This window comes from Bartonella australis AUST/NH1 (assembly GCF_000341355.1).
Taxonomy (GTDB): Bacteria; Pseudomonadota; Alphaproteobacteria; order Rhizobiales; family Rhizobiaceae; genus Bartonella; species Bartonella australis.
Window position 1 is genome coordinate 1 of sequence record NC_020300.1, and the last position, 115,343, is coordinate 115,343.

General features: G+C 41.8%; 103 protein-coding genes and 1 pseudogene (1 of these 104 running past the window's edge). 52 read left to right on the top strand and 52 right to left on the bottom strand.

Going from position 1 to position 115,343, the window contains the following annotated elements; translation table 11 throughout:
• From BANH1_RS00005 to polA, 6 genes are all read left to right on the top strand, one after another.
• Nucleotides 1–825, top strand: coding sequence for a pyruvate, water dikinase regulatory protein (locus BANH1_RS00005; RefSeq protein WP_015397404.1), 825 nt, complete (start codon nucleotides 1–3; stop codon nucleotides 823–825).
• Nucleotides 826–835: 10 nt separating this feature from the next.
• On the top strand, nucleotides 836–1,432 hold the full coding sequence (locus BANH1_RS00010) for a Maf family nucleotide pyrophosphatase (RefSeq protein ID WP_041583132.1): 597 nt from the start codon (nucleotides 836–838) through the stop codon (nucleotides 1,430–1,432).
• Nucleotides 1,425–1,757, top strand: coding sequence for a shikimate 5-dehydrogenase (locus tag BANH1_RS00015; RefSeq protein ID WP_015397406.1), 333 nt, complete (start codon nucleotides 1,425–1,427; stop codon nucleotides 1,755–1,757). The genes BANH1_RS00010 and BANH1_RS00015 overlap by 8 nt, the downstream gene beginning before the upstream one ends.
• On the top strand, nucleotides 1,754–2,356 hold the full coding sequence (coaE, locus tag BANH1_RS00020; RefSeq protein ID WP_015397407.1) for a dephospho-CoA kinase: 603 nt from the start codon (nucleotides 1,754–1,756) through the stop codon (nucleotides 2,354–2,356). The genes BANH1_RS00015 and coaE overlap by 4 nt, the downstream gene beginning before the upstream one ends.
• Before the next feature lie 4 nt (nucleotides 2,357–2,360).
• On the top strand, nucleotides 2,361–3,065 hold the full coding sequence (gene dnaQ / locus BANH1_RS00025; RefSeq protein ID WP_015397408.1) for a DNA polymerase III subunit epsilon: 705 nt from the start codon (nucleotides 2,361–2,363) through the stop codon (nucleotides 3,063–3,065).
• Nucleotides 3,066–3,372: 307 nt separating this feature from the next.
• Nucleotides 3,373–6,282, top strand: coding sequence for a DNA polymerase I (polA, locus tag BANH1_RS00030; RefSeq protein WP_015397409.1), 2,910 nt, complete (start codon nucleotides 3,373–3,375; stop codon nucleotides 6,280–6,282).
• A 14-nt stretch (nucleotides 6,283–6,296) separates the two neighbouring features.
• Here the strand turns inward: polA and BANH1_RS00035 are convergent, their stop codons facing one another.
• The 7 genes from BANH1_RS00035 to ihfB form a co-directional block, all read right to left on the bottom strand.
• Nucleotides 6,297–7,160 carry an endonuclease/exonuclease/phosphatase family protein gene (locus tag BANH1_RS00035; RefSeq protein WP_015397410.1) on the bottom strand — a complete coding sequence of 288 codons (864 nt, stop codon included), beginning with the start codon at nucleotides 7,158–7,160 and terminating at the stop codon, nucleotides 6,297–6,299.
• A gap of 128 nt (nucleotides 7,161–7,288) precedes the next feature.
• A complete protein-coding gene (locus tag BANH1_RS00040; RefSeq protein ID WP_015397411.1) occupies nucleotides 7,289–8,062 on the bottom strand; it encodes a Bax inhibitor-1/YccA family protein in 774 nt (257 codons plus the stop codon).
• 472 nt (nucleotides 8,063–8,534) lie between these two features.
• A complete protein-coding gene (lspA, locus tag BANH1_RS00045; protein ID WP_015397412.1) occupies nucleotides 8,535–9,020 on the bottom strand; it encodes a signal peptidase II in 486 nt (161 codons plus the stop codon).
• Nucleotides 9,021–9,036: 16 nt separating this feature from the next.
• Nucleotides 9,037–9,864: a TrmH family RNA methyltransferase gene (locus tag BANH1_RS00050; protein ID WP_015397413.1), complete on the bottom strand. Its 828-nt coding sequence runs from the start codon at nucleotides 9,862–9,864 to the stop codon at nucleotides 9,037–9,039.
• Between the two features lie 2 nt (nucleotides 9,865–9,866).
• Nucleotides 9,867–10,799 carry a class I SAM-dependent rRNA methyltransferase gene (locus BANH1_RS00055; protein WP_041583133.1) on the bottom strand — a complete coding sequence of 311 codons (933 nt, stop codon included), beginning with the start codon at nucleotides 10,797–10,799 and terminating at the stop codon, nucleotides 9,867–9,869.
• 161 nt (nucleotides 10,800–10,960) lie between these two features.
• On the bottom strand, nucleotides 10,961–11,272 hold the full coding sequence (locus BANH1_RS00060; RefSeq protein ID WP_041583134.1) for a LapA family protein: 312 nt from the start codon (nucleotides 11,270–11,272) through the stop codon (nucleotides 10,961–10,963).
• Between the two features lie 8 nt (nucleotides 11,273–11,280).
• On the bottom strand, nucleotides 11,281–11,559 hold the full coding sequence (gene ihfB, locus BANH1_RS00065) for an integration host factor subunit beta (protein WP_041582844.1): 279 nt from the start codon (nucleotides 11,557–11,559) through the stop codon (nucleotides 11,281–11,283).
• 193 nt (nucleotides 11,560–11,752) lie between these two features.
• On the opposite strand from ihfB, the gene lptC reads away from it, so the two are divergent.
• The 10 genes from lptC to BANH1_RS00115 all read left to right on the top strand — a co-directional run bounded on the left by lptC (nucleotide 11,753) and on the right by BANH1_RS00115 (nucleotide 22,545).
• On the top strand, nucleotides 11,753–12,394 hold the full coding sequence (gene lptC, locus BANH1_RS00070; protein WP_041583135.1) for an LPS export ABC transporter periplasmic protein LptC: 642 nt from the start codon (nucleotides 11,753–11,755) through the stop codon (nucleotides 12,392–12,394).
• Nucleotides 12,395–12,469: 75 nt separating this feature from the next.
• The gene (locus tag BANH1_RS00075; RefSeq protein WP_015397418.1) at nucleotides 12,470–13,063 is read left to right on the top strand and encodes an LptA/OstA family protein; all 594 of its coding nucleotides are present in this window, start codon (nucleotides 12,470–12,472) and stop codon (nucleotides 13,061–13,063) included.
• A 22-nt stretch (nucleotides 13,064–13,085) separates the two neighbouring features.
• Nucleotides 13,086–13,880, top strand: a complete 795-nt coding sequence (gene lptB, locus BANH1_RS00080; RefSeq protein ID WP_041583137.1) for an LPS export ABC transporter ATP-binding protein — start codon at nucleotides 13,086–13,088, stop codon at nucleotides 13,878–13,880.
• 439 nt (nucleotides 13,881–14,319) lie between these two features.
• On the top strand, nucleotides 14,320–14,583 hold the full coding sequence (locus tag BANH1_RS00085) for a hypothetical protein (protein ID WP_041582846.1): 264 nt from the start codon (nucleotides 14,320–14,322) through the stop codon (nucleotides 14,581–14,583).
• A gap of 389 nt (nucleotides 14,584–14,972) precedes the next feature.
• Entirely contained in the window at nucleotides 14,973–15,437 is a 465-nt protein-coding gene (gene ptsN / locus BANH1_RS00090; protein ID WP_015397420.1) for a PTS IIA-like nitrogen regulatory protein PtsN, read from the top strand.
• 1,132 nt (nucleotides 15,438–16,569) lie between these two features.
• Nucleotides 16,570–17,079 (top strand): invasion associated locus B family protein, encoded by a 510-nt coding sequence (locus BANH1_RS00095; RefSeq protein WP_015397421.1) that lies wholly within the window; start codon nucleotides 16,570–16,572, stop codon nucleotides 17,077–17,079.
• A gap of 42 nt (nucleotides 17,080–17,121) precedes the next feature.
• The gene (rlmN, locus tag BANH1_RS00100) at nucleotides 17,122–18,357 is read left to right on the top strand and encodes a dual-specificity RNA methyltransferase RlmN (protein ID WP_015397422.1); all 1,236 of its coding nucleotides are present in this window, start codon (nucleotides 17,122–17,124) and stop codon (nucleotides 18,355–18,357) included.
• A gap of 57 nt (nucleotides 18,358–18,414) precedes the next feature.
• The gene (locus tag BANH1_RS07600; RefSeq protein WP_051039085.1) at nucleotides 18,415–18,654 is read left to right on the top strand and encodes an argininosuccinate synthase domain-containing protein; all 240 of its coding nucleotides are present in this window, start codon (nucleotides 18,415–18,417) and stop codon (nucleotides 18,652–18,654) included.
• Between the two features lie 653 nt (nucleotides 18,655–19,307).
• Nucleotides 19,308–20,978, top strand: coding sequence for a lysine--tRNA ligase (locus BANH1_RS00110; protein ID WP_015397423.1), 1,671 nt, complete (start codon nucleotides 19,308–19,310; stop codon nucleotides 20,976–20,978).
• The gene (locus BANH1_RS00115; protein ID WP_015397424.1) at nucleotides 20,968–22,545 is read left to right on the top strand and encodes a peptide chain release factor 3; all 1,578 of its coding nucleotides are present in this window, start codon (nucleotides 20,968–20,970) and stop codon (nucleotides 22,543–22,545) included. The genes BANH1_RS00110 and BANH1_RS00115 overlap by 11 nt, the downstream gene beginning before the upstream one ends.
• Before the next feature lie 96 nt (nucleotides 22,546–22,641).
• Here BANH1_RS00115 and trxA read toward each other — a convergent pair whose 3' ends face one another.
• The 14 genes and pseudogenes from trxA to gyrB form a co-directional block, all read right to left on the bottom strand.
• Complete coding sequence (gene trxA, locus BANH1_RS00120; protein ID WP_015397425.1) at nucleotides 22,642–22,965, bottom strand: thioredoxin; 324 nt, start codon at nucleotides 22,963–22,965, stop codon at nucleotides 22,642–22,644.
• 107 nt (nucleotides 22,966–23,072) lie between these two features.
• Nucleotides 23,073–26,534, bottom strand: coding sequence for a double-strand break repair helicase AddA (addA, locus tag BANH1_RS00125; protein ID WP_015397426.1), 3,462 nt, complete (start codon nucleotides 26,532–26,534; stop codon nucleotides 23,073–23,075).
• Nucleotides 26,531–29,665 (bottom strand): double-strand break repair protein AddB, encoded by a 3,135-nt coding sequence (gene addB, locus BANH1_RS00130; protein WP_015397427.1) that lies wholly within the window; start codon nucleotides 29,663–29,665, stop codon nucleotides 26,531–26,533. Before addB ends, addA begins: the two co-directional genes overlap by 4 nt.
• A 335-nt stretch (nucleotides 29,666–30,000) precedes the next feature.
• Nucleotides 30,001–30,468, bottom strand: a pseudogene (locus tag BANH1_RS00135) (bifunctional alanine racemase/tRNA (adenosine(37)-N6)-threonylcarbamoyltransferase complex ATPase subunit type 1 TsaE); the annotation flags it as partial.
• Between the two features lie 54 nt (nucleotides 30,469–30,522).
• The gene (locus BANH1_RS00140) at nucleotides 30,523–32,988 is read right to left on the bottom strand and encodes a sensor histidine kinase (RefSeq protein ID WP_015397429.1); all 2,466 of its coding nucleotides are present in this window, start codon (nucleotides 32,986–32,988) and stop codon (nucleotides 30,523–30,525) included.
• 38 nt (nucleotides 32,989–33,026) lie between these two features.
• On the bottom strand, nucleotides 33,027–34,424 hold the full coding sequence (ahcY, locus tag BANH1_RS00145) for an adenosylhomocysteinase (RefSeq protein ID WP_015397430.1): 1,398 nt from the start codon (nucleotides 34,422–34,424) through the stop codon (nucleotides 33,027–33,029).
• Between the two features lie 346 nt (nucleotides 34,425–34,770).
• Entirely contained in the window at nucleotides 34,771–35,769 is a 999-nt protein-coding gene (locus BANH1_RS00150; RefSeq protein ID WP_015397431.1) for a complex I NDUFA9 subunit family protein, read from the bottom strand.
• A gap of 52 nt (nucleotides 35,770–35,821) precedes the next feature.
• Nucleotides 35,822–37,141: a bifunctional folylpolyglutamate synthase/dihydrofolate synthase gene (locus BANH1_RS00155; RefSeq protein ID WP_015397432.1), complete on the bottom strand. Its 1,320-nt coding sequence runs from the start codon at nucleotides 37,139–37,141 to the stop codon at nucleotides 35,822–35,824.
• Nucleotides 37,142–37,143: 2 nt separating this feature from the next.
• The gene (gene accD, locus BANH1_RS00160) at nucleotides 37,144–38,064 is read right to left on the bottom strand and encodes an acetyl-CoA carboxylase, carboxyltransferase subunit beta (RefSeq protein ID WP_015397433.1); all 921 of its coding nucleotides are present in this window, start codon (nucleotides 38,062–38,064) and stop codon (nucleotides 37,144–37,146) included.
• Nucleotides 38,065–39,147: 1,083 nt separating this feature from the next.
• Nucleotides 39,148–39,888: a sulfate transporter family protein gene (locus BANH1_RS00165; protein ID WP_015397434.1), complete on the bottom strand. Its 741-nt coding sequence runs from the start codon at nucleotides 39,886–39,888 to the stop codon at nucleotides 39,148–39,150.
• A 689-nt stretch (nucleotides 39,889–40,577) separates the two neighbouring features.
• Nucleotides 40,578–41,978, bottom strand: a complete 1,401-nt coding sequence (gene coaBC / locus BANH1_RS00170; protein WP_015397435.1) for a bifunctional phosphopantothenoylcysteine decarboxylase/phosphopantothenate--cysteine ligase CoaBC — start codon at nucleotides 41,976–41,978, stop codon at nucleotides 40,578–40,580.
• Between the two features lie 62 nt (nucleotides 41,979–42,040).
• Nucleotides 42,041–43,627, bottom strand: a complete 1,587-nt coding sequence (gene ubiB / locus BANH1_RS00175; protein WP_015397436.1) for a 2-polyprenylphenol 6-hydroxylase — start codon at nucleotides 43,625–43,627, stop codon at nucleotides 42,041–42,043.
• Nucleotides 43,628–43,630: 3 nt separating this feature from the next.
• Nucleotides 43,631–44,413 (bottom strand): bifunctional demethylmenaquinone methyltransferase/2-methoxy-6-polyprenyl-1,4-benzoquinol methylase UbiE, encoded by a 783-nt coding sequence (gene ubiE / locus BANH1_RS00180; protein ID WP_015397437.1) that lies wholly within the window; start codon nucleotides 44,411–44,413, stop codon nucleotides 43,631–43,633.
• 118 nt (nucleotides 44,414–44,531) lie between these two features.
• On the bottom strand, nucleotides 44,532–46,961 hold the full coding sequence (gyrB, locus tag BANH1_RS00185; RefSeq protein ID WP_015397438.1) for a DNA topoisomerase (ATP-hydrolyzing) subunit B: 2,430 nt from the start codon (nucleotides 46,959–46,961) through the stop codon (nucleotides 44,532–44,534).
• A 617-nt stretch (nucleotides 46,962–47,578) separates the two neighbouring features.
• On the opposite strand from gyrB, the gene BANH1_RS00190 reads away from it, so the two are divergent.
• Complete coding sequence (locus BANH1_RS00190) at nucleotides 47,579–48,394, top strand: transporter substrate-binding domain-containing protein (protein ID WP_015397439.1); 816 nt, start codon at nucleotides 47,579–47,581, stop codon at nucleotides 48,392–48,394.
• 12 nt (nucleotides 48,395–48,406) lie between these two features.
• On the opposite strand, the gene BANH1_RS00195 is transcribed toward BANH1_RS00190, so the two are convergent.
• Nucleotides 48,407–49,939, bottom strand: coding sequence for a YifB family Mg chelatase-like AAA ATPase (locus BANH1_RS00195; protein ID WP_015397440.1), 1,533 nt, complete (start codon nucleotides 49,937–49,939; stop codon nucleotides 48,407–48,409).
• 408 nt (nucleotides 49,940–50,347) lie between these two features.
• Here BANH1_RS00195 and BANH1_RS00205 point away from each other — a divergent pair, with 408 nt between their 5' ends.
• Together BANH1_RS00205 and BANH1_RS00210 are read left to right on the top strand one after the other, a co-directional pair.
• On the top strand, nucleotides 50,348–52,306 hold the full coding sequence (locus BANH1_RS00205; protein ID WP_015397441.1) for an autotransporter assembly complex protein TamA: 1,959 nt from the start codon (nucleotides 50,348–50,350) through the stop codon (nucleotides 52,304–52,306).
• A complete protein-coding gene (locus tag BANH1_RS00210; RefSeq protein WP_015397442.1) occupies nucleotides 52,306–56,964 on the top strand; it encodes a translocation/assembly module TamB domain-containing protein in 4,659 nt (1,552 codons plus the stop codon). The genes BANH1_RS00205 and BANH1_RS00210 overlap by 1 nt, the downstream gene beginning before the upstream one ends.
• Nucleotides 56,965–56,998: 34 nt before the next feature.
• On the opposite strand, the gene BANH1_RS00215 is transcribed toward BANH1_RS00210, so the two are convergent.
• Both BANH1_RS00215 and infC read right to left on the bottom strand, forming a co-directional pair.
• The gene (locus tag BANH1_RS00215; RefSeq protein ID WP_015397443.1) at nucleotides 56,999–58,765 is read right to left on the bottom strand and encodes an ABC transporter ATP-binding protein; all 1,767 of its coding nucleotides are present in this window, start codon (nucleotides 58,763–58,765) and stop codon (nucleotides 56,999–57,001) included.
• 215 nt (nucleotides 58,766–58,980) lie between these two features.
• Nucleotides 58,981–59,499, bottom strand: coding sequence for a translation initiation factor IF-3 (gene infC, locus BANH1_RS00220; protein ID WP_015397444.1), 519 nt, complete (start codon nucleotides 59,497–59,499; stop codon nucleotides 58,981–58,983).
• A gap of 202 nt (nucleotides 59,500–59,701) precedes the next feature.
• Between infC and BANH1_RS00225 the strand changes: the two genes are divergently transcribed.
• From BANH1_RS00225 to dapE, 3 genes are all read left to right on the top strand, one after another.
• Entirely contained in the window at nucleotides 59,702–60,481 is a 780-nt protein-coding gene (locus BANH1_RS00225; RefSeq protein ID WP_041583139.1) for an alpha/beta hydrolase, read from the top strand.
• Between the two features lie 18 nt (nucleotides 60,482–60,499).
• On the top strand, nucleotides 60,500–61,240 hold the full coding sequence (locus tag BANH1_RS00230; RefSeq protein ID WP_015397446.1) for a M48 family metallopeptidase: 741 nt from the start codon (nucleotides 60,500–60,502) through the stop codon (nucleotides 61,238–61,240).
• Between the two features lie 283 nt (nucleotides 61,241–61,523).
• A complete protein-coding gene (dapE, locus tag BANH1_RS00235) occupies nucleotides 61,524–62,696 on the top strand; it encodes a succinyl-diaminopimelate desuccinylase (protein ID WP_015397447.1) in 1,173 nt (390 codons plus the stop codon).
• A gap of 66 nt (nucleotides 62,697–62,762) precedes the next feature.
• Here the strand turns inward: dapE and hemW are convergent, their stop codons facing one another.
• From hemW to BANH1_RS00255, 4 genes are all read right to left on the bottom strand, one after another.
• Nucleotides 62,763–63,962: a radical SAM family heme chaperone HemW gene (hemW, locus tag BANH1_RS00240; protein WP_015397448.1), complete on the bottom strand. Its 1,200-nt coding sequence runs from the start codon at nucleotides 63,960–63,962 to the stop codon at nucleotides 62,763–62,765.
• A complete protein-coding gene (locus BANH1_RS00245; RefSeq protein WP_015397449.1) occupies nucleotides 63,962–64,609 on the bottom strand; it encodes a non-canonical purine NTP pyrophosphatase in 648 nt (215 codons plus the stop codon). Before BANH1_RS00245 ends, hemW begins: the two co-directional genes overlap by 1 nt.
• A gap of 249 nt (nucleotides 64,610–64,858) precedes the next feature.
• Nucleotides 64,859–65,170, bottom strand: a complete 312-nt coding sequence (locus tag BANH1_RS00250) for a hypothetical protein (RefSeq protein WP_015397450.1) — start codon at nucleotides 65,168–65,170, stop codon at nucleotides 64,859–64,861.
• Entirely contained in the window at nucleotides 65,167–65,535 is a 369-nt protein-coding gene (locus BANH1_RS00255) for a plasmid mobilization protein (protein WP_015397451.1), read from the bottom strand. Before BANH1_RS00255 ends, BANH1_RS00250 begins: the two co-directional genes overlap by 4 nt.
• Nucleotides 65,536–65,791: 256 nt before the next feature.
• Between BANH1_RS00255 and BANH1_RS00260 the strand changes: the two genes are divergently transcribed.
• The 3 genes from BANH1_RS00260 (at nucleotide 65,792) to BANH1_RS00270 (ending at nucleotide 67,387) form a co-directional block, all read left to right on the top strand.
• Nucleotides 65,792–66,055, top strand: a complete 264-nt coding sequence (locus BANH1_RS00260; RefSeq protein ID WP_015397452.1) for a TraK family protein — start codon at nucleotides 65,792–65,794, stop codon at nucleotides 66,053–66,055.
• 130 nt (nucleotides 66,056–66,185) lie between these two features.
• The gene (locus tag BANH1_RS00265; RefSeq protein WP_015397453.1) at nucleotides 66,186–66,917 is read left to right on the top strand and encodes a nucleotide-binding protein; all 732 of its coding nucleotides are present in this window, start codon (nucleotides 66,186–66,188) and stop codon (nucleotides 66,915–66,917) included.
• 11 nt (nucleotides 66,918–66,928) lie between these two features.
• Nucleotides 66,929–67,387 (top strand): conjugal transfer protein TraM, encoded by a 459-nt coding sequence (locus BANH1_RS00270; RefSeq protein WP_015397454.1) that lies wholly within the window; start codon nucleotides 66,929–66,931, stop codon nucleotides 67,385–67,387.
• A gap of 72 nt (nucleotides 67,388–67,459) precedes the next feature.
• On the opposite strand, the gene BANH1_RS00275 is transcribed toward BANH1_RS00270, so the two are convergent.
• Together BANH1_RS00275 and BANH1_RS00280 are read right to left on the bottom strand one after the other, a co-directional pair.
• Nucleotides 67,460–67,783 carry a type II toxin-antitoxin system PemK/MazF family toxin gene (locus tag BANH1_RS00275; RefSeq protein WP_015397455.1) on the bottom strand — a complete coding sequence of 108 codons (324 nt, stop codon included), beginning with the start codon at nucleotides 67,781–67,783 and terminating at the stop codon, nucleotides 67,460–67,462.
• Nucleotides 67,783–68,007 (bottom strand): antitoxin MazE family protein, encoded by a 225-nt coding sequence (locus BANH1_RS00280; RefSeq protein WP_019224016.1) that lies wholly within the window; start codon nucleotides 68,005–68,007, stop codon nucleotides 67,783–67,785. The genes BANH1_RS00275 and BANH1_RS00280 overlap by 1 nt, the downstream gene beginning before the upstream one ends.
• A 143-nt stretch (nucleotides 68,008–68,150) precedes the next feature.
• Between BANH1_RS00280 and BANH1_RS00285 the strand changes: the two genes are divergently transcribed.
• The 3 genes from BANH1_RS00285 to BANH1_RS00295 all read left to right on the top strand — a co-directional run bounded on the left by BANH1_RS00285 (nucleotide 68,151) and on the right by BANH1_RS00295 (nucleotide 69,602).
• On the top strand, nucleotides 68,151–68,402 hold the full coding sequence (locus BANH1_RS00285; protein ID WP_015397457.1) for an AbrB/MazE/SpoVT family DNA-binding domain-containing protein: 252 nt from the start codon (nucleotides 68,151–68,153) through the stop codon (nucleotides 68,400–68,402).
• Nucleotides 68,399–68,797 (top strand): type II toxin-antitoxin system VapC family toxin, encoded by a 399-nt coding sequence (locus BANH1_RS00290; RefSeq protein WP_015397458.1) that lies wholly within the window; start codon nucleotides 68,399–68,401, stop codon nucleotides 68,795–68,797. The genes BANH1_RS00285 and BANH1_RS00290 overlap by 4 nt, the downstream gene beginning before the upstream one ends.
• Before the next feature lie 286 nt (nucleotides 68,798–69,083).
• Nucleotides 69,084–69,602 carry a replication/maintenance protein RepL gene (locus BANH1_RS00295; RefSeq protein WP_015397459.1) on the top strand — a complete coding sequence of 173 codons (519 nt, stop codon included), beginning with the start codon at nucleotides 69,084–69,086 and terminating at the stop codon, nucleotides 69,600–69,602.
• A gap of 159 nt (nucleotides 69,603–69,761) precedes the next feature.
• Here BANH1_RS00295 and BANH1_RS00300 read toward each other — a convergent pair whose 3' ends face one another.
• Together BANH1_RS00300 and BANH1_RS00305 are read right to left on the bottom strand one after the other, a co-directional pair.
• Entirely contained in the window at nucleotides 69,762–70,019 is a 258-nt protein-coding gene (locus BANH1_RS00300) for a hypothetical protein (RefSeq protein WP_015397460.1), read from the bottom strand.
• The gene (locus BANH1_RS00305; RefSeq protein WP_015397461.1) at nucleotides 70,016–70,666 is read right to left on the bottom strand and encodes a ParA family protein; all 651 of its coding nucleotides are present in this window, start codon (nucleotides 70,664–70,666) and stop codon (nucleotides 70,016–70,018) included. Before BANH1_RS00305 ends, BANH1_RS00300 begins: the two co-directional genes overlap by 4 nt.
• Nucleotides 70,667–70,879: 213 nt before the next feature.
• Here BANH1_RS00305 and BANH1_RS00310 point away from each other — a divergent pair, with 213 nt between their 5' ends.
• Entirely contained in the window at nucleotides 70,880–71,173 is a 294-nt protein-coding gene (locus BANH1_RS00310; RefSeq protein ID WP_041582858.1) for a hypothetical protein, read from the top strand.
• Between the two features lie 114 nt (nucleotides 71,174–71,287).
• On the opposite strand, the gene BANH1_RS00315 is transcribed toward BANH1_RS00310, so the two are convergent.
• The 3 genes from BANH1_RS00315 to BANH1_RS00325 form a co-directional block, all read right to left on the bottom strand.
• Nucleotides 71,288–71,620 carry a type II toxin-antitoxin system PemK/MazF family toxin gene (locus BANH1_RS00315; protein ID WP_015397462.1) on the bottom strand — a complete coding sequence of 111 codons (333 nt, stop codon included), beginning with the start codon at nucleotides 71,618–71,620 and terminating at the stop codon, nucleotides 71,288–71,290.
• Nucleotides 71,620–71,877, bottom strand: a complete 258-nt coding sequence (locus BANH1_RS00320) for an AbrB/MazE/SpoVT family DNA-binding domain-containing protein (protein WP_015397463.1) — start codon at nucleotides 71,875–71,877, stop codon at nucleotides 71,620–71,622. The genes BANH1_RS00315 and BANH1_RS00320 overlap by 1 nt, the downstream gene beginning before the upstream one ends.
• Before the next feature lie 198 nt (nucleotides 71,878–72,075).
• On the bottom strand, nucleotides 72,076–72,720 hold the full coding sequence (locus BANH1_RS00325; RefSeq protein ID WP_041582860.1) for a recombinase family protein: 645 nt from the start codon (nucleotides 72,718–72,720) through the stop codon (nucleotides 72,076–72,078).
• 214 nt (nucleotides 72,721–72,934) lie between these two features.
• On the opposite strand from BANH1_RS00325, the gene BANH1_RS00330 reads away from it, so the two are divergent.
• Nucleotides 72,935–73,225 (top strand): CopG family ribbon-helix-helix protein, encoded by a 291-nt coding sequence (locus BANH1_RS00330; protein ID WP_015397465.1) that lies wholly within the window; start codon nucleotides 72,935–72,937, stop codon nucleotides 73,223–73,225.
• An 86-nt stretch (nucleotides 73,226–73,311) separates the two neighbouring features.
• Here BANH1_RS00330 and BANH1_RS07605 read toward each other — a convergent pair whose 3' ends face one another.
• A complete protein-coding gene (locus BANH1_RS07605) occupies nucleotides 73,312–73,674 on the bottom strand; it encodes a type II toxin-antitoxin system PemK/MazF family toxin (protein ID WP_051039086.1) in 363 nt (120 codons plus the stop codon).
• A 257-nt stretch (nucleotides 73,675–73,931) separates the two neighbouring features.
• Here BANH1_RS07605 and hrcA point away from each other — a divergent pair, with 257 nt between their 5' ends.
• Both hrcA and grpE read left to right on the top strand, forming a co-directional pair.
• Nucleotides 73,932–75,002, top strand: coding sequence for a heat-inducible transcriptional repressor HrcA (hrcA, locus tag BANH1_RS00340; protein ID WP_015397466.1), 1,071 nt, complete (start codon nucleotides 73,932–73,934; stop codon nucleotides 75,000–75,002).
• A 120-nt stretch (nucleotides 75,003–75,122) separates the two neighbouring features.
• Nucleotides 75,123–75,797 (top strand): nucleotide exchange factor GrpE, encoded by a 675-nt coding sequence (gene grpE / locus BANH1_RS00345; RefSeq protein WP_015397467.1) that lies wholly within the window; start codon nucleotides 75,123–75,125, stop codon nucleotides 75,795–75,797.
• A gap of 82 nt (nucleotides 75,798–75,879) precedes the next feature.
• On the opposite strand, the gene thpR is transcribed toward grpE, so the two are convergent.
• The 3 genes from thpR to BANH1_RS00360 all read right to left on the bottom strand — a co-directional run bounded on the left by thpR (nucleotide 75,880) and on the right by BANH1_RS00360 (nucleotide 79,892).
• Nucleotides 75,880–76,419 carry an RNA 2',3'-cyclic phosphodiesterase gene (gene thpR, locus BANH1_RS00350; protein ID WP_015397468.1) on the bottom strand — a complete coding sequence of 180 codons (540 nt, stop codon included), beginning with the start codon at nucleotides 76,417–76,419 and terminating at the stop codon, nucleotides 75,880–75,882.
• Between the two features lie 926 nt (nucleotides 76,420–77,345).
• Nucleotides 77,346–79,130 (bottom strand): sensor histidine kinase, encoded by a 1,785-nt coding sequence (locus BANH1_RS00355; RefSeq protein WP_015397469.1) that lies wholly within the window; start codon nucleotides 79,128–79,130, stop codon nucleotides 77,346–77,348.
• Nucleotides 79,131–79,169: 39 nt separating this feature from the next.
• Nucleotides 79,170–79,892 (bottom strand): response regulator transcription factor, encoded by a 723-nt coding sequence (locus BANH1_RS00360; RefSeq protein WP_015397470.1) that lies wholly within the window; start codon nucleotides 79,890–79,892, stop codon nucleotides 79,170–79,172.
• 373 nt (nucleotides 79,893–80,265) lie between these two features.
• Here BANH1_RS00360 and lysM point away from each other — a divergent pair, with 373 nt between their 5' ends.
• Nucleotides 80,266–80,715 (top strand): peptidoglycan-binding protein LysM, encoded by a 450-nt coding sequence (gene lysM, locus BANH1_RS00365; protein WP_015397471.1) that lies wholly within the window; start codon nucleotides 80,266–80,268, stop codon nucleotides 80,713–80,715.
• A gap of 140 nt (nucleotides 80,716–80,855) precedes the next feature.
• On the opposite strand, the gene BANH1_RS00370 is transcribed toward lysM, so the two are convergent.
• A complete protein-coding gene (locus tag BANH1_RS00370; RefSeq protein ID WP_041583145.1) occupies nucleotides 80,856–81,410 on the bottom strand; it encodes a copper chaperone PCu(A)C in 555 nt (184 codons plus the stop codon).
• Nucleotides 81,411–82,312: 902 nt separating this feature from the next.
• On the opposite strand from BANH1_RS00370, the gene dnaK reads away from it, so the two are divergent.
• The 5 genes from dnaK to lepA all read left to right on the top strand — a co-directional run bounded on the left by dnaK (nucleotide 82,313) and on the right by lepA (nucleotide 89,800).
• Complete coding sequence (gene dnaK, locus BANH1_RS00375) at nucleotides 82,313–84,208, top strand: molecular chaperone DnaK (RefSeq protein ID WP_015397473.1); 1,896 nt, start codon at nucleotides 82,313–82,315, stop codon at nucleotides 84,206–84,208.
• Between the two features lie 159 nt (nucleotides 84,209–84,367).
• Nucleotides 84,368–85,516, top strand: a complete 1,149-nt coding sequence (dnaJ, locus tag BANH1_RS00380; RefSeq protein WP_015397474.1) for a molecular chaperone DnaJ — start codon at nucleotides 84,368–84,370, stop codon at nucleotides 85,514–85,516.
• A 336-nt stretch (nucleotides 85,517–85,852) separates the two neighbouring features.
• Nucleotides 85,853–86,758, top strand: a complete 906-nt coding sequence (gene argB / locus BANH1_RS00385; RefSeq protein WP_015397475.1) for an acetylglutamate kinase — start codon at nucleotides 85,853–85,855, stop codon at nucleotides 86,756–86,758.
• Nucleotides 86,759–86,792: 34 nt separating this feature from the next.
• Complete coding sequence (locus BANH1_RS00390; RefSeq protein ID WP_015397476.1) at nucleotides 86,793–87,707, top strand: DMT family transporter; 915 nt, start codon at nucleotides 86,793–86,795, stop codon at nucleotides 87,705–87,707.
• 287 nt (nucleotides 87,708–87,994) lie between these two features.
• Nucleotides 87,995–89,800: a translation elongation factor 4 gene (lepA, locus tag BANH1_RS00395; RefSeq protein ID WP_015397477.1), complete on the top strand. Its 1,806-nt coding sequence runs from the start codon at nucleotides 87,995–87,997 to the stop codon at nucleotides 89,798–89,800.
• Between the two features lie 71 nt (nucleotides 89,801–89,871).
• Here lepA and dapD read toward each other — a convergent pair whose 3' ends face one another.
• Entirely contained in the window at nucleotides 89,872–90,720 is an 849-nt protein-coding gene (gene dapD, locus BANH1_RS00400) for a 2,3,4,5-tetrahydropyridine-2,6-dicarboxylate N-succinyltransferase (protein WP_015397478.1), read from the bottom strand.
• 138 nt (nucleotides 90,721–90,858) lie between these two features.
• Here dapD and BANH1_RS00405 point away from each other — a divergent pair, with 138 nt between their 5' ends.
• The gene (locus BANH1_RS00405) at nucleotides 90,859–91,698 is read left to right on the top strand and encodes an LOG family protein (RefSeq protein ID WP_015397479.1); all 840 of its coding nucleotides are present in this window, start codon (nucleotides 90,859–90,861) and stop codon (nucleotides 91,696–91,698) included.
• A gap of 13 nt (nucleotides 91,699–91,711) precedes the next feature.
• On the opposite strand, the gene truA is transcribed toward BANH1_RS00405, so the two are convergent.
• From truA to def, 3 genes are read right to left on the bottom strand one after another with little or no spacing between them, the layout of a single operon-like run.
• A complete protein-coding gene (truA, locus tag BANH1_RS00410) occupies nucleotides 91,712–92,455 on the bottom strand; it encodes a tRNA pseudouridine(38-40) synthase TruA (protein WP_015397480.1) in 744 nt (247 codons plus the stop codon).
• A gap of 1 nt (nucleotide 92,456) precedes the next feature.
• Nucleotides 92,457–93,386, bottom strand: coding sequence for a methionyl-tRNA formyltransferase (gene fmt / locus BANH1_RS00415; RefSeq protein WP_015397481.1), 930 nt, complete (start codon nucleotides 93,384–93,386; stop codon nucleotides 92,457–92,459).
• Nucleotides 93,386–93,916, bottom strand: a complete 531-nt coding sequence (gene def, locus BANH1_RS00420) for a peptide deformylase (RefSeq protein ID WP_015397482.1) — start codon at nucleotides 93,914–93,916, stop codon at nucleotides 93,386–93,388. The genes fmt and def overlap by 1 nt, the downstream gene beginning before the upstream one ends.
• 89 nt (nucleotides 93,917–94,005) lie before the next feature.
• Here def and BANH1_RS00425 point away from each other — a divergent pair, with 89 nt between their 5' ends.
• Complete coding sequence (locus BANH1_RS00425; protein ID WP_015397483.1) at nucleotides 94,006–95,184, top strand: DNA recombination protein RmuC; 1,179 nt, start codon at nucleotides 94,006–94,008, stop codon at nucleotides 95,182–95,184.
• Nucleotides 95,185–95,291: 107 nt separating this feature from the next.
• Nucleotides 95,292–95,879 carry a transglycosylase SLT domain-containing protein gene (locus tag BANH1_RS00430; RefSeq protein WP_015397484.1) on the top strand — a complete coding sequence of 196 codons (588 nt, stop codon included), beginning with the start codon at nucleotides 95,292–95,294 and terminating at the stop codon, nucleotides 95,877–95,879.
• Between the two features lie 494 nt (nucleotides 95,880–96,373).
• Here BANH1_RS00430 and BANH1_RS00435 read toward each other — a convergent pair whose 3' ends face one another.
• Together BANH1_RS00435 and BANH1_RS00440 are read right to left on the bottom strand one after the other, a co-directional pair.
• Nucleotides 96,374–96,625, bottom strand: coding sequence for a BQ00720 family protein (locus BANH1_RS00435; protein WP_015397485.1), 252 nt, complete (start codon nucleotides 96,623–96,625; stop codon nucleotides 96,374–96,376).
• A 22-nt stretch (nucleotides 96,626–96,647) separates the two neighbouring features.
• On the bottom strand, nucleotides 96,648–97,076 hold the full coding sequence (locus BANH1_RS00440) for an Hsp20 family protein (protein ID WP_015397486.1): 429 nt from the start codon (nucleotides 97,074–97,076) through the stop codon (nucleotides 96,648–96,650).
• A gap of 121 nt (nucleotides 97,077–97,197) precedes the next feature.
• On the opposite strand from BANH1_RS00440, the gene nth reads away from it, so the two are divergent.
• The 10 genes from nth to BANH1_RS00490 all read left to right on the top strand — a co-directional run bounded on the left by nth (nucleotide 97,198) and on the right by BANH1_RS00490 (nucleotide 106,884).
• A complete protein-coding gene (gene nth / locus BANH1_RS00445; RefSeq protein WP_015397487.1) occupies nucleotides 97,198–97,938 on the top strand; it encodes an endonuclease III in 741 nt (246 codons plus the stop codon).
• A 158-nt stretch (nucleotides 97,939–98,096) separates the two neighbouring features.
• A complete protein-coding gene (gene rpmI / locus BANH1_RS00450; RefSeq protein WP_015397488.1) occupies nucleotides 98,097–98,300 on the top strand; it encodes a 50S ribosomal protein L35 in 204 nt (67 codons plus the stop codon).
• Nucleotides 98,301–98,334: 34 nt separating this feature from the next.
• Nucleotides 98,335–98,736 (top strand): 50S ribosomal protein L20, encoded by a 402-nt coding sequence (gene rplT / locus BANH1_RS00455; protein ID WP_015397489.1) that lies wholly within the window; start codon nucleotides 98,335–98,337, stop codon nucleotides 98,734–98,736.
• Between the two features lie 90 nt (nucleotides 98,737–98,826).
• The gene (gene pheS, locus BANH1_RS00460; protein ID WP_015397490.1) at nucleotides 98,827–99,912 is read left to right on the top strand and encodes a phenylalanine--tRNA ligase subunit alpha; all 1,086 of its coding nucleotides are present in this window, start codon (nucleotides 98,827–98,829) and stop codon (nucleotides 99,910–99,912) included.
• Between the two features lie 31 nt (nucleotides 99,913–99,943).
• Complete coding sequence (gene pheT, locus BANH1_RS00465) at nucleotides 99,944–102,358, top strand: phenylalanine--tRNA ligase subunit beta (protein WP_015397491.1); 2,415 nt, start codon at nucleotides 99,944–99,946, stop codon at nucleotides 102,356–102,358.
• A 284-nt stretch (nucleotides 102,359–102,642) separates the two neighbouring features.
• Nucleotides 102,643–103,536, top strand: coding sequence for a metal ABC transporter substrate-binding protein (locus tag BANH1_RS00470; RefSeq protein ID WP_015397492.1), 894 nt, complete (start codon nucleotides 102,643–102,645; stop codon nucleotides 103,534–103,536).
• An 11-nt stretch (nucleotides 103,537–103,547) separates the two neighbouring features.
• Complete coding sequence (locus BANH1_RS00475) at nucleotides 103,548–104,294, top strand: manganese/iron ABC transporter ATP-binding protein (protein WP_015397493.1); 747 nt, start codon at nucleotides 103,548–103,550, stop codon at nucleotides 104,292–104,294.
• Nucleotides 104,295–104,372: 78 nt separating this feature from the next.
• Nucleotides 104,373–105,239, top strand: a complete 867-nt coding sequence (locus tag BANH1_RS00480) for a metal ABC transporter permease (protein ID WP_015397494.1) — start codon at nucleotides 104,373–104,375, stop codon at nucleotides 105,237–105,239.
• Entirely contained in the window at nucleotides 105,236–106,141 is a 906-nt protein-coding gene (locus BANH1_RS00485; protein WP_015397495.1) for a metal ABC transporter permease, read from the top strand. The genes BANH1_RS00480 and BANH1_RS00485 overlap by 4 nt, the downstream gene beginning before the upstream one ends.
• A 341-nt stretch (nucleotides 106,142–106,482) precedes the next feature.
• A complete protein-coding gene (locus BANH1_RS00490) occupies nucleotides 106,483–106,884 on the top strand; it encodes a YbaN family protein (RefSeq protein ID WP_015397496.1) in 402 nt (133 codons plus the stop codon).
• A 389-nt stretch (nucleotides 106,885–107,273) separates the two neighbouring features.
• Here BANH1_RS00490 and pncB read toward each other — a convergent pair whose 3' ends face one another.
• From pncB to aroA, 4 genes are all read right to left on the bottom strand, one after another.
• The gene (pncB, locus tag BANH1_RS00495; RefSeq protein ID WP_015397497.1) at nucleotides 107,274–108,551 is read right to left on the bottom strand and encodes a nicotinate phosphoribosyltransferase; all 1,278 of its coding nucleotides are present in this window, start codon (nucleotides 108,549–108,551) and stop codon (nucleotides 107,274–107,276) included.
• 1,243 nt (nucleotides 108,552–109,794) lie between these two features.
• Nucleotides 109,795–111,495 (bottom strand): 30S ribosomal protein S1, encoded by a 1,701-nt coding sequence (gene rpsA / locus BANH1_RS00500; protein WP_015397498.1) that lies wholly within the window; start codon nucleotides 111,493–111,495, stop codon nucleotides 109,795–109,797.
• A 135-nt stretch (nucleotides 111,496–111,630) separates the two neighbouring features.
• The gene (cmk, locus tag BANH1_RS00505) at nucleotides 111,631–112,278 is read right to left on the bottom strand and encodes a (d)CMP kinase (protein WP_015397499.1); all 648 of its coding nucleotides are present in this window, start codon (nucleotides 112,276–112,278) and stop codon (nucleotides 111,631–111,633) included.
• Nucleotides 112,275–113,603: a 3-phosphoshikimate 1-carboxyvinyltransferase gene (gene aroA, locus BANH1_RS00510; protein ID WP_015397500.1), complete on the bottom strand. Its 1,329-nt coding sequence runs from the start codon at nucleotides 113,601–113,603 to the stop codon at nucleotides 112,275–112,277. The genes cmk and aroA overlap by 4 nt, the downstream gene beginning before the upstream one ends.
• Nucleotides 113,604–113,789: 186 nt before the next feature.
• Here aroA and BANH1_RS00515 point away from each other — a divergent pair, with 186 nt between their 5' ends.
• Nucleotides 113,790–114,170, top strand: coding sequence for a TIGR02300 family protein (locus BANH1_RS00515; protein WP_015397501.1), 381 nt, complete (start codon nucleotides 113,790–113,792; stop codon nucleotides 114,168–114,170).
• A 19-nt stretch (nucleotides 114,171–114,189) separates the two neighbouring features.
• Here the strand turns inward: BANH1_RS00515 and BANH1_RS00520 are convergent, their stop codons facing one another.
• On the bottom strand, nucleotides 114,190–114,741 hold the full coding sequence (locus BANH1_RS00520) for a DNA polymerase (protein ID WP_015397502.1): 552 nt from the start codon (nucleotides 114,739–114,741) through the stop codon (nucleotides 114,190–114,192).
• Nucleotides 114,738–115,343, bottom strand: partial view of a hypothetical protein gene (locus BANH1_RS00525; RefSeq protein WP_015397503.1) — the 3' portion only. It continues 255 nt past the right edge of the window; the window shows 606 of its 861 coding nt (coding positions 256–861); its start codon lies beyond the right edge, outside the window; it ends in the stop codon at nucleotides 114,738–114,740. Before BANH1_RS00525 ends, BANH1_RS00520 begins: the two co-directional genes overlap by 4 nt.

Below are 115,343 nucleotides of genomic sequence, written 5' to 3' on the forward strand. Positions count from 1 at the left end.
GTGATGAAAGAAAAAAAATCCTTTCATCTCCATATGGTTTCTGATGCAACAGGGGAGACAGTAATTTCTTGTGGGAGGGCAGTTGCGTCGCAATACGCGATGTTTCATGCCATAGAGCATGTTTATCTGATGATTCGCAGCAAAACACAGTTCCAGCGAGTTCTAGATGAAATCCGACAAGAGCCAGGTATTGTTCTCTACACAATTATTGATGAAGAAATCAAAAAACTTCTTGGTAAAACATGCAAAAAAATAGGTGTTCCTTGCGTTGCAATATTATCTCCCGTTTTGAATGTTTTTCAGTCATATCTCGGGACGCCGACAAATTTAAGAGCCAGCGCGCAGCACGATCTCAATGCAGATTACTTCCGACGCATCGATGCGTTAAATTTTACGATAGAACACGATGATGGTCTGTCCCCTTCTAGTTTATCGGATGCAGATGTAATACTCGTAGGCATTTCAAGAACTTCTAAAACGCCAACGAGCATCTATTTAGCAAATCGCGGAATAAAAACAGCTAATGTTCCTCTTATTCCGGGAATTGATTTACCTCGGGCTCTTTTGGAAGAAAAAAATGCTTTGATCATTGGTTTAATTGCCTCAGCCGAGCGAATTTCGCATATCCGACAAAACAGAGATCTTGGAGGTGATTTTGCTATCGAAAGTTACACCGATCGTGTTAGTATATCTGAAGAGTTGATCTATGCAAAGCGCATCTGCGAACGTTTTGGTTGGCCTATTATAGATGTCACAAGGCGATCTATTGAAGAAACTGCGGCAGCAGTCTTTGAGCTTTTATTGCGATTCCGTGAAGGAAAATGAGGGGAATTCTTTGATGAAAAATACGTTGATATTAGCATCTCTGAGCCCTTATCGTGCGCAATTGTTGAAAAAGTCTGGCTTAGACTTTTTGATTGAAGGAGCTTCCTTTGACGAACGAGAAATACAAGAAAAAACAGGAACAAAAAGACCTAGAGAGCTTAGCTATTTTCTCGCAATCGCTAAAGCAAAAAATGTTTCCGATCGTTTTCCCGATGCAGTTGTAATTGGTTGTGATCAAGTCCTTGATTTAGAGGGGAAAGCTCTTCATAAAGTGGCAGATAGCAAAGAAGCATATCAACGTCTATGCGCCTTGTCAGGGAAAACTCATTCTCTTCATAGTGCGGTGGCATTGTTTCAAAATGGCCGAGAAATTTGGTCGGAGGTTTTTAGCGCTTATATGACAGTACGTCCTCTTTCTCCAAAATTTATTGAACGTTATTTAGCACGTGCAGGAAAAGATGTTTTAAAAAGTACGGGGGTGTATCAGATTGAGGGAGAAGGAATCCATCTTTTTGAAAAAATTGAGGGAGACTTTTTTACCATCATTGGCTTACCTCTGTTGCCTCTATTGGTTAAGTTGCGTTATTTAGGAGTCATTGATGGCTGATTCAACAATAAAGTGCATAAATACAATATATCCATGTGCTTTTATTGCTGGTTATCCTATTCATTATTTAAAATCACTAAAAATTCACGATTTTTTTGCTTTTAATAAAGCTAAGTCGGCAGTGTTAGTGATGGGTACTGTCTATACTCCGTCGATAATATCTTTTTTACGACAAGCAAAAATTTGCGGCTTGGAAACAGTCAATCAGTTTTATGCGCTTTTGCATCAGGCTGTTCCTGGCTTTGAACTGTGGTTTAGAATAAGGCCACAAGTAACAGAAAAATTATGGGTGATCCCGGAAGATATGGATAAAGATAAAATATGAAAATTATAGGATTGACCGGATCAATCGCTATGGGAAAATCAACGGTCGCTGATTTTTTTAAACAAGCTGGTATTCCTGTTTTTAGCTCGGATGAAGCCGTACATGAACTTTATAAAAGTGAGCCGGTTTTGTCGCTCATGGCGCGTACTTTCTCCAATGTTGTTGAAGATGGTCAAGTTAATCGCTTAAAACTTTCTAAGATCTTAATAAACAACAGTGAGGGCTTACAAGCATTGGAAAAAGTAATTCATCCTTTAGTACTCATAAAAGAGAAAGAATTTATTGATACAGCGCGTCAGCAGGGAAATAAATTAATTGTCCTTGATATTCCGCTTCTTTTTGAGACGAATAGTGAAAATCGCGTAGATAGTGTGGTTGTGGTGTCTGCACCATCAGCTATACAAAGAAAGCGCGTAATGACTCGCCCAAATATGGACGAAGAAAAATTCGCGATGATAAATGCCAGACAAGTATCCGATAAAAGAAAACGGGAATGTGCTGATTTTGTTATTGACACAGGAAAAGATCTAGAAAATACGCGCCAGCAGGTTTTTCATGTGATAAAGAGTTTGTTAAAAGATGTTTCTTTAAAGAATTGAAGCAATGCGTGAAATTATTTTTGATATTGAGACAACAGGCTTAGATAAAGACAGTGATCGTATAATTGAAATCGGTTGTGTAGAAATGGTTGATCATTATCTCACAGGACGCCGATTTCATGTTTATTTGAATCCGCAGGGCGTTATGATTTCCGACGAAGTTGTTGCAATTCATGGCTTGACTAATGAACGCTTAAAAGACGAAAAAAAATTTAATGATATAGCTGATGAGCTTTTGGAATTCATTGATAATGCGGTGATAATTGCTCACAATGCGAGTTTTGATGTCAGCTTCCTTAACGCAGAATTAGAGCGGATAAATAAACCACTTATCAGCATCAATAATGTCATTGATACATTGGCTATGGCGCGCCGCAAATTCCCTTTAGGGCCTAATTCTCTTGATAGTTTATGCAAGCGTTTTGGAGTTGATAACAGTCATCGTTCTCTTCACGGCGCTCTACTTGACGCAGAGATTCTTGCTGGCGTTTATATAGAGTTAACTGGTGGAAAGCAAGGGACTCTTAATTTTGATGATGGGAGCAGCATTGGCGTGAATATCCCAAGCAACGAATTTCCTTATGCAGTCAGGGCCCGCCCGCGGGCTCTACCTTCACGGTTAAGTGCGCAAGAAAAAAATATGCACGCCGAGCTGGTTAAAAAAATAGGCGATAAAGCTTTATGGAACAATTTCCCCTCTCCTTCATAAAGAAAACTCTAAATTGGGAAAGCAGAACTTGCACAACTGTCAAAAAGAAATGGCCGCTGCGGGGAGGGGAACACCGCAACGGCCCCTGCCGTTACGTGGCACCTTAACTATCATAGGAGGAGCAAAACGAAAATCGCCACACCCCGCAATAATAAAGAAAAGCTCTAGGCACCAAACACAGAAAGCAACGGCATCACCCTCATGAAATGCAAAAAAAATGGCTTTTCAGAGGCGATTTTGTAAATTTTATAAAAATAAAAATACAAAATGAATTTATTAAAGATTGAGATAGAGAAATGAAATTGACATGAAAACAGATGACCACCTTTTTTTGGTCGATGGATCAAGTTATATTTTCCGCGCTTACTACGCTTTGCCACCTTTGAAACGCAAAAAAGACGGGCTTCCTGTGGGGGCTGTGGCCGGTTTTTGCAATATGTTGTGGAAATTGCTCTGTGATGCTCGTAGCATGGATTCTGGCGTTATACCGACACATTTTGCCGTTATTTTCGATCATTCGTCCGATACATTTCGTAAGCAAATTTATCCCCAATACAAGGCTAATCGGGAGGCACCCCCCGAAGATCTTATCCCCCAATTCGCTTTAATACGGCAAGCGACAAAAGCTTTTAATTTGCCCTGCGTTGAAAAAGATGGATTTGAAGCAGATGATTTAATCGCTACTTATGCGCAATTAGCGACTAAAGCGGGAGCAAAGACAACCATTATTTCCTCTGATAAGGATTTAATGCAATTGGTGAGTGCGCATGTGTCTCTGTATGATGGGATGAAAGATAAGCACATCGGCGTTTCTGAAGTCATAGAAAAATGGGGAGTAACACCCGAAAAAATGGTCGATTTGCAAGCTTTAACCGGAGATTCAGCAGATAATGTGCCTGGAATTCCGGGTATTGGTCCTAAAATTGCAGCACAATTATTGAATCACTTTGGTTCCCTAGACCTTTTACTGGAGCGTGTAACGGAAATTAAGCAGACAAAACGACGTGAAAATATTCAATCTTATAGTAAACAAATAAAAATGTCCCGCGAATTAGTCAGGCTAAAAATGGACGTACCTGTGGATGATGATCTAGACAGTTTTATCTTGGAACCACAAGATGGCCCGCGTTTAATTTCTTTTCTAAAAGCTATGGAATTTACGACATTAACCCGCCGTGTGGCGGAAGAAACAGCCTGTGATGCGACGGTTATTGACGCACTTAGCATAGATATTGAATGGGAGAAAACTAAATATAACGGGTCCGATTTGGTTCCTGGAAAGACTAATATAACACCATCTCACGGCGCTTTTGAAAATTCTCCACGGATCTTGGCACAAAAACGCAAAAACCAGGCTATCGCTTCAAAGATTACAAGAGATGCTTATGAAACTATCCTTGATGAAGGAGTCTTGAAAGAATGGTTATCGGAAGCGCAGGAGCAGGGCTACTTCGCTTTTGATACTGAAACGACTTCTCTCGATCCTATGCAGGCAGAGCTCGTTGGTTTTTCATTGGCGCTACGGCCAAATAAGGCGGCCTATATACCGTTAGAACATGTGGAAGGAAGAGACGATCTTTTAGGAGATGGGCGTATAGCCGCGCAGATTGAGACACAAAAAGCTTTGGCGCTTTTAAAGCCGATATTAGAAAATCAAGCGGTGTTAAAGATTGGCCAGAATATAAAATACGACTGGTTGATGATGAAGCAACACGGTATTGTCATGCGTCCTTTTGATGATACAATGCTTTTATCGTATGTTTTAGACGCTGGAACCTTGACCCATGGTATGGACGTTTTATCCCAGCATTGGCTGGGACATACCCCAATTTCCTACAAAGATTTAACGCATAATGGAAAAAAAATTACTTCTTTCGCACAAGTGGATTTAAAACAAGCAACCCTTTATGCAGCGGAAGATGCCGATGTAACTCTGCGTTTATGGGAGGTTTTGAAGCCGCAGCTTGTAGCGCAGGGATTAACAAAAATTTATGAGCGCCTTGATCGACCACTTATAGAAGTTCTTGCAAAAATGGAAGAGCGTGGGGTTCTTGTGGATAGACAGATTTTATCGCGTCTTTCAGGAGAATTAGCGCGAGCTGCTTCTGTGTTAGAAGAGGAAATTTATCAATTGGTTGGTGAAAAATTTAATGTCGCTTCACCAAAGCAATTAGGGGATATCATTTTTGGTAAAATGGGCTTGTCCGGGGGAACTAAGACAAAAGGTGGGCAGTGGTCAACTTCTGTACAGACCTTAGAAGAATTGGCTGTTGAGGGGCACATTTTGCCACGTAAAGTTATTGATTGGCGTCAGCTTGCGAAACTAAAATCTACTTATGCAGATGCTTTGCCTCATTATATTCTACCTAGAACGGGGCGTGTCCATACAAGCTATTCTTTAGCAACGACGTCAACAGGACGATTATCATCATCTGAACCTAATTTACAGAATATCCCAGTGCGGACCGCCGAGGGACGTAAAATTCGAGCAGCTTTTATCGCCCCCAGAGGGCATTCGCTGTTATCGGCTGATTATAGTCAAATTGAATTACGTGTCCTCGCGCATATCGCGGATATCACAGCGTTAAAAGAGGCTTTTGCGCAGGGGAAAGATATCCACACTATAACTGCATCGCAAATGTTTGGGGTTGCAATAGAGGGGATGCCTTCAGATATACGCCGACGCGCGAAAGCGATTAATTTTGGCATCATTTACGGTATTTCGGCTTTTGGATTAGCAAATCAATTAGGGATTTCGCGCAAGGAAGCAGGCCATTATATTCAGCTTTATTTTGAAAGATTTCCAGGAATTAAGGAATATATGGAAGAGATTAAGATATTTGCGCGTCAGCACGGTTATGTAGAAACTATTTTTGGACGTCGTATTCATTATCCTGAAATAAAAGCGGCTAATTCACAAGTTCGTTCTTTTAATGAACGAGCCGCTATTAATGCACCGATTCAAGGATCGGCGGCGGATATTATTCGCCGGGCTATGATACAAATAGAAACTGCTTTAGAAAAAGAAAAGCTCTCAGCTAAAATGCTCCTACAAGTTCACGACGAACTGATTTTTGAGGTGCCGGAAGCTGAGATTGAAAAAACAGCAATCCTCGTTAAAAAAGTTATGGAAACTGCTACAATGCCGGCGTTATCTTTATCTGTGCCGCTTGAAGTAAAAGTCGTAACAGCTCAAAACTGGGATGAAGCACATTAACTTTTTCTATCTACTTATTTTAAAGAATGATCAGTTATGCCAGCAAAGTTAAGGTAAGCTTTAATTGGTAAATGGTCCGAGGCAACACGTGCTAGCGGCGAGTAATGGCTTTCAATCTTTGTAATTAATTGAGGGGGAAAGGTAAAAATTCTATCAAGAGCTAAAAGGGGAAAGCGAGAGGGAAAGCTCGGCGCAGTTCCGAGGGTAATATCAAAATAGGGAGAAAAATGGTTTAAGGAGGAGTTTTTCCCCATTCGCCATTCGTTAAGGTCACCAATAAGGACTGTAGGCATGAATGGGCGTTTTTGCAGAAGTGTGAGAAGCATTTTTGCTTGCTTATTACGAGAGTGACGTAATAACCCAAAGTGGGTGGTAATAACGCGAATAAGGCCTACCTTAGTTTCTAATTCTATAATTATAGCACCACGTGGTTCAACACCAGGCAGGGTGATTTGCGAGATGTTATGCACACGGCCTTGGCGCAAGAAAAGAGCGTTGCCGTGCCAGCCGTGGCCGTTAGGCGTCATGGTGCGCAGGGGTACTGGGGTGAGGCCTGTTTCAGTCTTCAAAAATTGAAGATCAATCAAGCCGATTCGTTCACCAAAACGCTTATCTACTTCTTGAAGCGCAATAATATCAGCTTGTAGCTCAGCAATAACACGTACGATGCGAATAGGATCAAAAATTTTGTCAGTGCCCACGCATTTATGGATATTATAGGAAGCAACAACGAGATCATAATTACTACGCCGATCCACAGTGTTTTGCTGGTGGTCAGAAAGGTTGTACAGAGCCTTTAACAAAGGGGCAGGGAGGTTTTTTTTGATAAATGCGGGAGCCGCCCAGCGAGATTGTGATTTATAATGCCTCTTTGTCATTGTTGCTTTTTGTATAGTTTGGATATGGTACTAAAAGGCGTGCGCTTATATTAAAAACAAACAAACCCCGCTCCCCTCAGGAAACGAGGCTTTTGGTGAAGTAATAGCCGCTACGGCGACTACCGCAGCTAATCCCGGTTTGAACCAAGAAATTGCAATAAAAAGACGAACATATTGATGAAGTCGAGATAAAGATTCAACGCACCCATAATAATTTTACGACCGCGTGCATCACTTGCATCTCCTTCATAATACATTAGCTTGATGTTCTGTGTATTATAAGCCGTCAGACCAGCAAAGATGAAAACACCTATCACCGAAATAGCGAATTGCAAGGCGCTTGACCCAAGAAAAATATTAACGATCATAGAAAGCATTAAGCCAACCAAACCTATGAAAAGGAATGACCCCATTGCTGTCAGATCGCGCTTAGTTACGTAACCGTAAAGAGAGAGAGAGCCAAAAGCCGCAGCGGTAATAACAAATGTTTGCACGATACTCCCTGGTGTGTAACGCAAAATGATCGATGACAGCGAGAGCCCGACGAGAGTAGCATAGCCAAAAAAGAGGCCACGGGCTGCGGCAGTACTGAGTGTGTTAATTTTGAAACTGAGAAATAACACAGCTACAAGCGGTGCAAACATGATAATGTAAGAGAGCGGCGACGTATAAAATGCCACTCCAAACGACGTTAAGTAGACGCTGCTACTGATTTGAGCAGCTGCTTGACTCATGTCTGTTGTTGTGGCCAATGACGCAATTGCATAAGCGGCAGCAGCTGTGATAAGCAAACCGATGGCCATTGTGTTATAGACGCCCAGCATATAGCTGCGCAGTCCTTGATCGATTGATGCATCGGCGTGAGCAACAGGTGCCGAACGTAAATTTTTAAAATCAGCCATGATATAATATCCTTTAGCATATGTCCCGCCAGACGCTGGAGCTAAAAAGAATTTTCACCTTTTTAACAACGTTTTATATAAGCCTTTATGTTGGCAGACACAAACAACTCCACGTGCTGCTGACGAAATCCAAGCACAACTCTCCCTCTTATTATGGGGATTTATTTGAAAATTACAAGAGACTTTTACAGAGAGGAAAGCTTACAAATGAGTAATAAAAGAGCCAATTTTTGTCAAAATATTGAGCATTTGGGTGAATTGAATAACGTAAAATTTGATGGCCTGTTTTCCTGCTAGTTAGAACAGGCTGTTCTACAGGGACGAATTTAGGGCAAATCATTATTTTAGCGGTTTTATTAAATATTGATGCCAGAGAATACGCAGATAAGTGTTTGCTTTAAAAGAATAATCACAGGCAATCATTGCCGGCGTATGGGGAGGGGGACAGTGTTCTTATTCGGAAAATATGTCGTCAGAGCAGACTTCGTCCTTTGATGAAGGTACGAAGTTCGTCAATTAGAATAGCAGTGGCTCCAAGCGTGATAAATGCATCTGCGAGATTAAAAACGGCAAAAGAAAAGACATCGCCAATGTGGAAAAATATATAATCGATGACATAATGAAAAAAGACGCGGTCGACGAGATTCCCAATTGCTCCGCCGATAATGAAGATGATACCAAAACACGATAAGGCTTTAGTAGGTTCGATATTTTTCCATAGCCATAAAAGAAAAATGATTATCACAAATGTGAGGGCAATAAGCCCCCAGTGAGAAAAAGAAGAAAGAAATGAAAATGCGATACCGGAATTGTGTACGTGGTAAAGAGAAATAAAGGGAAGAAGCGGAATTTCTGTCCCTAAGGGTATTGTGTACATAATCCAATATTTGACAACTTGATCAAGTCCTACTGTGACAGCCAAACCAAGGAGAAGAACAGACAAAGATTTACGCGTCATTTTTAACCTCATATGGCTAAAGAGTTAAGTAAGGGCGGCGGATTTCGTAGAGCATGACAGCTGTAGCTACCGCCAGATTAAGCGAGTCAGCGCGCCCACTTTGCGGGATACGCGCAAGTTTATGGCAACAATTCGCGAGAATGTCCGGTAGGCCTCGTTGCTCATTACCCATTAAAAGTATAACGGGGCCGTTTTTAAAGTCGATAGTACGGTAATCAACGGATCCTTTAAGATGTGTACCAACAATGAAGCCTTTAAAGTGAGTAGACCAGTTCAAAAAAGCTTCTTCATGCAAACGATAGAGAGGGACAGAAAAAATTGATCCCATCGTTGCACGGACGGTTTCAGGCGAGAAAGGATCTGTTGTTTCACCAATTAAAATAACTCCTTTAGCTCCTACTGCATCGGCGGTACGGATGATTGTGCCTAGATTCCCTGGGTCGCGCACACGTTCAAGGGCAATATAAACATCGTTGGCTAGACCTTTTATCGTTTCGATAGGTTGCCAGCGTTGTTTAAAAATACCAATAACCGTTTGCGGATTATCGCGGTGAGTTATACATTCCATGACTTTTTGCGAGGCTTTAATGACAAAACCGCCACTCGCTACAGTACGTGCTGCGGCGTTTTCGATAGCGGCATTACCAGGTTTGTTTTTGGAAAAAATGAGTGTTTGAATCGTCCAACCTAGATTTAAGGCATCAATCACAAGTTTAAGTCCTTCCGCCATGAAGATACCCCCTCGATTACGACCCTTTTTTTGGCTAAGTGCTTTAAGATTTTTAATGATGGGGTTACTGAGGGAGGTAATTTCCTTAACTCTACCGGTTTTTTGTGTACACATATTCAGATAATCCAACGGCTAAAAAGAGAGGTAGAGAGTGCCCGTCCGGCAGCTTCTTCACGTAAAATGAGTTCTCCTGATTCGATTGTGCCACCAAAATTTTTGAACTCATCGCGCATTAGAGTGTGGAGCGCGTAAAAGGAAGCACGGATAGAATAAGCGGTAAGGACAAAAGCTAGTGGTTTTTCAGATAAAAGTCTGCAGCAATTTTTAATCATTGCCGGTAGGTTTTCAAAAATTTGCCAGATTTCGCCATGAGGTCCACGCCCATAAGCAGGAGGGTCGAGAAGGATTATATCGTAGGTTTTTTGACGACGTAGTTCACGCTCGACGAATTTTACGGCATCATCGCATATCCAACGAATCGAGCGATCTAATAGTCCCGCTTTTTCTTGATTAATTTTTGCCCAACTAATGGCTTTTTTAGAGGCATCAACATGGGTGACAGCCGCGCCAGCGCGCGCGCCGATTAAAGACGCAATGCCCGTATAACCGAAAAGATTCAAAAGTTTGACGGGACGATTGGCATTAATAATTTGCTCTTCCATTGAACGCCAGTGAGCGTCTTGTTCAGGAAAAACACCTACGTGACGAAAGGAAGTAAAGCGCCCTAAAAAAGAAAGACCGTTCCAAGAAAGCGGCCACGTTTCACCAAGAGGTTTTTTAGGAAAATACCAGCGGCCAATGCCTTCTTCATCTCTATCCCCTGTGAAAATGGCATCAATATCAGCCCAGTTTTCTCTCGATAAAGCCGGCTGCCACAGAGCTTGACCTTCTGGCCGAATGATACGGTAAGGGCCATAGCGTTCTAATTTTTGTCTGTTACCAGAATCAATTAAAGTGTAATCAGCGCTAGGTCTTGTTTCTAAAATAAGGGGCAATTTTTCTCGCGGATACACACCGCTAGAACGTGGCTGAAAGTATTGTGCAGGCATATTCGATGTCATGATAAACGTGTTTTGAAAGAGGATTATTTAAAAAATCTACTGCATTTCCGTATGGTAATAAGGATCTAAAATTGGTTAAAGCATGTATAAGGGAAAAGAGAAAGTGCACTTGCGAATTTATCACTGGGCACAACGGATGTATGCTTCCGTTAAAGCGCCGTTATGTCCGACTTATTATTGATCGACATCTTTAATTTTTCGAGTTCCGCTTTGCTTTCTTTAAGGGCCCTGCGGTATCGGCGTTGGGCAAACCAACTCATCATGCTGCTCAGTAAAACACCAAGGCTAAAAAAAACAAAAATCCATATAAAGAAGGGAGCTCTATATGTGAAATTTTCTGGGTTGATTTGAAAAGGATCAAGCGTTAACGTGACCATTTGGCGGTTGGCTATGATAAGAGCAACCAAGAAAATAGTAAGAAGCGCAAGAACAACCACGGAGAAAATACGTCTGACTACCATCATTTTACTCATTGATTAAGCCTGTCACGCAATTCTTTGCCAGTTTTAAAAAAAGGGACCCATTTTTCTTCAACCACGACAGTTTCACCCGTCCGCGGATTACGGCCGCTGCGAGCTGAACGGCTTTTGACGGAAAAAGCTCCAAAGCCGCGAAGTTCGACGCGGTTGCCGTCGGCGAGTGCTGCGGAAATTTCTTCAAAAATAGCATTCACAATATTTTCCACATCACGTTGAAAAAGATGCGGGTTATGACGAGCGATGATTTGTACAAGTTCTGATCTAACCAAAATAGCCTCTCTTTCGCATAAAAAGATAGTCCCCCACGATTGTGCATCCCACGCACGCACATTACCATATATACATTAAACTGAGAACAAAATAAAACCAATAAGAGGCTGATTGCAATAAGCAAAATTTGAAAATATGCCTTATAAAAGCTCGAAGATTAATAAAGCGGAGTATTTGAGAGATCAAAACGATATGGTTATACGCGATCGCTATGAATTTTTTTCAATAAAATCATCTTTTGGTGACGTTTTTAAAGAAGCGTATCATCATTCAATCCGGATTTGTTTATTGAAATTTTTTTTGCTCTCCTCTGCATTAGCTATAGCGCTTATTTTTTGCTGGTTCACATTTTTTTCTGTTTCTGCTTCCTCTGACACCATCATTTTGAATCATGAAGAGAGTGAGACGATAAAATTAACTATGACAAATCCAAAACTAGAAGGCTATACGAGCTCTCGTGATCCTTATTGGATTAAAGCGGAAAAAGCATTTCAAGAGCGTGCACATTCTGGGATGATTAAATTACAAAATATTACAGCTGAGGCAGTCGCCGGCGAACAGGGGCGGGTTTTTCTCAAGGCACAAGGGGGGGGATACGATAATATTAATGGTCTTTTGCGCTTAGATAAGCCGTTTATGATAACGACAACAAGCGGCGCGGTTGCACATTTTATGGCCGCAGATATTAATTTGTCAGAAGGCCAATTAAAAACCGATCAGCACGTGGATATTCAGCATACAGATTTTTACCTCACAGCGGGCGCTTTGCACGTCTTGGAAAAAGGGCAGATTATGCATTTTCAAGGTGGTGTACACTTAACACTTAATAAGTAATGAGACAGTTTAAAAATTTGTGGGAGACAGGACATGCGTATATGAAGGAGGAAATAAAAAATTAAGAGTGATAAGATGAAATCAAGAATGTTTCGTAGAAAGTGGGTAGGTGTACATTTGACTTTAAACATTCTGATGTTAGGACCAGCTACTGTTTATGGGTATGCTGAAGCGGCTCAGTCCGGAGTTGGTTTTTTGAACGGTAAAGAGCCAATAGAACTTCATGCAGATTCTTTAGAGGTACGTGATAAAGAAGGGGTTGCACTTTTTAAGGGCAATGTTTCAGTGATTCAGGGCGAAAGGCTTTTGCGAACATCAGAATTAACAGTTTATTATGGCCAAGTGCATGAAGAAGTTGGTGCAGGTCGGGTAGGTGAAAAATCGGCGCTGCCTGTTGGGGGTGGCGACAAAGATATTAGAAAAATGGAGGCTTCAGGGGAGGTTTATATCAAAATAGACACACGAATCGCCACAGGCGATAAAGGTATTTTTGATGAAAAATCAAAAACGGTGGTTTTGACAGGTAAAGAAGTTGCGTTGATTGACGGTAATAATGTGGCGAAAGGATGCAAGTTAACGGTGAATACGAAAACAGGAAGAGCTTTCCTCGAAGGTTGTAAGACATCTGAGAAAAAAGGCCGTATTTCAGTCATTTTAAAACCAAATTAAAGGGATGGTTGCTAAGATTCTCATGTTTGGAATCAAAAAAGAAAAACAGATAGTCGAATGCGATATTGCAAATGGATCTTTTGAAAAAGATGCAAAAAGGGCTCTAGTTGCAAGCCGTTTGATTAAAATTTATCGGGGAAGACGGGTCGTTGATGGTGTTTCGTTCAGCGTTTGTTCTGGAGAGGCTGTTGGTATTTTGGGTCCTAATGGTGCCGGAAAAACCACCTGTTTTTATATGGTTACGGGCCTCGTTGAAGCGGATGGGGGGACAATTGAAGTTAATGGATTTGATATTACTCGTATGCCAATGTACCGGCGTGCTCGTTTGGGCATTGGGTATTTACCGCAAGAAGTATCTATTTTTCGCGGCCTTTCAGTAGAGGATAACATCAAAGCTGTTTTGGAAGTGATCGAAAAAAATCATTCTAAACGTCGCGAAGAGTTGGACGCACTTTTACATGAATTCAAGATTGATCATTTGCGCAAAATGCCGGCTATTTCTTTATCAGGAGGCGAGCGGCGGCGGCTCGAAATTGCGCGCGCCCTGGCTTCTCGTCCTAATTTTATACTGCTTGACGAACCCTTCGCCGGAATCGACCCTATCGCTATTTCCGATATTCAGCAGCTTGTTCGTCATTTGACACAGCGTGGTATCGGTGTTTTGATAACTGATCATAATGTGCGCGAAACATTAGGCCTCGTCGACCGCGCTTATATTATTCATACGGGACAGGTGCTTGTCCACGGTTATCCGGATGACATTATCGATAATGCTGACGCACGCAGAATTTATCTTGGACATCAGTTTTCGCTTTAGATTTTTCCTACCACAGAAGATTCATCTAATTTTTAGCTATTAAAGCCGAAACGAAACCTGGCGTCCCTAACATACGGCCCACGCATTTTAAGTTCAGCGAAGATTCATCTTAGGTTTCATTATATAATAATTATTGATTACGTATCTACATTGCACAGTTGAAAACTACGTCGGTTAGCAGTTATGACGATATCGATGATGAAAAGAACTAGAATATGCGTGTGATTGGGAGAATAATGCGTTTGGGCCTGAGATGTTTCGTAACGACGAGGTCCGCCGTTCTATCCTTAAATTATAGCGTAAAAATTATTTTATAGTCGCGATTTTAGGCTTAATTTTTTGCTCACAACTGAGAGAAATATTTCACAAAGGTGATTCGATTTTTTGATTCAGTCTGCTTTGCGAAAAAGATGTCGCTAGATTGACCTTGTAGTAAACGATGGATGAGATCATAACGGGTTTTCGTATTTCTGAGAGACATATGGGCTCAGCGGAGTTCCTCGTTGTGAGACTAAATGGTGTGCCGACAGCGTCATTTCTGAGTACTTTCGGTGACAGCCTCATGATCGTCAGGTACGGTTCGCGGTATTCTGTTGGTTGTATTGTGTATTTGGAAACGAATGCACTATTCGGGCGTATAGTCAGATATAAGGCTTATAAGCAGCTTTTAGCGCGGTTATTAAAAGTATTCAAACATGCTTAGGTGGTCATCACCAGCTTCCTTAAGCTGCGCAGTAATCACCAAAGTGGAAATGCCATTTTTATCGTATGTTCTTACAGCTTTAAGGAATTTCTTTTTAACCAGAGGAAAATTTTTTGGAGCATCCACACCAATCATTATGGCTAAATATCAACGGATTGGTGAACAATGGCTATCGCTAAGTTCATAAATAATGCTCTTAACGACAGTTGCGTGTTATTTATCGCTGATTCGGTGGTAATATTGAGTAGGTGAATTGACCTGTCACTTGTTGTAAATTAAAAAAATAAACATGCATTCTATGATACCAGAACAAACTGAATCTTTTCGATGATCAATATTATTTGCTGGTTTGTGGGTGAGTATCTGGATATGTAAAAGGGAAATAAAATATGAATTTGAGTGAGTTAATTGCACCGGATGCGATCATTCCAGCGCTTAAAGCAAATTCAAAGAAACAAGTTTTGCAAATTTTAGCTGAGAAAGCTGCTAGATTGACAGGCCTCAATGAGCGTACGGTCTCTGATATTATTTTGCAACGCGAAAAACTGGGATCAACCGGTTTGGGTGACGGTGTTGCGATCCCTCATGGAAAATTGCCCGGTATTGACAGAATTATAGGTATATTTGCCCATCTTGAAAATCCTGTTGACTTTGAAGCTGTTGACGACAGGCCGGTCGATCTCATTTTTTTGCTTTTGGTACCTGAAAATGCGAGTGCCGATCATTTAAAAGCTTTGTCGAAAGTCGCACGTGTTTTACGTTGTCCTGATATTGCTCAAAAATTACGGAACACGCATGATTCTCGCGCGCTCTACACTTTATTGATCCAGAATTCAGCGCCAAGCACAGCTTAAATGTATATGATATCGCTATTGAGAGCAATTAAAAGGAGTATAGAGGACGATTCTTTGGGTATTTGAAGAAAACTCAGCTTAAAGAATAAGGGAGAATAGGTTGAGTTTTTCTTTAGTTGCCTTTATCGTTTTCGTTTACGAAATCTCGCTGTTGTGCTTCCAGATTCGTATAATTCATCAATTTTTAAGGGACGGCGGAGTGGGATCTACGGATATTTTTCTCCTCACATGTGCAAGTGATTAAGAAATTGCCCCCATATACGGAAGTGGGGGTTTTTACGGCGGTTTTGGCGTTTTGAGGAGACGTCCGATTTTACTGCTTGCCATTTTCATGAGAGCCGTTTTTATTTACGTGATAAATACCAAAAAATGCTGTTATGATATTTATTCGTGCCGTTTCGGTTTATTGCATTTTAGTTTCAAGCATTGTGTTGATAATTATTTGCTACACATGAACATTTTTTCTTGTACTGAACTTGTTGTCAGTAACAGGGTAAGGAGTCGCGATGAATCGCTGTCGAGCTAATTGATGTAAAAAATAAAACGTTATGCGCTTGATGTTTAACACTGAAGATAAAGCCAGTCTGCTTCTTGGTCTCCGAAGGCATTTTTGTAAATTGGCGTGAAGAGTTTGAATGAGATTGATTGCCAGAGAGGCCAGAATATGTTACACCGCCGTCGATGTAAGTAGGCTTCAGCTCACCGCATCCCCAGTTAATAATATTTACGGGGGGTAAGAACTAGCTTTTTGCATAAGATGCATTTTCCTCAGAATTTTGTGGTAGTACGGTCGGATTAAGGTGCAGCTATGAGATTTTTTTTCAGTAATTCAACAATGTGTCCATTTTATATTCTATTTAGAGGTCGATCTGCGAAGAAAGGTCGGGCTGTGCTTTTGCGTTCTTATCTTCTGGAAGGTATTTTTTATATGTAGGGATACGGACTCTCCGCGTAAAAGTCGTGATTTGCGGAATAAAATTAAAATGTTTTTTTTTAAATCTAATTATTAAGTAGAAAATTCATTTTCTGGTAATACCTAAAGAGTCACAATTAAATAAAAAGTTATTTCGATTGATAATAATATTTATTTCGAAGAAATATTAGTAAAGAATAAAAAAAGAAGCGAGCTAAAATGAAAATGTTTAAGAAGACTTTTGTTGCTGCATTTATAATGGTTCTGTCCGCTACTGAACTATTGTGGGCACAAACACCAAGCCGTTTACATCAATTTGAAGCTTGGGGGACTTATTCTTATGAAGCGCAAGAAAATACAATATGTTATATCTTGTCGATGCCTTTAAGTGCGCTTCCTACGACTGTTAAACATGGTGATAATTTCTTTCTGGTTACTAAGCGTTCTAATTCACCTGTTTCATTTGAGCCACAATTTATGGCTGGTTATTCTCTTAAAGAAGGATCAAAAGTTACCGTGACAGTTGGCGATAAAGATTTTGATTTTTTTACAAAGGGTTCATCAGCTTGGTTAGCGTCATCGGAGATGGAGCAACAACTTGTTTCCGCTATGCGCTCGGGTATGCATATGACGGTGAAGGCTACTTCAAAACGCGGAACTCGTACAACTTACACTTATTCCCTAAAAGGGGTGACCGCAGCGTTGAATGCGGCACAAAAATGCCGTTAATGCATAGAGAATATTTAAACTAAATATGCACATCAGAAAGCAATGACTATTTCGTGTAATCTTAAGCCGGTTAATGCATGTCAAACACCGAAAGTGGGTGATGCCGTAGTAAAGGCAGAATTGAAGCTGCCTCTGATTGGTTTATCTCAAGATGAAATGGTACAAGCTGTGAAGGCAGTTGGTGTGCCGGATCATCAAGCGCGTATGCGTGTCCGCCAACTTTGGCATTGGCTTTATGTACGCGGCGTTTCCTGTTTTGATGAGATGCTGAATGTTTCTAAATTAACGCGGGAAGTATTCAAAACCCATTTTTCCATCGCATATCCGGAAATTATTGAAGAACAGATATCAAAAGATGGCACACGTAAATGGCTTTTGCGTTTTCCGGAACGTGGAGCCGGTAGGCCTGTTGAAATCGAAACGGTCTACATCCCTGAAGAAGGGCGTGGTACGTTGTGTATATCATCCCAAGTTGGATGCACATTGACCTGTTCTTTCTGTCATACAGGAACGCAAATGCTCGTTCGCAATCTGACAGCTGAAGAAATTTTAGCACAATTATTAGTTGCACGTGTTCGTTTGGGTGATTTCCCTGATAAGAGCGCACCTGATGGTGCAATTGTTCCAGCTGAAAAACGTAAAATTACCAATATCGTCATGATGGGTATGGGCGAACCACTTTATAATTTTGAAGCAGTCAAAAAAGCTTTATTAATTGCTTCCGACGGGAATGGCCTTTCTATGTCGAAACGTCGGATTACCCTGTCAACCAGTGGAGTGGTCCCTGAAATTATTCGAGCAGGAAAAGAAATTGGGGTGATGCTGGCGATTTCGCTTCACGCGGTGCGTGATGCCTTGCGAGATATTTTGGTTCCAATCAATAAAAAATACCCACTCGCTACGCTGATGGACGCTTGCCGTAATTATCCAGGCCTTTCTAATGCTAGACGGATTACATTTGAGTACGTTATGTTGAAAGATATCAATGATAGCCTGGATGATGCTAAGCAGTTAATTCAATTGCTTAAAGGTATCCCTGCTAAGATTAATTTGATTCCTTTTAATCCGTGGCCCGGGAGTGATTATCAATGTTCTGATTGGGAAAAAATTGAGCGTTTTGCTGATGTGATTAATCAAGCTGGCTATGCTTCACCCATTAGAATGCCGCGCGGACGTGATATTTTGGCTGCGTGCGGGCAGCTTAAATCCGCTTCAAAGCGCTTACGTAAGTCCGAACGTTTGCAATTTGAAAATTCAGTTAGCCATGAGCAAGCTTAATCTAATTTGTTTCAGTGGATAGATAAGTGCAAAACAAAATTAGCAAACCCCAAATATATGCATAAGTGTACTCTTTACGTTCGGGGCTGCTCTATAGCAGGAAGCCATATTACAATTGGCTTCGAAAAGGCGACGCCGCTTCAATTAATGAAAGAAATTTTGTTTTCTGCTACTGTGCTCAATAAATTAAACAATTATAGAGGCGTTGAGGATGTTGGTTGTTTAGATTTAGCGGAAAATCATTTTGTTGGTATAAAATCTCATAGTATTTATAACCACGGGCTGAACTATTTTTGATTGCTCATAGGGCGATAGAATCTCCGACGTTGGATTACAGTGTAGCGCATTTACAAGATAAGCTGATGCAACAAAATTTTACAAGGGTAATGTAGTTGTTGAAGGTTGTAAAAGTCAAAAGTTGCTTTATTTCGGTAATTTAGCAACATTTAAAGATGATCAGGGTGCTTACGACTAAAAAGACGCTGCCGGCTTTATCAAATTAAATGCATTGCGCTGACGCACGTTGACGGCGCGTTTACTAAAATTATAAATGGGAATAACAGAAATTCTCTTACCATTTTCGGTTTTGAGAGTGATTTTTGCGTGGAACGTTTAGCGTGATTTCTTTTTCCTGTTTTCATTGGATAGGTACGCGGTTAATCAATCTGTCATCCTGGATAAAAAATTTATTTTCTTTGAGGTAAATATCAGCGAAAAAGGGCTCAGAATATTGGAGATTGGGGATTGCAGAATGCATAACCAAAAAGGTACATGATGGTTTACGATTTTTATGTTTGGATTATAAAAAGCTGAGGGAGATCGTAGCTGAAATAATGATAGCGACTTTGCGTAGTAACAAGAGTTTGGTGGTTTTTGTTCAGCATTATTGACGGATAAGTTTAACGATCATACACCACATCATCAGAGAATTTAATTTAGGATAAATGACGATGCACGATCAATATAACGCTTTCAGTTTAACGTCTGAATTGATGGAGATAGCAGGCCAGTCAAAAGCTTGGCCATTTGAAGAAGCACGTAAGATCATTAAGCGCTATGAAAAAACGGGTTATACAGGGGATGTTTTGTTTGAAACAGGCTATGGACCTTCTGGTTTGCCGCATATCGGTACTTTCGGAGAAGTAGCGCGCACGACTATGGTGCGTCATGCATTTCATATTTTAACCGAGAACAAAGTTAAAACAAAACTCCTCTGTTTTTCTGATGATATGGATGGTTTACGCAAGGTTCCCGATAATGTGCCAGATCCCGAAAAAATGCAAAACTATCTTGGCCGACCACTTACCTACGTGCCAGACCCTTTTGGTGACGCTTATCCTTCTTTTGGAGCGGCTAACAATGCGCGCCTGCGCGCTTTCCTGGATCATTTTGGTTTTAACTACGAATTCGCTAGCGCTACTGATTATTATAGTTCTGGCCGTTTTGACGAAACACTTTTGAAGATTCTTTCCCGTTATGATAAAATTATGGAAAATATTTTGCCGACATTGGGAGAAGAACGGCGCGCAACTTATTCACTTTTTTTGCCTATTTCCCCTGTTTCCGGAAAAGTATTACAAGTACCAATAATTTCCCGCAACGTTGAAAAAGGCACTATAACTTACATTGAGCCTGAAATAGGCGAGGCCATTGAAACAGAAGTCACGGGCGGAAAGGTTAAATGCCAGTGGAAGGTAGATTGGGCGATGCGCTGGAAAGCACTCGGAGTCGACTATGAAATGGCGGGAAAAGATCTTATCGACTCGGTGCTTCTTTCTTCCAAAATTTGTAAAATACTCGACGGCAAACCGCCCGAGGGATTTAATTACGAGCTCTTTTTAGACGATAAAGGGCAAAAAATCTCCAAATCTAAAGGAAACGGTCTAACCCTCGACGAATGGCTAACTTACGCACCGACAGAGAGCCTAGAGCTCTATATGTTTTTGAAGCCTAAAACGGCAAAACGGCTTTATTTTGACGTTATACCAAAAGCTGTTGATGAATATTATACGCATCTTTCAGCTTATAGCCGTCAACAGTGGAAAGAGCGATTTAACAATCCTGTATGGCATATTCATAATGGTCGCCCCCCGCAAATCAATTTGCCTCTGTCCTTTTCTATGTTGCTGAATTTGGTTAGTGCTTCAAATGCTGAAAATGAAGAGGTCCTCTGGGGATTTATTTCTCGTTATGCTAAAGGAGCAAATGCACGGACCTATCCAGCACTGGATCAGTTGGTAAAATTTGCCATTAAATATTTTGATGCTTTTGTTAAGCCAAACAAGAAATTTCGTGCGCCTGATGATAGCGAACGCTCAATTTTGGCGGCGATTGATGTAAAGTTAGCGAGTTTGCCAGAAGCCATCGACGAAAACATTATTCAAAACACGCTTCTTGATGTTGCGCGTTTAACGGAACGTTATCAAGACCACAACAAAAAGGGTCCTGAAGGGGGGCCTGGTGTTTCAAGTGCTTTTTTTCAAATGCTCTATGAGGTGCTTTTAGGACAAGAACGGGGACCACGGTTTGGAGCGTTTATAGCGCTTTACGGAATTAGCGAGATGCGCGCACTTATTGCTGAAGCGCTTGCACGGCCTACAGGGGGGAATAATGGGGCCTAGAGAGCGAGAAGTAAAGCGGAGGCGTACATTTGCAATAATTGCTCACCCTGACGCTGGGAAAACGACGCTGACGGAAAAACTGTTATTGTTTGGCGGAGCCATCCAGCTTGCTGGTGAGGTAAAGGCAAAAAAAGACCGTATTCAAACGCGTTCCGACTGGATGAATATCGAACGTGACCGCGGTATTTCGGTCGTAACATCAGTAATGACGTTTGAATATGAAGATCATATTTTTAATTTATTAGACACCCCGGGGCATGAAGATTTTGCAGACGATACTTACCGTACTCTTACTGTGGTCGACAGTGCAGTCATGGTGTTAGACGGTGCGCGCGGAATTGAGCCTAGGACGCTGAAATTGTTTGAAGTGTGCCGCATGCGGGATATTCCTATTGTTACTTTTGTTAACAAAATGGATCGCGAAGCGCGTGATCCCTTAGAAATTTTAGATGAAATTGAGGAAAAACTTGCTCTTGATACAGCGCCAATCACATGGCCTATTGGTACAGGTAAAAATTTTATGGGTACATTTGACCTTTATCATAATCGCTTTCGTCGGCGAGATGATGAAGTAATATCGCAAACGGTTTCTGAACTTGGTGAGGTTGCAAATTTACTGCCTGAAAATCAAGGTAAGTCCTTTGTCGAAGGAGTCGAACTTGCCCGTAGTGCCTGCAAAAATTTTGATCTTCAAGCCTTTCGTGAAGGACATATGACTCCAGTTTATTTCGGCTCGGCTTTACGAAATTTTGGTGTCCGTGATTTGATAAATGCGTTGGTTGATTTTGGTCCAAGCCCTCGTAATCAGGTAGCGGACCAACGTAATGTGATAGCCACTGAACCCAGAATGACGGGGTTTGTTTTTAAAATTCAGGCTAATATGGATCCTAATCATCGTGACCGTATTGCCTTTTTGCGGGTATGTTCAGGAACACTTGAGCGTGGCATGAAGACAAAGTTGGTACGCACAGGAAAGCAAATGACGCTTTCAGCACCGCAATTTTTCTTTGCTCGTTCACGTCAAATTGCTGATCAGGCTTATGCCGGTGACGTGGTTGGTATTCCTAATCATGGGACTCTGCGTATTGGCGATACATTAACAGAAGGCGAGGATATCCTTTTTAAAGACGTACCAAATTTTGCACCAGAAATTTTACGTCGTGTTTGTTTAAGTGACCCTATGAAAGCGAAGAAGCTTAAAGAGGCTTTGCAGCAAATGGCTGAAGAGGGGGTCGTACAATTATTTACTCCCGATGATGGGTCACCTGCTCTCGTCGGTGTGATTGGTGCTTTGCAAATTGATGTTTTAACGGAGCGGCTTAAGGTGGAATATTCTTTGCCGGTAAGTTTCACGTCAGCGCGCTTTAGCGTATGCCGTTGGATTTCTGCAGAGAACAGAGATGAACTTCAAAAATTCATCGCTAATCATCGATCCGCCATTGCTTACGACGTGGATGGCGATCCGGTTTTTTTAGCAGAAAATCATTTTTCGTTGAATTATGAAGCAGAACGAGTTCCAAAAATAAAATTCGCAGACTTTAAGGATTACCAAGTGCGCTCCAAATAAACAAATTTTTCGCCGTAGTAAAGGGACTCCCTTTAAAAAGGCTAAGCAAAAAATGTCGCTTAAGCCTTTTTATGACGAAAGTCGCTGCAGGTAAATCTAAAGAAGACCATCTTTAATCCATTTGGAAAGATTTCCTTTAGAAGTGGCACCGACCATATTGGATGAGATATTTCCATTTTTGAACATTAATAAAGTGGGAATCGAGCGTACTCCATATTTGGTGGCCAAGTCCGGATTTTCGTCGATGTTGACTTTGACAATTTTTACTTGGCCTTGCATTTCTGCTGCAATTTCATCAAGTATGGGCGCGATTATTTTGCAAGGGTTGCACCACTCCGCCCAAAAATCAACGACGACGGGGATGGAAGAAGTAAGGACTTCGCTTTCAAAATTGGCGCTGTCAGCTTTTGTACACGTCATGAATTTATCCTTTTTATATCTGTTTTTGCACATTGGTACTGTGGCGATTGAAGTCAAGTTATTGCAAAGATAAATTAACAGCGGGTTTTTAGGAAGGTTTTCTTTATCTATAGGGTGATTTTGTTGAAGAATTCGTCTAGTTTTTGGGAAGTAAGTGTAAAGATTTTTGCTTCTTCAGTATAAATAAGAAGGCCTTGGGTGTCTTTCTTAGGGTAAATGCTTTGCAGGAGTTTTTGATAAAGAGCCATTTGCAGAAAATAATGCGGAGCGATGTCTTTTTCATCTTTCGGCGAGACTCCAGTTTTGAAATCAGCAAAGAGGATGCTTTCCTGGGTGATAAGGAGACGGTCGATTTTACCAGAAATGACCTGCTCTCTGTCATGAATTTTTAAGGTGCCCATCAACGGCACTTCAGCACGAGAAGGACCAGAAAAAAGTAATTTAAGATGCGGGTTTTCTAAAAGTTTCAGGACATCGTCGAATGCGTTTCTTCTTTGAGCTTCATGCCAGTGAGGTGCTCTGGTGTTTAGGTAATGTTTGGCATAATCTCGACGTTTTTTAGGGGGGCAATTAGGGAGATATTGCAGTAATCGGTGGACTAGATTACCGTATTCAACAGGAAAAGCTTTATTGGCGCTTTCTTCCCCTAAAATAGGTGAAACGCTTTGTTGTTTTGGATTGAGAGAAAGCTCTGTATTTTCTTCGCTGAATAAGCTGGCTACCGAAGGTCTTAAGGGGCTTTGTATAGGCGATTCTGCAAGTGCTTTGTTATAAAAAAAAGCGGGTAAAATCGGAAATGTTTGGTCAGCCTCAGAAAATTCTCCTTGATTCACTGAAATAGGAGGAGAAGGTGTGACGCAATAACGCCAAGCTGTGATGTCTTCCGCGGGGCCCTTTATAGAAACCGCGTGCGGTTCGAGGGCTTTCTTTACCAATTTTAGCCACGTATTAGGAATTTTTTTCCCGCGTTCATAACCGCAAACAATTAATCTATCTTCAGCGCGCGTCATTCCCACGTAGAGAAGGCGCTTATACTCCTCTTCTGCGTGCTCCGTTAAACGCGAAGATGCTTTTTCCATGAGTTTTGTATTAAAGTTTACATTTGGATACCAGATAAAAGCTTGTCTGCTGTCTAAGGGCAATTTAAGGAGATGCGGTGCGTGCTGTTTATGCCAAATTGCACTTCCTGAATCAACCAAAAACACAACAGCCGCTTCCAATCCTTTAGCTGCATGGACGGTCATAATGCGGACTTCTTCGTGGTTTTGATCAAGCTCACGTTTAATTTCTGGTTTACTCGCACTCAATGTTTCTAAAAAAGCTTGTAGCCCCGGTAAACCAGTTTTTTGAATGGCGAGCGTGTAATCCATAAAAGCGTCAAGTACGTCATTTGCTTCAGATCCTAAACGAGAAAGAATTTTTTGTCGGCCTTTGTCATTGTTAAGAATATGGCTATAAAATTCAAAAACTGGTACTTTATCGACTAAAGTGCGGTATTTATCGAGATTCTTAAGAGCGCTTTTAAAAGATGCACACAACGGAGCGTGAGTGCGCAGACTTTGCCAAAGTGACCCCGTACGTTGAGCGGCAAGCTGGTAAAGTTCATCTTCACTCAACGAAAAAAGTGGGCTTTTTAAAACGCATGCAAGGGAAAGATCATCTTGGGGCTGTAGGACAAAACGCGCAAGCGCCATCAAATCGCGTACACTAATATGACTAGTTAACTGTAAACGATCAGTGCCAGCGACGGGGATGTTTCGTAATTTGAGTGAACGGGAAAGAGCAGATATAAACTGATCACGTTTACGAACTAAAATCATTATATCACTAGCACGTAGTAAACGCCCTTTTGCCGGAAGTATTTCCCCTTTTTTTAGCCAATGACCAATGGTTTCGGCAATTTTATCGGCTAAACGCGTTTCAGGTGTGTCTAGGTGGTCAACAGTTAAGCGCCAATCATCAGGTAATTGGTTTTCTTCTTTGGAAATGGCATCCCATACAATAACATCGCCTGGGCTATGAAGACGAACAGGCTCGTGCACTGTCTTCGCATTTTCTGCTGAGAGTCCTTTGTAATTTTCTGGTGTTGAGAAAACAAGATCGACACTTTTAAGGACATCAGCTGTAGAGCGAAAAGAATAATTCAACTGTATTTTTTGAAATTTCTGATTAACTTGCTGTACTTTTTTTTGAATCATTCGACCATTCGTGGCAAAATTTTCCGGTGCAGCACCTTGGAAAGAATAAATGGATTGCTTTTCATCACCGACAGCGAAAATAGTACGTATGTTTGTGCGTTGGCTATGACCAGTGAAAAATTCTTGCGCTAAAAGCTGAATAATTTGCCATTGTTTAGGATTGGTATCTTGCGCTTCATCAAGTAGAATATGGTCAATACCACGATCAAGTTTGTATTGTACCCATTCACCTGCGCCTTTGCGCTGCAATAAATAAAGTGTGTGTTCGATGAGATCATCAAAATCCAACAAACCTTTAGCTTTTTTTAAGTCCGTATAAATCTTAAGATAAATGGCGCACAGTTGAAAAGCAGTCATATTGAGTGTAGCGAGTTTTGCGCATTGATATTTATCTAAAAGAACAGACAGATTATTTTGTTTATCTTCAATCTCTTTTTGAATAAATTGCCAAATTTCATCTGGTTTTTTAGGCAATAAATGCGAAAAATCGCGCGGCTTACCTAGAGATGTAAAATAAATATTTGAAACAATTTTAATGATATTGGTTTCATCAGAAATGGTCGCTAATTGCGAGAGTTTCGCTGTTATATCAGTGGCTTTTTTATGTTCATGGGTTTGACAATATTTGAGCGCGTGAGGAGAAAGTAAAGCGGCTTGTTTAATTTTTTCCAGAAGCATTTTGCTTGTTTCATTAGGCGCTAAATCAAGGATTGTACGTAATCGTTCTTCTCCACCTTCAGATAGAATGAAGGTTAAGAAACCAGATATTTCATGCTGTTTTTGAGCAGTTTCATCGAGCAATTGATTGAGAGCGCTTTCATTGACAGTTTTAAGCAACTCTTTTAAAATGGGCTGCGTGTCATCGCGCGTCAAAAGTTGGAAGCGGGCTTGCTGCAATAATTTTTTTCGGTTTATATCGTCTAGTAATTCAAAATGGCCAGCGATATTGGCTTCGAGAGAAAATTGGTGCAATAAAGCTTCGCAAAATGCGTGGATAGTTTGGATTTTTAGGCCACCTGGTGTTTCAAGAGCGTGAGCGAACAATTGGCGCGCATAAGTTAATTTTTGTGCATTGATAGGTTTATTTTCAAGGTTTGATAAGACAGTTTGGAGTTCTGCATCATGAAGTTCACTCCAACTGGAAAGTGTACGAAAAATACGTGATTGCATAACGGCTGCTGCTGCATTGGTATAAGTAAGACATAAAATACGTGAGGGAGGAGTGCCGTTTAAAAGCAAGCGGACGACACGTTCACTTAAGACGTGGGTTTTGCCGGACCCTGCATTCGCGGAGACCCAGGCACTTGTTTCTGGGTGAATGGCCGTTTTTTGTGCATCAAGGGCCGCTTCAGGAATGGAAAAAAGAGTCATAGCTTCTCCGCTTTGTGCAGGCCACTGGACCATTCTAGCAGTCGCGCTAGATGATCATAATCACCTTCATAACTTTTTTTTGAGGGTATTGCGTGTGATAGGTAGCCTTGCTGTGGGTTTTGATAATAATTGATCAATGCAATGAGGTGTTCCCACGCTTTTTCACCGAGAGAAATAGCACTTTTATGATTGTCTACTTTTCTATTGGAGATGACTGATTGAGGCTTAATTTCACCTTGTTTTCCCAAGGGGATATAAAATAAATTTAATGGGGTGATATCTTGCAGGTTTATAAAGGCTTTTTGCATTAACAAAGCTGCTTCTAATGCTAATTGTGGAGATAATAAGGTAAAGACTTGTTTGGATGAAGGGGGGGTATTCGTTTTGAAATCGATAATTTCAGCCATTTTCCCCGGTAAAATATCAATGCGATCAGCGCGTCCAGAAAGAGTTACACCTGTTGTCCCTATAGGCGTTTCTCGAGCAATTACTTCGGCATATCGTTCTCTAGGTCCGAGACTTCGTTCCCATTCAAGAATAAAAGGAGCAATATTTTCAAAAATTGGCCACCAAATTGCTCGAATATCTGAAGGCAGGTTCAATTTATCAAATTCTTTACATCCAATAGCCAATAATGCATCTAACGCATTGGCGGCGTGAGGGTCTTTTATTTGTGCGCAAAAAGCTGCAAGAATAGCGTGGTAGAGTATTCCGCGTTCAGCGGCGCTGGGGTCGTGAGTGAGTTCTTTAAGCGGCCTAAGACGCAGAACTTTTTTTGCATAAATAGCATAAGGATCGTACCGTAACGTTTCTATTTCAGTTACTGAAAAATGACGTGGACGCGTACAAAGCGGCGGTACAGGGCAAGGTCGTACTGAAAAAGAGGTTATATCTGTGTTGTCGAGCATTTTTGCCCAACGAAGAAATATTGCACCCCGCGTGCGGATTTGCTTCCATACTCGTTGACCTACGACTGTTTCCAAGCGTTGTAGCCAACGTGAAGGAATAGAGGGAGCATGATTAACTCGTGTTGCGCGGCTCATCACAACTTTATCCATTCCCATAGCCCATTGAAAATCGTGGGCGGAAAGGCCGATACGTTGTTCTGGCGGTTCGAGAGTTAACGCCATTTTCATTGGCCGTGATAAAAAAGCGTCATTACGAGTGGTTATAGGCCACGATCCTTCGTTTAGGCCGCCTATAACTACTGTATCGACAGTTTGCAAGCGTGATTCTAAAGTACCCCATATAAATAGACGCGGATGCCCACCAGGAGGAGGGGTCACAGAGCGGGTAGCTATAAGGGCCGAAAATACAGCGGGCCATTCGCAAAGACGAAATTTTAATTCCGACTGATCAGTGATCAATTCACGTAAAAAAATTGATAAAGCTTTTCCCGCTTCATCTTGATAAAGATGCATGAGAGAATCGTCATCTTTACGTCCAAAATTTTCAAAAACTTCAATAGTCGCTGTAATAGCCTCATTGATGCTGCATTCTCTATCTTGTTGCATGAGAGACACTAGTGGTTTAACTGCTTTGGCTAAAAGATGACAAAGGAAACGTGCTTCTTCGCTTTTTTTTGGATCTAGGGTACTTTTGTCAGAAATATTATAGGAACGTGTTTTTATCCACGTTTCGAGAAATTGCTCGCAGTCGCAAAGGTCAATACGGTTGGTGCTCTCCCGAAGAACAAATAATTCAAAATTTTCTGTTATTTCACGCAAATGACAACGATTTTGCCCTAGCGTTGTAAGTGGATGCTTCAGAAGAGATAGAAAAGAAACAACGTCACCGGGTTTGAATATATTTTCTAAAAGAAGCCGTAACAGGGTTGAAGGCGTGGTTTGTGCGAGTGGTATGCCACCTGAATCATTCGCTTCAATGCCAAAGCGTTGTAACTCAGCTGTGACACGGCGTGCTAAATTGCGGTCATTTGTAATGAGAGCCGCAGTTTTTGGGAACTCTTCAATAGCGTTACGCAATGCGACAGCGATAGCTAAGGCCTCTTCGCGCTCATTCATGGCTTCAATTAATGACCAATCTGCGCAAAGGTTTTCATAATCATTGCGTACAATTTTTGCCCACGAATCTGTGGTAGAGGCAGGCCGTAATGCTTCTGATAAAAGAGCCGTGCGTTTTTTCTTTATTGCGCTCTGCTGGCCAATTTCACGGACATGGATGCGTTGGCATTTCATCAAGGATAAAAGTTTTTTAAAATGGTATTGGGGATGACCGAAGGCAGGAGGAGTATGATCGGGGACAGAAGCTGTTTTAAGGGTATGATGGGTATGCATTGCACCTAACGCGTCCCACTGCGCTTCATCCATGTGAAGATCGAGACCTGGGAGAATAACGGCGCCTTTGGGCAAGCAGGAAATGACCTTTAGAAGATGTGCAACTGCGGGGATAGAGCCTGTTGCACCGGCTGCAATAATAGGTTTATCGGGTTGCGTATATTGTAAGATGTCCGCTTGCATTTTAAGGGCTTGATTGCGCCGTTCAGCCGGATTACTTCGTTGTCTTTCTTTTAAGATTTGAGGCCAGTTTTGCGTAACAATAGTGAGAAAATCTAAAGTTATTTGCCACCATTCAGCAACCGTGTCAGGCACAATGTCTCTAAGTTTTGACCAATCTGCGGATTCTGTTTCAATTTCATCCATCAAACACGCTAAATCTTGAGCGAGCCAGATTGCATCGGCGGTACGAGCGGACATGAGCGTATCTTCTGCACCAAATACAGCACGCAGGTGGGCGGGCAAATTTTCACGCCAAGAGCGGATAAGGCGTGCTAAAAGAAGAAGACGCTCACTTTCTCCAATGGAAGGAGGGGGGACTAAATTATTGGTATGGTCTTCAAAAAAAAAGAAATCTTCTTCGTTTACATCTCCTAGAGGGCGAATAATTGGCAGAAAACTTGACTGTGTACGGCTTTTTTCAACGAAAGCGGCACTCAAGGCACGAGCAGCACGGCGTGTTGGGACATAAATGAGAGTATCAGCTAGAGCGGTTTGAACATCACCATTTAGTGCAAAGTCGCCAATAAGAGCACCCGAAAGAAGCGCGTCAACAAAATGAGGCAAAAAAGGCGTTCCGGGGGAAATAGAAAATACGCGTGGCTTATGAGTCATGTTATTTTGTTTTAAGTGTGGGAAAAATTTCAGCTTTATCCATTATGCGAGTCATTTCGATTGTATCTAATTCCTGTTGAGGAGAAAACTGAAAAATTGTGTTTATACAATAGCTTTATCACAGAGAGTCTAAGAAAGTGGGATAGGCGGTTGCCCGGATAAAGATATTTAGATTGGTCTGGAGAGTAATATCATGAAAGACTTTTCTTAGGTTACTAAAAGTCATTTTTCTTGTCGGTCAGCGATAAAATCATTTTATTGTTGTGTTTTTACAGTTCGGTAGCGCTGTCAGCTAAAAAATGCCGATATACATAACTATGACCACGGGTTGTTCAAAAAGTACGAACGGCGAGAGATTGGTGCAGATGTTCGGCGGAATGTTCTGCTGATGTAAAAACGATACGACGTCCACAATTTTCATAATGTACGGCGATAGAAAAAGTAGCAGGCCCTAAAAGATTTGCCCCTTTTTCCGGCCATTCAATCAATATAATACTTTCTCCACGTGCTTCATGAAGTCCGAGTTCGTCAATTTCTTCTGCCATAGAAAGGCGATAAAGGTCAGCATGAATGATCTCAAATCCTGGAAGTTGATAGCTTTGAACGAGGGTAAAAGTAGGGCTTAGAACGTCTAGAGTGTTATCATTGGCAAGTGTGCGAATGAGCTCACGAGCGATAGTTGTTTTTCCTGCCCCAAGATCGCCTTGGAGCGTCACGAGGTCGCCCGGCTTTAAGATAAGAGCTAAATCTCTCGCAAAGAGTTTTGTTGCTTCTTCATTTTTGAGAAAAAAACTAAAATTCATTAAAATTTCCCACTGAATTAATGAGCAAAAATTTTGCGATAGTACGATGCGAAGTTAAAAAACTTTATTTTCTTTCTGTCCAGGAAAAAAGCACTTCACCGTCGTTCCTTGGCCTGTTCCGGTAAGAATTTCAACGCGTCCATTGTGAAGTTCAACGAAACTTTTAACGAGGGAAAGGCCCAGACCCGCTCCTGCACGCCCACCGTGATGCGCATGAGAAGAAAAACGTTTGAAAATCCGGTCAAGAACATCATTCGGAATGTCAGATCCTTCATTATGAACGCTAAAAACTATGTCGTCTCCTTGCATATCAGCGTGAAATTCGATAGTGCTCCCTTCTGTTGCAAAATTGGCAGCATTACTGAGGATATTAACAAAAATTTGGTGCAAACGCATTGCGTCAGAAAAAATAAAATTTAAGGAAGGAGAAATTTTCTGTAAAAGTACAATATGACGCCCATTGAGGCGTTCTTCCACTCGTGCTGCTGCTTGTGCCATAGCCTCGGCAATATCGACAGGTTTTATGTTGAGTTCCATGATACCTGCATCAAGGGTTGCAAGGTCGAGAATATCATTAACGATGTTCAAAAGTGTGCCTGACTCCGAATGGATATAGCCAAGATATTCGTGTTGGCGTTCATTGATAGAGCCGAAAATTTGATCACGTAAAATATCTGAAAACCCAATAATATTGGTAAGAGGTGTGCGCAATTCATAAGAAACATGTTGAACAAACTCATTGCGCAGACGGTCAGCGCTTTCTAAAGCTTCATTTTTTTCTTGAAGTGCGCGCGCGATGTGAACAGTGTCAGTGACATTAACAAAGGTTAGCATTGTTTGTCCATCAAGGAGGGGAACCAATGTATAATCGATGATCGTCCCATTTTTCAGATCTATGCGGCCGGAACATGTGTCACGTTTTTCAGAAAAACCGGTAACGAATTGAGCGAATTTGTCCCATTCTTTCCCTATCATTAAGGTTGAACAATGCGCTTGTAGTTGCGTGATATGAATGCCTTCTACAAGCAAATTATAAGGAAGAGACCATAATTTTGATAAGGCTGGATTAGATAAACGAAGCCGCCCATCAGCGCCAAAAACGACGACTCCTTCAGAAAGTTTATCGAGTGTTTCTCCTTGTATTTTGATCAGTGTATTATAACGTCGCTCAAGATCAATTTTTTCTGTGAGGTTTTCATAGAGCCAAGTGATGCCTCCTTGTGGGTGAGGTCGGGAAATGACGTGCACTGTACGCCCGTCAGGTAGATTCCAAATTTGTTGATTTGGCTCTGTTTGCTGAGAGGCTCTAAAAAGCTCTTCTTTCCACGCGCGCCAATCAGGATGTTCACCGATGAGGCCTTCTTCGCGCAGACGTTCGAGAAATAGTGTATGGCTCGGTTCATTTTCTAAAAAAGTACTTTCTAATGGCCATAAAACTTTAAAAGCATGGTTGCAGAATTTTAATTTTTGATTGGCATCAAAAATCGCAACAGCGGTCGAGATTTGGTCTAGCGTTTCATAATGGCTTTTAAGAATGTGCTTGATTTCGTTAGCGAGATTTTTATACGTACTTTCGTCACGAGCGAAGGTTGCTGTTCCTTCTTCCGTCATAATACGTGTTAGGTGAAAGTAACGTCGCTCTCCACCAATGACTGTGTGAATATAATCTTGAAAAACTGCTTCTTTTTTGTCTGTTTCACGCTGTGTGGCTCCGTTGAAAAGGCTAATGAGATCGTTATTGCCTTCTTGGGTGGTCGTCATTTCGCGAAAAATGCGATTCATAAAACAAATTTTTCCTTCACCATCTTGAATCCATACTGGTTCTTGAATATGGTCGAGAAGATTTTCCTGTATTTTCAGTTTTGCAAAAATTCGGGTAAAATCTTTCTGCAAACGAGAATTTTCGTTTTGCTGCGCCGAAATATTTTGAAAACGTGCGATAGCGGCCGTTCCTGCGATTACCCCTGTGACTTGCAGCAGTATTTTATGTTTAGCGGTGATAGAAAGTTCAAAAGGACAGCTGTTATAACGCAGCCGAGTCAGTGCTTGCTCGAGTTGCTGTGCGGAGGTTTCTTCGAGCCATAATTCAAAATATTGAAAATTTTTCTGGTTAATACCCGCTTTTTCTAATACAGGAACGTTACCAGTTATGCGTGGCAGGTCTGTGGGGTTTTCCCAAATAAGAAGACATTGTTCTGTTTCTTCTAAAAGCCATTCATAGTGCCTGAGTTTTTCGGAAAAATTTGCCTGAATCATCTTCAAAGACCGCCGTGCAGCCCTTTTTGTGCTCAAAATGACCACTATAGATGTGAAAATAAAAGCACAAGAAATACCTCCCGAGAGCGCTAAAATGAGCCACAGGCCGTCTGGTAAAGCTAAAGTAGGAGGCAGTTGCAATGCAGGCGAGTGGGCGGCAGCATATGCAGGAGAAAGGAGAGAAAGGTAGCAGAAAATACTCACGCAAATTTGGGTGACTTTCATAATTTTTTCTTTGGGGTCATAATCGCCAAAGCTGGGCACGGTGCGTCTTTCTTTTTTTCTTAAATTAAAGAAACTTTTTAGTAGCGGTAATGATCTGGTTTATAAGGTCCTCGCTGGGTTACTCCAATATAAGCAGCCTGTTCTTCTGATAGAACGCTTAATTTTATTCCTAACCGATCAAGGTGAAGACGTGCGACTTTTTCATCGAGATGCTTAGGTAAAATAGTTACTTCATTTTTGTAATTTTCTGTATGAGTGAAGAGTTCAATTTGCGCTAAAACTTGGTTGGTAAACGAAGCTGACATAACAAAAGAAGGGTGGCCCGTGGCATTACCGAGGTTTAATAAACGCCCTTCAGATAATAAAATGATGCGCTTACCATCAGGAAAAGTGATCATATCAACTTGCGGTTTGATATTTGTCCATTGCAAATTCCTAAGAGCAGATACTTGGATTTCATTATCAAAATGGCCGATATTTCCCATAATACACATGTCTTTAACTTGCCGCATATGTTCTAAACGGACAACGTCTTTGTTGCCAGTGGCCGTTATGATAATATCAGCACTAGAGGCTGCATCGTCTAAAGTGACCACTTCGTAGCCGTCCATGGCTGCTTGAAGGGCACAAATGGGGTCAATTTCTGTTACTTTAACACGAGCCCCGGCGCCCGAGAGGGAAGCTGCCGAACCTTTACCGACGTCGCCATAACCGCAGACGATAGCTGTTTTTCCGGCTATCATCGCGTCTGTTCCGCGCCGAATGCCATCCACTAATGATTCTCTGCACCCGTATTTATTATCAAATTTTGATTTGGTAACACTATCATTAATATTAATAGCAGGAAAAGGCAAAAGCCCCTTTTTTTGTAGTTTATAAAGCCGACAGACACCCGTTGTAGTTTCTTCACTTACACCTTTAATTGCTGCACGTTGGCGCTCAAAAAATCTTGGTGTAGCAGTCATACGCTTTTGGATTTGTTTGAAAAAAAATTCTTCTTCTCTTGTCTGGGGATGAGATAAAATATTCTTGTTCACTTCTGCGCGACAGCCAGTTAAAATATAGTCTGTAGCGTCACCTCCATCATCTAATATAAGATTAGAAGGGTTGCCATCGGGCCATTGGAAAATTGCATCTATATATGCCCAATATTCTTCGAGTGTTTCACCTTCAACAGCGAAGACAGCAGTACCAGTTGCCGCAATGGCCGCCGCTGCATGGTCTTGCGTAGAAAAAATATTGCTAGAAGCCCACCGTACTTCGGCGCCAATCGCTTTTAATGTTTCAATCAAAACGCCTGTTTGGATGGTCATATGCAATGAACCGGAAATACGCGCTCCACGTAAAGGCTGGCTGGAAGAAAATTCTTTACGACAAGCCATCAAGCCGGGCATTTCCATTTCCGCTATATTAAGCTCTTTACGGCCGTAAGCAGCGAGTGCAATGTCCTTGACGATATAGTCTTGAGTGGCCATTTTTATTCCTTCAAAATTAGCTTTTTTAAAATGGTAAGTAAAAGATACAAGTGAATATAAAGGCTTCTTTATACGAAAAAAAATTCTTTTCAAGTTTCCGTAAGTCTGTGCAATAAATATGTATTTGTGGGCTAAATATTAACGTTGCCGACGATATTTAAAGGATTTTACAAGTTTCATTGACAGGAAAACATCAGCAGTGTCATGTTGACTATAGAGAATAGCTAAAGAGATTATTATAGAATTACGTCTTATATAAAAGACGTGTATATGGGTTCAAGAGCCAAACCGACTGCTTTTCTTCTTTATAAGATAAAAAGTGATTTTATTGCAAGAAGGATACATATCAAGCTGATAAGTTTTGAGAAAACTGTCCGTGTGGGCGAAACCGCCATAGGTAACTCGGCACAATAACTGTCATTGCCCTGGGAGTGATTCCTACCCCTTCTAAAGTACATCTATTTTTTATGGCTTCTTGAGAAACAATATTGTCCGCTTGTAGGAAACGTATTTGATTAGCGGTTATAAGTGTCGGTAACATAGGTAATTTCCCTATGGCTCTAAAAAGATTGCCGATAAAAAGTCCCATAAAAAGGGGCATGTGTACAATTATTTTCTCACGATGAATAATTTTTAATACATCTTCAAGAGCATTTTGGACTGTCATAATTTGGGGCCCACCAAGGTCATAACTTTTCCCAGGGGCAATACGCCCTCCTAAGGCACGCACGACGAATTCGGCGATATCACCAACATAAACAGGTTGCAATTTATTTTGCCCACCGCCAAAAAGTGGCATAATTGGAAGAAAGCGGGATAAATTTGCCAAGGTATTAAAAAACCGATCTTCCGGTCCAAAAATGACCGACGGGCGCATAATGATTGCTTGAGAATGTTTATCACGAATAATTTTCTCGCTCATAAACTTAGTATGGGCGTAGGGGAATGAGGTACTTTCGTTAGCGATGAGTGATGACGTGTAAATAAGCGAAATGCCAGCCTCAGCCGCTAATTCAGCAACATTTCGCACGCCATCAATTTGTATAGTGCGAAAATTGGGCTGATTTGCTTGCACTAAACTACCGGGAAGAAAGACCGCACCATCTGCTCCAAGAAGCGCGCGCGCGACAGAAGCACGATCCTTGACGTCAGTTTTAAGCATTTGAGTCTGCCCTACCTCGCCTATTTGCAGCATATAATAGGCATTTTGTGGGCGACGAGCGGCAATACGAACTCGATAACCTCGCTTAGTTAAAGCTTCAACAACATACCGCCCTACAAAACCTGAGCCGCCAAAAACAGTTATAAGCTTAGGATTTTGGTAAAGGGTATAATCAAGTTTCATGATGAAAAGTTCTATATATCACGTACATCAAAGCTACACAAACAATGAGTCCCTAGCATGGTGGTGTTTCATTGTCACGTAAAATATCGCCTGCAAGATAAAGGGAACCGGCAATGAGGATGATCGCATTTTTATGCTCTAGTTTAATTTTGTGTAAGGCACTTTGTAGATCAGTTAGCGGGGTGGCGATGAGTCCCGCTTTCTGAGCTGATTGAGCCAAAATTGTTGGGGGGGTACCTGCGTCGCTAGAGGTCAGCGGGATTGTGTATACTTGATCTACGAGATTAGCTAGAGGACGAAAATAGCCGGCGGCGTCTTTAGTATTGAGCATGCCAGCAATCATGACAATAGAACGGTTTGATTTTTTTTTCCATTGGGTTAATATTACTGCAATGGCTTTTCCAGCGGCAGGATTATGGCCGCCATCCAGCCATAAATCAGTACTGGGGGGAAATTGATCAACCAATTTGCCATGGGTAAGGTGTTGCATGCGTGCTGGCCAGTAAATATTTTTTAAAGCGTGGCTGATTATTTGTTCTGAGAGCTGAAAACCTGCTTGATAAATTGCTTCGATAGAGGCACCAGCATTGGCAATTTGGTGCGCGCCGATGAGCTTTGGAAGTGGGAGGTCCATTAAGTTATTGTTATTTTGAAATATCATGCGCCCGTGATCTTCGTAGCTTTGATAATCTTGGTTAAAAAGATAAGAGGGAGCCCTATTTTCTTCCGCAATGGCTCTTAAAATAGAATAATTTGTACCGTGGTCTTGTTTGCCAACGACTACAGGAACAGTTGGTTTAATAATTCCCCCTTTTTGAAAAGCGATCGATGTAATCGTGTTGCCTAGGAGGGTTTCGTGATCGTAATCAATAGGCATAATAAGAGATACAGCGGGTTTGTGGATTACATTGGTGGGATCAAAACGTCCCCCTAGCCCAGTTTCCAAAATCACTGCGTCTGCCGGATAGGTGCTAAACAACATAAAGGCCGCTGCTGTGAAAACTTCAAAAACGGTTATGGGTTCTTTGCGGTTCGCTTCCATAACATAGCGGATTGTTTCGGCTAATTGAGTATCTGTAACAAGCTGTCCACCCCCATTTTTGCCTAGTCGACAGCGTTCATTCCAGTTAACTAAATGAGGTGAGCTGTATACGTGAACACGGTGACCTGTGCTTTCCAAGAGAGCACGGCAGGTAGCAGAAGCAGATCCTTTGCCGTTTGTTCCAGCAATATGAACGACAGGCGGAAGTTTTAAATGCGGGTTACCAAGATGTTCCAAAAGACGCAAAATACGATCTAAAGAAGGGTCAAATTTCTCTGGATAGCATTTCCGTAAATCATCTACTACTTCTTGTATGTGGCCTTTTTGCATAGTTAAGCAACTTTTGTTTCAACAAGCGGTGGTTGGGTGTCTTTTAGCGATTGATTAGCAGGCTCGAGAGATACGGGAGATTTCGTCATTAAGCGTAAAAGCCGCGCAATGGTGGCTTTCATTTCTAAACGTGACACAACCATATCAACCATGCCATGTTTGAGGAGATATTCACTACTTTGAAAGCCCTCGGGCAAGGTCTCGCGAATAGTTTGTTGAATGACGCGTGGCCCTGCAAAGCCAATCATAGCACCAGGTTCAGCGATGTGGACATCCCCTAGCATAGCGTAAGAAGCAGTAACACCACCTGTGGTAGGATTAGTTAAAACCACAATGTAAGGAAGTTTTGCTTCTTTTATCATTTCAATCGCTACCGTCGTTCGGGGCATTTGCATCAGTGATAGCACCCCTTCTTGCATTCGTGCTCCACCTGATGCGGCAAAAAGCACTAAGGGACATCTATCTGCAATGGCAGTATGAAAAGCTTTGATGATAGCTTCTCCTGAAGCCATGCCAAGTGACCCACCCATAAAGGCAAAGTCTTGGACAGTAGCGATAATAGGTAGGCCCTCAATCGTCCCCCGCGCACTTAAGATGTTATCATCAACACCAAGCTTGGAGCGATAATCTTTTAGTCGGTCGATATAGCGTTTTTCGTCACGGAATTTTAGCGGGTCCGTTATAACTTTTGGATTTTCAAGGGTTGTGTAAACACCTTCATCAAAAAAATGCATGAGACGATTTTTGGCGCTGATACGCATATGATAACCAGAGCCAGGCATCACATATTGGTTAGCTTCTAAGTCTTTATGAAATACCATTTCACCGCTGGTGGGATCTTTAACCCACAGATTGTCCGGAATTTCGCGACGCCCTAACATCGAGTTGATCTTAGGACGAACATAATTTGTAATCCAGTTCATCTTTGTAGCCTCTTTTTAAATATTACACATTTCCTGTGTGGTTTAAAGAAACGTAGTGATTAATAGCTCAGCTTATTTTTTTAACAAACCGCTTCATTAAATCCTCTTTACGAATGTGCATACAGCTCCAATTTCATTACCTTTTATGTCCTTTTGTTTATCCAGTTTAGCGGCCATAGCCTAGACGAGAATATTCTCTACACCAAGTTTGCTGGAAATTTTAGCAATTTATTCTGCCTTTATGCAAATTTACTGTAAAGGGTATGAGTATATACAACGTTATATATCTGACACGGCGGCATATATCGCTTAACTGCTTTAATTGCGAGATTAATTGAGAATGTTTCTTTTAATATCCGGTTTTCAATATCTTTTACAGGGACGTAATAGGAGAAATTTGGGCTATTTTGCAAGATTCGGGGATGCTGTTTGGTCTTTGTTTATAGTTGATAAATACATAAACTTAAATCCCGCTTTCTACGTGTTGACAGAAAAAGCGCTTCGCGCTCTTTTGAGCGTACACCGACTATAATACAATCATCAACGCTTATAGTATCACTTCAAGCTACCAATGTATATAACGGGGGAATGAGAGTCTTCTTAAATAACGGCTACGGCGATATTATGCTGGAACACATCGTTACTGAAGTGAGGTTTTACGAAAATAACCGGATTTAAGCGTGTATAAATGGTATTTGGATACCCGCTTGTTCGCTATTATATCGGAAAATGATGCGAAAATCCCCTTATAGCGTGGCTAATGCCAGGGCATTTTTTCACTTTTTTAGCAAAGAATCAAATTTTAATTTCGATAGGTTGCACAATTCCTGAGACTCTATATTTCGATATTTAAGTGAGCAATATTGCAAAACCGCATTAAGACTAAGTTGTTTTGTCGCGAAATATTTGTTCGGTGTGACGGCCCCATATTGCTTTATTTAACAATTAAGAAGAGCGCACCTCTTAAAGTTTGAAAAATTTTGGGTTCAATTTTTAAAATATGCGATTCTGAAATTTAGATGTTTAAACTTAAAAGCCCAAAATATATTGATTTTGGGCTTTATACTGTGGATATATGAGCCGTCAACGAACGTTGCTCGTAGCGGACGTAGAAGCGCTGTGAGAAAGCATTTTGCGTAAATACGTCATAAAAGCTGCCGCAAAAAGTGGCGTTGCTAAATTAAGAACAGGAATAGAAGCAAAAAATACTATCAACAAACCAGCGCCAAAAATGGTCATACGATGAGCGTATAAAAGGGCCGCTGCTTCCTGTTTAGACTGAGAACGGCGGGCAGAGAGAACGAAATATTCATGGCCTAATAAATAGCCATTGACAGCATAAAAGGTAATGAAATTGATACCAGGAACAAAAAACGAGATAATATAGGCTATGATAAAAGCGATTCCGTTGCAAAAAAGGCTTAACATGGCGAATTTCAGGGAGAGAACAAAAGAACGCTCGAATGGCATAGCTTGCCCAATAGGCTCACCGGGGTAATCTTCTTTTTCGATAACTTCGGCAGCACTATCAACGAAAAAACTACCGATTATGGCTGCGGTCAGAGAAACCAAAAAGGCCATCGGCAAAATAAATCCGGGTTTGAAAATGACAAGCACGCCTAACTGCGACCATAGCGTCCACTCCGACAATTCGGGGAAAAAATAAGCAAATAACGGCCCAAAATAGTGCATAAAAACCTGGCGTATAAGTAGCAATACAACGGCGATAATAGCGAAAGTAAGCCCAATTTCTTTTAACATTATAACGCGATATTGCGAAGTGAAAAGGCGCTGCAGAGCGCGACAAGCAGAAGTAAAAATCATAAACCGCCCACAAGAAAAAAAGAATGAAAAACAAAAAGTAGATTGGAAAATATATTACATATTTATTTCATAAGTACATGATTTACCTCAACTTATTTTAATTAAGGGCGAACAATTGATACTGTCTTGATGGATAAAGCGAGTTCCTTTTTTTACACGCTACGGAGAACAGAGGCAGGGCTTTCTCATATAGTCTGCACAATAAACTACCCTTAGTAGAGATCCGCTTGGTAAACCACAACCAGATTGAAGTCAATAAATTTCTTCCCTTTATGATTTGGAAAAGGGAAAAGATCCTCCTTTGAAAACGGTTTCAAACATTTTTGTTTATGACACACACTCATTAATTCATGGAAGGCATGCTAAAAAGGATTTTATAATGATAATTCTTGTCCAAGAAAAACCATCACTGATGTTATGTCCGGTAAAGTAAATGGTTGATGTCGTTTGTATTTTAGGAAATAGCGCTTATCGGTTTTCTCTGCAGCTATGCCCGTCCAATTTTGGGAAAAGGGTGCATATTTAGATTTTTTTTGTACAAACTCCATCGTTCAGCCAGCTCTGGCCAGCGGATATAGATATTCTCTCTTAAATTTACGAAATTTGGCCGACCTTTAATATATAGGTCGCATTTTTCTGCAAGATGGGGTACCCCCGGAGCTTTTTTGCTCAGGGCAATGGGCTCTTTGTTAATTTTGATTAGTCAGAGAAGAAGAGTGAAAAAACGATATAATGATATCGGTTAATTTTTCAGCCGCCTGCTGTTTTGTCATGTGAGGCCATTGTTCGACATTTTCTCTGCTGACGAGAAAAATTTTATTTGTGTCTGCGTCCATAGTACTTGTACCATCGGCACGGGGGGAGACATCATTAGCAAGAATGAAATCTGCACCTTTTTTGACGCATTTTCTTTGTGCATTGGTAATAATATCGTGAGTTTCAGCAGCAAAGCCAATCACAAGAGCCGGCCGGTTTGGGGCGTGACCGATTGTTTCCAGAATATCAGGATTTTCAACCATACGCAGAGACATTGGCGTTTTATTAGCTTGCTTTTTGATTTTTTTTGAAGATTGTGTTTGGCTGCGCCAGTCGCAAACAGCAGCAACAAAAATAGCTCCGTCAGCTGGCAACGCTGCTTGAACAGCTCGTAACATCTGATGAGCCGTTTCAACATGAACAGTTTTCACGTTTTGTGGATCAGCCAGATCAACCGGTCCACAAATAAGCGTTACTGTTGCCCCTAAATTGGCTAAAGCTGTTGCAATTGCGTGGCCTTGTTTACCTGATGAGCGATTAGCAAGATAACGTACAGGATCAATTGGTTCGTGAGTAGGGCCAGACGTAACGATGAAATGGCGGCCAGAAAGTGGCTTTTTTTGCGTACTCAAAAGAGTTTCTACTGAAGCTACAATAGTTAGGGGCTCACTCATGCGCCCACAGCCCGTTTCATTTTCTTCGGCCATTTCGCCGATTTCCGGTCCTATTATGTGAACTCCGTCTTCGCGTAATTTTGAAATATTACGAACAGTTGTAGGATGCGTCCACATAGCGGGATTCATAGCCGGTGCAATCAAAAGTGGGCAACGTGCTGCTAAAAGCACGCAATCGGCCAGGTCATCTCCTATCCCAGTAGCCATTTTTGCAATACGACTGGCTGTAGCTGGTGCCAAAATGATTAAATCAGCACTGCGGGACAGCCGGATATGGCTAATATCGTGCTCTTCTGCCCGCGAAAATAAATCACTATACACAGTTCTACCGCTCAAGGCTTCAGCTGCTAAAGGGGTAATAAATTTTTGAGCTGCTTCCGTCATGATAATGTTTAGTTGTGCCCCACGTTCTTGTAAGCGGCGAATCAAATCAAGTGTTTTATAAGCTGCAATACCACCACCGATAATGAGAAGAATAGATTTTGATTTTAGTAATTGCATTTCGGGAGTACTTGCCTGAAACGGCGGTGTAAACAAGGTGCTGGAATTGCTTAACAAGCGACGGGCTTCTTCTTCTGTAGAAATACCGTTTTTTGCCGCACGTACGCGCAAAAATTCTTCGGCTTCAGCTGAAAGATTGCGGATAGTAATACTAGCCATAAAGATTACCCCGAGGCGTAAAAGATTTCAGTGATTGCATTTTCTTTAGCATATTGCATAAATCAGAAAAGGTGAAAAAGGAAAAAAGTTAAAAAAATGAGACAAAGGGCAATAATGAATAAGCTATACCGGCTATAGCGGTTGGAGCGGCTTTGTTCAAAGGCAAGTTGCTTAAGTGTGAGGGGAGAAAGAGAAAGCCCCGTTTTTGTCATTTGGCTGAGACCTTCTTCTATGCGCTGGAAATTTTGTAGCAATTGCGGCGTTCGGCGCGCTAACAAAAGCAAAGCTTCCGCTCCTTCGCTAAAGTCCTTTATGAGTTCCGCAGGTCCCAAATTTTTGCTAATCCATTCTTTAACGATTGGTTCAGAAGTTTTCCACATATTGAAATTTGGGTCTAACGTGCGGGCTACGCCTTCTACAACGACCATAGTTTTTTGGAGCAACAAAAGTTCAGGACGAGTTTGCATATCAAATAATTCAGTGACTTCAAACAAAAGTGTAAGCAACTTTGCCATGGAAATACTTTGCGCTGATTGTCCGTGAATAGGTTCACCAATAGCCCGGTTAGCTTGAGCAAAGCTCTCAATATTGTGATGTTGTGGCACATAGCCTGCTTCAAAATGGGCGTACGCTACCCGATAATAATCGCGGGTGATAAAGCCGTAAAGAATTTCAGCCAGGAAATGCTTCTCTTTTTTGCCGAGCCGTCCAGTGATCCCTAAATCAACTGCAACAATGCATCCTTGTGGGTCCACGAATAAGTTTCCAGGGTGCATATCGGCGTGAAAAAAACCATCACGCAGGGTGTGACGGAGAAAAGATTGAATAAGCGTAGCTGCTAAAGCTTTTAAATCAAAGCCAGCTTCTTTAAGCGCAGAAATGTCGGACATTTTTATGCCGTCGATCCACTCCATCGTTAAAACATTGCGCCCTGTCCGCTCCCAGTCAACTTTAGGTACCCGGAAGCCTGCGTCATGTTGAGTATTTTCGGCCATTTCCGATATAGCGGCCGCCTCTAAACGTAAATCCATTTCAGTCCTTGTAATTTGTGCTAAAGTGTCAACGACACAAACAGGACGTAGGCGCCGAGAGGCAGGTATATAACGTTCTTGTAAGTGGGCAATAAGATAAAAGCCTTTAAGATCTTTGTTAAAACGAGTTCTTATGTCGGGGCGAATAACTTTAACGGCGCATTTTTTTTTATAACCTTTTTTGTCATAGTGCTCAGCTACATGAACTTGGGCTACAGAAGCGGCAGCGATGGGTGGATAAAAATTTGTAAATAAATCGTTGATAGGACGACCAAGTGAATTCTCAATTTGAGCAATGGCAGAAGCGAGCGGAAATGTTTGGACACGATCTTGCAGTTGCGCCAGATCTTCTGCAATATCGCGTCCTATAATATCAGGGCGGGTAGCGAGAAACTGGCCGAGCTTGACGTAGGAAGGGCCAAGCTTGTTGATGGCGTGACACATATTTTCGTATCGATGTTTATTTTTTGTTTTGCGCCGCGCTAAAAGGACCGCTATGCGGTGACATGTCGCTGAGAATCCTTGAAGATTATCGCTAGGAAGGGCACTTAAAACTCCTTCACGTGCTAGAATCCATGTTGCACGCATAAGTTGAAAATAAGAGGAAATTTGGGCCATTTTTTAAATTTTCCAACCTGAATGCAACGCTGCGATAGCGCCTGTGAGATTGCGATATGACACCCGTGTAAAACCTGCTTCACTGATCATATGGGAAAAATCATCTTGTTTAGGAAATTTGCGAATAGATTCAACTAAATAAAGATATGCATCGCTATCTTCTGCAATTAATTGGCCAAGGCGGGGAATAGCACGAAAGGACCAAAGATCGTATATTTTGTCGAGCAAGGGCATTTCAACATTTGAAAATTCTAAACATAAAAAACGTCCGCCTGGTTTTAGGACGCGAAAAGCTTCAGTAAGAGCTTTATCAATATGTGGCACATTGCGGATTCCAAAGGCAATCGTGTAAGCATCAAAAGTTTGATCTCCGAAGGGTAGGTATTCTGCGTTGGCTTCAACAAAGTCAATAAAAGGGGCTAGGCCATTTTTTTGTGCACGTTTTTTTCCAATATCAAGCATCGAGCCGTTTATATCCAGCACTGTAGCATGGGTTTGTCTGCGTGATGCATTAAGAATTCGAAAAGCGATGTCGCCGGTGCCGCCGGCTACATCAAGAACCTTCCAGCTAGAAATAGCCGGCGGAGATAGCCACGCAACCATGGAATTTTTCCATACACGGTGCAGTCCAAAAGACAAAATATCATTCATTTTGTCGTAGTTTTCAGCGACAGAATGAAACACGCCATCAACCATGGACTGCTTCTGTGCTTCGTTAATTTTTTTGAAGCCAAAGGAATGCTCCATGCCCCCTTTAACTCCCACGCGTTCTGTTTCAGCTGTCATGTATATATGACCTTTCTTATTTTTTTACCGCAAGTGAGGTGCAGAGAAAATACCCAAATACGGAAAAATAACGTGCAAAACAACGGCGTTTATACAGCTTAGAACATAAAGAATGTTTTTAAATATCAAGGTTAGAAACGCTTAAGGCATTATCTTGAATAAAAGCTCGACGTGGTTCAACCTCATCGCCCATTAAACGGGAAAAAAGTGAATCTGCGTCTGTTGCATCATTGATTTTAACTTGTAAAAGAGAGCGTGCGTCAGGATCAAGAGTTGTTTCCCAAAGTTGTCCAGCATTCATTTCCCCAAGACCTTTATAACGCTGTAGATTTATGCCTTTTTTACCATTCGTAAAAATGCTCTCTAATAGGCTAACCGGCCCAAAAATTCTCTCTGACTTATCTTTACAGCGTAGAAGCGGCGGCGGATCATATATTTCTGCGAGATTTTGGGAAATTCGGTCAATTTGACGTGCATCTGACGAATTTATAAGCCCCATATCAAGGGTAATAACATCTTTAACTCCACGTAAAACGCGCTCAAAACATAATCCTCCATCTGCTGTGCTATGACCACTCCAACCGCGTTCCATGTCATCGGCAACTAAGTCAAGGCGATGTATTACTTTATCTATCGTTGTTTGAGTTTTTTGCGGTGTCGCAAAGGCTTCAGAACTAAAAATACCGGCAATCGCTGCTTGCTCAACGACAGTACGGTCATAGCGTGTATGAAGACCGTTTAAAAGTTGGCGTAATACGCGGGCATTTTCTATAAGTTGGCGCAAATCGGCGCCGGCGCGAACCTCACCTGTTGACAATTCCAACGTTGTTTCTTCTAAACCGGTATCAATCAAAAATTCCTCGAACGCTACTTCATTTTTGATGTATTGAGAAGATTTACCGCGTGACACTTTATAAAGGGGTGGTTGAGCGATATAAAGATGGCCGCGCTCGATCAATTCGGGCATTTGTCTAAAAAAGAAAGTAAGAAGAAGGGTACGAATATGCGCGCCATCGACATCTGCGTCTGTCATAATGATGATTTTATGATAACGCAATTTGTCAGGTGAGAATTCGTCTTTTCCGATGGAAGTGCCAAGAGCGGTGATAAGGGTTCCAATCATTTCAGACGAGAGCATTCGATCAAAACGTGCTCGTTCGACATTAAGAATTTTACCACGTAAGGGCAAAATTGCTTGATTTTGGCGCGAACGCCCGCTTTTAGCTGAGCCTCCAGCTGAATCTCCCTCGACAATAAAGATTTCCGATTTTGTAGGATCGCGTTCCTGACAATCAGCGAGCTTACCTGGTAACGAAGTGATATCAAGAGCCCCTTTTCGTCGTGTGAGTTCGCGCGCTTTGCGCGCTGCTTCACGCGCTGTAGCAGCTTCTATCACTTTACTGATGATAATTTTTGCTTCACTGGGGTGTTCTTCCAGCCACGCTGAAAGTCCTTCATTTACCAAATTTTCAACGACAGGGCGCACTTCAGAAGAAACTAACTTATCTTTCGTCTGAGAGGAAAATTTGGGGTCGGGAACTTTAACTGAAAGGACAGCAGTCAACCCTTCTCGGCAATCATCACCGGTTAAGTTAACCTTTTCTTTTTTTGCGATACCTGAGGATTCGGCATAACCATTGATTTGGCGTGTTAATGCGCTGCGAAAACCAGCTAAATGAGCCCCACCATCGCGCTGAGGAATGTTATTGGTAAAACATAATACTTTTTCATGATAAGAATCGTTCCACCACAAGGCAACATCTACGCTTATCCCCTCCTTTTCGTTTGAAATATAAATAGGGTTACCGATGAGTGCTTTTTTTGTCTTGTCAATATATTTTATAAATTCGATGAGCCCACCTTCGTAATGCAGTTTTATTGATTGAACGTCGGCATGGCGTTTATCAACGAGGAGAATATGTATACCCGAATTTAAAAAGGCTAATTCTCGTAAACGGCGTTCCAAAGTTTCAAAATCAAATTGAACCATAGTAAATGTTTCAGGGCTTGGTAAAAAGCTAATTTCTGTTCCACTTTCTGTGTCACAATCACCGACAATTTTGAGGGGGGAATCTGCAACTCCATGGGTGAAGGACATTTCGTGTATTTTACCATTGCGCCTGATTCGGAGCCGTAACCAAACTGACAACGCATTGACAACAGAGACACCGACACCGTGTAACCCACCTGAAACTTTATAAGAATTTTGATCAAACTTTCCACCAGCATGAAGCTGCGTCATGATGACTTCAGCCGCTGAAACGCCTTCTGTTGGATGGATGTCGGTCGGAATTCCACGCCCATTATCACAAACAGAACAGGACCCGTCGCCATGGAGTGTAACATTTATGAAAGTGGCATGACCAGCCAAAGCTTCGTCAATAGCGTTGTCTACAACCTCATAAACCATGTGGTGTAAGCCTGAACCATCGTCGGTATCGCCAATATACATGCCCGGACGTTTACGCACAGCGTCAAGACCTTTGAGGACTTTGATGGAAGAGGCACCGTAGTCACCATACGTCGACGAGGTTGTTTCATCACTCATAAGTCAATCCATTTCTGTAATTTAATTACGACATTCTATTAGCTTTTTTTGTGCTCAACGTTCTAATGAGTTATTTGTAGAATAACCATACTAGACGTTTAACGTATATCAAATTGATATTCAATATCTGTCGATATATGGCAGGCGTCGCGTTTTGTGTATGTGTGCGGCATGGAGTTTGTCAATTCTGCGTTGAGACATTCCAAAGGTACAGACACCCACAAAATAAGTTTTAGTTTTCCATTATAGAATAAAAACAAGAGGATAATTGCGGATAGAATTGAGATAAGGCTGATCGCAGAGAAAGGACCCTAAATGTTTTATGTCTACACCTAAAAATATTGTCCTTTGTATTTTTGTTTGAGGAAATCTTTAACAAAGTTTGCGCTATATTACAGATATGCCGCGAAAATAGTATGGAAATTTTGAAGTTTTTGTCCATTTTGAGGGATATTAAGCATTTTAGCTTATTAAATTTTCCTGATAGTTTGGTTAAATGCGTTAAATCTTTTTAAGGAAAAAAGGGGCGACCTTTTAGCTTTGAAAATCAAGGAGCAAAGAGCTTGAAGACGAATAAATCCGTGAGTATAGCCAGTACTCTTAGTGGAATTTTATTTATGGCGTCGGTGTTTTTTTTGTCATCTTTTGCACAAGCTAAAATGTCGGGGATATTACCCCTTTTTTTTAACGCGCGTGAAAATTTGGTGCAACCGGACATAACGGGCGTAACTCGCTTACGCTTTGTGACGACCTTTGATTTTCCTCCTTTTAATTTCCTTGACGAAACAGGACGCGTTGCAGGTTATAATATCGATTTACTGCGTGCTATTTGTGTAAAATTGAACCTCGAAAGAGTGTGTGAGGTGGAAGTTATTCCTTGGGAAGAATTAATAGATCACGTTAAAAACGGGGGAGCAGAAGCAATTATTGCTGGTTTAAAAGAAACAAAAGAAACGTCTCAAGATCTCATTTTTACACAAACTTATTTGCGTTTTCCTGCTCGATTTGTTGCTCATCAATTTTTTGATTTTGATGAATCAATAAATGACAAAATTATACGTCTAAAGAGTGGATTTTTGACCAAAAGTGCGCACGAAAAATTATTTCGTAATTATTTCCCTAAAGCCAAATGGCAAGGATTTAGTGACAGAGCGGCGCTTTATAAAGCGTTACAGAATCGCGAAATTGATCTTATTTTCGACGATGGGCTAGCTTTATCTCTATGGTTAAATGATTCACAATCGGCAGGTTGCTGCCATTTTATTGGGGGCGCTTATATGGCTCCACAATTGTTAGGAAGTGGAATGCAGATTGCCGTTGCAAAAAAGAATGCAAAATTAGTTGACATGATGAATTATGCTTTGCGATCTTTAGAGCGTGATGGCAAACTTACAGAGCTCTATTTGCGTTACTTTCCGATCAGTTTTTACTGATGAATAATTCCCTTAGATGATTGCTGCTAACCTATCATTTCCCAATCGATAGGAGATGGCTTCTGCAAGATGATGACGCGAAAGATGAGTTTCTGCATCGAGATCAGCGATGGTACGGGCAACTTTAAGGATACGGTGATAAGCACGCGCAGAAAGGTGCATTTTTTCGCTAACATCCTTCAGTAAGGCCATAGCATTTTTATCAGGAACAGCAATTTTCTCAATAATCTTGGCCGGGCAATCACCATTAGTGCGGATATGGGGGAGACTCAATGTGGTAAAACGTTTAGTTTGAATAGCGCGGGCTTGCGCAACGCGTTTTGCTACATTACAGCTTTTCTCTGACTGCTCTGGTTGCATAAGGTCCATGGCCGTTAAAGCAGGGACATCAATGCGTAAATCAATTCTATCGAGTAAAGGGCCGGAAATACGAGCTTGATAATCAGTTTGACAGCGCGTTCCTTTGGCGCAAACATGGCCTTTTTCACCTGCCATGCCGCATCGGCAAGGATTCATCGCCGCAATGAGTTGGATACGAGCAGGATAGGTGATATGATGATTAGCGCGGGCAATGACACATTCCCCGCTTTCTAGAGGTTGGCGAAGAGAGTCGAGGACTTGCGGGGAAAATTCAGGCAATTCATCAAGAAATAAAACGCCGTTGTGGGCGAGAGATACTTCTCCTGGCCGCCCTTTGAGGCCGCCGCCGATCATTGCGGCCATAGAAGCAGAATGATGGGGGGAACGAAAGGGACAGTGGAGTGAAAGAGCGTTATGCGTTGTCGCTCCTACGATAGAGGCAATTAAAGAAACGTCTAAAAGTTCACGGCTATCGAGGAGCGGTAAAATGGAAGGTAAGCATTGGGCTAGCATAGATTTACCTGCGCCGGGGGGACCCACAAATAGGAGGTTATGCCGCCCAGCTGCACAAACTTCTAAGGCACGTTTAGCGGTTTTTTGTCCTTTAATTTCGGAAAGATCAGGTAGTCCAGTTTGGACCGTGTATTGGCGTGGTTGCGGCCGTTTTTGAATCTGAATTCCTTTAAAATGATTGATTATAGTGAGAAGAGTATCAGGTGCGACGATATCCATCTCTGCATTTGCCCATGCAGCTTCAGGACCGCACTGATAGGGACAGATCAATCCTTTGTTTAACGATGAAGCTGTCATTGCAGTTGGTAAAACGCCATTAACAGCAGCAATAGATCCATCTAATGATAATTCACCCAAAATGATGTAATTTTGCACCACTTCGGGGGGAAGGAGTTCCATAGCGAGCATTAAGCCTATGGCAATTGGCAGATCATAATGCGACCCTTCTTTAGGCAAATCAGCTGGCGCAAGATTGACGGTAACCCGTTTATTAGGCATAGAAAGCCCACAAGCACGGAGGGCTGCTTGCACGCGTTCGCGGCTTTCCGCAATGGCTTTATCTGCTAATCCGACGATGGCCATCCCTATTTTGCCAGAGGTGATCATAACCTGCACATCAACAGGGACCGCCTCTAAACCGCGAAAAGCAACCGTCGTGACACGCGCGACCATTGATTTGTCCCCCCCTTTTTACTGCGCAGAAACAATCATATCTGTACATAAAAATCAAGAAATGTCTGTACAGTTTTTTGATAAAGAAATCTACGTAAAGAGCTTTGCGGCGTGATTATAAAGAGCGATTTGTACAAATTTAACCATGACGATATACGATCAGATAAAATATTTAAAATGAGCCAGATTGGCTATGTTAAAAAAAGGAAATAAGACTATTTTGTTCCTTAGCGGTCCAGAATTCTGCGAGCGTAGGAAAAACGTGACGTCACGCATCTTAAGTACAAATGTTATGCAATATAAAGAAACACGCGAAGAATCTAAAAGTGAGTGTTTTTCTTTTTTTTGCTACGTTGACGTTATTTATAGATGAAGTGGTGAAAATATTTATTGAGAGTATCTGGGCCGATGTCGTATCGAGCGAAATGGAAATTTGGGCTTGTTCGTAGCGTGTTTGTGGGCGTGTGTTTAATTTTCGCTTTTCCGCAGCCGCTCGCGGCTTTTGAACTTTTCGGTATTCATCTTTTCGGTAAAAAAAAGACAAATTTTCCTCCACGCGATACTAATAGTGCGGAGAAATTCTATGAAGTTGATATTGTTACACCGCCAGGTGCACCATCAGCGGGCGTAAAAATAGTTAAGGCTGTGTCTTCTCTTATTGCTGACAAAAATAAGGCAGTGCTTAGTTCTTCTGGATTGTTGGCTAAAGCTCGCTCAGATTATAAGGCAATCCTCTTCGCACTTTACGCAGATGGACGTTACGGCGGTGTTATTAGTATTAAAATTAATGGTGCAGAAGTTGCTAATTTAAGCCCTGTGATTCAATTGCCAGACCGGTCTAGGATTATTATTACAATCGATGCCGGCCCGCAGTATATTTTTCGTTCTGCGCGTGTTAATACAGTTACTCAGTGTGCAAAATATCAAACAGACAAAATGCTTTCCGTCGAAGATTTAGGCTTTGAAGCCGGTGCCATCGCAAAATCTGAAACGATTCTCAAAACAGAACAGCAGGCAATTAAGGGGTGGAACCAAAAAGGTTATGCTAAAGCCAGCGTAGTCAGTCGTGATGTTGTCGCTGATCATGCTAAGCGTCTCGTTGATGTACAGATTGTGATTGATCCCGGGCGAGAAGCTTATTACGGTTCTTTAAATGTGCGTAATGTGAGTGAACAGCCGCGCGCGGATTCGGCCTATGTTGCATGGATGACAGGGTTGAAGGCTGGCCAAAAATATAATATTAACGAGCTGGCGAAGGCCAATGAGCGGCTCGTCCGACTCGGTGTTTTCCGCTCCGCAAATTTGCGCGAGGCGGATGAAATTAGTTCTGATGGTCGTTTACCATTTACGCTCATTTTAGAGGAACGTAAGCCGCAACGTTTCGGTGTTGGTGGCAGTTATTCAACACTAGATGGTGCGGGTCTCGAAGCTTACTGGATGCATAGAAATCTTTTTGGTCGTGCAGAACGTTTGAAAATTGAGACAAAAATGAGCGGTATCGGCAATAGCCGAACAAAGTCTTATAATCCAAGTAATTTTAATTATCGTTTTGGAGCAGAATTCACCAAACCCGGTATAATCACCCCCGACACTGATTTTAGAGCGGAGCTGAAAGTACAACGAGATATCTTAAATAATTACACTACAACGGCTGTCAAAGGAAAGTGGGGTATCACACACCTTTTCAATGATAATTTATCAGGGCGGATTGTTGTGGCACTTTCTAACGGTTATTCGCGTGATAATTATTTCGGAGGTCGTAATTTTACGACTATTGGGGTACGAAGCGGTATAATTTACGACAGCCGTGATGATCAGCCTAATGCTACAAAAGGTCTGTATGGTGAAGCGATTTTTGAACCACTGTACGAAATGCGTCTGCATAATTTTGCGACAAAAATGACGATAGAAGGCCGTTCTTATTTAGCGCTTGATGCGCGGGATCATTTGATTTTTGCAACACGAGCGAAGCTCGGTACGATTATTGGTAGTGATACACTGCGATTGCCGTCAAGTGCACTTTTTTTTGCTGGCGGCGGCGGGTCTGTCCGCGGTTATGCTTACCGCAATATTGGAATCAAAACGAAAAACGATACTGTCATCGGAGGGCGCGCGTTAGTTGAAGGTTCAGCTGAATTACGTTTTGCTGTAAGTGATAAAATAGGTCTTGTCAGTTTTATTGATGGGGGGCTTGTAGGAGAAAAAGCGTTTTTTGATTTTTCACAAAAAATAAAATGGGGAGCAGGTATTGGGGGGCGTTATATGACAGATATCGGGCCCTTACGGTTTGATTTAGCGTTTCCTCTTCAGCGGGAAAGAGGTGACCCTAATGTTGGTTTTTATGTAGGTATAGGGCAAGCATTTTGATGAAAAAAATAGTGCGTTTAAGTATTTTCTTGCTTGGATTATCCCTTCTTTTCATAGTTGGTTTTTTTGTTTTTGCGCTGAGAGATAATTTATTTTCTAGTTCTAGCGAAGCGACAGTAGGTGGTCATTCATTGCTTGTCTCTTTCATAGAACGCAAACTTTCAGCACCCAATCGCCAAATTCGTTTGCATAATGTACGAGGAATGATGTCTTCTCGAGCGTCAATTGGCTCTATTACTGTAAGTGATAATGAAGGCATCTGGCTCGAAATTACGGGTGCTAAGATAGATTGGAGCCGGTTAGCGTTGCTAAAAGGGCGTATTGAAATTGATGAGCTTTTGATAGAGCACGTTACGTTTTCACGTAAACCGCGGAGTTCTTCCTCCGGTTTTTCTTTCGAGGCTGGTCAGTTTTCCGTGCCCAAATTGCCTGTAGCTATTTCCGTTAACGCGCTTACGGTTGAGCATGTGGCCTTTAAAGATGACCTTTTTGGTCTTCCTGCTGATCTGTCTCTGAAAGGGCACGTGATTCTAGCCAGTGATAAATTTGACGCTGATATAGCGGCTCATCGCCTAGATGCACCGGGTCGTTTTTCGTTTTTAACAAAAATATCCAACGACAAGCGCACAGCTAAAATTAATATTGCTACTGATGAACCAGAAAACGGCATTTTAGCCCATATTCTGGGTGTCAAAAAATATCCTGCGGTCAATCTCGCCGTTAAAGGTGATGGCACTTTTGATGATTTGTTTATCACGCTCCGTTTGGAAGCCGATCGTCGACCTATTTTAGATGGTGATGTTGCCTTTGCAGGTACTTCAGAAGGTTACAATTTTTCTTCCAAGTTAGTGGGTGCAGTTGGTCTTTTAGTGCCTTCTCAATATCGCGGCCTCTTTGGATCAGATGCTGCATTAAAAATAGAAGGGATTATAACGAAAGAAGGCGCAGTGCGACTTGATGATATAATTATTCAAGATAAGGCTATAAATGTCGTGGCTAAAGCAGAAACGACAGCCGATGGGTTTTTGCGGCGTTTATTCGTTGATGGCAAAGCAATTTTTGATGAAGAAAATGAATCTGCTTGTTTCCCCCTATTAGGAAAAAAAACGTGTGTGGGCAGCATTGCTTTAAATATTGACTACGGCCGCGAGGGACAACAAGCTTGGAAGGGGAAACTTATTATACATCATTTGGGTAATGAAACTGTTCATATTAGCGATGCGGTCTTTGATATGGGAGGGAGTAGCGAAAATCTCGATAATTTAGCTTCTCGCCATGTTGGTATTCAGGTCGATGGACTTCTGCAGGGGATTACGAGTACCAAAGATGTATTAACAGGTGACCTAGGCCAAACGGTTCATGTGCATTTAGATACAGATATTGCTTCTGGAAAACCGACATTGGTTCGCGATTTTAGTATTATGGCTCAAGACTTTTCTCTTTGGTTAAAAGGAAAAATAGATCATTTCGTCTTTAAAGGTGATCTTGGTTTAAACGCAAAAGAATTAAAACTCCTTGGTATGTTAAGTGGGCAGCCGCTTTCCGGTGGTGCAAATTTTAAAGCCAATGGAGTGATTAGTTTAGTTGGCAGCATTTTTGATCTTGAATTGTCGGGGACCGCTGATAACGCGAAAATAGGTATAGAAACTGTCGATTATTTATTGAAAGGGAACCTCACTTTTTCAGGCGGCGCCGCCAAGAATACGAAGAATTTGATTGTACGCCATTTGCATTTGAGAAATCAACATACCGATATAAAAGCTAACGGCCGTTTTTCGAATAAAAATGTTAAGATGGATTTTCGCGCCCAAATGTTCGATCTTGCTATGCTGGATTCGAGGATGAGTGGCGCGGCCACGATACAAGGCGCCGCCCGAGGACACAATAACGTCATAATGATTAGCACGCGCTTGCATATTGCTGAAGCGTTTTTGGTGGGTAATAAACTTCAGAATACAGTGCTCAATATCAATGCACTCTTGAATAATACATCGCCAGTTTCTCCTTATGTGACTGGTTCCGCAGAAGGCAAGGGGATTTTTGCCAAGAAACCATTGCAGTTATCTGTTTCTTTCAACAATTCCGACCAGATGTGGAAGATTCGGGGCCTCAATATTAAAGGAGGCGATGCAAAGGTAATAGGTGATTTTTCTCAAACTCTTGGGGGTTATGTAAAAGGTGCCTTGCATATCGACGCTAACGATATCTCAGCGCTCGCCGCGTTATTTTTGCAGGAAGGTACCGGAAAAGTGATGGGAGATTTTGTCTTTGAGGAACAAAATGGTAGACAAAAGGCCAATCTGAAAGCGCATATTGATCATCTGGTCTTGGCAGAAAATGAAGTCAAAAAATTAGCAATACAAGCTGACATATCCGATCTTTTTGGTCCGGTACAATTCGAAGGCTTTGCTAACGCAGAGCATATCCAGACACCGTGGATGGTGGTCAATCACCTCAATGCCCATGCCAATAGTGACGATGGGCGGACATCCTTCGATGTTCAAGCAAGGGTGCATGATGATATAAATGCCCAGTTTTCTGGTCATTTGGTTACAATGGGATCACCAGCAGGTGTGAAACAGAAAATACTGCTCGAAACTATGGATGTGAAGCAATCCAATTTTCGTGGAACATTACTCAAGCCAGCTACGATTATTGTGGGCGAAGATGGAGTCTCAATCAGTGAATTAGGACTTTCTGTTAATGAGGGAAAAATTGTTCTTATGGGTAATATTCATGATTCTCTCGATTTGCATCTCACAATGAGCGCTGCTCCTTTTGCTTTAGCAAATTTATGGAAATCTGATCTCGGCGCTGATGGCACTTTGACGGGAAAGATTATGATTCGTGGTAGTCTTGAAAAACCTAATGTGGTCTATGATGTAAAAGGTCAAGGACTGAAAGTGGCCGCTCTCCAAGAAAAAAATATAACGCCCCTTGCACTTTCCGCCACAGGTCAAATGGTAGACAAGATCTTATCTGTGCACGCAGATTTTACGGGGGAAGAGCTACAAGCACAAACACAGGGAACTATAACTTTAGATGAAAATAAAATCGGTATAAACGTCGATTTGCAAAATTTTCCCGCACGATTGGTCAATAGTTTTATCCGAGGACAGGCCTTAGGGGGCACGATGGCGGGCAAAATCAATATTGGTGGAAAATTGAAAGATTTGTCTGCTCATTTTGAGCTTTTTGGTCGAACTATGACGGTCATAACTCATAATGGGCCGGTGCCGGTGAATATGAACGTTAACGGTTTTTACGAAAAATCGATGTTTCATATTGAGCGTGCGACGGCAACTGGCCCCAAAGAGCTGAATCTTTCTGTAAATGGACATATTTCTTTGAATAATCCGGAAATCGGGCTGAATATAAAAGGTACAATGCCCCTTACGTTTGTTGATCCATTTTTAGCTGAGCGTGGTGCGCAGGTAACAGGGGTAGCAAAAATTGATGCTACTCTCGATGGTATATTGCTTAAACCTAAGTTGATTGGATCTTTGTCTGTGATTAATGGCAGTTTTTTCGATTCACAAACAAATTTAGGATTAAGTAATATAACGCTTGAGGGCAAGTTGGATGGCGACTACATTATTTTAAAGCGCGCCAGCGCTCGTTCATTTGGGGGGGGAGCCGTTTCTGCTTCGGGCCGTATTTCTGACGATTTGCAAGCAGATTTGGTAATTCATCTCGATCATGCCAATTATAACGATGGATCCACAATTTTTGCGACATTAACCGGAACAGCGACAGTGACTGGCCATTTTTTGCATGATATTATTATTGGCGGTGATGTTACAGTCGAAAAAGCTGAAATTTTTGTTCCTGATCATTTTCAGGGCTCAACATTACTTGATGTCAAACATAAGCATTTAACAAAACCAATTGAGGAAACGCTTGAGCGTACTTATTTTGACATTTATAGCCGCACTCACGATACGCCGGAGGAATCTCCCTCTGCCTTGCGCTTAAATATGCGCATTAACGCGCACAATAAGTTTTTTGTGCGTGGTCGTGGTTTAGATGCTGAATTAGGGGGGCGCATCAGCCTAACTGGTTCATGGCGCGATGTGCGCCCAGTTGGTGAGCTTCAGATGATTCGTGGACGTTTTGACATTCTTTCACAGCGTCTCGATTTCGATCAAGGGCAAGTAAGTTTTAGCGGTAATTTTAATCCTACTGTTTATTTTGTTGCCAACAGCAACAGTGGCGATATCAGCGTCGCAGTAACGTTAAGTGGAACTATTCATAATCTCGATGTGAATTTTTCTTCACAACCCGTTCTACCGCAGGACGAAGTGCTAGCGCGCTTGATTTTTAAGCGTTCTCTCAGTGAATTATCGCCGTTCCAAATTGCTCAGCTCGTTGCGGCTGCAGCTGAACTTGCAGGTGCTACTAATACATCCTTGTTGGAAGCTTTACGGAGTAAAATTGGTCTCGATGATCTTGACGTCATCGTTAATGAAAATGGCAAAACGGGTTTACGTGTTGGACGTTATATCCGCGATAATATCTACTTTGGCTTTGAAGCAGGATCGGATGGGACAACGAAAGGAACAATTAATTTGGATATCTCACGTCACCTTAAAGCTAAAGGCGCCATAGGGAACGAAAAGAATTCCAGTTTCGGTATATTTTATGAAAAGGACTATTGAATATTAGGAGCTTCTAGGAGCTACTTGCTTATGTTTAAAGCTCTTGCTTCTTGAATTGGAGATTATGCAATTTTTTAAAAAAGCCTCCCTTTTTTTCTAATAATTCCGATTGCGTGCCTTGTTCAATGAGTTGCCCATTTTGTATTACAACGATTTTATGAGCTTGCGCAATTGTAGAAAGGCGGTGGGCTATTACGATAGTAGTGCGTCCTGCAGTAAGGTGGTAAAGAGCTTCATTGATTTCTATTTCGGTTTGCGAATCTAACGCGCTTGTCGCTTCGTCAAGAATTAAGATTTCACTGTCATGAAGCATAGCCCGAGCGATAGCGATACGCTGCTTTTGCCCGCCTGAAAGATTATTCCCATTATCGCCTATTTGTGTGTCGTAGCCATCTGGCAAATTCATAATAAAATTATGAGCATTGGCTGCTTTCGCCGCTTCGATAATGTCGCTGTTACTGGCCCCTTCTTTTCCAAGACCGATATTATATTTAATGGTTCCTTGAAATAAAAATGTATCTTGCCCTACGTAAGCTATAAGATTCCGAAGGGAGCGGAATGTAATATAGCGAATGTCTTGATCGTTAATCAATATGCGCCCCCGCGTAGGGTCATAAAGGCGCATAATGAGGTTGATAATAGTTGATTTTCCAGAACCTGATGGCCCTACTAACGCTGTCATTTTTCCCGCTTCTATCTCCAAATTGAGATCATTTAGCACCATTTGATCACCTGCATAGGCGAAAAAAACGTGCTCGAAGCGGATAGAACTTCGCGTTTTATCAAGGTCCTTAGCCCCTTTATGTTCTACAACAGTAAGAGGATGATCAAGTATTTCGAACATAGTACGAGTACTCGCTAAACCAGACTCAATTTTAACGCGCAGATTTGCTAGCCTTTTAGCAGGTTCGTAAGCCAAAAATAGAGCGACAATAAAAGACATTAATTCGCCGTGAATACTTGCTCCTTGGCTTGCAAGATAACCAGAAAAACAGATAACCGCTGCGATAGCAATGCCGGCTAGTGTCTCCATAATCGGATTTGTAGCAGCTTCGAGCCTTGCGATACTATTTGCTTGTTTTTCGACATCCCGAATAGCTTTATCCATGCGCTTTTTCATCAATCTCTCCAATGAGAAGGCTTTGATTACTCGGATACCAGCAGCACTTTCTTGTACAACCTTAATAATTTCTCCGAGCGAAAGAAGCTCTTTTTCTGTGAGGCCGCGGATGCGTTTTAACGCTATTCGAACACCTAAAAAAGCGATTGGGCCTATTGTTAAGGTAATGACAGCTAATGTAAAATTTTGAATGAGCATAACAAGCAAAAGGCCAATAACAGAGAGCAAATCACGTACGAAGGTTGTGATAATGGTATCAATGACATTGCGAGCTGCTGTTGCGTTATGAGTCACACGAACGAGGAGATCAGATGAGGCATTATCGTTGTAAAACGAAACTCCCTGTTCCATAAGGCGAGCGTAGATTTTGCGCTGTTGTTCGGCGACGATACTATTGCCCGCTTTGCTCAGAAAATAAATCTGAGCAAAAGTTGAAATTCCTTTGAGGATAAAAACGAAGACGATAGCGCCAGAAATGGAAACGACCATATTAAAATTGCGCCCATCAATAACATAATTAACAACATCGCGCATAACCCACGCGCTGATCGCTGTAGTACCAGAAATGATGATCATCGAAAAAATAGCTGCGCTATATAAGAATACGTGTTTACGGAAATTTTCTTGTAAAAGGCGTATGATAAGGCGTTTATCAAAAGAAGATACTTGTTTTTTAACCATGGGCTATTTCTATTTTCTATCATTATTTATGCAAGGGTGAGGCGTTTTTCATAGAAGGAGCTTAGCTTTGTTTGAGGAAAATAAGCTTTATTTTATAGATTAGGCGTGGGGTTATAAATCAGACAACACCCGAACGGCCGCCCACTCCGCATTCTGGAGCACGCCTTCCTTCGCTTAATCCAAAAAAGCCACATGTGGTACGCTGCAAAGCGAGATTATTTAGGGACTATCACCATCACCATCTGACGGCCTTCAAGTTTCGGCTCAGATTCTATTTTAGCAATTTCGTTCGTATCTTCTTTAACACGCTGAAGAAGCTTCATGCCAAGATCTTGGTGCGCCATTTCACGACCACGGAAACGCAAGGTCACTTTCACTTTATCACCGTTATCAATAAAGCGGCGAACAGCCCTAAGCTTAACTTCATAATCATGAATATCAACATTCGGCCGTATCTTAATTTCTTTAATTTCGATGATTTTCTGCTTTTTACGCGTTTCAGCTGCTTTTTTCTGATTTTGGTATTTCAGCTTTCCTAAGTCGATAATTTTGCACACAGGCGGCTCCGCATTCGGCACGATTTCAACTAAATCGAGCCCCACATCCGCTGCCATAGCAAGCGCTTCCTGCGTTGCAACTACACCTTGATGCTGTCCCTCGACGTTAATAAGCTGAACGCAAGGGACCCGGATATCCTGATTGGAACGTGGCCCGTCTTTTTGATTAGACGTCATTTTAAATGGTCGGCGAATAGCTCATGCTCCTTAATTTTAATTTATCCACGGCATACTTTAATATACAATTACGCGCAGAAAAACAACTAGAATTCATGATTTTTCACTATTTGATTTACCACTTCAAGGTTTAACTTGGAGGATGGTAGTTTTTCTTTTATAAATTTCTCTCAAGAAAGAGAGGTCACGGAGGAAAATAATGATAGACCAAGATATTCCTTGTCAATTTTTTTCGTTCAAAAATGTGGCTCTTGCCGTACGTTACCGCAAAGGTAATCGCTCACCCGGTTTAGTTTGGCTTTCTGGTTATCAATCTCATATGCTGGGCGATAAGGCGGTAATGGTTGACGCTTTTGCTCGAAAAAATGATTTGTCTTGTTTACGGTTTGATTATTCTGGCCATGGAGAATCTCAAGGAGATTTTTTTCAAGGAACGATTTCACGTTGGGTAAAAGAAAGTTTAGCGGTTTTTGAAGCCTATTGTGAAGGGCCTCAGATTTTGATTGGTTCCTCTATGGGGGGATGGATTGCTATAAAGCTCGCTATGATGTTAGCAAAGAAAAATAAGGCATTGGCTGGTTTAGTATTGGTCGCACCTGCTCCCGATTTTACTCAAACCTTGGTGGAATCAGCTTTGGGCGAGGTTGAATGGAAGATTTTGGAAGAACAAGGCTATATCGAGCAGCCTAAAATTGACGATACGGAGCCATTATTGTTCACAAAAACACTCATTGAAGATGGGCGGGATAACTGTGTTATGAAAGGGTGTATCGATGTGGGGTGTCCAGTTTACATTTTGCACGGGATGGAAGATGAAAAGGTACCTTATCAGCATACATTAACTTTGCTTGATTATTTACCTTTGCATGATGTAACATTGACGCTCGTTCGTGACGCAAATCATCGATTTTCGCGCCCGCAGGATCTAGAATGTCTTGAAAGAGTGTTGGCGTCATTGACCGACCAGATTAGTGCAGAATAGAAGTCTGGCGCGTTTATTATGAAAAGGTACGTGGCCATTTATGAACGGGATTTTGTTCTTTCTGGTTGTGTCGTTCCTTTCCATGTGCGGGAGCATAAATATGCGCGCCGTTTTACATTGCGTATTGATGCGAGAGGGCAGCGCATTTGCTTGACGACGCCACCAGCGGTGGACCCTTGTGCAGTTCAGAGTTTCATTGATAGGCACAGGTCTTGGATCGAGGAGCGCTTCGCTTGCGTATTTTCTTCCTTTAAGAATTTTTCTCTCGAAGAGGGAGCGGCAATTCCCTTTTTAGGTGTCGCGCACATCATAACGCGTAAAGAAGGGCGGGGGATAGCTCAAATTGTTGCTGGTGATACAAAAAAGGAACCACAAATTATTATTTACAGCCGGTCGGAATATTTGCCTAGACGGGTTGCTGACGTTTTAAAAAAACAGGCTGAAATGATTATGACACCGCTGGCCGCACATTACGCCAGTAAAGTAGAGTGCAAAGTCAAATCAATCCGCTATAAAGATACCAAAAGCCTTTGGGGGTCGTGTTCGGCAGATGGGCGTTTATCCTTTTCATGGCGCTTAGTTATGGCGCCAAAAGAAATTATTGAATATGTTATTGCGCATGAAATATCTCACCTTATTGAGATGAATCATGGGCCAAAATTTTGGGCTCTTTGCGAAAAACTTTGTCCTAGCAGCAAAACTTATCAAGCTTGGCTGAAGAAAAATGGTCATATGTTGCAAGCTATTAATTTTCACTGATACGAAAAATAGGAAGTTTTTTCTAAGATTTTCTGTATTTTTGCTATTCCATGTTGTTTTGAAAATCTTATTTTTTTTGAGATGTGGCTCGAAAAAAGAATAGGTGGGCGGGTAGTTTATCCAGTGTTTCATTACGCGCGTGTTTAGCCTTATAGTCGCCCGATCGTTAAAGCTTCAAATAGTGTCTTTCCTGTTTTTTAAGCAGTTGCAGCATTTTACTTTATCTTTTATGTGATTCAGTTTAACATTTCAGGTGACCTTAATTTAGATTGGAATAGTGCTCATGACTGTTATCATGGATCCCATTCAGCTATTACAGGCACTTATTCGTTGTCCTTCTGTTACGCCTCGTGAAGCAGGCGCATTGTCGTTTTTAGAGCAATGCTTAAGAAAGATGGGTTTTAATGTTGAACGTCCTGTTTTTGCTGATATAAATACAGAAAATGTTGAAAATCTTTATGCAAAAATAGGCAATGAAAGCCCGCATCTTATGTTTGCCGGCCATAGTGATGTAGTGCCACCTGGTAAGTTAGAAAATTGGACTTATCCCCCTTTTGAGGGTGTAATAAATCAGGGAAAATTATATGGGCGGGGCGCTGCTGATATGAAGGGCGGGATTGCTTGTTTCATAGCGGCACTTGCTCGGTTTCTCGAGAAAAAACCGATAAAAGGAACAATAAGCCTTTTGATAACTGGCGATGAAGAGGGCCCCGCTATCAATGGTACTGTAAAACTTTTGGAATGGGCGGCGCAAAGGGGCGAGAAGTGGGATGCGGCTATCGTAGGTGAACCAACGAGCGTGGAGATTGTCGGCGATATGGTCAAAATCGGCCGCCGGGGGTCAATTTCTGGTATTATTACGGTTAAAGGTCGCCAAGGCCATGTTGCTTTTCCTGAGAGGGCAGCCAATCCATTGCCTTTAGTGAGTGAGCTCGTTCAAGCCTTAACACAAACTCCTTTAGATCAAGGAACAGAGAATTTTCAGGCGAGTAATTTGGAGTTGACAACTATTGATACAGGTAATTCTGTCACCAATGTCATCCCTGCGGAGACGACGGTGCGTTTCAATATACGCTACAATGATTTATGGACAAAGGAAACGCTTGTTTCTGAAATTGAAAATCGTCTTTCTTTGGTGCAATCAAAAAATGATCATAGCCAATTACCATATTACCAGCTTGAATGGACGCACAGTTCAGGAGGTGTTTTCTTAACTAAAAATGATGAGCTGATTAAAACCTTGTCAAACGCTATTAAAAGTGTGACAGGGGATATACCGGAATTATCAACTTCTGGCGGCACTTCAGATGCACGGTTTATCAAGGATTACTGTCCGGTTGTTGAATTTGGTTTACCGGGACAAACTATCCATATGGTAGACGAATGTGTAACTCTTGATGCAATGGAAAGCCTTACTTCTATTTATGAGCGTTTTATCGCCGATTTTTTTGCGTAAAGAGCTGATTTTGGCGCAAAAAAATAGTCATTACAGACGCAATTAGTGGGCTGAAATTTGACGATTTTAATTTGCTAGTTGGCGAATAACGTGATCGAGGAGAATACGTCCCGTTGCCGTGACTCGCAAGCGTTGAGTGTCCCCTACTTCTATCAGTCCTTGTTGCTGTAAATTTATGAGCTTTGTCGGGGATAAATTTCCCGAGTTTAAGGTTTTGTAACGCGAAAGGTCTAAACCTTCCGAAAGGCGTAGGCCCATGAGCAACATTTCATTAGCTTGTTGCAGGGTAGTTAAATGCTCCGTTTCGATGCATCCATGGCCAGTAGTTTCTACCAATTTGAGCCAACGTTCGGGGTGTTTTTCGTTCATTGTGGCATATCGTGCATGATTTTCGATTGTATATGATATTACCTCTGAAGAGGGCGAAGAGTTTTGTAGTGGACGCTTAATTAAGCGCCCGTGCGCACCTGGACCAAAACCCACATATTCATGATAACGCCAATAAAGAAGATTATGGCGTGATTCAGCACCAGGGGTTGCATGGTTTGAGATTTCGTAGGCCGGGAGGCCGTGCATAGTGGTTATTTCTTGGGTGAGATTATAAAGGCTTGTTGCTAGCTCTGATACTGGGAGGATAAGTTTTCCCGCATCATGAAGCCGTTTAAAAGCGGTTCCTTCTTCAATAGTGAGCTGGTAAAGAGAGAGGTGATCTGCAGCTAAATCAATAGCTTGAAAAAGTTCACATTCCCACTGTTTAAGTGTTTGTTCAGGACGGGCATAGATTAAATCAAAAGAGAGACGTGCGAAGATTTTACGTGCTAAAGCGATAGCGTGGAGAGCTTGTTTGACATTATGGAGGCGACCAAGTTTTTGCAGCGCTTCATCATTAAGTGCTTGCACACCCAGTGACAGGCGGTTGACACCTGCTGCACGATAGCCGCGAAAACGCTCTGCTTCTACGCTAGAGGGGTTAGCCTCTAATGTAATTTCGGTTTTATCATCGACAATCCAGTTTTTTGCAACGGTTTGTAATAAGGTATCAACAGTTTGAGGTGTCATGAGGGAAGGTGTCCCCCCGCCTATAAAAATACTGGTAACGTAACGTTGTCCGGTCTCACGATACCGCGTTGCCATTTCGCGTTTAAAGGCAGCTACAAAACGCGGTTGATCTACTCCATGTACGCGAACATGGGAGTTAAAATCACAATATGGACATTTAGTAGTGCAAAAGGGCCAATGAATGTAAATGCCAAAGGGTTCAGTCATTAAAGTTCCGAGAGTTTTTCTGTAAAAAGCCTGAGGGCGCGCGCGCGATGCGAAAGAGGGGGCGTTTTATCATGCAGCTTCCAACCATGTTTTTGCTCTACTGACATTTCGCCAAAGGTATTTTCATATCCATCGGGTAAAAAAATAGGATCCAAGCCGAAACCTTTATTTCCACGTGGTGGCCAAATTAATGTTCCCTCAACGCTGCCGCGAAAATAATCTGCGTATCCGTCAGGCCATGCGATACAAATAGTCGATACGAATCGGCATTTGCGTTGGCTTTTTCTCAAAGCTCCGATTTTTTGTAGTTTATCTTCTATTTTTTGCATAGCTTTAAAAAAATCACGTGTACCATCAGATTGCAAGGCCCAGTCAGCCGTATAAACGCCTGGCGCACCACCTAGTGCGCTCACTTCTAAGCCTGAATCATCGGATAAAGCAGGGAGTTTCGTGGCTTTTGCTGCCGAGAAGGCTTTAATATAGGCGTTTTCTTCAAATGTTGTTCCTGTTTCTTTTGGTTCGGGCAAGCTGAGTTCTTTCACCGATTGTGTTGTTAAGCCGAAAGGGGCAAGCAATATCGTCATTTCACGCAATTTGTTGGTGTTATGCGTGGCGATAACGAGTTTTTTAACTGCTATGCTTCTCATATGTTTTTTCCTAAATAAGGGATTAATTGGTTATTTAATCAAAATTTTTTTCTCAGAGTAACAGGTTCGGCGATATCGGATTTGGCAAGTTTTAGCAATTAAAATGCGGTTTCATTGGAAGATTTACTTTCAGTAATGACTGAATTTTACACAGGTTCTGCGATCCGCTATAATAACGTCAAGTGTCGCTGTTAGTTTAGGGGTGTTTATCATAAATCAATATCAATAACCGATGTACTTCCGTAAAATTTACAGAAAATACTGCTGGCGCATTTTTAAAAACTCATCGGCAGCTTTTTTTAGCGTATCGCGATCAGCTTTATTTTTTAAATCGCAATTTTCAAATAAAGCATCAGCAGGATCGTCTGTGTTACAATTAGTCACCCGACAGCTTTTAACCTTCTCGCCATTTACCCCGTCGCTCGTTGTATCTAGAATATAATCAGCTGTCCGTTGCCAACTCACGGGGTCACTGCCCCCCTTAGCTCCTATTATATATTTGATCAATTTTGACGAACTCGATGATCTGTCTGACTTACCAACAATGCGATGAGCTATCACTTTCTCACCTGTTGTATAATTGAACGAATTTCATTCTGTAAAACACGGAAATCATTCATCATGGCTTCTACATCAGCTGGTCTGGCCCCCTGACCATGCTTTTCCAAAAGCCACAATTTTAGTAATCCTGCTACCCGACCAAGATCACCACTCACACGAACGAGATCATTAATGGCTGTTAAATCAGTACGCGCTCTGACAGATTTACGAAGCCCTGCAAACTTCATATAAGAAGATAAAGATGAACCAGCCTGACGAGCCTTATCGGTTAACTCATCCTTTTCGTCTTTAGTCACCCAGACGTCTATACGCTGCTTTAGAGATCTAATACCCGGCTTCTTATGTTTTTCTTCTACACTGTTCATCAATAATTCTTTTTGGTGTTTTTATAAGTTTCAACCTCTTAGACTCGTCGAGCTGCAAGCGAGTAAGAAATAGTATTGTACCGGTACAATACACATCTTCCAGACAATTCAACAAATAATTACATGGTTCCAATCTAATAATTTCTATGAATAGCTTTAAATTATATTAATTCGTGTAAAATTGTACTATATGGCACATAATTGTACTGTATAATCCATAATGGATATATCTTGACTTAAATGAGAGGAAATAGTGATGACAGAGCCACCAAATACAAAATCACGTAGAGGTGAGGGACGTGTCACATTTTTATTTCACATAGAAGAATTCCGTGAACTGCTGACAGCAGGTCACGGACAAATTGTAATCTATGAGAATTTTGGAGGTAGAGCAAAACTGGGTATGAGCTACTCCCAATTTAGTCGCTACATTAATAGGTATATTAAAGGAAAAAAAGAAGAGAGAAGACAAAGAAGCTCTCGTAAATTTGCTTCATCAACTCTCTCTGATCCTCTATAGAAATAACAAAAGATCAAAAAAACGACAGAACCTCCACCGAAAAATTCGACAAAAAATATTCCGTATTTAAATACAACCCAAAAGATGGAAATGATCGCGATGACTTCATCTGAAAACAACCTTTCACCTATTGAATAACTCTACTCGTCAAGTTCACTTTACACTGCAAGGGAAGGGCGGTGTAGGTAAATCTTTTATTTCATCTTTACTCGTTCAATATCTCAAGAGTAAAGACAAACCAATTACAGCTATAGACACTGATCCAGTAAACGCCACGCTTAGTGGTTATAAAGCCTTCAATACTCAGCGTCTTGAGCTAATGGAAAATGGTTCACTTATAGAACGAAATTTTGATCACCTGATAGAAAAAATTATAAGTGAATATAGCAATTTCGTAATTGATAATGGCGCAGCTTCATTTATTCCACTATCTTATTACATCGCTGAAAATGACACCATAAGTGCAATTGTAGAAAATGGCAAGCAAGTCGTTATTCATACAGTTATAACTGGTGGGCGAGCTATGCGTGATACTCTTAGTGGATTTGCCTCACTAGCTGAACAAATACCAGGAGATGTAGATTTAATTATCTGGCTGAATGAGTTTTTCGGTGACATTGAAGCAGAAGGGAAAACTTTTGAAAAAATGAGAGTCTACCAAGAAAATAAGGATCGCATACGGGGTATTGTGCGTATCATTCGTCATACTGGTAGCACATTTGGAGAAGACATAAAACTGATGCTTGATAGCAAACTCACCTTCGATGAAATCAACCAATCATCAGATTTTGGTCGCATGTCTAAATCAAGGCTTTCCAAAGTCAAAAATCACCTTTTTGATCAGTTGTCTATTATCATCTAAGGAGATTTCTAATGATTGACTTTGATAAAATACGAAAACAAGTAGCTATCAAACACAACGTATTACTTAGCGAAGATGATCCAATACTCGTTATTGTTACAATCAATGAAATAATCTTGGGTCACTATTTTGAACTTATTTCCACTCAGTACGACGAAGCTGCTAGAGTCTTAACCACAAGTTTACAACAACAAATTGAACTATCTAAAGAAATAGCCAGTAAGATCATCACTGACTCAGCAGAATATGTTAGTGATCAGATGCAACAAGCCATAAACGACGCTATTACTCCCACTCTCAATGAGCTAAAAGAGCAAGTAAATAGTGTACGAGCAATAACCAATAATGCAGTTATAAACAATCAAAAGGCACAGAAATTCGTAAGTACGGCGCGTCTAGCAGCTGCTTTATCTTGGGCAGCGGCAGCGATAACCATAGCGTGGGGATTAGTGATTTTATTTGTAAAATGAGAAAAAAGAGAGTTTTTAAATAAAGCAACTATTTGTGACACCAAGATGAAACTTTCCGACACAATTTCATCTTCATTTTACTATTCCTAAAAATACAGCTAAACAGCGTTCAATTTCCACCATTTTATCTGCATGAACGAAGCCAAAAGCTGGGCTAACTTTTTCACATCTTACCGTCATAGTCTTATCAATCATGACCTGAGAAGTTTTTTGTAAACCATTTTGGGTATCTGGTTGGAGAGTAATGCGCAGTAATGGCGCCGCAACAAGTGTGCTGGTAATGGGTAAAACCGTTACGCTTGTATGTTCGCTAAATTGATCGGCTTGAATGATTAACGCAGGTCTTGGTTTACCAAAATCGCCTTGCATAGCTATTGTTACGAAAGATCCACGCATCATTCTGTCCAGCCATCAACATCCATTAAAGATTGATCCATTAACAACTGCATAGATGTGTCTGTTTTATCCATTTTTGCCACTAAGCGGCATTGGCGTCGACACTCTTCTGCAAAGTTCGGTTGGCGAGTATCTGGTACCCAAATTTGCATTAAGCGCAATCCGGCTTTTCTCTGCGCGTTGCGATGTTTTTGAACGCGTTCATTGACGTGCATTGTAGCCATAACAAAACCTCCATCATGTTTCATGTAACGTATAACATAGAGAAAAGTTACATGAAACATAATTTTGAATAAAAAGGTAATTGATTTTTACATTACTTTTTATATATACTCAAGAGTTATATTAATCGTAAGAGGATTTTTCTATGCCTTCATTAACTGTTACAGCAAAAGGACAAATTACGCTGAAGCGGGATGTGCTACAGCACCTTGGTGTTAAACCAGGCGAGCGGATAGATTTTGATAAGTTGCCTGGGGGTGAACTTCGTATAAAAGCAGCACAACCTACAAGCACAATTGATAGCTTCATTGGACGATTTTCTGGAAAAGTAAAAAAAACACTGACCATTGAAGAAATGAATGAAATTACTGCTTCTGGTTGGGCTGGGAAAAAATGAAAATTTCTGTAGATACAAATGTTCTAGTACGTGCTGTTTTACAAAATGATAAAAAGCAAGGTGAAGCAGCAAGTAAGATCTTAAGAGAAGCTTCTCTCATAGCTATTTCTTTGCCTTGTCTATGCGAACTTGTTTGGATACTTCGCCGAGGTGCAAAATTATCAAAGGAGGATGTAGCTGGAATGTTACATGATCTGCTAGCAACCAGTAATATAGTAATGAATCGACCAGCTGTTGAAGCAGGGCTTGCTATTCTAGAGGCCGGTGGAGACTTTGCTGATGGAATTATATATTATGATGGTAACTGGCTAGGCGGTGAGACCTTTGTTTCTTTTGATAAATTAGCAATCGACCTGTTAACGCAAAACGGGAGGTCAGCAAAACTCCTTTCCTAATGAGTAAGCGAATAGCTGGAAAAGAGCTATCTATATAATGCTTGTATTTTGTTTTTTTATAAAATCCTCACATTGATTTTAGAGGTTATTATAAAGGCACAGAAATTCGTAAGTACGGCGCGTTTAGCAGCTGCTTTAGCTTGGGCAGCGGCAACGATAACTATAGTGGGGGGATTAGTGATTTTATTTGTAAAATAAGAAATAAGTTTTTTAAATAAAACAATTACTTGTGATACCAAGATGAAATATCGTTGCCTTACAGAGATTCGCGATATAATATATCGAGATGACAGCAACATATAAAAAGCCTAGACGCTATAAAAAAAATCCTTTCACGACAAATATGGCGCTGCAAGTAAAAAATCAAAAAGTCAGAATATCACGTATTGGTCATAATAATGACATCAATAAATTAATAGATGAAATCCAAGGTGCTCATGTAATCACATATAAGCCTGTGGGTTCACAGGAATTCAGCGAACAACTCATTACTGATATAGCCCTTGTATTTGGACTTAACCTATCAGGAAGAAAGACTTTTGGGATGTTACTCTGGATGATTCAAAGTCTAAGTAACAATCAAAATCTAGTAGAGTTAAATAAAGCTGCTTGGCGGAATTTTTTAGATTCTCATAAAAAAGAAGAACTAGCTCTGTCTCTTCCGACTTTCTCAAGGGGGTTAGTAGAGTTAGAAAAGGCAAAAATCATTGCAAAGCATTTGCGTAAAGGCTGGTACTTCATCAACCCGAATTTCATTTTTAAAGATGACCGTGTAGCTTTCACAACTGTAATTCACAAAAAATAGAAAAATTAAAATAGTATACGACGCTTTAAGTATTTAATAAACGAGCTGTCAGTGTCATCTAGCCCTATGCTGGCCTGTGATCAGGGTGCAAAAATTTCGACCATCTTCCATTTTGGTGCTCATACTGCACCCTCCTGCAAAATCACTTAGGCAATCTAATCATGGATGGTTCTTTTCGTATTCATCGAACACGACACACAAAAGCTCGTTGAGCTTCATGTCATGGGCTGCCGCATACATACGAAAGCGGCGACGAAAATCGCCAGTCACACGGAAATTGAGAGGCTGATTGTTTGCCTCATTTTCCCCCTGCCCTGCTGTTAAGATTTCGGTGCGGGTCGGCATGCCTTCGGTGGGCGCGGCCTTGCCTTTGGTTGCCACAAGGCCGGATAGGTCTACTTGTTTCTTCGTGCTCATAGCGCTTCTCTCTTTTTGGCTTTCGTTTTAATTTTTAATCGTTCAAGCACGAAAGCAAGAATTTTGCCCACCTCGTCGGCGCTGCGCCCGTTCGGGCCGGTTTCTTGGACGGTTTGGCCATCGATCATTGATGATGCGAAGTCCACGCGGTCATGAACCAGCACAGGGGCGACTTCGCCATGCGCTGATAGCGTGGCCATTGCCTGCACAGTCAGGCGAGCGTTTGGCTTGGCTTGGGTCGCGATGAACGCAAAAGGGCGCTTTGCGGCGTTCACAATGTCCACAGTGCTGCCGACTGCCCGAAGGTCATGCGGGGACGGACGGGCCGGGATCAGCACAAGATCGGCCAGCTCGACCACACTTTCAATGCTGGTAGTGATCGCTGGCGGTGTGTCGATCACTACCAGCTTGAATCCGGCCTGTGCGAGCGCTTCCAGCTTCGTACTTAGGTCTTTGATGGTCGATGATGCAAAGGCCGGGGATTCCGCTTCTCTTGCATTCCACCATGCAGCAAGCGAGCCTTGCGGGTCAGTATCAATCATGACGACTGGGCCAATTCCGGCAAGCTCTGCTGCAACTGCGATATGACCTGCAAGGGTTGTTTTCCCAGGTCCGCCCTTCTGTGTTGCCAAAACCAACTTTTTCATACGTCCTCGTGCTTAAGCGATTTATATTGCAATCATTCTATCTTGTTCGCGTCTATAGCACAATAACAAAAAGCACGCAAGCACGCTAACTTTCAATATTTATTGCGTGCTTTTACCTTAAAGACTAAGTATTTGTAATGTATATTATTTTTTCCGATTTGCACGGCTGTCATGAACGGGGTTTAGCCCTGCCTTTTGGTGTTATCTTTCGCAATGGCGCGGTACATCGTGGCTCGATGCACACCCAAGATTCGACAAGATACTCAGCCCGCAGGATTTGAGCCGCTAAAACCGGCAGAGCAGGTTTTTACCAGCAAACCACAGGCACAACAGGCGAAAACGACCTTTGAATTTGAGCGCAAAGGGGCAATGACGGCCAAGCAAGCCTTGGAGAAGACCGACCAGGTGAAGGCGCAGTTTAAGGAACAGCAGCGGCAAGAAACCCTTGAGAAAATTAAGGCTGTTCGCGCCCGTGATCAAGAGAAGGCCCAAGAGCGCGAGAGATGATTTATGGCAGTGAAATTAATGAAATGCCGCTATTGCAGCAGGGGCGGGCTGCATATCACAGCTCGTCGCTGCCCCCGATGCGGGGGCCGGGAACCATGCTCACGGCCGCAGTCATCACTCAAGAATGGTGGCGAGTTTCGCCATAACTTCATCAATGACCGCAGCGGGCACGCTTTCGAGTTTACGACCCCGACGAGATCCAATGTCCAACGCTCTAGGTTGATCGCAGCGCACAACTCCTGTTGTTTGAGTCCCTGCTCTCATGAGGGAGACGGTAAAGCCTGCAGTCCGGGCAAAGTTGCTCCCGCTTGTGATCGGCAGAACGATTGAGGTTTTCGTCAGACGGTTAAACGCACCCGGCGACACGATCAGCACCGGGCGCGTGCCTTGTTGTTCATGGCCTGATGTGGGGTTGAGAGACACCAGAAAGATATCGCCTCGCTCCATTACAGCAGCTCACCACCAACGGGCTTGGAATCCAGCCACTCCCGATCTTCGGCGGTCAGCTCGGCAGAAGGGTCACATTGAGCAAGCAGCTCATCGAGCGTGTAGCGTGCGCGGGCTTGTGGCTCGATAATGAGTTTTCTGCCATCAACGGCCATCCCGACCTTGGCCCCCGGCTGAAGGCGGAGCACATCAAGCAGAGCAGGAGGAACAGCCAGCATGACTGACCCGCCGACCTTGCGCAGAGTTGTGGTGTGCATCGAGCAGCTCCTTTAAAAGAAAGTTATACAAAAATATAACATAGCCGCCCTGCCTTTTCAAGTCCATGTGTTGTACACGTCGCATAAATTTGTCGCGTCGCATATTCTAGTATATGTGATTGATGCGACACTTCGAGAAGCAGGCTACGGGCTTTTTGTTAAGTTTGCCTAACTGTAGCAAAACTTAGGATAAAAAGGCTATCCATTTGGCATAGTGATAATAGGTTTAGTTTTTGTAGGCTTGATATTTTTACGTTCAATAAATAAACGCAAGGTATTCACACCAACCCCTAATGTCTTAGCAATACGGCTCTGTGACAAACCAATATTGATGAATGCTTGCACTTCATTAATGTGATTGTCGAGCTTTAAGTGCGTGGCAATACTTCCTTTTGGACGCCCTAATTTTATTCCTCGTTGACGCGCAACATTTAATGCTTCTTTTGTACGTGTTTGAATTAAATGCCTCTCAATTTGTGCTACCATACCTAGTACAGTTGCTATGATATCACTTTGTAAACTCCCATCCATGATAAGATTTTGTTTTGTTACATGAACAATTAAACCACGTTCACTAGCAGCTTTAAGAATTTCTAAGACAGCAAGAGAAGAACCTGCTATACGAGAAAACTCAGGAGTTAATAATACATCTCCCCGTTCTGCTTTTTGAATCAAAGCACCAAGTTTACGCTTTCTCCAATCTTTTCCTCTGCTTGTAATTTCTTCTTCAATGTGAAGTGGTGCAAAGCCATTTTTGTTAGCATATTCTAACAATCCAAATTTTTGATTTTGTGTATCTTGTCCATCACGAGAAACACGTAAATAGGCATAAAATTTCGTCATGTTCATTAAAAACGTCAATTCAGATAAAAACTGATATATTTTTATTCAAAAAAACTTGAAGTAAATATCTATTTTTGTCTCCGAAAAAATGATCGTTTTTTGGATATGAAACCGCAAAATAGATATAAATATCTATTCTAACAGTACCTATTGGAAAAATAATTAAAATGTATTACATTAGAACTACAATGTAACACATTAAGTGGGGAGTAAAATGGCTGAGACAACATTTACCTTTCGCGTTGATGACATATTAAAAAATGAATTTTCCAAAGCAGCAAAGGCGTGCGATAGATCTGACGCACAATTGTTGCGCGATTATATGCGCGATATCGTAAAAGAACAAAAAGAAAAAAGTGCATACGATTTATGGTTTCGGGAACAAATTCAATTAGGGATAAATTCTGCTAATGCAGGTGATGTAATATCTTCTGAAGAAATCGAAACAGAAGCAAAGGAATGGCGCTTAGAAACACAAAGTAAACTAGACAGATCAACTTTATGAAGCTAATTTGGACACAAGTAGCACATGTTGACCGCAAAAAGATACGTGAATACATATCACAAGATAATCCTTCTGCTGCCTTCTCCTCACCGAAGCGAGGAAGCGGCTACCCTATCTGGCAACGTATCTGCGCAATAATATATGCATTTTAAATATCTTTGTAAAGAAGTTGGACGTGGTAGATTACGCAGCATAAGCGTTAAAACCTTATTGAAATCATTTTCCGGTAAACGTGGAATATAGCCTGAAGCGCTTAAACGAGACACAGAAACGGTTGTGATATAATCGCAAATTACCCATGCTTGTTTTCCATCCAAAGGCGAATAAATTGGGTAAGCTATGGCATTATCAGGCTGTGGCTTTGTAGTGAGTGGTAAAACTGTTACATTGTCATAAAGATGAGCAGTTTTTGAAGAATTTATTGTGGGGGATTTTTGCCGTATTTGCAATTAACTGAAGAAATTGTAAAATATAAATATTACTGAATTTTACGGGTAAAAGGCTCTTTTGAGTGTTTTGTAGTATCCTTTTAAATGAAGCTTGTTTGCGCCTTTGAAGGCAGATGTGGAACGCCCCTTTCTTTTTTGACGGCAAGCATTTTTGTAGTATACGTAATGTTCTGCCCGCACTGCTCTAGGATGTTTGACCAAATTTTGACAAAACTTATATAAAAAGAGGACGTTTTTAAAGTAGTGAAACAATCGTTATGAAGCGCGCACCTATTAGTCATGAACTTAAAGGCCTTGATGAGCGTTCATGTGATATTTTTCGTCATATCGTTGAAGCTTATCTTAATGACGGTGAGCCGGTAGGTTCACGCAATCTTTCGCGGCTTTTGCAGCAGGCATTATCACCCGCGACGATTCGCAATGTAATGAGTGATCTCGAGCACCTCGGTTTGATTTATGCTCCTCATGTGTCTGCGGGGCGAATGCCGACGCAATCGGGTTTGCGATTTTTTGTTGACGCATTTATGGAAGTAGGTGATTTGCCTACCAAGGAGCGCGAAAATATTGAGACTCAGGTCAAAGAGGCTGGTCGCGCGCAGTCAGTTGAGCACTTTTTGATCCAAGCAAGTCAGATTCTTTCTGGCCTCTCGCGCGGAGCAGGATTGGTCTTGGCGACGAAACAGGAAGGTACATTGAAGCATATCGAATTTGTGCGCCTTGATGGGGAGCACGCCCTCGCGGTTTTGGTGACGCAGACAGGTGAAGTTGAAAATCGTATTATTCATTTACCGGAGGGTGTTACTCACGCTCAGTTGACGGAGGCAACTAATTTTCTTAATGCCCATATTCAGGGTCGTACGCTCAGTGAAGCTAAAACGGAAATTGCGCGTTTATGCGCAGAAACGCGGGTTGCACTTGATCAATTATCTCATCATCTTGTCGAAACTGGGTTGGCTCTTTGGGGAGGAGAAGGTGCTGATCATAAAATACGCCTCATTGTTCGCGGGCGGAGCAATTTACTTGAAGATGTAAAAGCGGAAGAAGATTTAGAGCGGTTACGACACTTATTTGATGATCTTGAAACGCGTGAAAGCATGGCGCAGCTACTCGATTTGGCGGATGAAGGTTCAGGAGTACGTATTTTTATTGGTTCAGAAAATAAATTATTTTCACTTTCTGGTTCTTCTTTAGTGGTAGCGCCTTATTGTGATTCACAGAGGAGGGTGATTGGCGCTTTGGGTGTTATTGGGCCGACACGGCTTAATTATGCAAGGATTGTTCCTATGGTTGATTATACAGCTCAGCTTGTATCTCAGTTACTGCGTTAGCGCGGTGAGGTATTCTGTTGTGAACGTGTATTATGTTAAGATAAATAAATACCTCTTGATTTTCGGCCCCAAAATTTCGATATCGAAGGTAATAAATCTCGTGAAGGAATGGAATTTTATATGTCTGACGAAAAAAATAAATTTGCTGATGCTTCATTTGAAAATTGCGATTTAAAAAATAAAGCTGATCGCGATACGTTAAAAAAAGCTGCCGATGAGTTTTTAAAAATGCGCAAAGCTGAGGCTTGCGTAGACATTGAAGAAGAGGAAGGTGAGACCACTGATCCCTTGGCCGCTTTGCAGGATGAAAATAAAGACCTAAAAGACCAAATTTTACGCCTCGCCGCGGATATGGAAAATCTTCGTCGCCGCACTGCGCGCGATGTAGCTGACGCAAGAACTTACTCTATCGCCAATTTTGCTCGTGATATGTTGTCCGTTTCCGATAATCTTAATCGTGCGTTGGAAGCTATTCCGGAAGGCGCGCGCGAAAAAGATGCTGGTTTGAAAATGTTGGCAGAGGGCGTTGAGATGACCGAGCGCGCAATGATGACAGCTTTGGAACGTCATGGGGTAACGAAAATCCACCCAGAGGGGCAAAAATTTGATCCCCATTTTCATCAAGCGATGTTCGAAATTCCTAATTCTGATGTCCCGGATAACACTGTTCAGCAAGTGGTTCAGGCAGGTTATGTTATCGGTGAACGTGTTTTACGTCCTGCGATAGTTGGTGTGGCTAAGGGAGGGACAAAAGAAACTCCTGGCGAATCCAACTCGACTCGGGTGCACCAGTAACGAACCCCCCTCCCGCACTCGGTGCAGCACTATTAAAGCGCACCACCGATCGTTTTTTAAAATATACTTTTAAAAAGCGATTTTAAGCCTGAAGCGGCCAGCTTCCTTTTACTACATAAAGAGCGTCGCTTGAAGGGTTTTCTGATAACAGTAAAACAAAGCGGTCAACTTCAAAGGGAGCCAAAGAAAGACTGCTTCGGGAAGATAAATAAAGGGAAAGATCTTCGGGTTTAACGTCGAGCAACCGCGCAAGAGTGATGTGCGGAGTGAATAATGTTTCATCAGGAGTTAGCCCTAAGTAACTCCGGATGCGTTGTATTTTTTCATGTAAAGAGCTAAGAATTTCGCAAGGTTCAATTCGAACGACAAGAGAATGAGGAGCAGTTGCTGAACCCAAAATTTTAAAATTGACGGGATGTAGCGCAAAAGGCGGACATTTTATTGTATTGAAAGCATGAATAAGTTCATCGGCTATAGAGTCTTCGACTTCACCAAAAAAAGATAAAGTGACGTGAAAATTTTTCGGATTAATCCACTGTGCTTTTGGTAAGCCGTTTTGCAGCGATATGAGCTCTTCTGTTGTTCGTTGGGGAATTTGAATAGCACTAAATAAACGTAACATTATTATATCCTTATGGTCAAAGATGCTGTTTTGAATGTAACGGTGAGTACCGTTTCTTTACGAAGCGGGCAACGGTGCAGACAAAAAGCGACTAAAAAATGGCCATCGTGACTATAAATTAAACTTATAAAGCCGGTTGCGTTTAAGAAAGAAATGCTGATGCCAATGAGAAGTAGTGCTAACGTAAATTTAAGTGCAAAAACCCACAGCTGTACGATTTGTATAACTATTAGTGTTTAATAATTTTCTAAATTATATTGGTCCCATTAACATACTTATGCTGTGTTTCTCATTTTATTGTCAAAGCTTAAAACATGAAATAACAAAAAAAGGCCTGGGGAAAAGCTTTAATTCCGTTAAGACAGGAAGCTTAATGCTTGCAGTGGTTTCGATGCGTTCTTTTTCGATAATGAAAAAGCTATATTTAAACAATATCTCGCCAAATATGCTGTTCACTAAGATGAGCGCGCTGTATTTATAGTTTAAAAGAGAAATTCAATTATAATACTATTTTGGCGTTGTCTCGTGTTACCGTCAATATAGATGTCTGTCGTTAAAAATTTTTCTTAAGAAAATTCGGTAGTTGCAACTATATCGCTGAAGAAGGATATTTTAACAGTCTGCTAAGCGGCTGTATGAGTATGCTTTACGGAGATTGAGGTATTTTAGAAGGGAAATATACAGCTTTACAAATTCCAATTTTTCTTTGTAAAGGCGCTGGATAATTTGCGGAGTTTTCTGTATTCTGCGGACAATGTTATGTGGCTATTCAGGGGAAAGTGTTGCTTTACGCTTTGGTCGTCCAGCGTGATTATAAAGGGAGATAGGTATTAGTTTTCTCCATCTCAGTGGCTCAATAACGGCATCTTTGTCTCCCCATTGAAGGCAATTTGCGCATAATATGTCGTTTTTTTATAGGAGGAAATTTATTTAGCAAGGGGAAGAACGATGATAAATCGCGCGCCGATTTTCCTGTTTTTAAGCGCAGGGTCGAAAATATTTTCGGCTGTCAGCGTCCCATTATGAGCCTCTATGATTTGCCGACTAATGGAAAGGCCTAACCCTGAATTTTGTCCGAATGCATCTTCATTTGGCCGATCAGTATAGAAACGTTCAAAGATATGATCAATATTTTCTGAACGGATACCAGGGCCATTATCTTCAACGGTTAAAATAAGATTTGAAGCGTTATTTTTCATAGTGACGCAAATTTTACCATTGTTACGGGGGATAAAAGAACGCGCATTGTCAATAAGATTGGAGATAACTTGGCCTAAACGTAATTCGTGTCCGAAAACAAGATAAGGTTTACCGTGAGGGCGCGGGATGATATCGAGGCTAACGTCGATGATTTGCTTGTTATGGTATATCTCACGGACGGCGTGAATGAGGCTTTTTAAAAGCGGACTCATATCGACGATTTGCGCAGTTTCACGGGCAAGTTCTGCGTCGAGCCGCGACGCATCGGAAATATCAGTAATCAAACGGTCGAGGCGGCGTACATCGTGCTGGATAATTTCGAATAATTGTATTTGTGCTGCTTCATTTTTAGCCAGAGGAAGCGTTTCAACAGCGCTACGCAATGAGGTAAGTGGGTTTTTTAGTTCATGACTCACGTCAGCTGCAAAGCGCTCAATAGCTTCAATGCGCATATAAAGGGCGTTAGTCATATCGCGGATAGAGGTTGAAAGATGACCGATCTCGTCTTCGCGTTCTGAAAAATCAGGGATTTCTATTCGTTTATTGCTGCCATGGCGTACACGGTTAGCAGAGGCAGATAATTTACTTAATGGATTAGCGATCGTATAAGCCAAAAACAGAGAGAGCACTAAGAGTACACTGCCGACAACTGTGAAGACTTTAAAGATGACCAGCCTTTCGCCTTTTACGATATTATCAATGTCTGAGCCGATAGTCGAAAGAAGGAGGGCGCCCACTACTGCACGGTAACGTTGGACAGGCACAGCGACCGAAACGATGAGTTGGCCTTGTCTGTTGCGTCGTTTGGCGGTAGCAGGCGAGCCGTTTAATGCTCGGTAGACTTCTGGGTAAGCAGCTCCGGCACTTTTTGTTTGCTCTCTATCAAGCACGAGACCGTTGCCGTATAGTGCGTTTGAGAACCAAGAATATAAGTGCTCCCACAGGTTTTTATTAGTTTCTATAGGCGGTAAATCATAGCTGAAAACTTCCCCGCTGGAATAAAGGACGCGCGAATCAAGAAGTAAGGTGGCATCACGATCGTAAATACGTGCTCTTGTTGTTTTAGGCGTGATGAGTCGACGTAAAAGCGGAGCAACTTGTTCAGGATTAATAGGAAAATCCCAAGTGTCAGTTGACTGAGGCGTAGGTGTAACACTTTCTCCAACTTGTAATTCTAACAATTTTTGGGGATCGATTAAAATAGAATTAGTATCTACTGTCGCAGAGGCAGCGATGGCTCCGGCGATAATTTTTCCCTGGGTGCGCAAACTTTCGATCTTTGCTTCAATTAAACCATCACGAAATTGATTAAGGTACAAAATGCTTGAGACTAGAACGCCAAGAGCGGCGAGATTTAAAATAACAATACGGCGTGTAAGGCTGGAAAAAAACAATTGCCTGAATAAACGCTGTGCGCGGAGATGCAAACGTGAAAGCGCAGGAAACCGTTTTTGCGGAGTATTAACCGACGTTTTGTCCTGCGGAGTGTCCAATCGAATATTGTTTACCATTAGCCTGATTGCCGTTCAAACCCCCGCGACAAAGTGGTATTATACTTCATGAAAGCGATAACCTACACCATAAAGCGTCTCAATCATTGCAAAATCATCGTCTACTTGCTTAAATTTTTTGCGCAAACGCTTAATATGGCTGTCGATAGTGCGATCGTCGACATAGACTTGATCATTATAAGCAGCATCCATTAAAGCGTCACGACTTTTAACAACTCCTGGCCGTTGTGCTAAAGTTTGAAGGATCAAAAATTCTGTAACGGTCAAAATAACAGGTTTGTCTTTCCACGTACAGGTATGGCGTTCTTGATCCATTACAAGATCTCCACGTTTAAGAGAAGAGGCAGGGGATACTCCCGCTGCGAGTGATTGGTTGCGAGCGTTCGAACGGCGCAGGATGGCTTTCACTCGTTCAATAAGAAGCCGCTGAGAGAATGGTTTTGTAATAAAATCATCTGCTCCCATTTTAAGTCCAAAAAGTTCGTCAATTTCGTCATCTTTAGATGTAAGAAAGATGACTGGAATATCAGATTTTTGACGCAACCGACGCAAAAGTTCCATGCCATCCATCCGCGGCATTTTGATGTCAAAAATAGCTAAATGCGGAGGATGCAGTGTTAAACCCTTAAGTGCAGATGCTCCATCTGTATAGCTTTCAACTCGGTATCCTTCCGTTTCAAGCGCGAAAGATAAGGATGTCAAAATATTGCGATCATCATCGACAAGCACAATCGTTTGGGAGATTGTTGGAGTATCCTTCATGGCTTCTTAGACCTTTCTATTGCTATGGCAGCAAAACGCCCACGTTATTTATATGGGAGTTCACATTTTTTTTGCAAAACAATTATGCTACAAATTGTAGCAGGGCAAACAACCTTTTGTGTTCAATAGTAAAAGCTATTTTATTTTTGTAATTTTATAATGCTTTTACGCATGTTAAGATCCCTTTGTTCATGATAAAATTCATTAAGGCACTTGTTATCAAAGCTCACTGCTATCAGCGTTTAAGAAATGGACGGGCTCATTTTCAGTCGTTGAAGTTTATAAAACTCTCCTATTTGTTTCGGGGTAAGGGAAATATTATGACGGTATATGGGCGAAATAATGTGTCCTCACCGCACGAAAGGAGATCGTAATGGGACTTTTTAATTTTGTTAAAACGGTCGGTAAAAAACTCGGTATCGGCGACGGTGAACCCAAAGAAAAGGATCTTAAAGCTGCACTCGATAATTTTCAACTTGGCACAGAAAAAGTTAACATTCAGATTGAAAACGGCAAAGTCGTTTTGAAGGGAGAAGTTAAAGATAGGGAAACACTCGAAAAAGCGATTTTGATTATAGGTAATTCGCGCGGTGTTTCTTCTGTTGACGTTGATCAATTAAAGATTGCAAGCACTACTCTCGCAAAAGATTCCCGTTTTTATGAAGTAAAATCCGGCGATAATCTTTGGAAAATCGCCGAAGAAGTTTATGGAAAAGGGCAAGGCGATAAAAATATGTCCATTTTTGAAGCCAATAAGCCTATGTTGAAATCACCTGATGAAATTTACCCAGGACAAATTTTGCGCATCCCTGAAATTGATTAAAGTTTAATCAAATTACAGTAGGTTTTTTGTTTTTTTGTGCCAGGTTACGGACGGCTCTCACGGTACGTAAGGAATAAGGGATATGGCAAAAACTTCGCGTTTCTTATCTCACAATATCGCTTAAATGACGATGCTGCTGCTTACCGAGAAGGAGTTAATTCGGAAGATGGCTTTGCGTCCATAGCGTTTACATAAAAATCGACGTCCATTGCACCAGCTTTTTCGAATATCAATTTTACACTGATTTTGTCGCCAGCGCGGAACGGCTGTGAAAGTCCTATAAACATAATATGGTTACCTCCGGGCTTGAGTGTGATTTCGCCGTTGCCTGGGATTTCGATGCCATTGGGCATTTTCGCCATTCTCATAGTATCGTTGGTTACTGCCATGGAATGGATTTCTGCTTCTTGTACTCCATCGGTTGAAACAGAAATCAACCGGTCAGGGGTATTAGCATGATTAATGATATAGAGATAACCGCTGGCAACTTTCGCGCCTCTAGGTGTTTCTCTTATCCAGGGACGAATAATTTCTAGATCGCCTAGTGTATATTGGTTTGCGGTTGCAGGCAAAGCCATAAAAGTTAAAGTGAGTACACATAAGGCCTTAATAATGACCTTTTTAACTCGGAAATTTGCGTCGTTAATATGTGCTACAGTGAAATTTTTGATTTTTTTGGCGATAAGTTCCATAATCAATTACCCTCCTTCATTGAATTTCCGTAATTTGACGTGCCCTCTTGGCTTTTAACAGAGTTTTCTTAAAAAATAAAAGGGGTAGTGCTTAACCTATTTTATCAGGGTCATCCAAAAATGGAAGTGGACACAATATAACAGAGTATATTGGCTTAAAGAATGAAAAAAGTCCGATACGATTGGGGAATATGCCAAAATGAATTGTTTATTTTTAGACATCTTGATACTTAAGAGAAGCTTACTTAGCTGCATTTGGAACACAGTCTTCGCAAGAGCAGTGGGTTATCGGCAGTTGGGAGAAGATTTCTTAAAGCTCCGTCTGCGGATAATACTTCCGTTGGCGTTTTTAGAGGTGTGTTCAGCACTATAAGCAAAGGAGAGGATAATATATCTATCTATGAGGCAAAGCTATCTGCGACAATTAGGCTTTCAAGAAAAAACAGTTTATGCTATTCGCGGTATAAGTGTTTGTTGTATGCGGAATATACTGTTAAAAGTCTTTTATTTGAGTAGTTTTGCAGTTGTAATAGATAAAGAACAGGAAAATTCAAAATAATTGTTTCTGTTTTGCGGATTTTTATAGTGTAATTCGGATTTTTTCAGGAACCAAAAGAAAATGCGTTATTATACTCGCATCTGCCGCAAAATTGATATTTAGATGCGGGTATTAGGGCCGGAAATGCTTATTTTAAAGAAATTTTTTATTTTAGAAATGTTTCTCCCATTATTCTCTTGTAGGGATAGAACGCTGCTCTTATATACCAAAGAACGAAGTTTGTCATGGTTCTCAATTTATTATTTGTGTAATTTGAAATTAAGTGCAGGCTTTGAATATGATAAGGAGCTGTCTTGGGAAGATGCTTTATGAAGGTTGAGATAGCTTGCTGAATGGAGATTAAGATATGGCGAAAGTAATTGGTATTGATTTGGGGACAACAAACTCTTGTGTTGCTGTTATGGACGGCAAAAACACAAAAGTCATCGAGAATTCAGAAGGAGCACGGACGACGCCTTCGGTCGTTGCTTTCACTGATGGTGGTGAGCGGCTTGTTGGGCAACCTGCTAAACGGCAGGCGGTTACGAATCCTGAAGGGACAGTTTTTGCGGTTAAGCGTCTAATTGGGCGCCGTTTTGATGATCCGATGGTTGAAAAAGATAAAGCTCTCGTACCCTATAAAATTGTCAAAGGGGACAACGGTGACGCGTGGGTTGAAGAGGCGGGCAAAAAATATTCTCCGTCGCAGATCTCGGCTATGATTTTGCAAAAAATGAAGGAAACCGCGGAGTCTTATCTTGGCGAAAAGGTTGAGCAGGCGGTTATAACTGTCCCCGCTTATTTTAACGATGCGCAACGTCAAGCCACGAAAGATGCAGGTAAAATCGCTGGACTTGAAGTCTTGCGGATCATAAACGAGCCTACAGCTGCTGCTTTAGCTTATGGTTTAGACAAAAAAGACGGCAAGACTATTGCGGTATACGATCTGGGTGGTGGTACGTTTGATATTTCTGTGCTTGAAATTGGAGATGGTGTTTTTGAAGTCAAGTCGACCAACGGAGATACATTCTTAGGAGGCGAAGACTTTGATATGCGCTTAGTCGGCTATTTTGCAGATGAATTCAAAAAAGAACAAGGGATTGACCTGAAAAATGATAAACTTGCTCTGCAAAGGCTAAAAGAAGCAGCAGAAAAAGCAAAGATTGAACTTTCTTCTTCGCAGCAGACTGAGATTAATTTACCATTCATTACAGCTGACCAGTCTGGTCCTAAACATTTAACAATGAAATTGACCCGAGCGAAGTTTGAATCTTTAGTCGACGATTTGATTCGGCGCACTATCGAGCCTTGTAAAGCTGCGTTAAAAGATGCGGGATTAAGTGCCGGTGAAATTGACGAGGTTGTTCTAGTGGGTGGTATGACCCGCATGCCTAAGATTCAAGAAGTAGTGCACGGCTTTTTCGGTAAAGATCCACATAAAGGTGTCAATCCCGATGAAGTGGTGGCTATGGGGGCGGCTATTCAAGGGGGAGTACTACAGGGTGATGTAAAAGATGTATTGCTTCTGGATGTAACGCCTTTGTCTTTGGGTATTGAGACATTGGGTGGGGTGTTTACGCGTTTAATTGAGCGCAATACCACTATCCCAACTAAAAAATCGCAAGTTTTTTCGACAGCTGACGACAATCAAAATGCTGTGACTATCCGTGTTTTCCAAGGTGAACGCGAGATGGCTAACGATAATAAATTATTGGCTCAATTTGATCTTGTTGGTATTCCACCGGCGCCGCGTGGTGTTCCTCAGATTGAGGTTACCTTTGATATCGACGCGAATGGTATTGTGAATGTTTCGGCCAAAGATAAAGGAACTGGGAAGGAACATCAGATACGTATTCAGGCATCAGGTGGCTTAAGCGATGCCGATATCGAAAAGATGGTCAAGGATGCAGAAGAGCACGCAGCTGAGGATAAAAAGCGCCGTGAAAATGTTGAGGCTAAAAATCAGGCAGAGGCTCTCGTCCATTCAACTGAAAAATCTTTGGCTGAATATGGTGATAAGGTACCGGCTGAAGATAAAAGTCAGATTGAAGCTGCAGTAGCTGATTTAAAAGCTGTGCTTGAAGGTGGCGACGCCGGAGAGATAACGGTAAAGATGCAAAAATTGGCAGAGGTTAGCGTGAAGCTCGGGCAGGCTATGTATGAAACGTCAGAGGCAAAAGCAGAGACCGGTGCTGAATCAGATACAAAAAATGACGATGTCGTTGACGCTGATTTTGAAGAAGTTAATGATAAGAAGAAATAGTTGAAGAAAATGTCTTGATAATTTAAAAAACCCGGCCTTTGAGATATAAGGCTGGGCTTTATCATTTAGGAGAAATTATAATTCGTTCGCTTAAAAAGCGTAAATTAAAAACAGATGTTATCTTGAGATGGATGGCAGGAAATTTATCAGGAATACATGATGAAGTTCGATTATTATGAAATTCTTGGCGTAACTCGTGGGTGTGATGACAAAAAGTTAAAATCTGCTTTTCGCAAACTAGCGATGCAATATCATCCTGATCGTAATGCGGGGAACAAAGAGGCGGAACAAAAATTCAAAGAAATTGGCGAAGCTTATGAAGTTCTTAAAGATCCTCAGAAGCGGGCTGCGTACGACCGTTTTGGTCACGCGGCTTTTGAAAATAATGGCCGCGCAGGAGCAGGCCCATTTGGCGGTGGTTTCGCCGCTGGAGGCGGATTTGCTGATATTTTTGAGGATTTTTTTGGCGAAGTTATGGGCGGTGGGCACCGTAAACGGAGCGATGGTCGCGAACGTGGCGCGGACCTAAGCTATAATATGGAAATAACGTTAGAAGAGGCATTTGCGGGGAAAACTGCGCAAATTAATATCCCGAGTTCTATTACGTGCAGTGCTTGTGGGGGGGCAGGCGCAAAAAAAGGTTCTAAGCCACAAACTTGTGGGACTTGCCATGGCTCTGGGCGCGTGCGCGCTGCTCAAGGATTTTTCTCTATAGAGCGTACGTGTCCGGCATGTCACGGATGCGGAGAAATCATCACGGATCCATGTCCAAAATGCCGTGGTACAAAGCGAGTAAAGGAAAATCGCTCCTTGTGCGTGAATATTCCAGCGGGCATTGAGGACGGAACGCGTGTTCGCCTTGCTGGTGAGGGTGATGCTGGCATTCGTGGCGGTCCTGCTGGTGATCTTTATATTTTTCTTTCCATTAAAGCGCATGAATTTTTCCAGCGTGATGGGGCGGATCTCCACTGCCGTGTGCCTATTTCAATGATTACGGCTGTTTTGGGCGGCGAGTTTGAGGTTTCTGACCTTGATGGTGTCAAAGTGCGGGTTAAAGTCCCAGAAGGGACTCAAAATGGACGTCAGTTTCGCCTTAAAGGAAAGGGAATGCCTATGCTACGTCAACAAGTAAGAGGTGATCTTTATATTCATATCGCTATTGAAACACCTCAAAAATTGACACAAGAGCAGCGTGAATTATTGCAAAAATTTGATAAACTCTCAAATCACGAAAATTCACCGCAATCACACGGCTTTTTTTCGCGTATGAAGGAGTTTTTTGAGAATATCGCTCGTCAGAATCAATGAATGAGAGAAGCACGTTTAAAAATTAATCCGTTTTGCCCGTTGGTAATAAAGGAGTCAATCGCAGCTACTTAAGTTTGCGGTTTTATGAGGTAATATTTCCAGCTTAATTTACTAATTTTTGTACATAAAGTCGTAAAATTACAGTATTTAGTATTCTCAGTTTGATAAACTTTGGTATTAGACCTTATTAAGGGGGCTGTGGTTGTTTAATCATTAGTGTTCTTGGTGTAATTTGAGAAAAGCTTATAATTTCCAGTCTATTAAATAAAGGAGTATTTATTTTTACTTTCTAAAATTCTTTTAAAGAAGGTAAAAATAACCGGGGAGATTCTTTTAATGGGTGATGTCGAGAACACCGCTGCAAATATTTTTGCAAAGCAAGCAGCATTTTTATCATCTGCTTTACCTTATATGCAAAAATATGAAAAAAAGACGGTTGTCGTAAAATATGGCGGGCATGCTATGGGCGATTCTGCTTTAAGCAGAGCGTTCGCGCGTGATATCGCTTTGCTGAAGCAATCAGGCATTAATCCTGTTGTGGTCCACGGCGGTGGTCCTCAAATTGCTAAGGTCTTGACAAAAATGGGGATCGAATCGCGGTTTGAAAATGGTTTGCGTGTAACCGATGAAAAGATCGTTGAAGTGGTCGAAATGGTTTTGGCAGGTTCTATTAACAAGGAAATTGTAGCTCTTATCAACGCTGAAGGTGAATGGGCAATCGGGCTTTGTGGCAAGGATGGCAACATGGTTTTCGCCGAAAAGACCTATAAGACCGTAGTCGACCCTGATTCTCATATTGAACGTATTGTAGATTTAGGATTTGTTGGTGAGCCCGTTGAAATTGATCGGACATTACTGGATCTTTTAGCATGCTCTGCGATGATCCCAGTGCTTGCTCCCATTGCTCCAAGCCGGGATGGTAAAACTTACAATATCAACGCTGATGTTTTTGCTGGAGCAATTGCTGGTGCTCTGGAAGCTAAACGTCTTTTATTTTTAACCGATGTCCCCGGTGTATTAGATAAAGAGGATAAAATCTTGAAGAAATTGACAGTTTCTGAAGCTAAAAAACTGATCAAAGATGGAACAATTTCAGGCGGTATGATTCCGAAAGTAGAAACGTGCGTTAAAGCAATTCAAAGCGGCGTAGAAGGTGTGGTTATCCTGAACGGAAAAACACCCCATTCTGTTTTGCTTGAGCTATTTACCGAGCAAGGAGCTGGAACGCTTATCGTTTCGTGAGATATATAAAATAAATTGAAGGACGAAACCTTTTATGGTCGGAACAAAACAGTGGAGATTCCCTTTACTCAGTAAGCAAGAATTAGCGTTATGTGCTGCGACGATGCTGTGGGGTATTACATTCTTAATTATTCATATCGCGGTACGCTATAGTGGGCCCCTTTTTCTCGTTGGATTCCGTTTCACTGTTGCGTCGCTCATATCCGGGATAATTTTCAGACGCACTTTGAAGGACGTGACCATTTACGAGATTTTTGCTGGTATGGCCGTTGGTTTGGGGATATTTCTCGGTTGTTCTCTGCAAGCTGCGGGGCTCCAGACTATTATTAGTAGTCAATCGGCTTTCATGACAGCGCTTTATGTGCCGATGGTTCCGATGTTGCAGTGGATTGTTTTTAAAAAATCACCTTGTTTGACTAGTTGGGTTGGTATCATGCTTGCTTTTATTGGGCTTGTATTTATTTCTGGGCAAGGATTAAAAGGTATTGGTTTTTCGAAAGGTGAAATTTTAACCTTATTAGGTGCGTTAGCGATTGCCGGAGAAATTTTGCTGATTGGTTTTTTTGCCGGAAAAGTTGATAGCGGGCGTGTAACGGTTATGCAGTTATTTTTTGGCGGTGTTTTTTCATTTTGCTCTATGCCTCTAATAGGCGAAAGCGTCCCTACATTTTCGTGGGTATGGCTAAGCGTTGGTATGACATTAGCATTAATGAGTGCAGTCATCCAATTGATTATGAATTGGGCGCAAAAGTCGGTCTCGCCTACCCGTGCCACACTTATGTACGCGTGCGAACCTGTATGGGCCGGCATCATTGGGCGTTTTGCCGGCGAGCGTTTACCTGCTTCGGCCTTATTGGGGGGAGTGTTTATTTTGATTGGGATTATAGTGGCTGCATTACAGCCTGCCCAATGGCGTAAAAAGGATAAAATGGTTAGGAAGATCGATTAGTTTTCTTATCCAATGGGCCCTGTTTGCAACAACTTTTTCGAATAAGACCGACCTGTCTTTGCGGCGCTGTGCGTGAGTTTTGGCGGGGCGCCCAGGGTTGATATGAAAGAAATTAACTGCATTTGGGCATTTTTGAATCAGTTTTATCGCAATTAAGCACATAAAGGTTTAGGCTCTTCCTGAGGTTAGGAGAGGTCGTTTTTTCAGTGTTAATTTTTGCTTTTATTTTTTCACAAGTGTGTAATTGATCTTTGCGTTTTGGATTATTCTTTGATAAATCGCCTTGTATGACAGTAGATCGTAATTATATCCGTAATTTTTCAATTGTAGCTCATATTGACCACGGAAAGTCAACTTTGGCTGACCGCCTGATTCAAATAACAGGTGGCCTCGAAACGCGTGAGATGAAAGAGCAAGTATTGGATTCCATGGATATTGAGCGTGAACGTGGGATCACTATTAAAGCTCAAACGGTGCGCTTGCGTTATAAGGCAAAAGATGGTGAAACTTATATATTAAATCTCATTGATACGCCTGGACATGTCGATTTCGCTTACGAAGTTTCGCGTTCGTTGGCGGCTTGTGAAGGATCACTGTTGGTTGTAGATGCTAGCCAAGGTGTGGAAGCACAGACGTTGGCTAATGTTTATCAAGCTATTGATAATTCGCATGAATTAGCCATTGTGCTTAATAAAATTGACCTTCCGGCTGCAGAACCTGAGCGTGTTAAAAAACAAATTGAAGACGTCATTGGCATTGATGCGTCCGGAGCGGTAGAAATATCAGCTAAAACAGGTCTAGGCGTTCCTGACGTTTTAGAAGCAATTGTTACGCAGTTGCCGCCTCCGCGTGTCGGTGATGCCCTCAAACCTTTAAAAGTGATGTTAGTTGATAGTTGGTATGACGCTTATCTTGGTGTTATTGTTTTGGTGCGAGTCATAGATGGTGTCCTGAAAAAAGGTCAAATTATCCGCATGATGGGCACGGGAGCAAAATATCTTGTTGAGCGGGTTGGGGTATTTACTCCAAAAATGGTGCAGGTTGATGAATTAGGGCCGGGCGAAATTGGCTTTATAACCGCCTCTATCAAGGAAGTTGCTGATACGCGCGTTGGAGACACTATTACTGAGGAGCGCCGTTCTTGCGAAGAGGCGTTGCCCGGTTTTAGACCTGCTCAACCAGTTGTTTTTTGCGGTCTTTTTCCGGTTGATGCCGCCGATTTTGAGAATTTACGCACAGCTATGGGCAAATTACGCTTAAATGACGCCAGCTTTTCTTTTGAAATGGAAACATCAGCGGCTTTGGGTTTTGGCTTTCGTTGCGGTTTTTTAGGACTTCTCCATCTCGAAATCATTCAGGAGCGGTTAGAGCGCGAATTTAATTTGGATTTAATAGCGACAGCGCCTTCAGTTGTTTATCGCATCAATATGTATGATGGTTCTATTAAAGAATTGCATAATCCCGCTGATATGCCAGATATTGTCAAAATTGCTTCTATCGAAGAACCGTGGATTCGTGCAACAATTATGACACCTGATGATTATCTTGGGGCGATTTTAGAGCTTTGCCAAGAACGGCGCGGGCTACAGGCTAGTTTATCCTACGTTGGAACACGCGCTATGGTGACCTACGATCTGCCGTTAAATGAAGTTGTCTTCGATTTTTATGACCGTTTAAAGTCAATTTCGAAGGGATACGCTTCTTTTGATTATCAGATGACCGAATATTCCGAAGGCGATTTAGTTAAGATGTCTATTTTAGTTAACGGAGAATCTATAGATGCGTTATCGATGCTTGTGCATCGTACTATAGCCGAAAGGCGCGGCCGTTCTATGTGTGAAAAACTCAGGGATCTTATTCCTCAACATATGTTTCAGATTCCAATTCAAGCCGCTATTGGTGGTAAAATTATCGCTCGTGAGACAATTCGTGCTCTGCGTAAAGATGTGACAGCTAAATGCTACGGCGGCGACATTACGCGTAAGCGCAAACTTTTGGAAAAGCAAAAAGAAGGCAAAAAACGGATGCGCCAGTTCGGGAAAGTGGAAATTCCGCAGTCGGCCTTTATTCAAGCGCTTAAAATGAATAAATAACCGGAAAAAGAGAACCGCCCCCCTTTATAATTAGTTTTATTTCTACCTTTCTCTGTCTTTAGAAGGTGCCTTTAATCACGTAGGAGGTCATTTATTGATGTTTTTTCCCGTGTTTGTTGGTCAACTCGTTTAACGATGACAGCACAATAAAGACTAGGAGCTGTCTGACAATTCGGCAGTGGTTTTCCGGGCAATGAACCTGGTACCACGACTGAGTAGGCCGGCACTTCACCCATAAAAATTTCACCTGTTGTACGATCAACAATTTTCGTGGACTTTCCGATAAAGACCCCCATTCCTAAAACAGAACCTTCACGGATAATGCAGCCTTCGACAACTTCAGATCGCGCACCGATAAAACAATGATCTTCAATAATTGTCGGATTTGCTTGCAGTGGTTCCAAAATACCTCCAATACCAACACCGCCAGAAAGATGGACCTGTTTACCAATTTGAGCGCAAGAACCAACAGTGACCCAGGTATCAATCATTGTTCCCTCACCTACGTGGGCACCGAGGTTAATAAAGGACGGCATTAATATGACGTTAGGTGCGATATAAGCAGAATGGCGCACAATCGCCCCTGGAACTGAACGGAAGCCAGCTTTTTTGAAATTGTCTTCCTGCCAATCAGAGAATTTTGGAAGCACTTTATCCCACCAATATGATTCATTTGCTCCACCAGTAATAAGGCGCATAGGACTGAGTCGAAAGGACAGAAGGATAGCTTTTTTTAACCATTGATAAACGTGCCATTGACCATCTTTTTGACGTTCCGCGACGCGGATTTCGCCTTTATCCAGAAGATTTAATACATATTCAATACTCTCGCGGATTTCGCCTTTTGTGGCTGTGTTGATGGAATCGCGATCATTAAAGGCCTTTTCAATAATTGCCTCAAGTTGTATGAGATCAGCCATTACTAAAGCTCCGTCGAGAAAGTTGAGAACACTGAGGTCACGCTGTTTATAAGCTATATGCGGAAATGTGCCCGCTCAGTAAAATGAGCAAATAGAGACTATAAAATAGGTACACAAAAAAGGCTATAGGGGAACAATGTGAAAAAGGAAAAAAATAATTTTATCCCACTTCTTCGTGCAGAGGAAGTAGCACAGCAAACAAGAGAAATTCCTGACACACCACAAACGCGCTCGCTCGCTTATTGTTTGGCTTATATGGATCAGGAATTTATGATGCGCTCTGAATTGCGTTCGCAGCGCATTGGTCTTGAATTTTTGAAACCAGAAATTGCTCTTCAAGAATGTGGCATTAAGTCAACGGTTGTTTTATTTGGCGGAGCACGTATTCCCGAGCCCGGACAGACAGCGTGGGCGTCAAAAAATGAAATGCAAGAAAATAATTTGCGGATTATGTCACGTTATTATGATGAAGCGAGAGAATTTGCGCGTTTGTGCTCGTGCTATTCTGCCACCACTGAATATAGCGAATTTGTGGTTATCACGGGAGGAGGACCTGGAATTATGGAGGCTGGAAACCGCGGCGCCACTGATGTTGGCGCTCCAACGATTGGTTTGAATGTTGTTTTGCCTCATGAGCAAGTTCCTAATATTTACGTAACTCCGAATTTATGTTTTAATTTCAGTTATTTAGGGATACGCAAGATGCATTTTTTAATGCGGGCGAAAGCACTGGCAATTTTCCCTGGGGGATTTGGTACTCTAGATGAGTTGTTTGAGGTGTTAACTTTAATGCAGACGGAACGCATAAAACGGGTTCCAATTTTAATGTTTGGCGAGCAATTTTGGAAAAATGTTATTAATTTTGAATATCTAGCTGAGCAAGGTACAATTTCCCCTCTTGATACAACTTTGATGACATTTGTACATACAGCAGCAGAAGCTTTTGAAGTAATTCGCTCATTTTATGAGCTTGTTTAGAAAATTTAAAAAATCAGTAATCAACTTTTGTCAAATAAAGGCCTGAAGGAGGGGAAACTGTGCCGCACCGCGCGCGATCTTTGGCGTGGAGAGCCGCTTCAAGATCTCTAATTGTCCAGCGTCCTATCCCGACTTCTACGAGGCTGCCCACGAATGAACGAATTTGGTGATGAAGAAAAGAACGGGCCTGTGCGTAAAGGAAAATTTCGTCTCCTTTCCTCTGGATATCTAAGCGCTCAAGGGTGCGGATAGGGCTTTTCGCTTGGCAGTGGGATGATCGGAAAGTTGTAAAATCGTGCCGTCCCACAAGTTTTTGGGCAGCTTCATGCATAGCCTCAGCGTTTAGAGGTTTAGGCAGCCACCATACACGTTTGGCATTTAGGGCTGGCGGAGCGCACCGATTGAGAATTTTGAAAAGGTAATAACGTCTAGTCGCACAAAATCGTGCGTCAAAGCCATCGGGAACGCTCTGTGCATTTAAAACGGCAATATCTTCACCTTGTTGACGTAAATGGGCGTTAAGTGCCGCGCATACAGTATAAGCATGCCAGTTTTTTGCGAAGTCAATATGGATAACTTGTCCCGTAGCATGCACACCGGCATCGGTCCTGCCCGCTGCGGTAACAGTCGATTGTTGGCCACAGAAACGAAAAATAGCCTGCTCAACGGCGCTTTGCAGAGTACGGAGCCCTGCCTGACGTTGCCAGCCAGCATAATTTGAGCCGTCATATTCAAGAGTAAGTTTAAAACGTGGCATATCAAAAAATCGCAGAAATACTGGCTCCTCGCAAAAATGTTTGGCTATCAAGAATTTTGCCACCAGATCTTTGGAGGCGAGTTATTTCTATACACCCGTGTCCGCAATGAATAATTAGATTATGCGGTTCTATTTGAGCAATTTTGAAAGAGGGTCCTGTCGCTAAGCGGCTTTCAAGGATTTTTACTCGTTCCTCTTTGCCTCCAATATTCATGTTGCACCAACAACCAGGGAAAGGAGAAAGGGCGCGAATCTGCCTGTGAATGATTTCTGCAGATTTTGTCCAATCAATTCGGGTTTCTTCTTTTTTGATTTTTGAGGCATAAGTTACTCCTTCCGATGATTGGGGAGTAAGTTTAAGTTGGCCTTTTTCAAGAGCTGAAAGTGCTTCTATTACCAGTTCTGCGCCTATCTGTGACAGCGTATTTGAGAGTTCATGAGCTGTGGTATTATCATTGATAGTGGTTGAGCGAGATAAAGCTATAGGCCCTGTATCCAGCCCTTCATCCATTTTCATAATCATCATTCCGGTTTCTTGGTCGCCGGCCATAATTGCACGTTGGATGGGCGCCGCACCACGCCAGCGCGGTAATAATGAAGCGTGAGCATTAAAACAACCGAGGCGCGGTATTTCGAGGATAGTTTTAGGTATAAGTAATCCATAAGCTACAACGACAGCGGCATCAACGGAAAGCGCTGTGAATCGGGCCTGCTCTTCGGTCGTTTCAAAATTCGGGGGCGTAAAAACAGGAATAGATTTTTCTTTTGCTGCGCTGTGAACCGGCGAAGGGAGAAGCTTAAGACCGCGTCGCCCTGCTGGGCGAGGGGGTTGGCTGTAAACTGCCGCGACGTCATGGCCTGCGTCTAATAAAGCATGTAAAATGGGCACAGAAAAATCGGGTGTTCCCATAAAACTTAACCGTAATGCCATTATAAGATTGCTTTCTGCGCGTCTTTTTCTTTCGCTCGTTTTTTAAATTTTCGTATTACTATATCACGTTTCATTTTTGAAATATGATCAATAAAAAGGCGGCCATTTAAGTGGTCAATTTCGTGTTGCAAGCAAGTCGCTAAGAGATCATCAGCCTCAATTTCTTTTTGTTTTCCTTCACGATCTCTATAGCGAACGCGAAGACATTTTGGGCGTTCAACTTCTGCATAATAATCAGGAATGGAAAGGCAGCCCTCTTTGTAAACACTGCGTTCATCTGATAGCCATAAAATTTCCGGATTGATAATAACAAGTGGGTTTTGGGAGGAATCTTGCCGGGCGACATCCACGACTAACATACGCAGTGGTACAGCGACTTGAATCGCCGCAAGGCCAACTCCTTGAGCGTCATACATAGTTTCCAACATGTCATCGGCCAGCTTTTGGATAGCTGAATCGATATGCTCGACCGGTTTTGAAACTTCGCGTAAAACAAGATCAGGTAATAAAATTAAAGGCTTCACGGACATAGAGATAGATTAATCAATGGTTTATGAGTGGTCAATATTGAATAAGCGATTCATGCGCTTTTTCTCGATAAAACGGCTATATTATTTTTATGTTTGATTCGTTTTTTTCTTTAATGCCATTTGGTAAGAATTTTGGTCAATTAACTGCCTTGTTGTTTTTGGCAGGTTTAGTACTCTTTATAATCGCGCGCAGTAGCCGGAAAAGGACTATTTGGGAACGTGAAACCGTCGAGAACGCTCGTGAGTCGCAAATGCAAATGGCTGCATTATTGAAAGCACAGGCTGAAATGCAAGGGCGCATGCAAACGATGGCAGAAATTTTTGGCCAAAGGCAGGCTGAATTAAATCAGTCCATCTATGAGCAACTTAATGGGATGACGACTAATTTGGGGCAAACTCTTCAGGTGCAAACCAAAGCTACCTACGATAATTTGGCCCGTTTACAAGAACGTTTAGCGGTGATTGATGCAGCGCAAAATAATATTCAGTCGCTTACAGGGCAGGTCGTCCAGTTGCAGGCTATTTTAAGCAATAAGCAGACGCGCGGCACGTTTGGTCAAGGACGGATGGAAGCAATTATTGCCGACGCTTTGCCGGATAACGCTTATGTTTTTCAAGCGATTCTTTCGAACGGAAAACGACCGGATTGTCTCATTCATATGCCTAATCAAGCGCCTTCTCTTGTTATTGACGCAAAATTTCCTCTGGAAGCTTGGAATGCAATGCGCAAAGCGTCCTCATCTCAGGAACGCCAAGAAGCTGAACGGCGGTTTCGTGCTGATATGGACGTCCATATTCGGGATATTTCGCAAAAATATTTAATTCCCGGAGAAACGCATGACACGGCTTTTCTTTTTGTGCCTTCAGAATCGATTTTTGCGACAATTTATGAAGATTTTGAGCCGTTAGTTCAAAAAGCTAATCGGGCGCATGTGATTATTGTATCGCCGTCTTTGCTGATGTTATCCGTTCAGGTTGTACAAACTATTATGAAAGATGCAAAAATGCGCGAACAAGCGCATTTAATTCAGTCAGAAGTGACAAAATTGATGGGAGATTTTGGACGGTTGGATACGCGTGTTCGCGCTTTTCAAAAGCATTTTTACCAAATGGGCGAAGATATAGAGGCTATTTTGACTTCATCCTCTAAAATCATGAAACGCGCCAACCGCATTGAAGCTTTCGAATTAAAGGAGAATAATTCTGCGCCGACGCGAGTGACAGCTCCCATTCGGCCGCAGGCGTTGCATTTAGTTGATGAAGAGTAAAGCAAAATCTTTAAATATAAATATATTTAAAGTATCCATTTTGTTTGTTAGAAAGAATTTTTTAATATTTCTATTTTTAAAATCTCTCTATGAGTGGGACGAACATTATGCGGCGCCTTTTGTACCCAGGGGTATTCATGTTTTTATTGGGTGGTTGTGTAACGAGGCCACCTGTATATACGGGCGATGCTTGCGCTGTTTTAGCCCAAAAAGACGGTTTTTTCGATAATTGGAGGAAAGCCGCTAAGCATGCAGAGTTACGCCACGGAATCCCTATGCCCATTATTCTCGCGACTATTAATATGGAATCGGGTTTTCGCTACAATGCCCGTCCTCGGCGCACAAAGCTATTCGGATTTATTCCTTGGAAGCGTCCTTCAACGGCTTATGGTTATTCTCAAGCGCTTGATAGCACATGGGCGATGTATCTTCGCTCTACAGGGAGGTCCTTTGCGCGGCGCACCAATTTCGCGGACGCGGCTGATTTTGTTGGTTGGTATCATAACCAAAGTGTTCAACGCAACGGCATTAGGCCCAATGATGCGTACAGACTCTACCTAAATTATTATATGGGGCACAGTGCTTATGCACGCAATGGGGCACCACCGACTGCGTCAATTGCGGCGGCAGCGCGGCGTATGGAGAGGATATCTAAACGTTATGATCAACAGTTAAGAACGTGCGGACGGCGCTAAGGGGGGCTGTGTTTCTACCCTATTAAGCGGTCATTTGGCGCTTTGGACGACCCACACTCTCTGTATATTTGCGGGGGCAATGTCGGTGCGACAGCTGCTTTTACGGTTTTAACGAATGTTTGTGTTATAGTTTATCATTTTATATCTTTTGAGGAAAAGTGAGCAATATGGATATTTATAGCACGATAAGCTTCCACAATATTGGCAATTAGACTAGCTTAATTCCATTTACCTTATAGGAACTGTGCTTTACGGCGCGTACAGGGAATTATGGTTCCGCTCTATAGCTGTTTATGCAGTGAACATTCCTTGAGATGATGTATCTTCGTAAGCGTGTCAGCCTTCGTTTAGATTGTTACAATGCGCCCTACTTTTCATGGAGCGCGACTCAGAGGGCTCGCTTTTCGAAACTATCGGGTGAGAGAAATACGAAAAAAATCCTCTTATCATGCACGATTGCATAAGGGTGGTATGGCGATTTTTTAAAAGCTAGTTTAGTGCAGTGTTACAATTTGCAATTCATGCTCATTGGCTCCTGCAAGGGCGATAGAGCGTTCATCAGACAAAATGATCGGGTGACCCGTTTCACCAAAAAGAGCCCATATTGTGAGGCCCGGAGCCATCGGCGGGAGATCTGGAAAATTTTTAGCTAGGTCATCTGTGCAAACTTTTTTCAAATAAGCGATTTGTCCCTCATCAGGAAAAGCTATATTTTGCAGCGGTAAGATCTGTTTATGCTCTCTCATGTTATTGATCCTTTAATTTTTACTACTCTTCACTGCTGACTTCAATTGGAATCTGTTTTGTTTGTTTTTTTGATTTTGGCTGGTGAAGGTTAATCGATAAGAGACCGTTTTTCAACTCAGCGTTTGCAACATGCATATCCTCAGCAAGAATAAAGGTGCGTTGAAATTGGCGCGATGCTATACCACGGTGTAAATATTGGTGGTTTTGGTTGTATGTTTGTTTTCCGTGAATGATCAGTTGATTATCTTCCAGAAAAATACCGAGATCTTTGACTTTAAATCCAGCAACAGCTAAAGTTATGCGTATGTGGTTTTTGTCATCATCTTTATGAAAGCGTTCGATATTATAGGCTGGATAAGCTTCATCCGCTTTACCGATGCGTTGCAATGTCTTTTCCACAGTTTCAAATCCTAAAAGGCGGGGATTGGAGAAAGGCGTCACATGTGTCATTGTGATAGTCCTCTTCGAAGCGGTGTTATTTGACAAAACTTTAAAAAAGCGTTTTCCGTACCTTCTTCATATGGCAAGCTTGAATAATAACTTCAAGAGAGAAAGTAAGGGAGAGAGAGCGGTGGTTGAAGGAAAGATAAAATTACTAAAAGGGCAAAAAGTCGTCGGGACATTATACAAGAAAGACGAGATTGCAGAAATATTTCGCCGTTTTTCTGTCCAACGTCCAAGTCCTGAAAGTGACCTTATCTATACCAATGTTTTCACCCTTTTGATCGCTGTTGTTCTTTCGGCTCAGGCCACAGATTCTAGCGTTAACAAAGCTACACGAGAATTATTTCACCTCGCTGATCGACCAGAAAAAATGGTAGCATTAGGAGAAGAGGGTATCGCGCATTATATTCGTAGAATCGGTCTTTGGCGTGCGAAAGCGCGCAATATTTATGCGCTTTGCCGCCTTTTGATTGAGCAACATGGAGGCCAGGTGCCCAGCAGCCGCGAAGAACTTATGGCATTACCTGGAGTGGGACGTAAAACTGCAAATGTCGTACTGAACATTGCTTTTGGTCAGCCTACTATAGCGGTAGATACACATATTTTTCGCCTCGGAAACCGTCTTGGTTTAGCGCCTGGTAAAACCTCAACGGAGGTTGAAGAAAAGTTAGTGAAGATCATACCAACCTATTATATACACCACGCTCACCATTGGCTTATTTTACATGGCCGTTATATTTGCCAAGCGCGTAAAGCAAAATGTGCGCAGTGTATCATTGCTGACCTTTGTAAAGCGGCTATCAAAACGAATGAAGTTCCGGCCCCTCTAGTTAAAATTTCAGGTAACGGAGCTCCGGTTTTTTTTTGACATGGCCTTGCTATTTTGCACATACTAGCTTATGGAAATGCTATTGGAGCCGCCCGGCAGGGCATGCCGTGGCTGTTCAGATGCTTGTTCGAGCTGTAGTTAGCTTGATTGAATTTAAAGATCAGTTTTGATTGAATTTAAATGGACGGAGTAGCAAAATGCCCAAAATGAAGACAAAATCATCCGCTAAAAAGCGATTTAAGATCACTGCGTTAGGCAGAGTCAAGGCGGCACCCGCTGGCAAACGCCACGGTATGATTAAGCGTTCTAATAAGTTTATTCGTGATGCACGTGGAACAATGGTTTTGGCCGAATCGGATGCCAAAAAAGTTATCCAATATTATTTGCCAAATAGTCTTTAAGCATTTGCGTTTTTGATTTTTAGGAGATTATCATATGGCACGTGTAAAAAGGGGTGTTACGTCCCACGCTAAGCACAAAAAGGTTCTTAAGCAAGCTGAGGGTTTTTACGGTCGGCGCAAAAATACTATCCGCGCGGCCAAAGCGGCGGTTGATCGCTCAAAACAATATGCTTACCGTGATCGTAAAAACCGGAAACGCACTTTCCGAGCTTTGTGGATTCAGAGGATCAATGCAGCTGTCCGTACGGAGGGATTGACTTACGGGCGTTTTATTGATGGCCTTTCAAAGGCGGGTATTAAAATTGATCGTAAGGTTCTTTCTGATATAGCGATTCATGAGCCTGTGGCATTCGCCACTTTAGTAGCCTCTGCAAAAAAGGCTTTAGAATATTTGAAAGATACAACACCTAATGCCTTTGAAGGCGCTGTCAAATAAGCCAGTTGCGTTCTCTTAGGCGTTTATTTATTCGGGATCCCGCGCTGGCTGCTACTGGCGCGGTTTTTTATTTTTTTAATAGGCAAAAATATGAGCGATATTGAGCTTCTGGAGCAAGAAATTTGTCTAGCCTTAGAGACTGCTGATAACGAGCAGGAACTTGAAAGGGTGCGTGTTGCAGTATTAGGCAAAAAAGGCAGTATTTCTGAAAAGTTAAAGACATTAGCAAATATGGACGCTGATAAGCGTCACAAAGTTGGTTCCGCGCTTAACGGATTGAAAAAACGTTTTTTAGAATTATGGGCACAAAAGCGTGATATTCTTAAGCACCGAGCAATGACTTTGCGTCTCCGTGGTGAAACAGTTGACGTGACTTTGCCTGTTCGCTGTTCGCCTGTAGAGAGAGGTCGTATCCACCCTATCTCGCAAGTGATCCACGAAATTGTGGCTATTTATGCAGCTATGGGTTTTTCTATAGCGGAAGGACCAGATATTGAAACGGACTATTATAATTTCACTGCGTTAAATTTTCCTGAAAATCACCCCGCGCGCGAAATGCACGATACTTTCTTTTTTAATGTAGATGAAACAGGGGAGCGGAAATTATTGCGCACTCATACATCGCCAGTGCAAATTCGTATGATGGAAAAGCAACAAAAACCACTGCGCATCATTATTCCTGGTAAAGCTTACCGTATGGATTCTGACGCTACTCATTCACCGATGTTTCACCAGGTGGAAGGGCTGGTGATCGATGAGGCTTCTAATATGGCGCATATGATGTGGCTTCATGAGGCATTTTGTAAAGCATTTTTCGAAGTACCTTCGGTAAAGATGCGTTTTCGCCCATCTTTCTTTCCTTTTACTGAACCATCTATGGAAGTGGATATTCAATGTGACCGTTCTAGTTCGGAAGTGAAATTTGGGGAAGGCAACGATTGGTTAGAGATTTTAGGATGTGGGATGGTACATCCCCATGTACTGAAAAACGCTGGTTTCGACCCGGATAAATATCAAGGCTTTGCGTGGGGAATGGGCATTGACCGTATTGCTATGTTAAAATACGGTATGCCCGATTTGCGGGCATTTTTTGACGCTGATCTGCGTTGGTTGAATCATTATGGTTTTCGTTGCCTTGACATATCTACTCTTTTTGCTGGTTTGAGCAATATGTGATCTTGTGAAAGTTTTCACGTGAGGTTTAAAAATGAAATTTACATTGTCTTGGTTGAAAGATCATTTGGAGACAGAGGCGTTTTTAGGTGAAATTTGCGATAAATTAACAGCCATTGGCCTTGAAGTTGAGCATATTGAGGACCGTTCTTCTTTAACAGATTTTGTAGTTGCGAAGATTTTAACGGCTATTAAACATCCTGATGCAGATAAATTACAGATTTTGTCAGTAGATATAGGTTCGGGTGCGCCTGTGCAAATTGTTTGTGGAGCGCCAAACGCGCGTGTCGGACTTATCGGTGTTCTTGCTTTGCCTGGGGCTTACGTGCCTGGGCTTGATATGACCCTATCTGTAGGGAAGATACGCGGTGTGGAGAGTTTTGGTATGATGTGCTCACAAGCGGAGCTCAAATTGTTAGGCGATCATGATGGGATTATTGAACTTCCGGAAGATGCGCCTGTCGGAATGCCGTTTGTGGCTTATGCAGGTTTAGATGACCCAGTAATTGATGTGAGTTTAACGCCTAATCGTCCTGATTGCGCAGGTATTCGCGGGATTGCTCGTGATTTAGCTGCTACTGGAATCGGGCGGTTAAAAGAATTGTTTTTGCCACAGTGCGTGACTTCTTTTGAAACATCGATTCAAGTTTCTTTGGATTTTTCCCAGACTACATCATTATGTTTGGGTTTTGCCTGGCGTGAAGTGCGCAATGTTCAGAATGGTATATCACCACAGTGGATGCAACAGCGTTTGACAGCAATCGGTTTAAAGCCGATTAATGCGCTGGTCGATATAACTAACTATATAAGCTTTGATCTTGGTCGTCCGCTTCACGTTTTTGATGCAGATAAAATCAAAGGCGCTTTAACCGTACGTCGCGGTCGTGCGGGTGAGCAATTGCAAGCGCTTAACGGAAAAATCTACCAATTAGGGAGTCAGGATTGTGTCATCGCAGATGAAGAAGGAGTTGTGTCCATTGCTGGTATAATAGGCGGTGAAAGGACGAGCTGTGACGATACGACACGCCGCGTTATTATTGAATCAGCACTCTGGGATCCTCGGAGTATTGCTCAGACAGGCCGTAAATTAGGGCTTATCAGTGATGCACGGTATCGGTTTGAACGGGGTGTCGATCCAGCTTTTATGGAATCAGGGCTTGAGGTTGCAACAGGGTTAACGTTGAGTCTTTGCGGTGGTGAAGTATCGATGGCACAGGTTATTAGTTATCGAAAACCGGAAATTAAAGAAATTGTCTTTCCGTTTGCTGAAATTAAACGTTTGACTAATTTAGAAATAGAACATGAACGAGCTGCAACTATTTTAGTACAACTCGGATTTAGTATTGAGGGAAAAGGAGATGTGGTGACGGTTAAAGTACCGACATGGCGCCCTGATATCACCGGCAAGGCCGATTTAGTGGAAGAAGTGATGCGGATTTACGGGTTAGATAAAATCGAGCCTATGCCGTTAGAAGAATTTACGCAGGTAAAAGATTCAATTTTGACCTTTCCCCAAATTTGCTCGCATATTTCTCGTTGGGCTTTGGCTTGTAGAGGTATGGTTGAGGCGGTGACATGGTCATTTATTTCTGAAAGTCAAGCACTTGCATTCGGAGGCGGTCAGGAACAGCTTAAATTAGTTAATCCTATTGCCATCGACATGTCGGTGATGCGCCCTTCTCTTTTGCCTGGTTTGCTTGTAGCGGCACAGCGAAATGCTGATCGCGGTTTTTCTGATCTTGCTTTATTTGAAATCTCAAGCATTTACGCGGGTAATACACCCAATGAACAACTGCGTGTCGCCAGTGGTATTCGCCACGGCACAGAAAGATTTGAAGGAGCGGGGCGTTTTTGGAGCGGAAGTGCGAAAGCAGTTGACGTTTTTGACGCCAAGGCGGACGCATTTGCCGTCTTAGAGGCATGTGGCGTAGATATGAACAAATTGCAGATTGAAGCTAAGGCGCCCGATTGGTACCACCCTGGTCGTTCAGGCGTCATTAAGCTTGGGCCGAAGATTATTCTTGGTTTTTTCGGTGTTTTTCACCCAGAGACATTGGAAAAATTAAATGTTAGTGGTCCTATATGCGGCTTTGAAATTTTTCTTGATAAAATTCCAGAGCAAAAGAAAAGAACAACTAAGATTCGTCCTTCTTTAAAATTATTGCCTTTTCAGACGGTGCGACGCGATTTTGCTTTTGTCGTCGATAAAGAAGTTGCGTCCTCTCTCGTTGTTCATGCCGCGAGTAGGGCAGACAAAAAACTTATTCGTTCAGTTCAGGTTTTTGATCTCTTTGAGGATACAACTCTTGGGGAAGGTAAAAAGTCTATAGCGATTGAAGTTGTTATCCAGCCTATTGAGAGAACCTTGACAGATGAAGATCTGGAAATGCTTACTTTGAAAGTGGTGGAAAGTGTCGCTAAAACAACAGGTGCGTATTTGCGGGGTTGATTTTTATTTTCTCGTTTTAGATCACTATCGTGAATAGGGCGTCTTTAAGTTCTTTTGTGCGTTAGAGAGGGAAGCGCGGAAGCTAAGATGTGTTATAGGCTTTTTAAAATGAGTCTTTGTAGTAGGAGGCCATTGCTGAAATTGTGCATATTTTTTAGGGAAAAGAAGGTATTTTAAGCGACTAAAAAAATTATCATTTTCGGGGTGGTTTTTTATTGCCAGGGCAGAAATTAGTTGTTATCTACAAATGGTAATGCAAATCATTAGCAATATAGAGAATGTCGGTGGGAATAAAAGCGTTTTTTATTGTAATTTTGGGAAGTTTGATTTTTGGGATACCTAGCTCGGTTTTGAGCGCTAGCAAATTCAAAGCTGTTACGACTTTCACTATTATTGCTGATATGGCTCGTAATGTAGCGGGTGACGTTGCTGATGTTGAGTCAATAACCAAACCAGGTGCTGAAATTCATGAATATCAGCCTACTCCGCGCGATCTTATGCGTGCGCAAGGGGCTGATCTCATATTGTGGAATGGATTAGAACTGGAGCTTTGGTTTGAAAAATTTTTCCAAAATATCAAGGATGTTCCAAGTGTGATCGTTTCAAAAGGCGTCGTGCCGATTGAAATTGGCGATGGGCCTTTTAGCGGTAAACCGAATCCTCACGCGTGGATGTCACCGACTGCAGCTTTGATTTACGTCAATAATATTCGTGACGCTTTTATACAGTATGATCCCGAGCATGCCGCTACCTATAAAGAAAATGCCGAGATTTATAAACGGAAGATTCGCTCAAATATTGAACCGATCAAATCTAAATTAGGGGCTTTGCCGGAAAATAAGCGCTGGCTTGTGACGAGCGAAGGTGCATTTAGTTATTTAGCCCGTGATTTCGGCCTGAAAGAACTTTATTTATGGCCAATTAATGCTGATCAGCAGGGGACACCACAACAGGTTAAATATGTTATTGATATGGTTCGAAAATATGGTATCCAGGCAGTTTTTTCTGAGAGTACTATTTCTGCTGCGCCCGCCAAGCAAGTTGCGAGAGAAACAGGGGCTAAATATGGTGGAGTACTTTATGTGGATTCACTTAGTGAGAAGAACGGTGAAGTGCCTACCTATATTGATTTATTGCGTGTTACAAGCGGGCGTATTGCCGGTGCTTTATCGAATTAGGCAAGGGGACAATGGCTGAGTCTGGAATATACGCTCAAGGGATAACAGTGACTTACAGCAACGGGCATACAGCTTTGTGCGAAGTAAGTTTTGAGAGCCCAGTAGGTTCTATTACGGCGCTTATTGGGGTCAACGGATCAGGAAAATCAACGCTCTTTAAGACTATTATGGGGTTTGTGCGGCCTTCAAAGGGAAAAATTCGTGTTTTAGATTTGTGTGTTAAAAAGGCTTTGAAGCAGAATCTTATTGCTTATGTGCCCCAGAGCGAGGACGTTGATTGGGATTTCCCTGTTCTTGTTGAAGACGTTGTACTGATGGGGCGCTATGGCCGTATGAATTTTTTTCGTCACGCGCGAGCACAAGATTATGAAGCTGTCCGTGTTGCTCTAGAACGTGTAGATATGTCGGCATTCGCCAAGCGCCAAATTGGCGAACTTTCTGGTGGACAGAAAAAGCGTGTCTTTCTTGCACGTTCTCTCGCACAGCAGGCGAAGGTCATTTTATTAGATGAGCCATTTACGGGGGTCGATATTAAAACAGAAGATAAAATTATCGCTTTGTTGCGGGATCTCCGTGAAGAAGGCGCTGTAATATTGGTTTCTACCCATAATTTAGGCTCTGTTCGTGAATTTTGTGATCACACAGTTTTAATAAAAAAGACTGTTGTGGCTTCCGGATTAACAGAAGCGGTATTTACGCAGAAAAACCTTGAAAAGACTTTTGATGGTACTCTGCGTCACCATATTTTAAACTCTTAAAAGCGCAAAAAAATAACGTTTGTTCAAGTAGCGGGGAAACTTATTTTTTGACAGTGATAGAATGCTGGAGCATGTTTCATGATATTTTGGTTGCTTGAGCCGTTTCATTATCAATATATGATTAATGCAATGTGGGTTTCAGGGTTAGTGGGGTGCGTTTGCGCTTTTCTTTCTGCTTTTTTGATGTTGAAAGGTTGGTCGCTGATTGGTGATGCACTTTCTCATTCGATCGTACCGGGGGTAGCTGGAGCCTATCTTTTGGGGCTTCCTTTTTCGCTTGGAGCTTTTTTTTCTGGTGGATTAGCTGCAGCAGCGATGTTATTTTTTAACCATCGGACCAAATTAAAGGAAGATGCAATTATTGGTTTAATTTTTTCTTCCTTTTTTGCTGTTGGGCTATTTCTCAAGTCCTTAAAACCAATGGCTGTCAATATCGACACGATTGTTCTTGGAAATATTTTGGCAGTGAGTTCATCAGATATTTTACAATTGGCTTTAATTGGCTTTATCTCTTTATTGATACTTCTTTTAAAATGGAGAGATTTATTAGTTGTTTTATTTGACGAAAATCACGCACGTGTCATCGGGCTGAACGTAAAGCTGTTAAAGGTTCTTTTTTTTACATTGCTCGCCGCTTGCACTGTTTCTGCTATGCAAACGGTAGGAGCTTTTTTAGTTATTTGCCTCGTGGTGACGCCAGGGGCGACCGCTTATCTTTTAAGTGATCGTTTTGAAAATCTTTTAGTGATTGCAGTAGCAATTGGAACATTTACGAGTGTACTCGGTGTTTACGTAAGTTATTTTTTGGATGCGCAAACAGGCGGTATTGTTGTGCTTTTCCAAGCATTTTTGTTTACTATAACTTTTATTTTTGCTCCTAAACATGGTTTTATCGCTGCGCGTTTACGTGTAAGAACAGCAAAAAAAGGTGCGATTGTACCATGATAGATCAGTTACTGTTGCCTTTTCAGTTCCCTTTTATGATTAAGGGTATGATTATTACTATTATTCTTGCTATTCCGTTGGCTATACTTTCTTGTTTTCTTATTTTGAAAGGATGGGCGCTTTTAGGAGATGCGATTTCTCATGCAGTTTTTCCTGGTGTGATTATTGGCTATATGGCGACGCCGTGGGTAATGATATTTTTGGCCTCTTTACCGTTTTCTTGGTGTCAGCATGTACGTCCAGCAAATGTCACGATGACTTTGATTGCTTGCGGTGCTTTTATGGCTGGTATGATCTGCGCTATCATAACAGGTTTTTTAGGGAGAAATAGCCGCATCAAACAAGATACAGTAATGGGTATTGTTTTTTCATCTATGTTTGGTTTAGGGCTCGTTTTGGCGACGACGATTTATAGTAGTTTAGATTTGAGGCATATTCTATTCGGTAATCTTTTAGGCATTAACTGGCTCGATATTACGCAGACAGCGGTAATTGCTACGGTTGTCACTCTCATTTTGGGAGCAAAATGGCGAGATTTTACACTATACATTTTTGATCCAATTCAGGGACGCGCAATAGGACTCCAGATATCGGTGCTTCATTATACTCTTTTAACGATGATTTCCCTCACTATTGTCGCAGCTTTGAAAGCTGTTGGAATTATCTTAGTCGTATCTTTATTGATCGCGCCGGGAGCGATTTCCTATCTCATTACAAAGCGGTTTTCTTCCATGTTATTGGTCGCTATGTTTGTCGCAGTTTTTTCTAGTTTTTGGGGAATTTATCTTAGCTTATTCATTGGTTCTGATTCCGCTTCTACAGTTGTATTGCTTTTAACGCTGATTTTTCTCGCCGTTTTTGCGTCAACTTTTTGTCGCCGAAATTCGGCTCGGGAGATTTAAGCGCAGTGGAATTTATGCATAGCAGGCATGCATTTTTGTATATTGTTTATAAAGTTTATTTCCATTAGATAGTCCTCCGCTAGCTTGTTTCCTCCTAATGTCTAGCGAGCGAATGCGGCGTTTTCTCCTCCCAAAGCTGCGTTCGTATTTGAAAGGCTGCATTGATTTATTCTGCAGCCTTTTTATTTTTCTAAAATTTATTCCTTCTTGAAAACTTCAAAAGGGTCATCATATTCGGTAAATCGCTTTATCTTCAGGGGGGAAACAGCTGCGCGTTGTAGATGTATAAAAGTCGGGATTTTTACATACGGTATCTAAGTAAAAGAAAATGGCAATGAATAATGAAAAACGATTTTAAGGTATCTCGTCTTTTGCGTATATTCTATTTTGCGTTGGGGTGTGTAACAATCGTATTGGGTGTCATCGGCGTGGTTTTACCTATCATGCCGACAGTTCCTTTTTTATTGCTTGCATCATGGTGTTTTGCTCGTTCATCACCGCGTTTTCATTATTGGTTGCATCACCACCGGATTTTTGGCCCACCTATTAAGCAATGGGAAGAGAGCAGAATCATTCCGTTATTTATTAAAATTTTTGCTATTGTCAGTATGGCTAGTGGCTTTTTATCGTTTTTGGTGATTGTGCACCCCGCTTTGTGGTTTGCTTTATTGACTGCCGCTGTTTTGCTAGTGATTGCTGTTTATATTATGACACGCCCGTCATCCTCATCATTACCGAAATAAAAGATTTATTAAGTGAATAAATCTTTAGTTTTGCTCATTATATTAAACTTAGTATAGAGGTTTTTTTGGGTTAAAAAATTCAGGATAAGGCCGCTTTGTATTAGTACAGGGCTCAGTTCATGAATTTTCTCTAAATATTACGGGATTGCGTAGGGTGGCGTTGGCGAACGCAGCGCTACCAGTGAGGGGAATCGCGCAGAAAGATTGCGTAAATAGTTGTGAATCATTTCAATAAGCTGGGGCAGATCGCTTATGTTACGGTGTTGTGCTTATACGTTAAGATAATAAATGATACACGCCTGTTTACTACCGGGCGATCGCTTATCAGTCACCTTTTGTTTATATAAGCGGGCCGACAATCAAATTCTGATAAGTTTGATAATGTGTTATTATTTTTTAGCAAAAAAATTCAAATAGCGTTTTATTTCTTGGGGATCACCGATAGCTTTTTCGGGGTTATCTGAAAGCTTGACTGCCGGCCGACCGTTGGCGCAAGTGGCTTTGCAGACGAGAGAAAGAGCATCAAGATTGACAGTTTCCTGAGGGGCGCAATCTTCAAAATCATTGGTAAGGTTAGTTCCCCACCCAAAATTCATGCGTACTTTGCCGTGAAAATGATGGTAAGTTTTTTCAATCGTATCTACATCCAGTGCATCAGAAAAAATCAGTAATTTTTCACGTGGATTTTTCCCTTTTTCTTGCCACCATTTGATGATACGCTCGCCTCCCTCGATGGGGGGAGCGCTGTCGGGTCTGAAGCCTTTCCAGTCCGCTACCCAGTCGGGTGCGTTGCGTAGGAATGCTTCGGTGCCGAAAGCATCGGGCAAAACGATCAGGAGGTTGTTGCCGTAATAGTGGTTCCAATCTTCCAGGACCCGGTAAGGTGCCGTGCGTAGCTCGTCGTCGTTGTTGGCGAGGGCAGCGGTGACCATAGGCAGTTCGTGTGCGTTTGTGCCGAGGGCTTCTAAATCTGTATCCATGGCCAGAAGGACGTTGGAGGTGCCTGCGAAAGAATCGCCGATTCCTTCTTTTAACGCTTCAACACACCAGCGTTGCCATAAAAAAGAATGGCGCCGTCGGGTGCCGAAGTCGGATATTTTAATATCCGGGAGTTTTTTGAGACGTTCAATTTTGCTCCACATTTTTGTTTTGGCACGGGCATAAAGCACATCAAGTGCGAAACGGCCGAGGTTTTTCATAGCAGCACGCGAACGTAACTCACTGATAATAGCAAGAGCAGGGATCTCCCATAAAGAACTGCGAGCCCATGGGCCGTGAAAATGTAGGATATATTGGCCGTCTCTTTTAGTGAGTTCATATTCAGGGAGCTGGAAGTTTTCAAGCCAATGAAGAAAATCCGGCTTGAAAATTTGCTGACGGCCGTAGAATGTATTACCAGCAAGCCATATCATTTCTTTTTTGGTGAAGCGCAAACTAAGAGCGTGGTCAAGCTGAGCGCGCAGCTCACCTTCATCAATATCGTTAACAAGAGAAACGGTTTTTGTGCGATTAATGAGAGAAAATGTAACATTAACATTTGGATAAAGCCCCCAAATCATCTGCACCATAAGGAGTTTATAAAAATCCGTATCGAGAAGAGAGCGAATGATTGGGTCAAGTTTCCATGTATGGTCGTAAACACGCCTAGCAATATCTGTGTGGTTCATAATTTTCTCTCTTTTAGCTCAGTGAAGTATAAAACAGTTGCCAAAACGAGTGCTGCCGCAAAAGATTCAAGGACTTATAACAATTTTGTTTTTTTGAGCAATATAAAAAGGAATTTTACTCTTTTTGATTTGGAGGTTTAAGAGTGTGTATACTTTCATAGTTTCCCGTTTTGTTTAAGTTTAGCTCTATACCAGCTTGAACATATGATTTACCGTTAATACTGAGTATATTTTCTTAAGTCCATTTAACTTTAATAGTATAAACAGCATCATGAAATTTGATCTTTGCTTTATATTCGGGCTCAGAGCAAGGCAAATGCGGGCGTGAAAATAGCTGATTGTCTTGATGATAAATCTCGAGAATAGTTCAGGTCGTTGCGCGATAAAACCACTATGCTGAGCCCGTATATCACGCCTAGCTGCACTATCATCGACATGGTTCAGCGGCCGTAGATATCCGCAGCTATTACGTAATGGCTTGATATGATAAATTTTGTTTTTTTGATCATGGGTAATTAGGCTTATCTTAGAAAATAAGGTACAGGTTTTGTCTATTTTAGCGAGCGCTAAAATGCTCTAAATCGCGCTATGGGCACACTGACCGCCATTTTCGCAAATTCTTGATGGATAGCCTTTAATATAGTCCGGTTCGAGAGTATTTTCTAAAGCAAAAGAATATACAAAATTGTTGCCTTTTTATAAAGAGGAAGTTGTTTGATAAAGGATTTTGAAAAACTGCTGCGTAACTGCGTATGGTTTCATCAATGATCTAATAGTCATCGATGAGACACTAAGCAGGTAGCGGAAGGGTTTCATTGTTATGGCACACCAATATCGCTTGTATGAACAGCACGGAGGATAAATTTGGCCTTTCCGGCCAATCGCCCGCGAAAATTGTTCCTTTTTTCATACTCAGAAAGTGAAACTTCTTCGTCAGAAGTTATGTCACGACCTAGTTTATGGAGATCCCTGAGAATTTACTGACCAAATGAATGGGGGATTCAGTCTCAATAAGGCAGCGGATTTTTGTTTATTCAGAAAAAACCGCTTCGTGAGAGGTATTATAAGTGCCATTCATTAGATAGCTTCTTTTTTATTCAACAAGCGCCTGGCATTTTATTTTAGTAACAAAAATTCCCCGCTTTTATCGGTAAATCCGAGCGATTAGAGAGCGAGAGAGCAGGTAATTGAAAAACAAAAGGCCGCTCAAAAAACAAGCGGCCTCCATTTAATTCTTAACTTATCAATCTTGCTCTTGCTTTTTTAAAGCTGCACCAAGAATGTCGCCGAGGGAAGCGCCTGAATCCATCGAACCATATTGAGCAACCGCTTCTTTTTCTTCCGCAATTTCTAAGGCTTTGATAGACACCGAAAGTTTGCGCGTTTTTTTATCAAATGCGATGATACGGGCATCGACCCTTTGTCCAATAGAGAAACGTTCAGGACGCTGTTCATCGCGATCACGTGCTAAATCATTACGGCGAATAGTCGTTTCAAGATCGTGGTCAATCAATTTTACGTCAATACAATTATCATTGATTCCAGTCACTTCACACGTAACAATGGCGCCTTTACGCAATTCACCGTGAGCCGCCGCTTCTCCAACTTTATCACCAGAAAGTTGCTTAATTCCCAGAGAGATACGCTCTTTTTCGACGTCAACATCGAGAACAACAGCTTTAACAATATCACCCTTGTTATAAGTGTCGATGACTTGTTCACCGGGGCGATTCCAGTCAAGATCAGAAAGGTGGACCATACCGTCAACATCACCTTCGAGGCCGATGAAGAGGCCGAATTCTGTTTTGTTTTTGACTTCACCTTCTACTTGCGAATTTACTGGGAATTTATTGACAAAAGCTACCCACGGATTTTCGAATGTTTGCTTCAAACCGAGGGAAATACGCCGTTTAGAAGGATCCACTTCAAGGACAACAACTTCTACTTCTTGTGAAGTGGAAAGAAGTTTTCCGGGATGGATATTTTTTTTCGTCCAGCTCATTTCGGAAACGTGAATTAATCCCTCGATTCCTGGCTCAATTTCAACAAAACCACCATAATCAGTGATGTTAGTAACGGCGCCAGTGATTTTTTTACCGATAGGATACTTTAAGCTGATGCTGTCCCAAGGATCGCTTTCAAGCTGCTTCATTCCGAGTGAGATGCGGTGCGTGTCTTGATTGATACGGATAATCTGAACTTTAATAGTTTGGCCAATTGTGAGGATTTCAGATGGGTGATTAACACGCCGCCACGCCATATCAGTGACGTGTAAGAGGCCATCAATGCCGCCAAGATCAATAAATGCACCATAATCGGTAATATTCTTGACTACACCTTCGACAATTTGGGACTCTTCGAGGTTTTGAACGATTTCTGAACGCTGTTCGGCTCGGCTCTCTTCTAAGACAGTACGGCGTGAAACGACAATATTGCCACGACGACGATCCATTTTCAGAATTTCAAAAGATTGTGGGTTGTGCATCAAAGGCGCCACATCGCGAATAGGACGAATGTCAACTTGGCTACGAGGCAAGAAAGCGACGGCACCATCAAGATCAACCGTAAAGCCACCTTTAACTTGGCTAAAAATAACCCCATCCACACGCACACCGGCGTTGAATTTTTCTTCAAGACGAAGCCAACTTTCTTCGCGACGCGCTTTCTCACGTGATAAAACAGCCTCACCCATCGCATTTTCAATGCGTTCAATATAAACTTCAACTTCGTCGCCGACTTGCAAGGAACCGTCTTTGCCTTTGGTTCCAAATTCTTTCAGTGGAATGCGACCTTCTACTTTAAGGCCTGCATCAACAATGGCCATATCTTTCTCGATTGCGATGATACGGCCTTTAACAACAGATCCTTCATTAAGATCGTTAACTTGAAAGGACTCCATTAAAAGGGTTTCAAAATCCGCTGTTGTGGGATTGTATTGTGACATAAGAACTCCTAATACGTACCCCCATTGCAAAAGGTACAAGCGCTGGGTTAGTGTTGATACAGGGCAACTTCGTACCTTTTCTCTTCAGTATAGAAGGAGAAATCAGCGCCGGGCTAGAAGCCACCTTATGATGATTCACTTCACGGCGTAAGCTTTTATGACAGGATCAATAAAGGCATAAGCAGCCGCTAATGCTGCTTCTATACTCAATTCTGACGTATCAAGCAAGAGGGCGTCTTTTGCTGGTTTTAAAGGGCTCTGTTCGCGGGTCGTATCGCGCGCGTCGCGCTGTTCAAGATCAGCGAGAATTTTGTTATAATCTGCTTGTATTCCTTTTTCAAAAATCTCCTTATAACGACGCCGCGCGCGCGTTTGAGCGTCGGCTAAAACATAAAGCTTTATATTTGCATCAGGGCAGACAATAGTGCCAATATCACGGCCATCAAGAACGCTGCCTGGCAAAAATTTAGCAAAGGCGCGTTGTTTTGCGACAAGAATTTCGCGAACAGCTGGTATGACTGCTATTTTTGAAGCTGCTTCGCCAATTTCATGGGAGGCTAGAAGAGATGAATTTAAAGTATTAATATCAAGCTTTTCAGCGTGGGCTATGGCATTTGTTTCATCACTGAGGGCCAATTTTTGTTGTAAAAGCGCGTAGGCAACATGGCGATAAGTGAGACCGGTGTCTAAATAATGAAGACCGTAATGGGCGGCGATTTTGCGCGCTAAAGTCCCTTTGCCAGAGGCTGCTGGACCATCAATTGCGATGATAAAAGGTTTCAATGAATTTTACCTCCTAGTTGGCGCATTAAGGGGATGAATTCTGGAAAGCTTGTGGCGATCATCCGCTTATCATCGACGGTGACCGGTTTTTCTGATGCTAAACCAAAGATGAGAAAACACATCGCTATTCGGTGATCAAGATGTGTCATGACATGCCCACCGCCTAAACCCTTGCCCGAGCCTTTTCCTTGAATAATAAGGAAGTCTGCACCCTCTTTATAATCTACATGATTAATTTTTAATCCTCGTGCAACAGCAGAAAGTCGGCCTAATTCTTTGGCATGCAATTCTTTAATTCCCAGCATAGTCGTTCTGCCTTCAGCGAAGGCCGCTGCTACCGCTAAAGCAGGGTATTCATCAATCATTGATGCAGTTCGTTCTTTAGGCACGGTCACACCTTTTAGCATCGACGACTTGACGCGCAGATCAGCAACATTTTCTTCGCCTGTTCGGCGCTGGTTTAAAAATTTAATTTCGGCTCCCATTTCCCACAATGTTTTTATGAGACCTGCCCTGGAGTCATTTATAAGAACATTTTCGATGATAATATCAGAATTTTCTACAAGAAGGGCGGCGATAAGAGGAAAAGCTGCAGAAGACGGATCGCCCGGAATATCAATGATTTGCCCTGTAAGATGTGGCTGACCGTCCAGATGAATGAAACGCGTGCCTTTTTTATCTGTTTCGATATCAAGTTCAGCACCGAACCATTTTAGCATTTTTTCTGTGTGGTTTCGTGTAAGGGATGGCTCGATAACGGTTGTTGTACCGGCGGTATTGAGACCAGCGAAAAGAATCGCAGATTTAACCTGGGCAGAAGCTGTCGGAATACGACAGCAAATTGGTCCAGCCATTCGGGGACCATAGAGTGTCAATGGAAGGTAATTGCCGGAAGTTGCCTCGATTTCAGTGCCCATTAAACGTAGCGGATCAAGAATGCATCTCATTGAACGCTTGGATAGAGCAGCACTGCCGATAAAAGTTGTTTTCATGTGATAAGAACCAACCATTCCCATGACTAGGCAAGCACCTGTCCCAGCATTGCTAAAATTTAAAGGCATTTGCGCTTGTAATAAGCAGCCATTACCGGTTCCACGGATAATCCATAGGTCGTCTTTTTTGCGAATATTTGCTCCCATAGCTTGCATGGCAACAGCTGTACACAGAACATCATCATTTTCAAGGAGTCCGCGGATATGTGTCTCACCATTTGCTAATCCCCCTAATATGAGTGACTGATGAGAAATTAATTTATCGCCCGGTATTTTGATTGTTCCGGAAAGATTTACGGATTTGTAGGCTATTGCAGGTATTGCTTTTCCCATAGAAGCTTTACCAACCTTATCTGAATTTTGCGAAATTTAGGGGCTCTTTACCATATATTTTGAGAAACGTCATGAGAAAATCCGTGTAGAATAGTGTATTTATCTTTGACAAATGCTTCACTTTTCGCTTAAGCACCGTAAAATTCGTTTTTATGAAATTATAACTAACCTAAAGAGGCACGGTCCATGGCAAAACAGGAACTTGGAACCAAACGGGTTGACCCGGAAACGGGAAAGAAATTTTACGATCTTAATCGCGACCCCATTGTGTCGCCTTATACAGGGCTTTCTTATCCGCGTTCTTATTTTGAAGTTGCTGCGGCTGAAGCTGACAGCGAAGAAGAAGTGGACACTGAAGAGCTTGATACAGCGCTTGAAAAGTCTGCCTTTATGTTGCTTGAAGGCGATGCCGATGATTCTAAAGATGATGATTTACCTGATTTAGAAGACAGCGATGTAGGCCTTGGAGATGACGATGATACATTTTTATCTCACGACGAAGGCGATGAAGATGATGATGTCACTGATATTCTCGGTGGTGGCGTTTCTAGCGATGACGACGCTTAAGGGGGGCCGTATCCTTTAGCTAATTTATTATGACCGAATTCCAGTCTTTTTTAAAAGCAATGGCGAGTCCTATTGAGTCGTTTAAACGATAATCTTTGTCTTCCTGTGTAACGACGACATCATCTAATTTTTCATATAACGGTGTTTCACCTTTTTTTAGAGGTGTGAATGCCCCCATTACCTTATTTAAAGGTGCTAAGAATAAAGGATACGAATCGATAAGGTGGATGGGTTTATATTTGAAATTTAAGGTTGACTTTAAAATTTTTCGGTTTGGTAGTATGAAATCTTTGAATGACGGTATATACTCATTTTCAGGGTTAAAATGACACCATGCTCTGATAATTGCATAATCATAACTTAAATTATGGGCATAGAATTTAGAGTTTTTCTTTGATTTTTTTATGAATTTTAGGAGTAATTCAACGGGGTCACCGTCGTCAATTGTGAATATGGTTGCATTTGAAGGGTCCTCTATATTTACAATTGATACCATATAAGCGCATACGGGTTCTGATGTGGTAGCTTCGAAATCGAAGGTATAACGGTTAATAAATTCAATCTTTTTCATTGATCGTGTAATGTTTTAACGAATTTTTTTATTTCTTCATCATATTCTTTTATTGAAAAATCTTTGTCACGACTAGGTTCAGAAACACATGACAGTTTCCTTGCTATATTATTTATTATTTCACTATCATCTAACCCCTCTAGAAAATCGGTATAAAAATCACCTATTTCAAATTGTTTGATATATAAGTAGTAGCTCATGTAAGGACCCATTTCTTTGATCCATTCAGCTAATTTATTGAACCTCATATTTTTTGCTGTGTCTATAAACTTACGATGGTATTTTAACTTAAATTCAGGGAAGTAATGCTCAGGAATCAAGTTATCTTCCGATTTTAACTCTAAAATACTTCTGTGTAAGCTTGCTATTTTAGAAAAACTTTTTTGAACAAGTTTATCCAAGGTATCATATTTGCTGAATGTATCTTTCTCGGAAATATATCTTCTTTTTAACATATCCCTTATGATGCTATCTTTTATTTGGGTAAAATTATCTGATAGGACGATTTTTCCGTCTTCAGTTTTTATGTTGTTATTGAGTTTATTCAGATATTTTTCGAAGATTTTTAATTGTTCTTCATCTTTTGGTAAGTAATTGAAATT

Coding starts and splice junctions, on each gene's coding strand:
- infC (WP_015397444.1), bottom strand. CDS start 59,499: ATGACGTCTAATCAAAAAGACGGGCCACGTTCCAATCAGGATATCCGG.
- lptB (WP_041583137.1), top strand. CDS start 13,086: ATGTTTGGAATCAAAAAAGAAAAACAGATAGTCGAATGCGATATTGCA.
- ubiE (WP_015397437.1), bottom strand. CDS start 44,413: ATGACAGCTGAAACAGAACGCGTGGGAGTTAAAGGGGGCATGGAGCAT.
- BANH1_RS00260 (WP_015397452.1), top strand. CDS start 65,792: ATGACAGAGCCACCAAATACAAAATCACGTAGAGGTGAGGGACGTGTC.
- BANH1_RS00075 (WP_015397418.1), top strand. CDS start 12,470: ATGAAATCAAGAATGTTTCGTAGAAAGTGGGTAGGTGTACATTTGACT.
- dnaJ (WP_015397474.1), top strand. CDS start 84,368: ATGAAGTTCGATTATTATGAAATTCTTGGCGTAACTCGTGGGTGTGAT.
- BANH1_RS00095 (WP_015397421.1), top strand. CDS start 16,570: ATGAAAATGTTTAAGAAGACTTTTGTTGCTGCATTTATAATGGTTCTG.
- rpmI (WP_015397488.1), top strand. CDS start 98,097: ATGCCCAAAATGAAGACAAAATCATCCGCTAAAAAGCGATTTAAGATC.
- gyrB (WP_015397438.1), bottom strand. CDS start 46,961: ATGAGTGATGAAACAACCTCGTCGACGTATGGTGACTACGGTGCCTCT.
- BANH1_RS00215 (WP_015397443.1), bottom strand. CDS start 58,765: ATGGTTAAAAAACAAGTATCTTCTTTTGATAAACGCCTTATCATACGC.
- BANH1_RS00280 (WP_019224016.1), bottom strand. CDS start 68,007: ATGGCTACAATGCACGTCAATGAACGCGTTCAAAAACATCGCAACGCG.
- dapE (WP_015397447.1), top strand. CDS start 61,524: ATGACTGTTATCATGGATCCCATTCAGCTATTACAGGCACTTATTCGT.
- polA (WP_015397409.1), top strand. CDS start 3,373: ATGAAAACAGATGACCACCTTTTTTTGGTCGATGGATCAAGTTATATT.
- trxA (WP_015397425.1), bottom strand. CDS start 22,965: ATGACGTGTACAAAAGCTGACAGCGCCAATTTTGAAAGCGAAGTCCTT.
- BANH1_RS00285 (WP_015397457.1), top strand. CDS start 68,151: ATGCCTTCATTAACTGTTACAGCAAAAGGACAAATTACGCTGAAGCGG.
- BANH1_RS00270 (WP_015397454.1), top strand. CDS start 66,929: ATGATTGACTTTGATAAAATACGAAAACAAGTAGCTATCAAACACAAC.
- BANH1_RS00480 (WP_015397494.1), top strand. CDS start 104,373: ATGATATTTTGGTTGCTTGAGCCGTTTCATTATCAATATATGATTAAT.
- lysM (WP_015397471.1), top strand. CDS start 80,266: ATGGGACTTTTTAATTTTGTTAAAACGGTCGGTAAAAAACTCGGTATC.
- BANH1_RS00050 (WP_015397413.1), bottom strand. CDS start 9,864: ATGTGTACACAAAAAACCGGTAGAGTTAAGGAAATTACCTCCCTCAGT.
- addB (WP_015397427.1), bottom strand. CDS start 29,665: ATGACTCATAAGCCACGCGTATTTTCTATTTCCCCCGGAACGCCTTTT.
- BANH1_RS00475 (WP_015397493.1), top strand. CDS start 103,548: ATGGCTGAGTCTGGAATATACGCTCAAGGGATAACAGTGACTTACAGC.
- coaBC (WP_015397435.1), bottom strand. CDS start 41,978: ATGGCTAGTATTACTATCCGCAATCTTTCAGCTGAAGCCGAAGAATTT.
- BANH1_RS00015 (WP_015397406.1), top strand. CDS start 1,425: ATGGCTGATTCAACAATAAAGTGCATAAATACAATATATCCATGTGCT.
- dnaK (WP_015397473.1), top strand. CDS start 82,313: ATGGCGAAAGTAATTGGTATTGATTTGGGGACAACAAACTCTTGTGTT.
- BANH1_RS00190 (WP_015397439.1), top strand. CDS start 47,579: ATGGCGTCGGTGTTTTTTTTGTCATCTTTTGCACAAGCTAAAATGTCG.
- rlmN (WP_015397422.1), top strand. CDS start 17,122: ATGACTATTTCGTGTAATCTTAAGCCGGTTAATGCATGTCAAACACCG.
- BANH1_RS00300 (WP_015397460.1), bottom strand. CDS start 70,019: ATGAGCACGAAGAAACAAGTAGACCTATCCGGCCTTGTGGCAACCAAA.
- hrcA (WP_015397466.1), top strand. CDS start 73,932: ATGAAGCGCGCACCTATTAGTCATGAACTTAAAGGCCTTGATGAGCGT.
- BANH1_RS00290 (WP_015397458.1), top strand. CDS start 68,399: ATGAAAATTTCTGTAGATACAAATGTTCTAGTACGTGCTGTTTTACAA.
- BANH1_RS00295 (WP_015397459.1), top strand. CDS start 69,084: ATGACAGCAACATATAAAAAGCCTAGACGCTATAAAAAAAATCCTTTC.
- ptsN (WP_015397420.1), top strand. CDS start 14,973: ATGAATTTGAGTGAGTTAATTGCACCGGATGCGATCATTCCAGCGCTT.
- BANH1_RS00255 (WP_015397451.1), bottom strand. CDS start 65,535: ATGAACAGTGTAGAAGAAAAACATAAGAAGCCGGGTATTAGATCTCTA.
- thpR (WP_015397468.1), bottom strand. CDS start 76,419: ATGTTACGTTTATTTAGTGCTATTCAAATTCCCCAACGAACAACAGAA.
- ahcY (WP_015397430.1), bottom strand. CDS start 34,424: ATGGCCACTCAAGACTATATCGTCAAGGACATTGCACTCGCTGCTTAC.
- BANH1_RS00320 (WP_015397463.1), bottom strand. CDS start 71,877: ATGCACACCACAACTCTGCGCAAGGTCGGCGGGTCAGTCATGCTGGCT.
- BANH1_RS00425 (WP_015397483.1), top strand. CDS start 94,006: ATGTTTGATTCGTTTTTTTCTTTAATGCCATTTGGTAAGAATTTTGGT.
- BANH1_RS00355 (WP_015397469.1), bottom strand. CDS start 79,130: ATGGTAAACAATATTCGATTGGACACTCCGCAGGACAAAACGTCGGTT.
- hemW (WP_015397448.1), bottom strand. CDS start 63,962: ATGACTGAACCCTTTGGCATTTACATTCATTGGCCCTTTTGCACTACT.
- BANH1_RS07600 (WP_051039085.1), top strand. CDS start 18,415: ATGCATAAGTGTACTCTTTACGTTCGGGGCTGCTCTATAGCAGGAAGC.
- pheT (WP_015397491.1), top strand. CDS start 99,944: ATGAAATTTACATTGTCTTGGTTGAAAGATCATTTGGAGACAGAGGCG.
- BANH1_RS00165 (WP_015397434.1), bottom strand. CDS start 39,888: ATGATTTTTACTTCTGCTTGTCGCGCTCTGCAGCGCCTTTTCACTTCG.
- BANH1_RS00360 (WP_015397470.1), bottom strand. CDS start 79,892: ATGAAGGATACTCCAACAATCTCCCAAACGATTGTGCTTGTCGATGAT.
- BANH1_RS00150 (WP_015397431.1), bottom strand. CDS start 35,769: ATGAAACTTGATTATACCCTTTACCAAAATCCTAAGCTTATAACTGTT.
- grpE (WP_015397467.1), top strand. CDS start 75,123: ATGTCTGACGAAAAAAATAAATTTGCTGATGCTTCATTTGAAAATTGC.
- BANH1_RS00060 (WP_041583134.1), bottom strand. CDS start 11,272: ATGGTAGTCAGACGTATTTTCTCCGTGGTTGTTCTTGCGCTTCTTACT.
- BANH1_RS00325 (WP_041582860.1), bottom strand. CDS start 72,720: ATGACGAAATTTTATGCCTATTTACGTGTTTCTCGTGATGGACAAGAT.
- BANH1_RS00485 (WP_015397495.1), top strand. CDS start 105,236: ATGATAGATCAGTTACTGTTGCCTTTTCAGTTCCCTTTTATGATTAAG.
- BANH1_RS00230 (WP_015397446.1), top strand. CDS start 60,500: ATGAAAAGGTACGTGGCCATTTATGAACGGGATTTTGTTCTTTCTGGT.
- truA (WP_015397480.1), bottom strand. CDS start 92,455: ATGCCACGTTTTAAACTTACTCTTGAATATGACGGCTCAAATTATGCT.
- addA (WP_015397426.1), bottom strand. CDS start 26,534: ATGACTCTTTTTTCCATTCCTGAAGCGGCCCTTGATGCACAAAAAACG.
- BANH1_RS00055 (WP_041583133.1), bottom strand. CDS start 10,799: ATGCCTGCACAATACTTTCAGCCACGTTCTAGCGGTGTGTATCCGCGA.
- BANH1_RS00115 (WP_015397424.1), top strand. CDS start 20,968: ATGGGGCCTAGAGAGCGAGAAGTAAAGCGGAGGCGTACATTTGCAATA.
- BANH1_RS00490 (WP_015397496.1), top strand. CDS start 106,483: ATGAAAAACGATTTTAAGGTATCTCGTCTTTTGCGTATATTCTATTTT.
- BANH1_RS00195 (WP_015397440.1), bottom strand. CDS start 49,939: ATGGTCGCGCGTGTCACGACGGTTGCTTTTCGCGGTTTAGAGGCGGTC.
- rplT (WP_015397489.1), top strand. CDS start 98,335: ATGGCACGTGTAAAAAGGGGTGTTACGTCCCACGCTAAGCACAAAAAG.
- BANH1_RS00330 (WP_015397465.1), top strand. CDS start 72,935: ATGGCTGAGACAACATTTACCTTTCGCGTTGATGACATATTAAAAAAT.
- BANH1_RS00440 (WP_015397486.1), bottom strand. CDS start 97,076: ATGACACATGTGACGCCTTTCTCCAATCCCCGCCTTTTAGGATTTGAA.
- lptC (WP_041583135.1), top strand. CDS start 11,753: ATGGTTATACGCGATCGCTATGAATTTTTTTCAATAAAATCATCTTTT.
- BANH1_RS00035 (WP_015397410.1), bottom strand. CDS start 7,160: ATGACAAAGAGGCATTATAAATCACAATCTCGCTGGGCGGCTCCCGCA.
- argB (WP_015397475.1), top strand. CDS start 85,853: ATGGGTGATGTCGAGAACACCGCTGCAAATATTTTTGCAAAGCAAGCA.
- BANH1_RS00040 (WP_015397411.1), bottom strand. CDS start 8,062: ATGGCTGATTTTAAAAATTTACGTTCGGCACCTGTTGCTCACGCCGAT.
- coaE (WP_015397407.1), top strand. CDS start 1,754: ATGAAAATTATAGGATTGACCGGATCAATCGCTATGGGAAAATCAACG.
- BANH1_RS00520 (WP_015397502.1), bottom strand. CDS start 114,741: ATGAAAAAGATTGAATTTATTAACCGTTATACCTTCGATTTCGAAGCT.
- pheS (WP_015397490.1), top strand. CDS start 98,827: ATGAGCGATATTGAGCTTCTGGAGCAAGAAATTTGTCTAGCCTTAGAG.
- BANH1_RS00515 (WP_015397501.1), top strand. CDS start 113,790: ATGGCAAAACAGGAACTTGGAACCAAACGGGTTGACCCGGAAACGGGA.
- aroA (WP_015397500.1), bottom strand. CDS start 113,603: ATGGGAAAAGCAATACCTGCAATAGCCTACAAATCCGTAAATCTTTCC.
- BANH1_RS00155 (WP_015397432.1), bottom strand. CDS start 37,141: ATGCAAAAAGGCCACATACAAGAAGTAGTAGATGATTTACGGAAATGC.
- BANH1_RS00110 (WP_015397423.1), top strand. CDS start 19,308: ATGCACGATCAATATAACGCTTTCAGTTTAACGTCTGAATTGATGGAG.
- fmt (WP_015397481.1), bottom strand. CDS start 93,386: ATGGCATTACGGTTAAGTTTTATGGGAACACCCGATTTTTCTGTGCCC.
- BANH1_RS00275 (WP_015397455.1), bottom strand. CDS start 67,783: ATGCGTGGATCTTTCGTAACAATAGCTATGCAAGGCGATTTTGGTAAA.
- BANH1_RS00205 (WP_015397441.1), top strand. CDS start 50,348: ATGTCGTATCGAGCGAAATGGAAATTTGGGCTTGTTCGTAGCGTGTTT.
- BANH1_RS00315 (WP_015397462.1), bottom strand. CDS start 71,620: ATGGAGCGAGGCGATATCTTTCTGGTGTCTCTCAACCCCACATCAGGC.
- BANH1_RS00310 (WP_041582858.1), top strand. CDS start 70,880: ATGGCGCGGTACATCGTGGCTCGATGCACACCCAAGATTCGACAAGAT.
- def (WP_015397482.1), bottom strand. CDS start 93,916: ATGTCCGTGAAGCCTTTAATTTTATTACCTGATCTTGTTTTACGCGAA.
- BANH1_RS00430 (WP_015397484.1), top strand. CDS start 95,292: ATGCGGCGCCTTTTGTACCCAGGGGTATTCATGTTTTTATTGGGTGGT.
- BANH1_RS00305 (WP_015397461.1), bottom strand. CDS start 70,666: ATGAAAAAGTTGGTTTTGGCAACACAGAAGGGCGGACCTGGGAAAACA.
- BANH1_RS00245 (WP_015397449.1), bottom strand. CDS start 64,609: ATGAGAAGCATAGCAGTTAAAAAACTCGTTATCGCCACGCATAACACC.
- dapD (WP_015397478.1), bottom strand. CDS start 90,720: ATGGCTGATCTCATACAACTTGAGGCAATTATTGAAAAGGCCTTTAAT.
- accD (WP_015397433.1), bottom strand. CDS start 38,064: ATGAACTGGATTACAAATTATGTTCGTCCTAAGATCAACTCGATGTTA.
- BANH1_RS00435 (WP_015397485.1), bottom strand. CDS start 96,625: ATGAGAGAGCATAAACAGATCTTACCGCTGCAAAATATAGCTTTTCCT.
- BANH1_RS00085 (WP_041582846.1), top strand. CDS start 14,320: ATGGATGAGATCATAACGGGTTTTCGTATTTCTGAGAGACATATGGGC.
- lepA (WP_015397477.1), top strand. CDS start 87,995: ATGACAGTAGATCGTAATTATATCCGTAATTTTTCAATTGTAGCTCAT.
- pncB (WP_015397497.1), bottom strand. CDS start 108,551: ATGAACCACACAGATATTGCTAGGCGTGTTTACGACCATACATGGAAA.
- lspA (WP_015397412.1), bottom strand. CDS start 9,020: ATGACGCGTAAATCTTTGTCTGTTCTTCTCCTTGGTTTGGCTGTCACA.
- rpsA (WP_015397498.1), bottom strand. CDS start 111,495: ATGTCACAATACAATCCCACAACAGCGGATTTTGAAACCCTTTTAATG.
- dnaQ (WP_015397408.1), top strand. CDS start 2,361: ATGCGTGAAATTATTTTTGATATTGAGACAACAGGCTTAGATAAAGAC.
- BANH1_RS00210 (WP_015397442.1), top strand. CDS start 52,306: ATGAAAAAAATAGTGCGTTTAAGTATTTTCTTGCTTGGATTATCCCTT.
- BANH1_RS00390 (WP_015397476.1), top strand. CDS start 86,793: ATGGTCGGAACAAAACAGTGGAGATTCCCTTTACTCAGTAAGCAAGAA.
- ubiB (WP_015397436.1), bottom strand. CDS start 43,627: ATGGCCCAAATTTCCTCTTATTTTCAACTTATGCGTGCAACATGGATT.